We start from the raw sequence: 115343 nt of genomic DNA on the forward strand, positions 1-115343 counted from the left end.
ATGAAGAGCATGCGGGGACAGGGATCGGTCTGTCTCTCTGCCAACGGATCATCGAACGCCATGGCGGTGAGATCTGGGTTGACTCCGAACCAGGCGACGGCACAACATTCTCGTTTACACTCCCTGCGGCGTGAAATGCTTGGAACGTACATCTTCTGTCATTATGGGAGATATCTGCCTCTATTAGGCTTGGTGGTGAAAGAGGTGCGTTGTAATGGCTCAGAAACCGGCAAAAGACGTTGATCTCGCTGATGGTGATCATCGCGAACTCAATGAAGGTCTCCTCGAGGAGAAGATGACCGGCTCTGTTGAAATTCTTAGATAATGATAGGTGATCAACGAGAGGGTTGAACCGCAAGAGGTTGAGTTGTCGGCCACAGCCTTCTCAAAGTGATATCTTCTGCTCCGTTCATAACAGTAGTTGGTGAACCCTCGAAACTCGCTTTCAATACAAGGGTAGAACTCATCAGTATTCCAATGAGTAAATTCCGGAATCTGCTGAGACAATGAGGGACTTGTCCACTACAAAATCGTGTAGCCAATTTTCGGCAGTCCACGTCTGGGTCACTTCGCCGGCTGAATTCATCCTGAGATGCCGGGCATACTCGCGGAACACGCGTTCGTCAAGGTTCTCAAAGGTGGATTCACGGTCGACATCATCAGGAACGATCCCGGTCCAGTTGTCGTCACTGCGGTTGCCGGTGGCCCACTCGGCGAACCGCTCGAGTTCGCGCCCTGCGTTGCGTCGGTAGTTCCCGCCGTCACCGCCGGCCTTTCCCTTGTCCTGGAGGTACCGCTCGAAGCCGTCGTCAAGCGGTGTCGAGAATGTCTGATCAGGCATCAGCGGCCCTCCACGGTCCTTGAGCTCACTCGACTGGTCTTCTTCTCCGATAAGTTCGTAGGCCAGATCAAGCAAGGTGCCGAATCATCTTGAGTCCGCCCACTAGGACAAGAACCGTAGCTAATACAGCCGCAAAATCCCCTATTCCACCGCCGAGAAGCCGGATTGGAATTGCAATTGCGGCTAAAGTCCCCACAATCTTCATCGAAGCCACCGCGATATTTTCGGCCTCTTTTGTCGGAGAACTCATTCGTTTTCAAACACTCCCGTATTGTCCTCGCCCAGCTCGCTCGCTTCGATGTGCGAGTACATTTCAGAGGTCGTTTTCGGATCGGCGTGCCGAAGCGTCCGTTGCGCCCTCTGCGCGCCGTGTTCCTTATACAGTGTCTCGCCAACGCCACGACGCGCACCGTGTAGGGTCAGATACTCGCCGTCCTCGAGATCCAGTCCCGGTACCTCGGCTTCTTTCGAGAGCCGTTTCAATAGCGTGCGAGTACCGGAGGTACTCATCGACGGCGGTTCGATATCGTGCTCGAGGGCATAGTCCCACGGGTCGCCGTCGGGTTTCTCGTATCCAGCGTCGTCGATCGCCTTGTACAACGACGGCGGGTGTCGGGATGGAAAGACCGGCCACGACTCACTCGGCGGGTCGACGAGCGTTCGCAGCCGCCGGAGTGGTTCGATTGTCTGGCCCGTGAGTCCGACCTCTTCGTTCGGGTCTTGGCTCTTTCCGAAGACCTGGATCATGCTGTTCTCGAGGTAGACGTCGTTCCACCGGAGGCCGTTCCGGTCGTCGTGTCTCGAGTCAGCCAGCACTTCGGACCCACGAACGCCCGTATACGCGAGCACGTAGATCAACGCTCGGTTGCGGACCTCCTCGAAGGCCTCGGACCCATCGGCGTCGATCGCCGCTCGAGCACGTTCGTCGACGTACTCGGTGAGCGCCCGGCGCTGTTCAGGCTGCCAGAACTGTTGCTCGCTACTGCTGGTATCGCCTTTCGGGAGTGGTTTCTTCGCGTCGCGTTTTTCAGCCGAATTCTCGGCGAGTTCGCCAACTTCGACGCCCCAGTTTAACAGCGCTGAGACGTAGTTGTAGTACGTCCGCGCAGTCGACGCGCTGATAGCGTCGGCCTTTTGCCGCCGTTTGAGATGGCTGGCGTAGTTGCGCATCGTTCGCTTCGAGACATCGTCGAGCGTCTGGATATGGTCGCCGGTCCAGTCGATCCAGTTCTCGAGGACATACTTGAGGTTCGCTGCGTAGTTACCCTCGCGTTCGGCGATGAACTCGTCTTTCGCGTCTTCGAGAGTGGTTTTCCCGCCAGAACCCCCGGAGTTGTGCTGAGACATCGACTCGGCTTACCCAAGGGCGCGGCCCCTAGTAAATCCACCGTACATTATTGGTCTAATGTGCTGTGTGGTAGTGGTGTTGCCTCGATTGTAGTTGTAGGCTGTGAGCATACAGATATCGGGATAATGGGGATGTGTGGGCGGGCATTAAACTTCATAGTGCTATATTAAACTGTATCCCTGTGGAAGTTGAGACTACAGTGGGTATAGCGGGTCTACATGGTTTCGGCCGAACCGACGAGCGGAAACCGCTGTCGGTCATCGTCGCGAACTCGGTCGGGGCCGAGGGGACGAACTCGCCTGAACTCGAGGGCCGGATCACGACGGGGTAATGCGCCGGCCGTTGCGGTCACTCGTCCGATCGAATCGGGGTCCGTGACCGTCGAACGCCGCGAGTGGCGAGAACCGCAGGACGGCGGACGCCGCTCGACCTACCAGGACGTGATCGTCACGTCGCGGAGCGGCCGGTCGAGCGGCACCGACACGTCGCCGCCGGTGTAGTGTGAGACGTAGAGGCCGACGATTATCTCCAGCGACCGGGCGGCTTCCCGGCCGGGTGAGCGGTTCCTCGCCTCGCCGTCGAGGAGCTCGACGACGTGGTCGGCCGCGTTGCCGAACGCCGATTCGTAGTCGTCTTCCCACGTCCACGCGCCCTCGATCCCGGGCAGCGGCTCCTCGACATGCTCGCCGTCATCGAGCGTCCAGTAGCGCCACTCGCCGTCGTCGTTGTTCATGTACAGCTTCCCCTCGCTCCCGACGAACAAGAGCGTCATCGACGAGTCGTCCCGCGGGATCGTGCAGTCTATCGTGGCGAACGTCCCGTCGTCCATGAGGGCATAGCCGCCGCCGGCGGCGTCGTCGACATCCTGGTCGGCGTCGAGCGAGTCGACAGCCTCGTTCTCCCCGGAGATGTAGCCGGATACCCGCTCCGCGCGGGCGTCGAGCAGGTAGACGAGCGTGTCGAGCAGGTGGGTCGAGTTGCGCAGCAGTTCCATCCGGAACTGGCTTGACACCGAGTGGACCTCGCCCAGCAGGTCCTCCTCCTGCATCAGGTCGTGGAGCCGGCGGAGCTTATCAGTAAAGCGGAACGAATGGTTCACGAGCAGTTCCACGTCGGCGTCGTCACAGACGTCGATCATCTCCTCGGCGTCGGTCACCGAGGAGGCGATCGGCTTCTCGCACCAGACCACGTCCGGGTCGGCCGCAGACTGCGCGGCGTCGACGACGTGGTCACGGTGCAGGAACGACGGTGTACACACAGACACAACGTCCAGATCCTCCGCCTCCAGCATCGCCTCGTGGCCGACGTACCGGCGCTCGGGCGAGATCTCCCAGGCCTCACCGAACGTGTCGAGCTTCTCCTCGTCGACATCGGCGACTGCGACGAGCTCGACGCCCGCCGCCTCGTCGTACCCGCCGGCGTGGCTGGCGCGGATCTTCTCCTTTCCAATGGCTTCCTCGTCGTGCATCCCGAGGATGCCCATTCCGGCGATCCCGCCGGTGCCGATTATGCCCGCGCGATACGTCATCGTCGGACGAACTCGTTTTCGAGGGTGCCGACGCCCTCGACCTCCACCTCGACGACATCGCCGTCGGAGAGCGGGCCAACGCCGGCCGGCGTCCCGGTCGATATCACGTCGCCCGTCTCTAGGGTCATGTACGCCGTGATCTCGGCGATCAGCTCCTCGACGCCGAAGATGAACTGGTCACGTCCGGAGTTCTGCTCGACTTCGCCGTTGACTCGGAGTTCGATGCCGGCGTCGTCGGGCACCTCGTCGGGCGTCGCCACGACCGGGCCGACCGGGGCGGCGTTGTCGAACGCCTTCCCGCGGACCCAGTTCTGCTCGATGCGCTGGTCGTCGCGGTTCGACACGTCGTTGAGGCAGGTGAACCCCTCAACGACATCCATCGCCTCGCTCTCGGGGACGTTTCGGCACTGCTCGCCGACCACGATCCCCAGTTCAGCCTCCCACTCGACGGTCTCCTTGCCCGCCGGGAGCGGGATCGTGTCGCCGTGTCCGGACACCGTGTTCGGCGGCTTTAGGAACAGCAGCGGCCGGTCGGGCAGCTCCATGCTCTCCTCCTCGGCGTGGTCGGCGTAGTTGAGGCCGACGCAGACGATCTTGCTCGGCTCTGTCGGGGGCAACACGTCGACCTCGGCGGGATCGTACGTCCGTCCGCCGAACTCGATCCCGTCGTCGGTCCAAGTGCCGTTGCGAACGCTCCCTGCGGGGTCTTCGAATCGGACTCGTCGCATACGACTAAGTCACTCCCAACCAACAAAAACATTCTGATAGGCCAGTGGTCGACCGCTCCCGTGGGGCCGTCGGCTCGGTCTCCGGGGCATCCAACTTGATTGGACACCATCGCTTCCGGAGATAGCGTGGATTCACGCTACCGTCCGCAGTGTATATCTCTATCTTTTATGCGAAATACGCCGTCGATAGGGAGATTTACAACCATATATCTGTAATATTATTCCACCCTCTCTCAGTGACCCCTCCGCACCCTTCGTCCACCATGGGTGGACAATCGGGTCAACCGTGTAGCCCCGGGCCACGAGCCGCCTGCAATCCGTCAGTCCACCCGGTACTGCTCCGCGCCTTCGAAGGCCATCCCGTGGCCCGGCCGGTCCGGCGGCGTTATCTCACCGCCCTCGACTGGGATGGGGTCGGCGAGTAGTTCGTCCAACACGGTCGAATGATGTTCGATGTACGGCACGTTGCCGAAGGCACACGCGAGGTGGGCGTGGAGCGGTTCGATGTAGTGTGGCGAGATGGGGACGCCGGTCGCCGCCGCTTGCTCGGCCACGTTCACCCACGGCGTAATCCCACCGACGCGGCAGACATCGGGCTGTACGTAGTCGACCGCGTCCCGCCGGAGCACCTGCTGGAACTGCGTCTCGTTGTAGAAGTTCTCCCCGGTGGCGATCGGCATGTCGACGCGGCTGCGCAGGTCGGCGTACGACGCGTAGTCGCCCTTGGGAAGCGGCTCCTCCAGCCAGGTGATCGCCACGTCGTCGAGCCGGCGGGCGAGCGCCCGCGCCTCCGGCACCGAGTAGGAGCAGTTCGCGTCCAGCATCAGATCCAGACCGGCCGGGAGGGCCTCGCGGACGGCCCGGACACGCTCGACATCGCGGTCGAGCGACGAGCCGACCTTCATCTTCATCCCGGCGAACCCGGCGTCGGCGATACCCTCGGCGTTTTCGACCAGCGCGTCGGCGTCGTACTGGAGCCAGCCGCCGTCCGTCTCGTACATCGTCACCGGCTCCCGCGCGCCGCCGAGCAGTTCGCACAGCGGCAGCCCCGCGGCCTTCCCGAGGAGGTCCCAGAGCGCGATGTCTGCGGCCGCGACGGCGAACTCGCTTATCCCCTCGCGTCCGATGAACGTGGTCTCGCCCCGGAGGTTTGTCCGCACGGTCCGCGGGGAGACCGGCTGACCCTCCAGGCGCGGGGCGAGTACGTCATCGAGGAACCGCTTCGTCGCCGCGCCGCCGCGTCCAATGGTGTAGGTGAACCCGAGGCCGGCGTGGCCGGCGTCCGACTCCGCGGTCAACGCAACGATCTCCAGCGTGTCGAACGACTGGGTCGCATCTTCCAGTGCCTGCTCGTTCGGCACACGGTAGAGGCTAGTGTCTACGCTCCGCACGGTGGCCGTTGCTGAGTCACGCATATGCGGTGAGTCGGGCCCCCCGGTACAAACAGTTTGCCCACGCGGTCGGCGGTCGCCCCGTCCCCGAGCGTCATGGCGCAGTTCCGGAACGCCGAGCGGCGGTCAGCGGCCGGCGGGGTCGAGTAGTTCGACCGGGTGACGCGTCCCCGGTGACAGGAGCGCGTCGAGCTGTTCCATGCAGGAGGTGCCGCTGGAGACGACTGTCCGGTCGTCGACCTCCGGCTCGAACTGCTCGGCGAGCGTCTCGCCGACGTCCATGCTCAGGTCATAGTACTCGCTCTTGTAACCGAAGCTGCCGGCCATGCCGCAACACTCCACGTCCGAGGTCAGCACGTCGTAGCCGACCCGATCGAGCACCGTCTCGGTGTACGTCTCCAGACCGAGCGTGCGCTGCTGACAGTGGCTGTGGTACGCGACGCCGTCCCCGTCGCCGGCTGGCAACGCGTCGGCGTCCGCTCCATTCTCCAGCAGCCCGTACACGTACTCGAGTACCTCGTAGCTCCCCTCGTCGAGTTGCGCCTGTGTTTCGGCGGGAAGCAGCTTCTCGTACTCCCGGCGGAACATCGCCAGGTCGCTCGGCTCGACGACGACCACGTCGTACCCCTCCTCGACATAGGGGAGCAGCGCCGACGCGGCGTCCTCCGCCTTCGCCTCGGCCGTCGCGATCATCCCTTGGGACAGCGGCGCGCGCCCGGAGCCGCCGACATCGGGGACGACCACCTCGCAGCCGAGCGCCTCCAGCACGCGGACGGCGGCCTTGCCACGCTCGGTCTGGACGTAGTTCGTGTACACGTCCGGGTACAGCGCGACGCGACGGTCGGGATCCGCGACGCGGCTCTTGCGCTCCCCGGCCCAGTCGCGCAGCGTCGTTCGCTCGAACGCCGGCAGGTCGCGCCGGGCGTCGATGCCCAGCACCGACTCCATCGCCTTCCGGGCGATCCCGGTCGAAGCGACGGCGTTGGAGAGGGGGGCGGTCGCGCTCCCGAGCTTGGCGAAGGTCTCGAAGTTCCCGAAGAACCGCTTGCGCAGCGGCGTGCCGCTCTCCTCCTCGTCGGGCACGAGGCCGTCGACGAGCAGGTCGTCGAACCCCGGGTCCTTCCCGCGGTTGATGCGGTCGCGGACGACCGTGTTGATCCACGGGATGTCAATCTTCACCGGACAGGCGTTCACGCAGCGCGAGCAGCCGGTACAGAGGTCGTTGAACTCCTCGGCGACGTCGTTTCCCTCGATCCCGGCCTCCCAGCCGGTGGCGATGCCGCCCGTGTACGTCTCGCCGCCGAACGCGTGCCCGCCAACCGACTGGAAGTTCGCACACGAGTTCGCACATGCGCCACACCGGATGCAGTACAGCGTCTCCCGGAGGTCGTCGTCCTGCCGCATCGCCCGCCGGCCGTTGTCGATGAGGACGAGGTGGAAGTCTCGCTCCTCGTCACCGGCCCCGAAGCCCGGTTCGTCCGCCCGGTTGAAGTCGATCGTCGGCGTATCGACCGGCGGGGTCAAAAGCGACAGGTACTGCGGGATCTCCTGGCCGGTGGCCGACCGCGAGATGAGCTCCGCGAACGGCTCCAGTTCGGCGACCGACGGGATGATCTTCTCGACCCCCGCGACGGCGACGTGCGTGTCGGGGATCGACGCGCACTTGCGGGCGTTCCCTTCGTTGGTCACCAGAGCGATCGACCCGCTCTCCGCCATGACGAAGTTCGCGCCCGTGATCCCGACCTCCGCGTTGTCGATCCGGTCGCCGAGGAACTCGCGGGCGAACGCGGTCAGCTTCTGGGCGGAGTCAAGCGACTCGTCGGGGTCGAACTCCTGCTCGAACAGTTCCGTTATTTCCTCGCGGGACTTGTGCAGCGAGGGGCCGACGATGTGCGACGGGGCTTCCTCGGCGACCTGGATGACGAACTCCCCGAGGTCGGTCTCCCAAACCTCCAGTCCGCCCTCCTCCAGGGCCTCGTTGAGGTCTATCTCCTCGGTCGTCATCGACTTCGACTTCACGACCGTCTCGGCGGCCTCCGCCTCGGCCACCTCGGCGATGTAGCGGTTCGCGTCGGCCGCGTCGTCGGCCACGTACACCGTCCCACCGTTCTCCTCGACGGCGTTGCGCGTCCGGTGGATGAGCTCCGGGAGGCGTTCTATCGCGTCCTCCTTTATCTCCCGCGCTCTGGTGCGGTTCCGTTCGTGGACGTCCTCCCCGACGGCCTTCACGGCGTCGTACCGGTCGGCGTTGAACAGCCGCGTGTTCGCCTTTATTTCGTCGCCCTCCGATGCTAGCAGCGTGCGGATGCGGTCGGCATCCGTTTGTTGTGAGTCACTCATTGTCCCTGACGATGACGATGTGAACCTCCTCGGGGCCGTGGACGCCCTGCACGAGTGCGCCCATGTCCCCGGTCGAACTCGGCCCCGTTGCGAGGACGAACGACCGGCGACCGGCCGCGAACTCGGCCCGCAGCCAGTCGAAAGCCTCCGAGAGGTCCGTCCTGATGTCGCTCGCCCTGATCACGACCACGTGCCGTGACGGGTACAGGCCGACGAACTCGTCGCCGTCGGCCCGCGACTCGACGGCGACCGTGCCGAGCGACGCGATCCCCATGCGCGACCCCGTCACGCCGGTCGCCGCCGCTCGGAGCTGTGACGGGGACGGGTCAAGCGTCACCGGGGCGTCCGCGAGCGAGAGGTCGTCGAACGGGAGTTCGGCCCCGACGGCGGGCGCTTCGACCACGTCCGCGAGCGTCGCCCCGAGCTCGTCGGGCGGGACGACCGTCGTCGGGGTGTCCAGGTCTGACAGTGATTGCCGGAACTCCGTCACCGACCCCGTGACCGCCCCTCCTTCAGACATCGTTCCCTCGTTCGGCGCTCGCGGTTCGGTCCATTAGGGGACGACGGCTCGTCCTCGCCGGTCGCGGTGACACCGACATGCTGGTGGAGAGAATGGTTACTCGGCCCCCGTAACCGTGACGACCGGCCGCTCTGTGTTCAGGAGGATCGACTGTGTCACGCTGCCGAACAGCGCCTTCCCGGTGGGAGACCGCGACCGCCCGCCGAGGACGAGGTAGCGGGCGTCGACCTCGTCGGCGTACCCGACGACGGATTTGTTGGGGTTCCCTACCCTGCTGACGACCTCGTGGTCCCCGATGACCTCGTCAAGCCCTGCCGTCGCCTCGGCCGCCACGGTCGCCTCGATGGACCTCGAGTCCGTCTCCCGCGTACTGGACTCCCGCTCGACACGTCTCGTGTACTCGGTCTCCTCGATGACGTGGACGAGGTGGAGTTCGTCGCCGAACGCCCTGGCCAACTCGTCCGCCTGCATCGCGACGTCTCTGGACCCGTCGGAGCCGCTGATGGCTGCCACGATAACCATATTCATTGGGGATAGCCGTTCGAACATAAATGTTCTCCCTCCGAGGCTCGATCCGCCGCTCAGTCGACTGAGATCACGCCTTTGACAACGTCCGGCTCCGCGGCCCGCTCGAACGCGTCACCGATCCGACCGAGCGGGGCCTCGAAGTCGATGATCCCCGCTGCGTCGACGACGCCGCAGTCGAGCATGGATATCGCGGTCGGGTACGTGTTCGCGAAGCGGTAGCTCCCGCGGACATCCAGCTGCCTGCGGACCAGCTCGAACGTGTCGACCGGCACCTCGGCCTCGGGGGCGAGGCCGACGAGCACTGCGGTGCCGCCGGCCCGCGGCACGTCGAGTGTCGCTTCGATGGCGGGCGGTGCGCCGGTCGCCTCTATCGCGGCGTCGACGCCTCCCCCGAACGCCTCCCGGACCGCCGCGGTCACGTCCGTCTCGCGGCTGTCGACCGCGAGATCGGCCCCGCGGTCCACGGCCCGGTCGAGCTTCGACTCGACGACGTCGACGACCGCGACGTCTCCCGCGCCGGCCGCCCGCGCGGCGTCGGCCGCGAGGAGCCCTATCGGCCCCGCGCCCATGACCAGCACCGAGTCGCCCACGCCTATCTCCGCCCGGCGGACGGCGTGGACACCGACGCTCAGCGGCTCACAGAGTGCGCCCTCCCGGGTCGGTACCGAGTCGGGGAGGGCGTACACGTACTCGGCCGGCCAGGCGACGTACTCCCGGAACGCGCCGTTCGTCCCGGGCGTCGCCATGAACGCCACGTCCGGACAGAGGTTGTACGCGCCGTGGCGGCAGTGCTCACACTCCCTGCAGGGGACGCCGGGCTCGACGGTGACTGCGTCGCCGACGGCGAGGCCGTCGACGGCCGCTCCCGTCTCGACGACGGTGCCCGCGCTCTCGTGTCCGAGCACCAGCGGCTCGTCGACGACGCGGTCGCCCATACGGCCGTGCTCGTACCAGTGGACATCCGAGCCACAGATTCCCACGTCGCTCACCTCGACGAGCACCTCGGACTCGCCGGGCGACGGTCGCTCCCGTTCGCGCAGTTCGAACAGCTTCGCCCCGACGAGCTCCGCCGCTCTCATCCCGTCCACCTCAGACGCGCCCGTGTCCCGTCGCCGCTTCGCCCCGGCCGACCGTGGCTGGCGGAGAAGCGGTCCCCTGACTGCCGTTGCTGTCCCGAACGCTTCGGTACCTGACTCATCGTCATACACTCGACGGGTCCGGCTATTAGGCTTTTGGACCCGGCGACCTCACAGCGACGGGCCGACCCGGTTTATCGCGAACGCCGTCAGCCCGTGGGCCTCGCTCGCCGTCCGGCCGCCAGCCGCGACCCGCGAAAGCTCCGACAGCAGTTCGTCGGAGTCGGCAGTGCGGGCGTCGACGTCGATGTCGTCGCCAAGCGCTGCCGCCGTCGTCCCGTCGCCGGTCACCTTCAGGACCGGGACGACCGGGTGGCCCGTCGTGATTCCGTCGGCCGTGACGTGGACGACGACGGACGCGCCCGCCGCCGCGAGCGCGGTCGCGGCCTCCTCGAACCGCGAGGGTGAATCCACCAGCGCCAGCCCCCCGTCGATGGTCGCCCGACCGCCGTAGGGGACGAACTCGGCTACCTCGGCGTTTCCCCACGTTCCGACCACCTCGTCGAACTCGGCTACCTCGGCGCGGCGGGCGACCCGCTTTGCGTTGCTGGGCCGCCCTGCGTCGCGGTCACCGGCCGACCGCGTCGCTTCGGCGACCGCCGGACTCGCCGCGCGGTCGGCGGCCGCGTCGCGGTGGGGCACGAGCCGCTCGGTTCCGGCGACGACGACGCGCGCGCCAGCGTCGACCAGCGCGTCGACGGTCTTGCCGACGAGCGGGTCCGCCACTTCGCTGCTTGACGGGGACAGGTCCGAACTCACGACGCCGACTGTCAGGTCCGCGAGCGCCGCGTCCGTCCGGTCCGCCGCGGCCGCGGCGTCGGCCAGGTTTCCGGTCGCCTCGACGCCCGCGTCGAGCGCCGCCTCGGTTCCGCCGGCGTCCTGAATGGCCGTCTCGCGGACCGGTACGCCGTGCTCGCCGATCCGCTCGGCAAACGGCCCGCTCTGGAGGTGTTCACAGCCCAGCCCGACGACGGTCGCGCCGGCAACGTTCGGGTTGCGAGCGAGGTTCAGAAGCGTCCGCTCGGTCTGCTCGTGGTCGGCCCCGATCTGGCCGCAGCCGTGGTCGTGCGGGACGCAGACGGCGCGGTCGCTCGCGTCCGCGACCCGCTCGGCGACGACGTGCGAACAGATCACCGACGGCACGACGAGAACCCGGTTCCGCACGCCGACGCCGCCGTCGTCGCGCCGGTAGGCGTCGAACCGCTCGCCGAGGGCCGCGGGTTCCTCGCGCCCTTCGGGGGACGACATCAGGCCACCTCCCCGTCCTCCGCGGCGCGGTCGCCCCGCCCGCGCGTGCTCTCGCAGTTGTGCGTGTGCACCCACTCACCGGGAGCGATCGGCTCGACCGCCTCGCCAACCGTCTCGCCGTACTTCACGACGGCGTCGCCCCGCTCCAGGGGCACCAGCGCGACCTTGTGGCCGAACGGGACGGCCTCCGCGAGCTCGACCATCTCGCCGTTGTACGGTAGCTCCGCGCCTGCTTCCAGGTCATCGATGGCCGTGACGACGTTGTCCGCGTCCGCCATGTGCAGGCCGACCTCGCCGAGGACGGTCCCCTTCATGCGTCCCCCCGGAGCTCCGCCAGTTCGGTCGGCTGCAGTTCGTTGATCGCGAACTCCTCCAGCCGGCGCTGCTCGGCAGCGGTCCGCTCGCCGCTGGCCACGCGCAACAGCGTCTTATACACCCGGTCGCCAACCGACTCGATCGGCTCGCCGTCGATGACGGTGCTCGCGTCTACGTCCATGTTTGACGCGAGGCGGTCCGCAGTCTTCGGGTTCCCCGTCACCTTGATCACCGGCGCAAGCGGGTTCCCCGTCGTCGACCCGCGACCCGTCGTGAAGGCGATGACCTGCGCCCCGCCGGCGACCTTGCCGACGACGCTCTCGATGTCGTACCCTGGCGTATCCATCAGTACCAGTCCGCCGCCGACCGGGAGGCGCTCGGCGTAGTCGACGATCCCCCGGATTGGCGTCGTCCCACCCTTCGAAATAGCACCCAGGCTCTTCTCCTCGATCGTCGTCAGCCCGCCCTCCTGGTTCCCGGGGCTCGGCTGTGCGCCGCGGAGGTCGACGCCCATCAGCTGTGCCGTCGACTCCCGGCGCTCGACCCGGTCGAGGAGCCGCTCGCGGACATCCGCGTCGGAACAGCGCTCTGCGAGGATGTGTTCCGCGCCGATGAACTCGGGCGTCTCGGAGAACGTTGCCGTGCCGCCGTCGGCGACCAGCCGATCGCAGGCTGCGCCGACGGCCGGGTTGGCAGCGATCCCGCTCGTCGCGTCGGAACCGCCACACTCCACGCCGAACACGAGTTCGCTCGCGTCGCGTTCCTCCCGATGCGCGTCGGCGATCCCTGACCAGCACTTCCGCGTCAGTTCGACGCCTGCATCGAGCGCCGCCTCGGTCCCGCCTGCCTCGCGGATCGAAAGCGTCTCTACGTGGCGGCCGGCCGCCGCGATCCCGTCCGCAACCACTTCGGCGTCGACCGTCTCCGGACCCAGACCGACGACGACCGCCGCGCCGACGTTGGGGTTTCGCCCCACGCCGGTCAGCGTTCGCTCTATCTGCTCGCGCGCGCCGTCCGGAGGGTCGATCCCCATCTGGTGGGGCGTCGCCCGGATGTGCTCACCGGCGCGGTCCGCGATCGCCTCGGCGACCGCCGACGCGGCGACCGACGTGGGTATCACTGCGACGTAATTTCGGACCCCGGCGGGGCCGCTGTCCCGTGGGTATCCCTCAAACGTTGCCATAGACAAGTCTCTACGACGTGGATAAAAAAGCGTTTCCGTCGGTGCAACGCCCCGATCATAGGGATCCAGGAGGCACGACTGGCGGCTCGAGGACGCGGCCACTCAGATACGCAGTCGGACGACCCACCCCGATACGACGAATGGTGCGAAAGCGACCCGACCGGGACCCGACGCCGCCGTCAGGTGCCTAGCAGCTCGGTCGCCGGATACGTGACGATCTCCGGGACGAGGATAGTGAGAAGCAATACCAGGAGAATCGGTATGTAGTAGGGTAACACGCCCTTCATCGCCTCCTCCAGGCTCGCGTCGGTCACCTTCTCCAACACGAAGAGGATGACGCCGAACGGCGGGGTCAGCAGGCCCAGCATTAGCGTCAGGATCATCACGATGCCGAAGTGGAGCGGGTCAATCCCCGCGACGTCGAGGATCGGCATGAAGATCGGCACGAGGATTGTGATCGCGGCGATCGTCTCCATGAACGTCCCAACTACCAGCAGGAGCGCGACCAGCAGGAAGATCACGACTGTCGGGTCGTTCGAGAAGTTCGTGATCGACTCCGCCATCAGGATCGGCAGCTGAAGCTGGAGCGCGACCAGCCCGTACAGCGACGCGATGCCGACGATGAATGTCAGCGAGAACGTCTCGACCATCCCGTATTGGAGTTCCTCGAACAGCCCCCGCAGTGAGAGTTCGTTGTAGACGAACATCCCAAGGAGGACGGTGTAGACGACGGCGATTGCGCCCGCCTCGGTGGCAGTGAACGTCCCGGTGAGGATCCCCCCGATGATGAGGACCGGGGCGAACAGCGGGAACACTGCTTCCTTCAAGCACTGCCACGCCTCAGAGAGATCGAAGGAGTCCTCCGTCTCGTAACCCCGTAGATAGACGAACAGGAAGACGAGCAACATCAGGAACACGCCGATGAGGATCCCCGGGAGGATCCCGCCGAGGAACAGCTGGCCAATCGACTCCTCGGCCAGCACGGCGTAGATGATGATCGGGACGCTCGGGGGAATGATTGGCCCGATGATTGCCGAGGAGCCGGTAACGCCCAGCGAGATGTCCTTTTCGTATCCCTGGTCGCGCATCGCGGTGTACTCGACGCGACCGAGTCCCGCGGCGTCCGCGACGGCGAGGCCGGACATCCCCGAGAAGATCATGCTGGCGACGATGTTGACGTGTGCGATGCCGCCCCGGAACTGACCGACGAAGGCGTTCGCCAGGGCGAAGATCCGCTGTGTCATCCCGATGCGGTTCATCAGCCGCCCTAACAGGAGATAAAACGGGATAGCGAGCAGCGTGAAGCTGTTGAGCCCGTACAGCAACTGCTGGGCTATCAGCCCGTAGTTGAGGCCGCGCCCGTACGGCGAAACCATTATCACGACGCACGTCGCTCCCATGGCGATCCCGACCGGGACGCCGAGCGCGTACAGCACCAGCAGCAACCCGAGGAACAGGGCGCCGATAATAAGCAGTTCACTCATCGGCTATCCCCTCCTCGAACTGGCCGCTGTCGGTTCCCTCGGTCCGCATCGCGAGGAGTTCGCGGGCCAGGCCCACGAAATCGATCACTGCGTAGATCAGCATCACTCCGATCCCGATACCGATACCGAGGTAGAGGTGGCCGGACGTGACGAAGCCGATCCCGCCGATCGACGTCGTCCAATCCTCCACGGTCGTGATGACCGTTCCCTCCAGTGCGATCCAGAGAAAGCCGATAATGATCAGTTTCCCGACCACCTGAACCAGGTAGCCGAGCCATGGCTTCCAGTTCGTGAGCCGGTCGAGCAGGAACCGGATCGCGATGTGTTCGTTGTTCCGGACGGCGACGGCGGCACCCAGATAGGTCGCGACGATGAGCACGAACCGCGCCGCCGGTTCGGTCCAGTGAAGGAAGCCGAACGTGGGGAGATTCAACAGCCGAATGAAGACCTGCAGTGTGGTCAAAATGATTGTGAGCGTAAACAGCGCCGTCGCGCTGTACAGGACAATCTTATCGAAAAGCCGGTCGCGCTTCAGGTCGAGCGATTGGTCGATTTCCATTGTAAATGAAACGGTGGGTGTCTCGGGTGGTTATCTGTACGATTGCCGCCGTCTCACATGTTCTGGACGGTTTCCCAGTCGAAGGCCCACGTGTTCTCGAACAGCTGTTCGACCGCCGGTGCCGCCTCCTCCTGGAACGCCTCTACGTCGACGTCTTCGACAATCTCCATGCCCTCCTCGGCGAGGCCCTGGATCAGTTCCTCCTCGCGGGACTGTGACTGCTCGGCCGCCGAGGACGTCGCCGATTGGCCGACCTCCATGATCATGTCCTGATAGGTCTCGTCGATCCCCTGGTAGAACGTATCGTTGATGTAGATGTTCCCATTGGCGATTAGGTGCTCTGTGAGGCTCAGGTGGCTCTGGACCTCGTAAAGGTTGAAGGAGCTGATCTGCTCCGCCCCGCCCTCGGAGGCGTCTGCGGTTCCCTGTTCAAGCGCGCTGTACAGCTCGTCCAGCGCGACCGGTGTCGGCGACGCACCCACTTCCTCCCAGATGGCGACCCACGGGTCGAGCTCCGGCAGACGGAGATTGGTCCCGTCGACGTCGCTCGGACTGCGGATCGGCGTGTTGGACGTGAAGTTCCGCGCGCCGCGGTAGATCTGCTGCCCGATCGGGCGCTGGTCGCCGTTCTCGACGAGCGCGTCGTGGGCCTCTTGCATCTCGTCGCTTTCCAGCACCGACAGCAGCTGATCGTAGCCCGAGAGAACGAACGGGCACCCGAAGAACCAGTACTCGGGCGCGAACTGGAAGTACGGGAAGCTGCCCGCGGCGTGAGCCTCGACGCCGCCCTGGCTAACGACCTCACCGATCTCGTCCTCGGACCCGTACGACCCGCCGGGGCTGATCTCGACGGAGATGTCGCCGTCCGACTCTGACTCGATCTCCTCTTTGAACGTTTCCGCGGCCTGCACAAGGATATGGCCGGGTTCGAAGGTGCTTGCGATTGTCATCTCAACGCCGTCGCCGCTGCCGCCGCCGAGGTCCCCAACCATTGAGCAACCGGCCGTGGCCGCGACTGCGCCTGTACTGAGTCCCTTGACTAACGAACGTCTACTGAGCCATGGATTACCATCTGTCATGGTTACCTATACTGGTTTATCGTTAATGATAAAAATCTTTTCCCTAGGGCGAATGTCTCCGGATGTGACCCGGATTCCGAAGCCGTTCGCCCGAGTTAGGCACGTTCCTCGTGATACCGCCAGGCGTCGGATGTCCAGCCGCCGTCGGCGCACAGCACTTCGCCGGTGACGTACGTGTCGCCCTGGGCGAGAAAGCCCACACAGTTCGCCATCTCCTGGACCGTGCCGTACCGGGCCATCGGCGTCCGCCGCCGGATGTCGTCATCGGTGTACCCCGCCGACCCCTGGGTCTGATCGGTGATGTCGGTCTTGATGAATCCAGGGGCGAGCGCGTTCACGGTGACGTCCTCCGTCGCCCACTCGACGGCGAGCGTCCGGGTGAGGTTGATGACGCCCGCCTTTGCCGCGCAGTACGGCGCTCGCATGTGAAAGCCCATTTCTCCCATCATCGACGCGACGTTGACGATCGACCCGCCGTCGGGCTGTGACAGCATCTGGTGGCCCGCCGCCTGGCAGCCGATGAACACGCCGGTCAGGTCGACATCTATCACCCGCCGCCAATCGTCGAGATTTATCTCCTCGGCCGGGCCGAGCGTCGTCATGCCCGCATTGTTCACCATCACGTCCAGCGACCCGTAACGGTCGACGGTCGCCTCGACCATCGCCGCCACGTCGTCCTCGTCGCTCACGTCGGCCTGCACGGCGACGGCCTCCCCGCCGGTGTCAGTTATCTCGTCGACGACCGCCTCGGCCCGCTCCTCAGAGGAGCGGTAGTTGACCACTACCGACGCTCCCCGGTCCGCGAGTTCGGTCGCGATGCCGCTGCCGATTCCTCTCGATGCACCCGTGACGATAGCCGCCTCTCCCTCGAACGTGTCGCTCATTCGTGGTCTGTCGAAGCCTCGCACGGCATGGTATTTCTATCTTCCCCTGTCCGCGCCGTTCCACGTGGTTGCCGACCCGAGCCATCAGCTGTCCGGCAGCAATCTACCCAAAAGAAAGCTATTTATTTGTGGTTCCAGTTCGTGGTCCTATGGTCGACCTAGCGGTAGTCCTACCGCCGCAACCTGACGATAGATGGAAGCTTGCCAAGCAGATGGGCGTGGACAACGCCGTGGTACACACCCTGGAGATCGGCGACGACAAAACCGACTGGAGCTACCACGAACTCCAGCATCTGAAAAACTGGTACGAGGACGCCGGGCTGGAGGTCGGCGTCATCGAGGGCAGCGTCCCCCTGACCGACCGCATCAGGCTCGGACTGGAGGGCCGCAACGAGGACATCGCCGAGTTCAAGAAGTTCATCCGGAACTGCGGGCGCCTTGACATCCCCGTGGTCTGCTACGACTGGATGGTTGGAATCCGGTGGGCGCGGACGGAGGCCCACGTCGAGGCCCGCGGCGGCTCGCTCGTGACTGCCTACTCCGATGACAGGATGCACCGGAACGGGGCGGAGCAAGCGGTCGACGCCACGCGCGAGCAGATCTGGGAGGCGCTGGAGTACTTCCTGCGGGAGGTGACCCCCGTCGCGGAGGAAGCCGGGGTGAAACTCGGCCTCCATCCCGATGATCCGCCACGTGCGTCGCTCGGCGGCGTCCCGCGGATTGTCAACAGCCCCAAGGCGTACCAGCGCGTCCTTGACGCCTACGACAGCGAATACAATGGTATCACGTTCTGCCAGGGGAACTTCGCGGCGATGGGCGTCGACATCCCCGCAACGATCCGCCGATTCGGCGACCGAATCAACTTTGTCCACTTCAGGGACGTGGACGGAGACGCCGACGACTTCGTCGAGACGTGGCACGACGACGGACCGACGGACATGCTCGCGGCGATGGAGGCCTACCAGGACGCCGTCGACGATGACGTGGTGATGCGGCCCGACCACGTCCCGACGATGGTCGGCGAGGACAACTCGAACCCCGGCTACCACACCAAGGGCCGCCTCTTCGCGGTCGGATACATGCGCGGCCTTCTCGAACGAACCGCGTAGGGCCGAGCGGCGACCCCGACCGTACGGACCCCGTGGTGCAGCCATGCTTTTTCGTTCCTGGTCCCGAACAGCCTCGCAACCGGCATACTATAATGATTGTTCGAATTGGTCTTGTCCAATAGTGTTGGATGGGTTTCAAAAATAATATTGTGGGGTAGTACGTCATACTTACACATGGGTAGGAACACGGGAAACGATCCGAACCGAATCGGGGCAGTCAAGAATCTCTTCGAGGTGGTCGAGGGGATGGAGGAGTTCGGCGGCTGTGGCGTCCGGGAGTTGGCCGACTACATCGATGTCCCAAAAAGCACGGTCCACATCTACCTCAAGTCGCTGGAGGATGCCGGATACGTCGTGCAGCGGGACGGCCAGTACCAGCTCAGCCTTCGGTTCCTGCAGGTTGGTGGTCAGGTCCGGCACAACAACGGGCTCTACCAAGTCGGCCGCAACGAGATTGACGAACTGGCCCAGGAGACGGGCGAGGTCGCGACTATCGGCTGCGAGGAGTGTGGTTACCGGGTGATGCTGTACCGGACAGAACCGATGGGTGCCATCTTCAACAACGCGCCGACCGGCGAGTACACTCGGATGCACTGGACGGCGCTCGGCAAGGCGATGCTGTCCCAGCAGTCCGACGAACGAATCGGTGAGATCATCGAGGAGCACGGCCTCCCGCAGGCGACGGAACACACTATCGTCGACCGCGATGCGCTCCAGGACGAAATCGAGACCGTCCGGGAGCAGGGGTACGCCATCGAGGACGAAGAGCGCGTCAACGGCGTCAGGTCGGTCGCCGTGCCGGTGAGCAGCGAAGGGGTGACCGCCGACGCCGCCATCTCCGTCGCCGGGCCGAAACACGACTTCGACGAGGATCGCATCGAGAACGAGCTCGTCCCGGAGCTACAGAACACCGCGAACGTGATCGAGCTCAAGACGAAACACTACTGATCAGATCCGGCCGCTCACGCGGTCGACCCGCCGTCGATGTGGACCACCTCGCCGGTCAGGTAGTCCGACCGGTCGGCAGCGAGATACGCTGCAAGGCCGCTGATATCCTCCGGCGTCCCGAGGCGGCCGGACGGGATCCCCGCCGCGCGCTCCTCGACCCACGACGGGTCCCGCTCCCTGACGGCCTCGTTCATCGACGTCTTCGTCGTCCCTGGGGCGATCCCGACTACCGAGACCCCATCCGGCCCGTAATCGACCGCGAGCTGCTGGACCGCGGCGTCGAGGCCGCCCTTGCTTGCACAGTACGTCGGCAGCTCCGGGACGCCGACCGACCCCGCCTCGGACGAGACGTGGATCAACGTTCCCTCGGTCTCCATCAGCGAGGGGAGGACGTGCTTGCTGACGCGCAATGCACCGAGGAGGTTCACGTCCACCACCCTCGTCAAGTCCGCCTCGTCTGCCTCGTGGAGCCGACCCCGGGCGATCGTCCCCGCGCTGTTGACGGCCACGTCTATCGGCCCCAGCGCGTCGACGGCCGTCGTCACGGCGTCCGCGACGCTCGCGTCGTCCCGAACGTCGCACTCGACCGCGACGCAGTCGGTCGGCAGCGACTCGACGAGTGCCTCCAGGTCGCCGACGGAGCGGGCCAGCGCCGCGACGTTCGACCCCCGCTCGGCGTACTCCTCGGCGATTTTCTTCCCAATCCCGTGGCTTGCCCCGACGACGAGCGTCGTCTTGTCGTGCAGGTCTTCCAACATTACCTTCCCGTGTGTCCCCCATCCGAATAACTCCTCGGGTGGCCACGGATCCGGCTGCTGAGACGTGGCGTCCAATCATTTTAGACAGGTTTCCATAGGGTGGTTCGGCGAACGTGACGGCGCTCAGTGGGGAACGTCGACCGCGACCGATTAGTTGGTGTGGCGGACACATTTATCACCCGCCCCTCGATCGATGCGGTATGAACCCGGAGAACGCCGCGAGTCACCTGTCGATACCGGCGGACATGATACTCAAAGCGTGCGGCGACCCGACCCTGCCCGAGATGGGCGTCATCGAACAGGTGTGGGAACCGGACCCGGTCCACTCGAGGAGACGGCCGAGACGGTGTGGCAGGCGGTTCGCGACCTACCGTTCGAAGGCGTCCCCGACGGCGGCGAGATCGTCCTCAGCGACGAGAGCCGCAGAATCTCGAACCTGGCGGCCATCGTCTCGGACGTCGCCGACGCCGCCTCGGCGGCCGGCTACGAGCCCTTCGTATTCCCCGCGATGGGCAACCACAGCGGCGCGACCGGCGAGGGACAACGGAAGATGTTGAACGAGCTCGGTGTGCCCGAGGACGCCACCGACTATGAGATTCGGTTGAGCATCGATGTCGTCGAAGTCGGCCGGACCTCGAACCGCGACGTCCCGGTCGTCGACGAAATCGCCATTGTCGAGAACCAGCACGACGACACGGCGTTTGTCGAGTGCGTCCTACCGAGCAGGTTCCTCGACCGCGAGGCGGAACTTCTTGGAGACGCGTACGACCGTACCCCGACGCTCCCGTCGACGGGCTTGACGTCGTCGTCTTTGACCGGCAGGGCAAGGACATAACGTCACGGGGAGCACGATCCGCAGCGTGCGACTCCCGCCGGTCGTGGAGATGGACCACGCCGTCCTGGTCGCGGCGCTGTCGACGATAGGCGCCGTCCCGGATGCGGACCGAGTGCTTCGCGCGGACGATACGATGCACCTCCACCGGCTCTACGCCTCCGCCGCGCCGTCGCTTCTCGACTAGGCCGTTGTTCGAACGCCTTGTGGCAGCCGCGGCAGACCAGATTCCTGGGCGTAGATTCATCGATAACTGGAGGCTACGTAATCAGTGGGCTCGATGGCCGGCGGTTTCCGGCCTCGAACTGTGGGTGACCGACGAGTTATTACCCGTCATGGAATCCGGTCTCCGAAGTATTCGACCCGCGGAGCGTTGTATTACATCCATATAGTTGTAAGATAGAGGTGTCTCGGTGTACAAGACAATTGGACACCAAACACGAGAAACGGATCGGTCCCGGTGGGGGAAAGGAATTTGTGCACGCTCGTCCAGCATCAGGACGCACTCATGAGTACCATCGACGTACTGGTCCTTCGAGCCGGAACCCACGGAATGCCGGCGGGAGACTACGCGGCCGAACTCCGTGACCGGCTACCGGACCACCGAATCGAGGTAGCGACGACGCCCCAGGAAGAGCGGGCGCTCGCGGTCGAGGCCAGGGTGATCACCTCGACCCACTTCGACGCCAATCTGCTTGACGACACGCCGGAACTGGAACTGTTCGCTGGCGTCGCTGCGGGGTACGACCACCTGCCGCTCGACGCGCTGGCCGGGCACGGGGTTGCCGTGACGAACGCCTCAGGGGTCCACGCCCCCAACATCGCCGAACAGGTGCTCGGCTACATTCTCATGTTCGCCCGGGGGTTAGACGAGGCCAGGCGACGACAGGAGCGACGCGAGTGGCGACATTACCAGACCCGCGAGATCAAGGGTAGCACCGTCACGATCGTCGGCCTCGGAGCGATCGGCAAAGCCGTCGCGAACCGGGTCACGGCGTTCGACGTGGACACCATCGGCATACGCTACACGCCCAAGAAGGGCGGCCCGACCGACCGGGTGATCGGGTTCGACGACGCGGACTTCCACGACGCGCTGGCCGATACCGACTACCTGGTCGTCGCCACGCCGCTGACGGAGACGACGCGCGGACTGGTCGGTACCGAGGAGTTCGAGACGCTGCCGCCGGACGCGTACCTCGTCAACGTTGGCCGCGGTCCGATCGTCGACACCGATGCGCTCATCGTCGCCCTCCGGAAGAACGCCATCGGCGGAGCAGGGCTGGACGTGACGGACCCCGAGCCGCTCCCCCACAATCACCCGCTCTGGCGGTTCGAGAACGTGACCATCACGCCGCACAACGCCGGGCACAGCCCGGCACACTGGGACCGGCTGGCGGACATCGTCGCTGGGAACGTCCGGCAACTCGGCGACGGTGCAGCCCCCGTTGACCTGGAGAACCTGGTTCGGTCCCCGGAGTGAGCCGCACCCGGTCCGCCCTCTCGTCGGGGAACAGCGTCGTAGTTGGCAGCCAACGGGGGCATTCATCACCTGTCCCTGCCGGCGCATGCTCCGAGAGACTCACGGATCGTTCGGTTTAATTGATTGGGTTTGTCAGGTTTGGCGATTAATTGGAGGTACTGTCTAGTTAAGCCAGATTGAGAAGTAATCGGGTCGTAATGTTGAGTTGGTTTATGCTTTCAGACCTGCTCAACGAGAGCTATGAGGGGGATTTAGAAGAATATTGGGAGAACGAGCGGGGTGCTGTTTCGTTAAGTGTGAAAAGTGAGGCGGCACGATTTTGTAATATCCATGCCAAAAATCGACCGCCTTAGCGGGTGTAGCGACTGGATCGATTTGAGTTTTGTGGGGATGAGAGCGGATGCCTCGCCAGCTACTGGAACTCGGTATTCGACTCCATCTTGCAGATTTCTCGCTTTCGAATACAGTTCGAGAATTAGAGAAGTTCGGTGTCGAACGTAGTCGCAAGGCAGTCCACGATTGGGTTCACAAGTGCGATCTCCAGCCGGCGGATGACGAGAACCCGAATCACGTCGCGCTCGACGAGACAGTAATTCAACTCGACGAACATCGGTATTGGCTGTACACTGCTGTTGATCCGGAAACGAACAAAATTCTCTATATACGGCTGTATTCGACGACTACGACCGCGTTGACAGAACGGTTTCTGCAGGAACTCACTGAGAAACATGCCCTCGACGATACCGTGTTTCTCGTCGATGGAGCAAAACATCTCCAGACTGCACTCCGTCGATCTGGGCTCCGATTTCGATACGAGAACCATGAAAATCGGAACGCTGCTGAACGTGTCTTTCGTGAGATAAAACGACGAACTTCTTCGTTCTCAAACTGCTTCAGTCACACAAACCCATCAACAGCAGAGTCGTGGCTCCAAGCCTTCGCCGTCCGGCAGAATGCTACAAACTAAACACGACCCTGCCAAAGTATTCAAACTTAGATTCGAAACGATAACTGCCATCGACGGACGCTATTCCTTTCCCTATCTTAACTGACTAATGGTATACAAATAATCCTGCAACTCAACAACACCTATGACGGAAATAGGGCCATGTCAGTTATCTGTTGACATTACTACAGGACATTCTGAATTTAGTAGTATTGACTGGTTCACACTACCGAAAATAGCTTTTCCCGTTGGGGACCGTTTCCGGCCTGCGACAACAATGTACCGTGCATCTTGTTCATCAGCATAATTAACAATCTCATCTGAGGGATTCCCCATTAATCCAACGGCTTCAAACGGCCTACTAAGAGATTCTGCAGCCTCCTCCGAGATATTCGATGCGACATTTTTTACAGATTCCATGTCTATTGGATCTCCTCCTTTTGCTTTTGTCCTTCCTAAATCGACGAACTCTGATGTGGACAAAACATGGACGACATGAATCGTGTCAGCAAAAGCCTCTGCAAGTACTTCGGCTTGTTTGATGACGGTGTCTGCTCGATCTGACCGGTCTACAGCTGCGACAATCACCATAGTAGATTGTTACTGCCATAGCACTTTATTCTTACTCTGAGTAATGGGTGAGACGATCTGATTGTACGTCAATCCCGTGTAGAATTAGTAATGTAGACCGTCTTCGATTCTTAGTTGGCCAGGTCGCAACAGGATCAATCTGCTCTACTGAATCCACGGAAGGCGTCGGGATCACTCCATGATGTCTTATTCGAGATTGTAGACGGTGGCAGGGAGTACGAGTTCACGAAACTCACTTCACGGTACCCTCGGGTGGCCGGACGGCGGACACGGATCAATGCTTGATAGCTGAAAATGCCGTCTCAGCCATTCAACGTTCCTGTAGGTATACTGCCGTGCGTTATGGGCGTGGTCATAGGCAGCGAACAGCCGATATTTGATTACCGACCGGATGTCCTCTGTTCGGAGGGTGTCCCGCAGTGAGTGGTCGTCATGGCCTTTATCGCCGGCGAAACTTTCGATGTCCGCCGTGTTGCGCAGCACTACTTGACTGCCCACCTGTGTATCGTGGGACCAGTGTGGTGAACAGTGGATGGCCAAGACGGAACACGACTTCGTGTCAATCAGGGCCAGCGTTTTCAGCATCCGTATGTGACGATCCGTTCGGTTAATATAGTGGTTGGATGCCGCTTCGCGGTCGAAAAACGTGGCACTCAGTGACCATGCTCGCCGGAATCGCAGCAAGTCGCTTCCACTCAACCGGCAGATAAGTGTCGTCCGGGCTGACACCGTTGTCCGTCATCGCCGCTCCTCCAGAAACGAAGCGGTGGTTATGGCCGCAAGTGTGGCCGTAGCAGGTGACAGGGTTGGCAGGCAGAGCATCCGCTGTAGAATGCCTCGCCCCGCTGGGGTGTACAAAATCATCTCTATCTATCGTACCACTTGCCGGGACCACCAAATCTTAATGTATATAAGTTCGATTTTTATCGTGGTGAAAAATCCGCCCAATCCCAGTTCCATCTTCGGACTTGTCGGTGCTGTCGTAATCGTTGCTAGTGGAATAGTTGCTAACCCGCCCATGGGAATGACCGATGATGGTCTCATGGCAACCTCGATATTCTTTGCGACGCTTCTTCTTTGGCTGACCCACACTGTTCCCTATTTGGTCTCGAGCGTCACCGCGGTTATGCTCCTCTACGCACTCGGTGTTACGAACTCTGTTCAAGCCGCTGCATCCGGGTTCTCTTCTTCACTCGTTCTCTTCCTGCTCTTGCTCTTTCTGCTGGGGAACACGATTTCCGAAGTTGACCTAGATGCTCGACTCGCAGACCGTCTCCTTGGATCGGAAGACACCCCTACACGTGCACTTCGCTCACTTACAACGGCACTTCTCCCTCTAGCTGTCTTCATGCCTTCTGCTGCGGCTCGGACCGTGGCTCTGATCCCTGTTGTCCGTCGTCTCCAGACTTCTTTTGATCTCTCCTTCAATTCTGACTTCTCACAAACAGCCTTCTTGATTCTTGGTCAGGTGAACCCGCTTGCGTCCGTCGGTCTCATGACCGGCGGTGGAATGGCTGTTGTCACTGCTGGACTTATCCACTCGCTTGTTGGTCCCTTAACCTGGGTTCAATGGGCCCTGTACATGGTGCCTCCCGCAACGGCCCTATACCTGCTCGGTGCTGTTTCCGTTTTCACGCTCTATCCACTTGAGGACGCAGATATTCCGGAACCGAGGACCAAAGATACCGCCGCCGGTTTCAACCGTGAACAACGTATCGTTGCCGCTGTGATGTCCGGAACAGTCCTCGCTTGGATCATCGGGTCTTTTTTTGGTATCCCTACGATCCTTCCTGCTGCAGCGGCAGTTCTCATCCTTTCACTACCCAATATTCGTATCATCCGTGCAGATGCCGTCGCAGACGTAAACTGGAACGTGCTTTTTCTGGTCGGAGCAATGTTCTCTTTGCTTGAGGCACTCACAAACACAGGCGTCGTGAATCTCCTCATCAATCGGACTCTGGAGACGATCCCGCTTAATGCTCTCCCAGTGTTCGCGAGCGTTGGTATTCTTCTTCTGGTCGCAGTCGCCGTTCGTATTGTGTTCTCAACTGGATCCGCGGCACTGCTCGTTGTTATTCCTTTTGCGCTTCGGATTGGGAAGGAATTGGGTGTGAACCAACTCTATCTCTCGTTCTCACTCCTCATCGTTATTGGTGGAACGACGTTCCTACCGTTCAATACAACGTCTGCCCTGCTCGCGTACGAAGAAGGGCCACTAAATCAAAGAGATGTGGCACAGTTTGGTGTTGTGACACTTTTTCTCTCGTTGGGTGTTACCGCTGTCGCATGGCTATTCTACTGGCCGTTAGTCTCAAGCGTGTAGAACGCCCGGCCTTCCATTAAGGGCCGCTGTGTTCGTGAAACCGTTACGCTCTCTACTTTGTCGTTGTTGACGTTGGCCTTGACCACCATTTTCCCCTTCGGATGCCCGAGGATGACCTTTTCACCGTCAGGGACATCGGCCACCTGATTCGGAATCGTTCCCTCAAGTAGTGTAGCGGCTGCAGTACATGATGCACCTGTTACAGCATACACTGGATGGAGGTACTGCATACTCATAATTCGGGCTGTGATGTCAATCTCCGATTCACCGACGTAGCCCGTAGTCGCTTCGTAGTCGGTTGGTGGTGCGACGAACGCTACCTTCGGGAACCCCGGCGATTCGACGGTTGCGTCCTCGGGTGAATCAACGATGTCGAGTTCCGCACACACGGTTGCACGAATCTGCTCGATCCGGTCGAGGAACTCAGGATCGGTGTCGATGTCCTCGGGTAGTTCCGTGCCAGTTACACCAAGGCTGGATGCCTGGACGAAAACGACGGGTGTTGTGACGTCCAAGACGGTCATCTCGACAGGCACTCCATCGACGTCAAGTGTCGTTACCGGTTCATCGAACGGGAATAACCCCTTTTCGGCCGTTCCTGCCGGATTGTAGAACGTTGTTTCGACCCTAGCTCCAGTTCCGGGGACGCCGTGGATTTTGTGATCACCTACGGTGGCTGCGCAACCGTCAACGATATCGAATGACTGGTCAATCCGTGTCTCTGTATTCTTATTATAGAGCGTGACCGTTGCTTCGCCGTTGTCAGAGACATCAACCATGTTTTCGTTGGTAGCGAACGGCCCAACGATAGTCGTCATGTTGCCACAGTTCCCACCATAGTCGATGGTCGAATCATGGACGCTGACCTGACCGAACTCATAGTCAATGTCGATGCCGTCACGGTCACTTTCCTCAATGATCATCAGTTTCGATGTCGTCGATGTCCCGCCACCAAGTCCGTCAATTTGGCGCTCATCGGGGCTCCCAAACAGCGAGAGGAGCGCTGCATCCGTGTTCTCGTCTGGGAGTGCGTCCCGAGTCACGGCGACGCCCTTGCTGGTTCCTCCGCGAACAAGTGTACACTGCAGTGAGTTCTGATCCATTTTAAGCTTCTGTGATTGAATTGAACTGTTTTTTTAACATTGGACCGAGATACGGGCCGACAATGATCACTACCGATGCTACGACCAACAACAGCCGGAGAGGCGTTGTGAAGAAGATGTCAAAACTCCCGTTGCTGAGTGAGAGCGACCGAGAGAGATTCTCCTCTGCGATGGGACCGAGAATGAGCCCCAAGAGGAACGCGACGAGGGAGTAATCGTATGACTCCATGAAGTACCCAATAATCCCCAATGTGAGTACGACAAACACATCAAAGTAGTTCGAATTAAGCGAGAACGCGCCCAGTATAGACAGCACGATGATGATGGGAATGATTACAGAGGTGTTTACCGTCGTCAGGTAGCCTGCCCACCGAACCACGAGGAGACCGAGGGCGAGGATGACGAAACTGCATACGATGAGTGTAACGAATATCGAGTACGTGAGATTGATCTGTGCACCGAAGAGCGCTGGACCAGGGCGGATACCGTGAAGCATTAGCGCACCAATGAGGACGGCGGTCGTGGTGCTCCCCGGAATACCGAACGTGAGTGTCGGAATCAGCGATCCGCTCACAGTCGCATTGTTCGAAGACTCTGTAGCGACAATGCCTTCTTCCGATCCGTCTCCGAATTTTTCAGGGTTTTTGGAGGCGCGTTTTGCTTCTCCGTACGCAATGAACGTCGAGACAGATCCTCCAGAACCAGGGACTGCACCGACAAGTAAGCCGATGACTGAGGACTTGACGAGCGTGATCGGTTTCGCGAGGACTGTCTGGATACCGGACCGGACGCTCCCTCCGATATCAACGGCCCCACCACGCGAAATTGCTCCGCCCTGCTTACTCAGACGAAGCATCTCCGAGACAGCGAAGATACCAATGAGAGCTGCGACGAAACTAATCCCATTGTAGAGGCCGAGCTGACCGAACGTGTACCGCTGTACCGGAAGCATTGGTGCGACTCCGACAGTTGCGAGCATTACGCCGAACCCACCCGCCATCACGTCTTTTAGGAACGATCCTTCAGAGACGATGATGATGAGCGAAAGTCCGAGGACCGCGACTAGGAAGTACTCGGGCGTTCCGAACATGAGAACGACCGACACGAGCACGGGCAGTATCGCGAGAACGGCCACTCCTCCGAGGAAGTCACCGATACTTGAAGAGACAGCGGAGATAGTAAGTGCGTCGACGGCACGTCCTTCTCTCGCCATCGGATAGCCCTCGAGTGTCGTCGCTGCTGCAGACGCGGATCCGGGAACATTGAACAGGATCGCGGAGATGCTGCCCCCGTACATGACGCCATTGTATATCCCGATGAGGAAGATGATCGCGTTCACAGCCCCCATCTGGAGTGTAAATGGTGTCGCAATTGCTAGGGTAAGCGCACCCCCGACGCCGGGGAGGCCGCCACCGATGATACCGATGACGACACCGAGTGCGATGAGCGCAATGCCTGGCCACGACAACACCGTCTCGATCGCGTGGATGAGGACGTTAAGATCTGCCATTTAGATTCCCCCAGTGACGATGTCGACGTTCATGAGCACTACGAAGACGTAAGCGACCCCGGTTAGCGCGGCTGTGATAATCGCGGTCACCCACCACTTCTGGCGCGTGTATACGAGGTAGGCGAACGCGAAGAGCGGAGTCACCCAGAACAGTCCAACAGCGTACCCGGCGAGGATATACCCCGTAATGAGCGTACCGAGGACAAGCATGCGGGTTCGGTCCTCCGTCTCCGACGTTGATGACTCATCGGCATCCGAGCCACTGAGGACGACGGAGTCATTTCTGGTGAACTCGTAGGGGATGAAATGGTTCACAACGCGGAGCGCGGCTGCGACTAGAACAAGCCCAGACGCAGCCTGTGGGAAGAGGCGTGCCGCTGGTGGGAAATCGTAGGCTGTGACAAACATGTACCCGGCCAGTGCGGTCAGCAGCGCGGCAAACACATGCTCGCCGCGGGCCACATCTGTGAGGCGGTTCATTGTTGATGGTTTGGAACGGCTCATACTTGGATGTACTCGTTAGCGGATTCGGCCGCAGTTTTTCCGTACACGGCTGCGTTCATCTGCCCAGTCCCACCGGGGTAGTTGTCGAAGAACAGCCCGCCGGTGCTGTTCCCAGCAGCATAGAGCCCCGGAATCATCTCGCCGCGACTGTCAACGACTTCTGCGTCCGTATTGGTACGAACGCCACCGAAGCTGAACGTGATACCACCGGTGACTGCGTATGCGTAGTAAGGAGGCTTGTCGATAGGAAGTGCCCAGTTTGTCTTCGGAGGTGTAACGCTGGTCGCTTCGTTCCCGTCAAGAACCTCCGGTTCGAACGCATCGGGATCGCAGGCAGCGTTGTATTCTTCAATGGTTGCAACTGCCGTCTCGAGGTCACTACATCCGACTTCCTCCAAAAGGTCTGAGAGATCATCCGCGACAATGGGATCCGACGGCCCAGTTGCACGAAGGAGATCGTGAACTTTCGAGTCGACAACAATGTATGCGACATGATTCGGCTCCTCGAAGATCAGACGGCCGAACTTCGCGTAGGTGTGTGCACGAGCGTCCTGTCCCTCGTCGACAAACCGTTCACCTTCGTCGTTCACGATGACACCGTACTGGTAGCCGTCAACACGGTTTGCACCACCAGCGACATCCGGGCTAGCAGCGTCGATAAGTGCCATGTGGGCACCGCCCCACTGACCAACCAGATCGGCACCAACATCGCTGGCTGCTTCGAGCGCTTCACCGGTATTGTACCGACTACCGCGCACCGTCATCGCGTCATAGTCACGTCCATAGTATCGGACGCGCTTTTCGTCACTTGAACTGTATGCGCCGGCAGCAAGCACGACGGCGTCAGCCTCGAAGCGGACCAGGCCGTCATCGGTAATCGCGTCTACTCCGACTACGCGGCCATCGCTGTCTCGGTGGAAACCGCGAGCTTCAGTCTTGAAGTAGAAGTCCGCACCTTCGTCTTCAGCGGCTTCGGTGACGGTATCGACGTATTCTTCGCCATCGAACCACGTACGCGCCACCGTATAGCCGACAGCGAGCGGTTCCATTTGCCAGTCAACGCCGGCTGAGGCGGTGAGCCATTCGAGGGTATCACCCGCATTTTCGGCGAGGTAGCGAGCGAGGTCCGGATCTGCCCGGTTACTGGTCTGATCGAGAATATCCTCGTAAAACTCGTCGACAGTGTAGTCTTTGATGTCGAATTCGAAGCCGTACTGTTCGAGGTCAGTCCCGGCAGAGGGGACACGGAACGATTCGCTGAATCGGGTGTTCCCGCCTTGTCGTTCACGAGGGGCTTTCTCGAGGACGGCAACAGAGTGATCAAGTTCCGCAGCGCGAAGTGCGGCCGTGAGGCCGGCAGTACCACTACCGACGACTACGATGTTGTACTTGTGCGTATCAGTATAGCCAGATGTGTTCATGTTGGTGTATATGTAGGTTCGGGGAACGGATGAGGTTATTCGCCACGAAGGTTTGACATATCGACTTTCTCCGGAATCGTGTTGATGGAGTCCTTCAGAGCCTTTCTAGCTTGTTCGGGGGAGCCGTATTCAACAATGTTCCCTGTCTGATTGGACCAAGTCTGTATTTCATCGGTTTGAAGTGCGGCCTTGACAGCATCAGCGAGGGAATCGCGGATGTCTGTCGGCGTTTCAGGGGGCAAATACATGCACCGAGTGAGTTGACCGATGTAGTCGATGCTGCTGAAACCGGCATCCGACGGAGATGGTGCCTCAGGGAAGACAGAGCTGCCATCACTTGAGAGGATGGAGACAGTCTCGAGGTCACCTGATTCGACGGCACTCTGCGCGGCAGTGTCGGTGGTCGCGACGACCGGAACTTCACCAGAGATGGCCGCTTTAATTGCAGGCCCAGCACCGTCGTAGGCGACGTATTGATCGTAATTCAGACCGTAATCGTTCTTCATCACAATGGCAGCGAGATTGACTATGCCACCACGCCCAAGCCCCGCAAATTTCTCGAGGTCCCCAGACTGATAACGCTCAACGAGATCTTGGAGACCAGTGATATTGTGTTCGGGGTTCGCGAAGATACCGTAGGGCGTCCGGGCGTACGTACAGACTGGCATAAGCTTAGTGATATCCCAGTCCGGCTGGTGTACGAGGTAGGAAATGGGCGTGGACGGTGGATTGAATCCACCGAACGTGTATCCGTCGGGTTTAGAGCGCAAGATCTGGGCAGCCCCTTTCAGCGAGGCAGCCCCCGGCGCGTTCTCAACTGCGACCCCAACATCCAGCTCGTTGGATACCTGAGACATAATCTTCCGAGCGTAAGTATCGGTACCGCCACCCTGACTGAAGGGGACGATGTAAGTTATATTTTTACTGGGATATTCGCCACCGCCAGTCTGAAGCGAACTGCAGCCCGCGAGTGCTGCGGTACCGGTACCAGCTGCAATGATCAATCCACGACGCGTCGCGGAGGCACTGTTGTCACGTACCATATACCGACCGTCAAATTCTCCAGTATTAAGGCTAACGATTATGAGGGTATATTAGCTGTCAGTGACTGTATTCACGAGAAGTGATGCTACTGATATTCTATTCGAAGCGAGAGTCGTTCGTCACGCCTAAGTGGAAGTTTGGCAGCCCAGAACGGGCTTTTCCCCTTTAATGCAGTATCAGGCCTAAAACAATTATTTGATTTATATAATGATTTTATCTAGGGATGGCGCTCTAACAGTCCTACGCGCGAAAAACGACTCCTCGTCATTTACCAGTATTTACGGCCATGTTTCTTGATTAATTCGCTAAAGAGGTTATCGTATTCTGCATTTAGACAGCAGTAGGAGGGCAGGAAATCAATGGGGTACTCCGCGTAAACCCGATCTCATTGGCGATGAGAGCGTTTACCTAACATACGCTGATGATTTCTCAGGGAGTTATCAGATACACCCCCGTCATATAACTCTCGCGCGGAACATGGGAGATCTTCACATCTCGTAAATCAGATGGCGGCCTAGTTTTGGACTCAAATGGCCAAAGTTGGCATTTTAAGGCTATAACAGCCGAATATAGCACGAAATCAGGTATCGTAAATAATCTCATGGAAAATGGTGCAGATAGACGTAGGTGTGACTAGCTTTGAAGGGCAGATATACTGATCAACGGCAATGAGAATCCTGCTACGGCCATATTTGCCAATTCACGATATGCGACTCATCTGTTATCAACCATAAGTTAGTAATAAAAACGATTTCTCGCATTATTTCCCGAATATGTGCGAGGAGGGATAGAATTTATAGTTAGGCAGGACGAATTTATCTCGCGCGCGATCCGCCATCATCTGATGATAGAGTGTGGCACCAGCCAAGAATTGGAAATTAGTAGCACTTGATTCACAAACTTTCTTCATTGATATCTTGTCTCCATGCTCTACCCTGCAGAACGATGGTTGTAAAAGAGCGTGGCGGGATTCTTGTACCGGAAAGCATTTGAATAGAAGCCAACAGACGAGTGATTTCACGTCTCGGCAACGGTCCCAATCAGACCGCCTTCTACGTGAAACGCCTATAGTCGACCGCATTCCACGCACGATGCAGAAAGACGTTCGTTCGGTACGATCATCATCTTGGTTTACGCTAGCATGTCTATAATGCGCAGACGCGCCTTCTATTTCGAGAGAGTATCATCACGCCTATATGATTTACAAATATATGGTTGTAAATTAAGGGTTGTAGTCCGGCGAGCATATAATCTCGTCCTTTGGGACGATATCGCCAGAGCAGTTCCTTCTTCAGTATTCTGAGCAGTAGATCCGTTGAGGCGGTCAGTTTCGGTCATGAGTATCCGAATCTTCGACCGCCTCATTCCTAACTTAACACCGCTTCGTAAGGTCGTCAATTGCTTATTCGATAGGATGTCCGAGCCATCTCGTTGGCAACGATTTGATACCCTTCATCGACTCCCATTCCGGGTCTGGCCAGTATTTGTGCCGGTTGCGTTGCGAGCGCCACCTGTGCACAGACTCGGGCAGAGACATCCGTTTCCGCGCAACTTCCGCCTAAGTATGCACGCGTATCGGTGTTTTCGCAGTACTGGACAGCATCGATACTTGCAGTGATTTCACCGAGATCGGGCGTCTTGATCTGGACAATATCGACAGCGCCAGAATCGACAAAGGCGGTGACGTCGTCATAGGTATTACAAAACTCGTCGGCGATGATGTCTACGGGTACCGAACACTCAGTCAGGCCGTCTCGGAGTGCTCCGAGCACGTGGATCTGTTCGTCGCGTGATCCTGCTTCTATCGGGCTCTCTATTTGAAGCGAATACGGCGATGCAGCGTCGTCGAGCGCTGCGAAGTAGTCTATCACCTCGTCGCGATCGTACGGAGGAGCAAAAATTTCGCCGACTGTCCCGTAGATGTCCACGTGAAACGTCGGGTCGTATTCCGGAGAACCGAGTTCGGTCACTCGACCGCTGAGCCAATCTAGATACTCGAGGAGCTGTTCTCCCTCTTGGCCGATCTCGTCTACCGAATTAAACAGCCCGTGGGGAAGAACGGGAACCTCTTTGAGAATCATTTTTTCGGCGTTTCGACGGCGGTCGCTGCCGCTTTGACAGAAGATTGGAACCGGTTGGGGTGCACGGTCGATGCCGTATTCGGTACTGATTACCTCGGTCATCGTCTGTGCAGAAGCCGTTGCTGCGGCATCCAGTAACGCTTGGGAGACCCCGTATCGGACTGCCGTGTGTAACTCTTCCGTGTCAGCGATGTCGCTCAGGATCTCGACGTTGGTCGTAAACGCACTGGCATCTCGACCGACGAGGGCCTCCGAAATCGTCGTCTCGATCTCGTCGAGGTGGTCCTCCGCAGTGAAAAACGCATCGCGACCACCGAATCCGGAGTATTGGACCGCTGTACAATCACCGAGAGCGGTTCGGCCATCTTCGAGTTCGATTATTACACTCGCTGCTTCGGCCGGTTGACGGACATCGGTATACCCCGAGGTAACTGCCTGTCCGTTGTACAGAAATCCGTCTTGCTCTGCGTTCGCCACGATAGCTTCCTTATCGTCGAAGTAGTAGCCACCCGTCGTCACTACTGCGGTTACGTTAGCTATCTCTGTCATGTATCGTCCGTGTTAGTATTTACTGGGGTGTTATATATAAATTCCTATTATAGAATAATCGTTGTTTCAGGTTGTACCCAATCCGATGGCTGGTTTCATTCTACTATATGTGGAACTCCTCTACTGCATTTCTTTGCTGGGTCGGCGAGAACAGCGTCCGATTACACACATATGAGTGTAATAATAGCGGTGAATCGTAGGACGGCACGAGGTGGCTGAATTGCCCATGTTCCGCTTCAACGACCCGGATGCGGTGGGTGAAGAGGGGGCAGTCTCTCCAAAGAAGAGGGAGTGAAAATCATGACACGCAATTCCTAGGATATCTGTACCAAACAGGGGATGAGTACCCCACTATCGATGTAATCAGTGGGAAATCGCTACGCGGAACGATATATTCTATAATACATGGATTTATGGGGTTTGATGAGAGAGAGAACGTATGACCGAGAGTCAACTTCTAATGACGACCGAAACGTCGTTAGCGGTGATCGAGACAATTCAGGAACTCGATGGGGCAACGCCGGCCGAACTCGCGGCGGCGCTCGAGCTATCCGAGAGCACTGTCTACAAACACCTCTATACCCTCGCGAAACACGGCTACATCGCCTCCAACGGAGACGAATACCGCCTCGGAGCGCGGTTCTATCACATCGGGATGTACGTCCGGAACCGCAGCAAAGTGTACGAACTGGCGGGCAAGTACGTCATCGAACTCGCTGAGCAGTCGAACGAGGAATCCGACTTCGGAATCGAGGAGAACGGTCGCATCGTGACGCTGTTTGATTCGGTCGGTAGTTCCGCCAAGCCGAGTTCTCGGCTCAATAACTACGAGTACATGCATACGACGGCTATCGGGAAGGCGATCCTTGCTCGATTGCCGGAGTCACGCGTCGACACGATTGCCGACCGGTGGGGTTTCCCGGAACTCACTGAGGAAACGATCACGTCGCGATCGGAACTCGATGTTGAACTCGAGCGCATTCGGGAACGGGGCTATGCGATCAACGATCAGGAGTCGATTCCGGGGAAACGCGTTGCCGGCGTCGTCGCCGAGGGACCCAATGGGGCCGTTATCGGCGGCTTCACAATCTCCGGTCCGTCATACCGGATCGAAGACACCGACCTCCATCAGGAATTTCCCGATATCCTGCAGCGAGTTGTGGCGGATTTCGAGTCGGAATTGGTCTCACAAGGGCTCCTGTAGTCGGCCTCGAGTCGACGAAAGGACCGATAGTCGTCCGATTGTGGCCGCTTTACTTACAAATCGAAATGTTGTACGCATCTATTTTCTGGCTATATCTGTTGAATATCTGGTAGAGAACGACACTGTGTGTCTCCATCTACTCGCTTCCCCGATATTCAAACAAAAGATTAAAATAGTGTAGCTCTCACATTGAGTGTGTATGTCATACGAATCCCTTCCGGTTGCGGCACTGGCATTGGCACCGCCGCTTCTCGCGATTGTACTCGCGATGTATACGCGGCAGGTGCTCGTGTCGTTGTTCGCTGGTGTATGGATTGGTGCGTTGATGATCGCCGACTGGAATCCGATCGCGGCGACGGCGCTGTCGATGGATTGGATCGTAGAAGTCGTCAGATCACCATTTGACACCAAGTTCCTGATCCTGATTATGTTCATGGGTGCTGGTGCTGCGTTCGTTTACAAATCAGGCGGGATCATCGCGCTCCAGAACTGGATCGGCCATCGTGTGAACACGGCCCGGGACTCCCAGATCCTCACATGGCTTATTGGGATTTTCATTTTCTTCGACTCGTATACGAGCACCATCGTGACCGGGAACGCAACTCGCGAACTCTCTCAGGAAAACAATACCTCCCGAGAGATGCATGCCTACGTGCTAGATTCGACAACCTCGCCGGTTACGACCTTTGGACCCGTCTCGAACTGGATCGGATATCAAGTATCGATGATCATCGTTGGGTTCGAAGCTGCCCGGTTCACGGCTGAAGAAGTCGGTATCACCGCGTTCGGGCTCTTCCTGCAGAGTATTCCGTGGAATATCTACTGTTTCCTCGCGTTCTTCATGGTCGGATTCATTTCGATTACACAGCGGTTCTACGGTCCGATGCTGAACGCGGAATGGCGTTCGCGCAAAAAAAAGAAGACTCGCCGGGACGATGCGACGCCACTCTCGGACATCACGACCGATGTCGGTGAGCCAAGCGAGAAGAACCCGACGCTGATCAATTTCTTCGCGCCGATTCTGTCGCTGCTGGTCGTTGGACTCATCTCGATGTGGTGGCTCGGTGGCGGCCACCAGTCCGGCGTCGATATCGCGACTGCGTTCCAAGAAACCGATGTCGCACTCGGTCTCCTATACGGTTCGTTCGCGTTCATGGCCGTCGGCATGCTCGGTGCCGTCGGATTCGGCACCATGGACCTCGAAGAAGCGAGCGATACCGTGATTAACGGATTCAAGACGATGATGATCGCAGCTGCGATCATCGTCCTCGCTTGGAGCATCGGTCACGCAGCTGAACAGGTCGGGACGGCACAGTACATCGTCGACGTGATGGTCAACAGCGGCGTTCCCGGATCGTTCCTACCGCTTATCATCTTCGTCGCCGCGATGTTCATTGCGTTCACGACTGGGACGTCGTGGGGGACCATGGCGATCCTGACACCGCTCGCGATTCCGCTCGGCTACGAACTGTCCGGACTGTCGATCCTGCCGGTTCTCATGGGCGTCCTGTTCGGCGGCGCGATCTGGGGCGACCATGTCTCTCCGATCAGCGATACGACCGTCATGTCCTCAATCTTTGCAGGATCGGATCACATCGATCACGTGACGACGCAGATTCCGTTCGCGATGACCGCGGCCGGCGTGACGATACTGATGTTGCTCCTGTATGCAGTCGGTGTGACGTCGCCACTGGTGTTGCTCCCACTGTCAGTTGTCCTTACCGCAGGCTCCGTCATCGCGCTGAACAAGTTCGATGCTCGCCGCAAGAACCTGCCCGAAGTCATGCCGACTACCGAGGCCATCGACAACGGAGAAATCGACGTCGATGCGATCGAAAACGGAGGCGAAACCGACACAACGCGGATCAATGGCCGATACAATTTCGTTGAATCGATCCCGCTGACCGCAGTCGGGATCGTTATCGCCTATCTTTGCCTGGTATTCGGGTTTATGACCCTTGGCTTCTAGCGGGAAGACAGTTATTCTGTTTCAGCGTTTTTGATGAAGAGAGAAGCGAAAGTGTGGTCAAATGCGTATTATCCAATACCTGAGACAACACGAACGATCCGTCTCGATATTCTCCGCACCGTAAACGGCGAGGTGCCTCTCGCTGACAGGAGAGCGTCGTGGTCAACGTCAATCACAACGGATATACGTTTTGTTCGGACAGTACAACGTATGTCGACTGTGTACGTCATTGCCACCGGCGGCACGATCGCGAGTACCTCGAGCGATACCGGGACGGTCCCAACCGAGTCTGTACAGGAGTTAGTACAGGCCTATCCGGAGAGTTTCGAGCACGTTGATATCGAACTGGAGCAACTCACGCAAACTCCGAGTTCGGAGTTGACGATCGACGATCTCGTGACACTGAGTGATCGCGTGCGAGCCGTCGCCGACGATATCGACGGAGTCGTTGTCCTCCACGGAACCGATACGATCGAAGAGACCGCGTACTATCTCGATCTCGTGCTTGATGTTGACATACCAGTCGTTCTCACTGGGGCACAACGGCCGTACGATAGCCGTAGTCCCGACGGGCCAGCAAACCTTCGCGGGGCCCTCGCGGCAGCGAGTCACGATCACGTTCGGACGGGTGCCTACGTCTTCTTCAACGACCGTCTTCACGCAGCACGACCAGTGACGAAAGACCACAGCAGCAATCTCGACGCGTACGGTTCGGGCAACTACGGGCCGGTCGCCGATCAGACACCGAACGGTCTCTGGTTCTACCGTCGACCCGAGAGTCTATCGATGACGATTCCCACACAAGATATCACGGCGACCGTCGAGGTTGTACCGACATCGACGGACACCGATGGAAGACAGATTGCTCACGCCATCGATTGCGGCGTTGATGGAATCGTCGTTGATGCGCTCGGACTCGGAAATGTTCCCACGAGCGTTGCAGATTCCATCGGTGATGCCGTTGACGACGATGTTGTCGTCGTTATTACGTCGCGGTGTCACAACGGAGTCGTCTCGCCAGTGTACGGTTCAAAAGGAGGCGGCGCAGTTCTCGAAGAAGAGGGTGTGCTATTCGCATCGAACCTTCCCGCCCACAAGGCCCGAATTAAACTCCTAGTAGCCCTGTCACAACAATCTGGGGATACGGTTTTAGAGGCGTTTGATTCCAGTCAAATCGATGGTCATGGGTATGTGTGACATACATTTCTTAAATTAATTGGAATGTGATATGTAGTTAGCGGTTGGAACGGATCCGTGTAGCCAACCGCTCCGCGACGGCAAATTCCTGTGACACGGAGAGTGGGGCTGGATCTGGCTCGATAACTTCGCCCACGAGCTTGCTCGCTTTCGCTGCCGAACCCCAAGAGAGGGTCACACCTGCTCCGCCGTGGCCACAGTTGTGAACAACTGGACGATCATCGAGAGAGTTGCGTTCAATTCGGACACCGTGACCATCCGGATCCCGAACCGGCCGAAAGCCATACCGGCCCGTCAAATCCCCCTCCTTGATGGAAATGCTCGCGTACGTCTTGAGCAATTTGTCGTTGAGTTCGCCGATCCGTGATGGCACTTCTACCCCTCCGACTCGTTGGGAGGCACTAGGTATGTGTCCCATCCACTCTTCACTAGGAGAAACGGGAATTCGACTCCCCCCAAGAACGACCGTATCCATCCGAGGATAGGCGTAGATCTCACCGGTGTATCGGTCGTGTTTAGTTTGTAGCATTCTGCCAGACGGCGAAGGCTTGGAGCCACGACTCTGCTGTTGATGGTTTTGCGTGACTGAAGCAGTTTGAGAACGAAGAAGTACGTCGTTTTATCTCACGAAAGACACGTTCAGCAGCGTTCCGATTTCCATGGTTCTCGTATCGAAATCGGAGCCCAGAGCGACGGAGTGCAGTCTGAAGATGTTTTGCTCCATCGACGAGAAACACGGTATCGTCGAGGGCATGTTTCTCAGTGAGTTCCTGCAGAAACCGTTCTGTCAACGCGGTCGTAGTCGTCGAATACAGCCGTATATGGAGAATTTTGTTCGTTTCCGGATCAACAGCAGTGTACAGCCAATACCGATGTTCGTCGAGTTGAATTACTGTCTCGTCGAGCGCGACGTGATTCGGGTTCTCGTCATCCGCCGGCTGGAGATCGCACTTGTGAACCCAATCGTGGACTGCCTTGCGACTACGTTCGACACCGAACTTCTCTAATTCTCGAACGGTATTCGAAAGCGAGAGACCAGCAAGATGAAGTCGAATACCGAGCTCCAGTAGCTGACGCGGTGTCCGTTCTCGCTCCACACAACTCAAATCGATCCAGTCGCTACGCCCACTGAGGCGGTCGATTTTTGGCATAGAGCACCACAAAATCGTGCCGCCTCACTTTTCACGCTTAACGAAACAGCGCCCCACGTCCGCATTTCTTCTTTTTGGGACGTTGATTAGCTTGCGAGTCTGGGACTTGGAACCCGTAACTTCAGTACAATCGGCTATTGTCAAGGGAATCGCGCTCTTTGTTGCCGTCGTCGTTGTCTTCCGGGCGTTTCAGGGTGAGATTTCATTGGGATACTCGCATTCGGCCCAAGTTTTGCTTTCACAGTCAATTTGTTTATTCCAGTCACGGCGGGTCCGGGCGCTTTCATATTTTCACTTGTCAGCGCAGTAATCATCTCTAGCGTGATTACCGTGGTTGGATACCCGATCGGACGAGCTTTCAGCGTGATTTGGGGTGAACAGGACGCGTGACCGATTTGTCGTCAACTCGTGGCTCTCATCGATCGGCTATTTCGGGTAAGAAAGTATCTGAAGAATAGGATTTCAACAGAGCCGAAATGATCTATATCGAATCTCGACTAATGATACTCCAGGTCGAGTTCTATTTCGTTTACGACTGCAAGAACAATATCTGGAATATCTTGTTCGAACCACTCTCCTTTGAGCCGATGTGCCGGACCCGAGAGACTAATTGCCCCAAGTGGGTGGCCACTACTCTGGGAACAAATTGGTACCCCAATTGCACGAAGACCGCTAATCGATTCTTGATCGCTAATTGAATACCCCCTCTCCTGGATGGTTCTCAGTTCTTCGAGCAATTCTTCCTCACTGGTAATTGTATGTTGAGTGTATGCCGGAGTTCCCCACTGGTTGAGGATCTGCTTTACGCGATCCTCTGGTAAATGAGCAAGAATAGCCTTTCCGGCAGAGCTCGCATGAAGATGGATTACCTTCCCAATATGGGCATCCACCTGAACAGCATTTTGCCCGATTGACGTATGGACATAGTATGCTTTTCCATTTTCTTCAACAATAAATTGGACGCGTTCGCCAGTCTGTTCAGCTAAATCCTCTAATTTCGATATTATAAAATCATATTCTGGCTTTCTCGTCCGAGCATGACCACCCTTATTCAAAAATTCCAATCCGATGTGATATTTCCCATCCTCATAAACTAGATATCCATTATTTTCAAGAGTTTTCACGTATCCATGTATAGTACTTTCTGCTAAGTCAAGCTCTTTTGCAAGAGATTCAATCGACATTCCGCTTTGCTGCTGTATGATATCGACCAGTTCGGCAGCAGTCTCAAGAGTTTTGAGGTGACGGCCGGAAGATGAGTTATTGGCCATAATTAGTATACCAGAAAGGGCTATATACATACTGTGAATTTTCGCATTTCCACTCTCTATCCCGATAATGCGCGTCTGTACCGCTCTAATGATTGAATTACCTAATAGATTCGATTCACAATATGTGATGTCTTCATACTCTGTATTGAATCACTATTACTTATATTAATAAGAGAAATGGTTGTTTTATCCTCTCACTATTAATAGCCACTATTTATATAAAATAATATCTAAATTAAATATTCCTTAAAATAAATATATACCAACATATTTGGGATAGAACTGCCTAGTTGGCACTGTCTAGTTGAGTCAGTTTGAGAAGTGAGCAGGTCGTTGAGTTTCTTGTCCAAGGATGCTCGCAAACCTGCTCAGTGAGAGCTATGCAGCGAATTTAGAAGAATTTTGGGAGAACGAGCGGACGGCAACGCCCGTCAGGGCGTTCGCCGTCCGCCTCCACGAAACAGGTTGTCCTCTTCGGGAGACAACAACGACTTTAGCTGAATTAGGCGTTTAACGCTCGCATAGAGCGGTTTGGAATTGGGTACATCGGCTGGCTGACAGCGGGTGCGACCCGCCGACATCCACGAGAGTTCCGCTCTCGTGCGGCCCATCAGAACGCGAAGCGTTCTGAGGACGGCAAAGCCGTCAAGGGTCGCGGTTGACGAGACCGCTGTCAAAATCAATGGCGAGTGGTCTTGGTTGTATGCTGCAATAGACATCGAGACAAAGTTGATTCTCGACATCGCTCTGTTTGGTCGGCACGGCACCGATCCAGCGGCTGCGTTTCTGCATCAACTCAAAGAGAAACACGATCTTTCGGAGGCTATGTTTCTCGTCGATCAATTCGGCTATCGGACTGCCCTTTCTCGATTAGGTTTGAGCGGTCAGGTCAACTATCTATACTGCTCAGTACAGGTGATACAGATATCGTTGTATTATAAAATCATCTTTCGTCTCCAATTGGGTGCGGGAACCATAACTACGGTGCCGCCGGCGCACATGCGAAAACTGCTAGGAAGAATGGGGATGTATCGATTTCGATCAGAAATTGTTTGTTCGGATATTCCATACTCAAACTTGAATCCCCTTGGTCGTTGGGGTACTTTTTGCAGTATTGACAATTCCTTTTCCTCTGGGTGCAGAGGATATGAACGCATGCAACAGATTAGTGAAGTCCACTTTACGACTCACGGCAAGACTGAAAACCGGCAACTCATCGACCGATACATCTTAGACGCAGTCGAGAGGCTCCCGCAGCAGGAGTTCTGCGATCACGCGGCGTTCATGCCCTTGACGCACGACGCAGCCGGTGGCAGCAACGTCTGGATCACGGTTGCAGGTGACATGGAAACTCTCGTCGACCACGAGTCTGACGACTGGGACGACCTCGTCGAGGAGGGGCTCGTGTCGGAATGGGACGTGACCGAGGTGACGGAGGACTGGTACGAGATTGCAGGGGAGCAGGGTGGAGAGTTACTACTCCAACTCCATCGCGTTGCGAATCAGGCGACTAAGGCCGCTTTCGAGGAATTCGAGATCCCACCAGCGCCAGTTGACTCCTATCCAGAAGAGAATGCAAAACACCCGGTCGGGTGGTGGATGGTGCTTGACACTATATCGGGGCACCAAGAGTACACCTTCGAGGAAAGAGTGGAGGCATTCCTATATGGGATTCGGCACAAGTACGAGGATGTTTCTAAGTTGGAATCGCCCGAGAAGGCGGCCCAGCAAATAGATGAGTGTATTCAATCACTCGAAACGTTCCGAAACGAGATCCAAGACTGACAAATTCATCGCGATAAATTCGCACTTTCTCTATATCGGCTTTCCAGTGAAGACTTGTTAAAATGAAGTGATGGACGAATGCCAATCCCATATGCATTGGACGACGTGGTCTCAACTTCTGGTCGCCTCTATCGCTCACAATTTCGGAGGATGGATTCATAACCCTCGGAATACTTTCTCTACTAAGAATGGCTGTGAGAAACGGAGAGGAAGGAAGTATTGAACTCACCCTTGATATTTGGCATCCGCAGTGTTGGACGCTCCACGTGACAGAAGATACCAACGCGGATCTCCTTGGACACGGCCTCTATTCAACCAACGATACAGTTCACGGTCTCTTTACAGCCTCTGCACAGTCGATTTCTGAGGTTGACCAAACAATTACAGAGATTCAAGAATCGGCACTCACAGACGATGTCTGGACGATAGGTAGTCAAGACGGGGTCGAAGTCCCAGTTACTACTGGGACTGCGACACGAGGATTTCTCGTCGAATGGGGCGTTGATACAGGGGAGAACATCATTGATTCACTCGTTGCTCACGGCTTCGTCCCACGACGGACCTACCAGATGACGAGTGGTCGTGAGCAGTGGAGTGTGATTACCACGATGGATCGCCACGAAGCCCAAGAACAACTCAGCGATGTGAGCTCCGAAACTGATGCTGATATAGACATTCAGCGAGTCACCTCCAACGGCCGCCAGCCAAGTGGCCCGTGTCAATTGGATGTTCTTTCCCCTCGACAGCGGGAAGTGTTCGAATATGCGTGTCAGCAGGGATACTATGACTGGCCTCGAAAGGTCTCCGCGACCGACCTCGCGGGCGATCTCGGCATTACAAAGGCAACTGTAACTGAACACCTCCGGAAAGCGGAATCCCGTTTATTCACTCCTTTTCGGTAATACCTCGCCCGGAGTAGCGAGCCATACATGTAGGGGACGGGTTCTCCCTTCTCTCGCCCAATAGTAGTTGCATATGTCTCTCACTGCATTCACACATGGAATCGTCCTCGCAATCGGTCTCATCGTTGCACTCGGTCCACAGAACGTCTTTATATTTCAGCAGGGTGCAGTTCAGCCCCGTCTCACCCGGGCCCTTCCGACTGTGCTTACCGCGGGGATTTCTGACACACTACTAATCCTTCTCGCGGTTCTCGGTGTTTCGGTCGTGGTTCTCCAATTTGCGTGGTTGCAGACCGTGCTGTTTGGGGCTGGATTCGCGTTCTTGCTCTACATCGGATGGGCACTTTACTCCTCACCTGCGCTCGATGTGGACCCACAGACAGAGGAATTTCTCGGAACGCGTGAGCAGATCTGGTTTACAGCATCTGTCTCATTACTGAACCCACATGCGATTTTGGATACTATTGGTGTGATTGGGACTAATGCATTAGCCTATTCCGGGCTAAACCGCTGGATATTCACTGCAGGTTGCCTGTTCGTGTCGTGGGGATGGTTTAGTGGGCTCGCTGTCGCGGGGTGGGCACTAGGAGAGTCGGCAAATGCTGACCGTGGGATGCGGTATCTCAATACGGTCTCAGCAGTTGTCGTCTGGATTGTCGCGCTCTACCTGGGCTGGCAGCTTATTGGATTATTAGAGATCGTATAGAGAAGTGATAGCAAGTGATGAGTCCGAAATCTGGAGAACTATCCGTTTAACTCGCACATACGCCTTCAATTCGCTTCAAACAAACCGGGCACAGAATGCTAGCTATCCAGATACCTGTATCTTCGAGCTGCAGTCGTTTATGAGCTCGTACGATGGGGACGGCACAGGGTGCTCATCGGTTCGCTCGATTCTCTAACAGAGGGCGAACCCATCACGGAGATACTCATCGTAGGACAGTCAAACAATTCACTCCGGAGAACTTGCTCGAGGGATTCGATAGTGCCACGAGCCGTGTACTCTCAGTTATCGAGTCTGAAGCGTCGTTTCGCCGGCCCGTGACGTTGCGATCGACATTACGACCATCCCCTACTACGGGCGGACAGCTGAGATACCGATAGTGAGCGGGACGAAAAACGGTGAGGGCCGAGCATTCAAGTTCGCGACCCTCTCGGTTGTCGGACGGAATATCCCGCTTGTACTAGCCGTTGAGCCGGTGCATGAAAGTTCGTCGTGGGACGAGAACCCACCGAATCAGATTCATCGTGTCGTCCGCCGGCTCCTTCTGTGCGCAAAAGACCCACGTCCCGATCGAGATGGTCCTGTGTGATCGGGCGTTCGACTCGATGCGCGTCTTCCAGACGCTCTCGAACCTCGATGTCAACTACCTCATTCCGAAACGGATCACGAGCTCAGAACGCGAGGTAATCGAGCGAAAGGACGAAGGCGACCAAGAGGTCGCTGTTGAGACGGTATGAGGCGAACAAGTTCATCGAACAACTTCGAGAGCTGTGGGACGGGTGGCCGCACTAATGCACTCATACTCAACCGATCAACCATATAGGTGGAAGCGCCTTGTTCAACTCGGTGGATTAGCTGCGGTCATCGTTCTTGTTTTCGATCTGTTTATAAGAACATTCCTCGAGGCGCAACTCGGGATCGGGTGGGTTCCGTCGTTTGCCCTTGCATCGTGGGTACTGTATAAGCTATTCACGGGCATTCTGTGGAAACACCCGCAACTACGCAAGTGGGGCATCGTAGAAGTCCTGAACCTCGAAGGAACATGGAAGGGCATCTGTGGACAGCACATGATGTCGAAGACGACAGGATCGCAGCTATCGATGATCCTGATGACGACCTCACTGCGATGGAAACAGAGATCGCTATCAAGCAAACGTGGGACAGGATTATTGTCGAACTCGACGGGCCAGAATCCAACTCAACAAGCGATGGGGCAACGATCCATGTTAATGACGGTATTGATTCGGTTCTGAGCTATACATACGAAAATGATCCCGACTACGATGCCCACGATAATCTCGAGGCCCACTACGGAACAACAACGGTGACCTACGACAAGGACGAGGACGTACTGGAAGGATACTATTACACCGGGAAGAACCGGACAAACTACGGACGGTTACAGTTCAAACGCGTCGACGAGTAAACCTATTCTCTACCATCCTCAAGCCACCCGCCGAGCAGGTCCAGGTCGTCCTGGGCGGCGATCAGGTGATCGTAATCGGGCGACTGGAACCGGCCGACTGCTCGTGTTTGACCGTCACGTGATAGTAGGCACCGTCGAGCGCGACCGACGAGCCGGTGACAGCACATTCTACTGATCACATCAGGCGAGCACGTGCTTCAACAGTACCGTTCCATAGCCCTTTCGCTGTTAGAGCCACGAGATTCGTCACGGCGTTTGCGGTGCTACTGAGGCCGTCGAGGCGATTCCGCCGTTTCTCACCGAATGGTGGCAGGTCGTTTATAGCGGTCGTCGGAAAAGCGGTACTATGGAAATCGTTCGGGAGCGACTTCGAGAGGACATCCTCGAGACCGCAGCGTTCGGCAAACTCGGCGTCGAAACGGGCCACGGGCGAACGGTGCTGACGGGAAGCGAGGCGGATCAGGCGGCTCGCGAGTATTTCGTCGAGCGGCTCGAATCGGCCGGATTAACCGTCCGGATCGATCCGGTCGGCAATATTGCCGGTCGGTGGGTCCCCGACGGCGTCGATCCTGACGTCGAACCCGTCGCAATGGGGAGCCACCTCGATTCCGTTCCACAGGGCGGCATCTTCGACGGCCCGCTCGGCGTGTACGGAGCACTCGAGGCCGTTCGCGCCGTTCAGGACGCCGACATCACGCCGGAGCGGCCGCTCGAGGTCGTTTCGTTCACGGAAGAGGAAGGCGGTCGATTCGGTATTGGAACGCTCGGATCGTCAGTCGCCACCGGGAGTCGACCGCTTGAGGACGTGCTCGAACTTGAGGACGACGAGGGATGGACACTCGCGGACCGCCTCTCGAGTATCGACTTTGACGGCGACGAGACAATCGATCCGACCGGCTGGAACGCATGGCTCGAACTCCACATCGAACAGGCGACGCGCCTGGAGTCGACCGGGTCTGACGTCGGCATCGTCGACTCGATCACCGGGATCACCAACTGTTCCGCCGACGTTCGAGGCGAGGCGGATCACGCCGGGGCGACACCAATGGACGACCGGACCGATGCGCTTGTCGCAGCCGCCGAGTTCGTTCAGGCAGTCGAGGAGATCGCGTCGGATATCGCGACGGAGCACCCCGCGGCCGTCGCAACGGTTGGCCGGCAGACGATCGAGCCGAACGTGCGGAATATCGTCCCTGGGCGCGTCAATGTGGAGTTGGATATCCGTGACGTCGAACACGAGACGATGGACGCGCTCGTCGATCGGTTTCGACAGCGACTTGAGCGGATCGCGGAACGGCGCTCGGTCGAGACCACGTTCGACCGGTTCCGTGACGATCCGCCGAGCCATATGAGCGACCGATGTACCACCGCTGCGGTCGACGCTGCGGATCGGTGCGGCGCCACCGCAAAACGGCTTCACTCCGCCGCGATGCACGACACGGCGAACGTCAGCGACGTCACCGACGCAGGGCTCCTGTTCGCTCCGTCTAAGGACGGCGTGTCCCACAATCCGAAAGAGTGGACGGATTGGGACGACTGTGCGACCGCGACGCGCGTCCTCGCGGAAACCGCTGCTCAACTCGCTACATCGTCCGCGGAGTGAGCGGTATTCACATTCGGCTTCTCAAGGGAGTTCGAGCCCGATACGAGACGGATCGTGCCGACGCAGTCCCGACAACAGTAAAGAACCGGGCTCCATCCGGAGCGGGATTCCTTTTGCTGTTGACGGTGTTTGTGTCCCTATGAAACGGCTCGCGATCAATCCGCCGGAGCTCAAAGATGCACGGGAGATCGGATACAATCACGCAATCATCGCGGACGGCACTTTCTACATGGCCGGCCAGGTTGCGATGGACGCCGATTCGAACGTTGTCGGCGACGACATCAAGACGCAGGCACGCAAAGCCTACGAAAACGTCGGGATTCTGCTCGAGACGATCGGCAAATCATACGACGACATCGTGAAGGTCACCACGCACATCATCGAACCCCACGAGCGGTACTACGACGGATACAAGGAGGTGTACCTTGAGACGTTCAACGAGCCGTATCCGTGCCATACGGTTCTCGGCGCGCATCAACTTGCTCACGAGGACTACCTTCTGGAAATCGAAATTGAAGTACCCCTTACCGACGAGGATATCGCCTCGCTCAATCCGGACGGCGACGTGATCCGAGAAATCTGAGGGCGAGACGGGTCACGTTTCCCGCTTCACAGTGGACAGGGGAGAAGCACACCGTTTTGACGACTCGACTTTCGTTGATCAGTGTCTGTGGAGAGGATTCGCGGTGAGAACGCTCGAACGCGAGCGGCTCCTAGAGCATGCCGAACGCCGCGAGTAGGTGCGTTATCGCGGCGATGACCGGGACGAGGATGATCGTCCGCAGCACGAACAGCAGGACGAGGTCGCGAAACCGGATCGGGACGTCGCTGAACATGTCCATCATCATCGGACCGGTCGCCGAGAAGAAGATGAGTTGCGAGATCGAGAGCACGGCGATGAAGAACCGGGCCATCGCGTCGGCTTCGGCAACCAACAGCGCGGGAATAAACATTTCGGTGATCCCGATGATCGTGGCCGGGGCGACGACCTCTGCGTCCGGGATGCCGAGCAGTTCGATGACCGGCACGAGCGGCTGCGAGATAATGTCGAACACCGGCGTGTACTCGGCAAGGACAACCGCGGCGAGCCCGATTGAGAGGATCGTCCCGAGGATCAAGACCGCAAGTTTGAGCCCGTCAACGAAGCCGCGAACCGATGCGCCAACGATGGATCCGCCCTCCTCGGCCTTTTTCACGGCTTCCGAAAGCCCAAACCGGAAGTAGTCGCCCGGCGATCCTCGGAACGGCGTCTCCGGGTTCGGTTCGGTGATGTACTCGTCGGGGACGTTACTGAGCGGCGGGATGCGGACTAAAATGGCCCCCGTGATCGCGATGCAGACGAGATACGCGAGGAAGATGATCGGGAACAACTCGAGCAAATCGACGGTCGTGGCGACGACGCCGACGAACCCGATCGAAACCGTCGCGAAACACGTACAGATGATGAACACGTCCTGTTTCGAGTACTCGCCGCGATCAAAGACGTTGCGCGTGACGTAGAACCCGACGCTGTAGGAGCCGACCCACGACGCCACGCTGTCGAGCGCAGCGCGGCCGGGAATGTGAAAAAGCGGCCGCATAATCGGACGGGCCATCGTCCCTACGAACTCGAGACCTCCTAGTTCGACGAAGAGGTTGATGAATATCGCGCCAATCGGAATGATGACGGCGACGCTCAGGATGAGCGTACCCCAGACCAATCCACCGGTCGATCCGGCAACCATCCACTCTGGGCCGATTCCGAGGAATAGAAACGGCGCGAGGACGGCGCCGGCGACCCGGAACAGCCAGAACGGCGCCGAGGTTTCCCAGTACGAAAGCGTCAGCCGTCCGGCGAGATCATCGCTCAGCGACAGGACACCGCGTTTGCGAAACTCCGCGAGCGTCGTGAGGAGTCCTCCAGCGACGATGAGCGCCAGCGCGTACACGCCGGCGATAGTCGGGAACGAGTCGGTGATCCAGCTGACGACGATGTCGAACGGGACCGTCACCTGCCCATCCCACGGAACTGGGACGAGGAAGAAGACGAACCCGATGACGAACGCCAAGACGAACTTTGAGATGGGGCCGCTGCGAATTTCCGTGAGATCCACGTCGGCGATCGTTTTTGGCTTTTGTTCTTCTTCAGCATATCTCGTTTCTTGATCCCCATGCGACCAGGCCGCTTTATCAAACATACGACTATGTGTGGCATCATCTACCAACATTAGTGTGGTGCCGTATGGTGGGTGGTTCAAGAGGAATGGCGTCAACGGAGCGAACGCAGCACCCGGCGCGCGAACTGAGCACGAATCGGCTCAGCGGAGGCGAATATCTGTATCTGCGACAGCATCAAGGAGTTCCTCGTCCCGGATGAGGTCGGCTGTTCGCCGAATCCGCTCAGTGAGCGGTTCGTCGCCGCGCGGAACGCCGACGGCGGTCTCGAGCGTCGCGGCGGCAGACTCGAGAGGCGGAGAGAGCGTGGGCTCCGCGTCGAGAAGTGACCGTCGGGCCGCACAGAGCAGTTCGATGGCGACGATTCGCTCAAGTTGTTCGATCGTCGACGTGAGTCGGCGAGCGGCGAGCGTGCCCATGCTATGAACGTCTTCCTGGCCGCCGGAGACGATCGCAGACCGCTCGCTTATACGCTGTTCTCCAGTGATGTCGGCCGCAAGTCCGGCCGCGCTGTAGTGGGCGATCATCATCCCTGATTCGACACCCGGATCGTCGGCGAGGAACGCCGATCCGTCGTCCGCCGTGACGAGCGCGTTCGTCCGGCGTTCGCTCATTCGACCGAGTTTCGCGAGGGTCGATGACAGCAGATCAACCGCACTTGAGATCGGCTGTCCGTTGAAGTTTCCGCACGAAAGGACGGTTCCGTCGGGATAAATCAGCGGGTTGTCGGTCGCGCTTTGCAGTTCGGTGGTAATCGTCTGATGGACGAACGAGAGCGCGTCACGGACCGTGCCGTGGACTTGCGGGATACAGCGCAGCGAGAGCGGATCCTGCGTCGTGTATGACCGGGAGCCGTCTTCCGGAAGGAGCGCGCGAACGTTCCGTGCCGTGGTCCGCTGTCCGTCGTACGGCCGCGCCTCAAAGACCCGTTCGTCGAACGCGCTCGGCGAGTGACCGACGAGCGCGAAGGTCCAGCCGGCGGCGAGGTCGGCCGTCCGTACGAGTCGCTGTGCATCGGAGACGCCGAGCGCGGCCAGTGCGGTCATGATCGGCGTTCCGCTGGCAATCGCGAGCCCTTCCTTCGGTCGGAGCTCGTACCCGTCAAGGCCGGCCTGCTCGAGCGCTTCGGCAGCGTCTCGCTTTTCGCCGTCGACCGTCACTGTTCCGTCACCGATGAGCGCAAGGCCGATGTGGGCCGCTGCGCCGAGGTCATCCGTACTCCCTTCGATCGGGATGACGGGGTGGATCCCCTCGTTGAGGAACGCGAGGAGTCGCTCGACGAGCGCCGGGGAAACCCCCGAGAGCCCGTGAGCGAGCGCGTTCGCCCGGACGAGAAGGGACGCCCGAACGACATCGACCGGCAGTTCCGTCCCGACTGTCGTCGCGTGACTCCGAACGAGGTTTCGCTGCAGCGCCTTGAGTTCGGCGGGCGACACGGGTTCGTCCTGGAGATCGCCAAGGCCGGTGGTAACGCCGTAGACGGAGGCATCCGAGCGGACGATCGATTCGACCTCTCGATGACTCCGTTCGATCGCGTCCCGGGCTGTGGGATCGAGTTCGACTCGTTCGCGGTCACGTGCGACCGCGACGACCTCTGCTATCGTGAGAGTACCGTCTATCGTGATCATCGTCTCGAGTGGGGACGTCGTCAGGTGACGGCCGGGTCCAGCTGGTCGTCGGTCGATGCGCCCGTCGTGCGAAGTCGCTTTTCGAGCCAGCCCAGGGTCTGATCGAGGAGGATAACGAGTGTCGCTCCGGGAATGGCCCCCGCGAGGAGGATACTCGTATCGTACATCTCCTGCCCAAGGATGATCCACTGTCCGAAGCCGCCGGCCCCGATAAACGCGCCGAGATAGGCGACGCCGACACTCAACACAAGCGAGGTTCGGATCCCGGCGAAGATGACCGGGACGGCGAGGGGCAGTTCAATGTACCGGAGCCGCTGGAGCCGCGTCATGCCCATCCCCCGTCCGGCCTCGGTCTGCGCGTCATCAACGCTCTGGATTCCAGCGACGGTGTTCTTCAGGATCGGCAACAGCGCGTAGAGGAACAGCGCGAGGATCGCCGGTCGTTGGCCGATACCGAGAATGGCGAACGACAGGGCGATCACGCCGAGGGGCGGCACGGTCTGGGCGACTGCGCCGGCGTTCATGATCACCTGTCCGACGCGCCGGTGACGCGTCGCCAGTACCCCAGCAGGAACCGCGACGACGATCGCTCCGGCAACGCCGATCGCGACCATCCGCACGTGCTCGAAGAGCATCTGCACGAACCGGTCTGGGTGGTCAAGGATGTACTCGAGCCAGCCGGTGACGGCCAATATCTCAATCGAGTAGATCGTTGACGCGACCGGCTCGTCAGGCATGGTTTCCCTCGAGTGCGTTCGGAAGTTCGCCGAGCACGTGCCGGAGATGCTGCATCGAGAGCCGCCCGACGACGGCTCCGTCCTCGACGACGGGAATCTCGTCGGTTTCCTCGCGCAGCCAGGTCTGTACGGCCGTCCGGAGGTCGTCCGCGGGTGAGAGCGTGGATCCGCCGGAACGGGTATCGCGACCGTCGTCGACAGATCCCATGACCTCGCCGACGGTGACGGTTCCGAGTAGTTTCAACTCGAGATCCTCCCCGAGGAAGGACGCGACGAACTCGTCCGCCGGATTCCGCAAGAGTTCGATGGGTGGATCGTACTGGACGAGTTCGCCGTCGCGCATCACAGCGACCCGATCGCCCATCTTCAACGCCTCGTCGATATCGTGGGTGACGAAAACGATCGTCACGTCGAGGCCCTCCTGAATGCGCAGGAATTCGTCCTGCAGTTCTTTACGGGTGATCGGATCGAGGGCGCCAAACGGTTCGTCCATGAGGATCACGTCGGGTTCAGCCGCGAGCGCCCTCGCGACACCGACGCGTTGTTGCTGGCCGCCGGAGAGCCCAGGCGGATATTTCGTGCGAACGCCGTCGGGGAGCCGTACGAGTTCGAGCAACTCTCCAACTCGATCGTCAATCCGGTCGTCGTCCCAGCCGAGTATATCAGGGACGATACCGACGTTTTCTCCGACCGTCATGTGGTTGAACAGCCCGATATCCTGGATAACGTACCCGATATTCCGTCGCAGTTCGATTGGGTCGAGATCCGACACAGATCTCCCGGTAACGCGAAGATCACCCGCAGTCGGTTCGATCAGCGCGTTGATCATCTTCATCGTGGTCGTCTTCCCGCAGCCGGAGGGGCCGACAATCGTCGCCGTCTCTCCCCGCGGAACCGCAAACGAAACGTCGGAAACGGCTTCCGTTCCGTCGCCGTACACTTTCGATACGCCATCAAACTCGATCGCGTTCGGTCCTGCGTCAGTCGGATTCGAATTCAGATTTGTACTCATGCGTTAGTTCCTCCCTTCCGTGCGAGTAGTTTCGAAACGCCTCCGAGAGCGGTGTCTAAGCCGATCGCGAGCAGCGAAATGACGATGGTCGCTCCGACAACCTGGTCGCCGTTCGCGATCCGTATCCCGGCGAAAATCGACGATCCGAGGCCGCCAGCACCGAAGTACGCCGTGACGGTCGTGATTGCGACCAGCAGAACGGCGGCCTGGCGGATGCCCGCCATGATCACCGGGATCGCCATCGGGAGCTGGATCCGGACCAACAGTTGCCGATCGGTCAGGCCGAGTCCCCGTCCGGCCTCCGTCGTCGCATCGTCGACGCCGACGATTCCGATGAACGTGTTTCGAATGATCGGGAGCGACGAATACAGTATCAGTGCGACGATCGCCGGCTCGTTCCCGATGCCGAATATCGGGATCAACAGCGGTAACAGCGCCAGACTCGGTATCGTAAGGATGATCCCCGACGTCCCGAGGAACAGGCGAGCTGCGGTATCGTTGTTCCGGATCGCGATGCCGATCGGAACCCAGAGCAACACGCCAATCCCGAGCGCGGTAAGCGCGATCGACAGATGCTCGATCCCTTGTCGAATCAAGACGTCGCCGTTGGCGGTCATCCACTCGAGGACGCCTGTTGGGGAAACCATAGGTGCGATCAGATGTAACCATTCGTTTCAAGCCACTCGCGGGCGACGGTCCGTGGATCCGCTTCCTCGATGGAGACGCGGTGGTTTAACCCGCGCATCGTCTCCGTGTCGAGTTCCGGAGTCGGTTCGTTCAGCCGGCTCCTGAGGTCGTCATCAAGTATTTCTGGGCGAACGTTCGGCGCCGGATTGTAGATGATGAAGTGATTCAGCGTATCGTCGATCACTGCGAGACCGTACTCTTCGATCTCAGCGTCCGTCTCGAAGGCGAACCCGAGTTCGACGTCACCTCTCGCGACCGCCTGGACGGCGAGTCCGAGTTGCATGTTCGTCGTGTCGACGTCGTCGGCGTACTCGTCGAAATCGTACGTTTCCGGGAGCCCACCCCAGCCATCGTCGCGATCTTCGATCTCGGGATTCATCGCGATCGTGAAATCGGTGTTCCCCGATTCCACGTGCGATGCGAGGTCCTCAAGATCCTCGACACCAGTTTCGTCGACCCAGTCCTGGTTCGCAACAATGACGTAGGTGTTGTTGAGCGGTGCCGGCTCAAGCCACTCGATATCGAACTCCTCCTGGTAGGCATCACTGACCGACTGATACAGTTCGTCGGGATCGTTGATCTGTTCGTCGCGACCGAGGATGCTCCCCCACCCAGTGCCCGTGTACTCCCAGTAGAGGTCGACCTCACCGTTCTGGAGCGCCTCGAAATTAGCGGTCGTTCCACCGAGGCCGGTGTTGTCCTCCACGTCGCGTCCGTCCTCTTCAAGGAGTATCGCCGTGATCGAAGAGAGAATGAACTGCTCGGTGAAGTCCTTCGACGAGACGGCAACCGAATCGTCGTCCAATACGCCCGTACAACCGGCGAGAGCCGCACCGGAGACGCTCGCGCACGTTCCGGCGATCAGATCTCGCCTCGTGATACCGTTTTCCATGCTACTTTGTCTCGCCGCGTAGAAGTAATCAGTCACTCCCAACATAGAGGATGTTTTAAGTAGGTGTTAGGAAAATCGCGACTCCTCAACGAAAAACGCGGCCATGTGTCCAAGCCCTCGGCGAAGATGCTCACCAGCGGTCGATTTATCGATCCCCATTTCGTCGGCGATGTCGGTCAGCGTAGCCTCGCGCGGGACAGAAAAGTAGCCGAGATCAGTCGCCCGTTCGATAGCCTCGAACTGTCGATCGGTGATCGTCGTGGAGAGTTGCTGCCAGCTGACGGGACTGGGCTGGATCGGCGCGTCAATGTCCGAGATAACGCGTTCGATCGTCACGTTCGCGATCGGCTCCAACAGGTCGACAAGTTCGATAAATCGTTCTCGATCCCGGACGAAGAGATCAAAGAACTCGCAGCCGTCTGCGAGAATCGTCGGATCGAGCGGCATAAATCCGTTCTCGAGCAACAGCAGGTACGGTGTCTGCTCCTCGAGATGCGCTTCGACGAGGATCGAAGCCCGATCGGTTCCGTCGCGTGAGGTGCGCCTGACGACGGTGACGTCCGTGTGATACTCGGCGTCTTCGATCATCCCGATCGCCTCATCGACGCCTTCCCCTCGAATTCTGATGAACCCTCGATACTGCCGTTCGTGCAGCGTTGCGGTGTAGATATCGCCCTTGAGACGGAGTTCGCCGATCCTCTCGGTCCAGTCCCCGGAAAATCGAACGCGCAACCGGACGCTGAGCATACCCCACCAGTCACGGCGCCACCCTAATAAACTCGCGGCTCTTCCGAAAGTTATCACAAGAATCGGCGCGATTTATGGTTATGAGGATAGCTATTCACCGGTCAACCGTACACATATTCACGGACAGGTCGTATTTTGAATGCGATGTCCCGAACAAAGAGGCGACACGAACCGTCAGTAGAGATACGAGACGAGCGACGTGATGAGCTTTCGTTCGGCCCGGCGAAGGTGATCCTCCGCCGTGCGTCGACTCACTCCTAGTTCGTCGGCGAGCGTTTCGGTCGACGTCTCCCTAGGCAGTTCGTAGTATCCGCTTTCGACGGCGAGTAGCAGCGTCTCCCGCTGTCGAGGCGTGAGTTCCGGGAGCACCTGATCGAGGGACAACAAGGGCGACGACTGGGTCGGCGCGTCAATCTCGCGTTTGCTCTGGACGTCGATGGTGAACCCGTCGTCAACTAACTCGGCGTAGAGATTCGACAGACTCTCGGACTCAAGCGCGAGGATCCGGCAGTGCTTTGCCCCGTTTTCGTACTGCAGCGGTGGCAGGAGCAGACAGTTGTGCGACTCAAGGTAGCGTTCGATGTACGTCGTTTCGTGGCGTTTCAGACACGAACTCGTGATGACGACGGCTTCCTCGTCCCCGCGAACCAGTTCGTCGATTCCAATATCCGTCAGCACCTGCGATATGACCGGTTCGATGGTTGATCCAGTGACGTACAGGAGGTCGGCGTGTTCATTACACCAGAGTTCGATCCGACAGTCGGTGCCGTCGGTCGGTTCGGTGTACGCGCTCGAATCGGAAATCACGATGGTAGCTTCGTACACGTGTTATCACCACACAGCCCTTCGGGTTATAAATCAGTTTCCGAACGGAACGCTTCTGATATTGGTCCCGTGGGTTATTGACACACGTATGGAACGTGACCAACAACCAGCCCTCGGGCGAGGCGAACCGAGCGAACAGTGGCGCGAATACCGCGGCGCACCGACAGGTACCGACCTCGAGTGCGAAGGGTGGCGACAGGAGGCCGCGCTTCGAATGCTCAATAACAATCTCGATCCGGAGGTCGCCGAAGATCCGGAGAACCTCGTCGTGTACGGCGGTACGGGTCGCGCCGCGCGATCATGGAACGCGTACGACGCGATTCTGTCGGAGCTGCGAACGCTCAAGGACGACGAGACGCTGCTAGTTCAGTCCGGAAAGCCGGTCGGTCGATTCCCTACACACGAGCGTGCGCCGCGGGTGCTGATCGCGAACTCCAACCTGGTCGGCAAGTGGGACAACTGGGACCACTTCCACGAACTCGAGGCCGAGGGAAAGATCATGTACGGTCAGATGACGGCCGGTTCGTGGGCCTACATCGGCACTCAGGGGATTATCCAGGGAACATTCGAGACCCTCGCGGAACTAGCCCGCCAGCACTTCGACGGCGATCTCTCTGGCAAGGTCGTCGCCACGGCGGGACTCGGGGGAATGGGCGGCGCCCAGCCGCTCGCGGTTACGATGAATGAGGGCGTCTGTATCGCCGCTGAGGTCGACGAAGCGCGAATCGACCGGCGCATCGAGACGGGTTACTGCATGGAGAAAACCGACGACGTCGACGACGCAATCGAACGCGCAACGGAGGCGGCACGAGCGGGCGAGCCCTACAGCGTCGGCGTCCACATAAACGCAGCGGACCTGCTTGAGGCGCTGCTCGACCGCGGGTTTGTTCCCGACGTGATCACCGACCAGACGAGCGCCCACGACGCGCTCGAGGGCTACTACCCGTCCGGTTACTCCGTGGCCGAAGCCGACGACCTCCGTGCCGAAGACCCAGAACAGTACCGGGCGGAGAGCCTCGACACGATGGAGCGACACATCGACGCGATCCTCGAGTTGCAGGAACGCGGTGCGATCACCTTCGAGTATGGGAACAACATCCGCGGACAGGTTGAGGAACACCGGGGGCGATCCGACGCGTTCGACTTCCCGGGATTCGTCCCGGCGTACATCCGCCCGCAGTTCTGTCGCGGCAAGGGACCGTTCCGCTGGGTCGCGCTGTCCGGCGACCCCGACGACATCTACCGGACCGACGAGGCCGTTCTTGAACTGTTCCCCGAGAAGGATCACCTCCAGCGCTGGATCGAACTTGCACAGGAGCAGATCCAGTTCCAGGGGCTTCCGAGCCGGGTGTGCTGGCTCGGCTACAACACGGAGGGCGAAGGCGACAACGAACTCACGGAACGCGCCCGATTCGCGCTCCGGATCAATGAGTTGGTCGCCTCGGGCGAAATCGCCGCGCCGATCGTCGTGACTCGAGACCACCTTGACGCCGGAAGCGTCGCCAGCCCGAACCGCGAAACCGAGGCGATGCGGGACGGAACCGACGCAGTCGCCGACTGGCCAATCCTCAACGCGCTGCTGAACTGCGCGGCGGGCGCGGACATCGTCAGCGTCCACGACGGTGGTGGCGTCGGTATCGGGAACGCGCTCCATGCGAACAACCACGTCATCCTTGACGGGAGCGACCTCGCCGCCGAGAAGGCGAAGCGAGTGTTCACGACGGATCCGGGGATGGGCGTGATCCGCCACGCCGACGCCGGCTACGAGGATGCGCTGGACGAAGCACAGCAATCGGACGTGACCGTTCCGATGGAGGAAGACTGAAACCCCGAAATCGCCTGTAGCGTACGACATGAGTTACACTATCATCCACGATGCGAACGAGGTCGTCGTCGGTCCCCGAGAATCAACCGGCGGAGCGGCGGGCGAATCGACCGAGTCCACCAGCACCGCGGACCCGCCGGACGAACCGCTTCTCGATACGATACCAGACGCCGCGGTCGTTATCGAAAATGGAACTGTCGTCGCGACCGGTGCGGCCGACGAGCTCACGCGCGACTATCCGATCGAAAACGCAGACACGGCCATCGACGCGAGCGGGCGCTGCGTACTGCCTGGATTCGTCGACTGCCACACGCACGCGGTGTTCGCTGGAGATCGCTCCGACGAGTTCGAGGCGAAACTCCGCGGGAAAAGCTATCAAGAGATCCTCAGCGAGGGCGGCGGGATCCTCCGCACGGTTCGAGCCGTCCGGAACGCGTCGGAGGACGAACTGGTCGACCGATTGCTTGGACACCTTGAGACGATGCTCGAGCACGGGACGACGACCGTCGAGGTGAAATCCGGCTACGGTCTCGACGTCGACACCGAACAGAAGCTCCTGTCGGCGATCGACCGCGCCGCTGAGCGCCACCCGATCGACGTCGTCCCGACGTTCATGGGGGCACACGCCGTTCCGGAGAACACTGACGCCGATGACTACACCGACACCGTGATTGAACAGCAGCTCCCGGCGATCGCCGATCAGGGCATCGCCAAGTTCTGCGACGTGTTTTGCGAAGACGGCGTGTTTACGGTTGAGCAATCCCGACGAATCCTCGAGGCGGGGATCGACCATGGGTTAACGCCGAAGATCCACGCTGACGAATTCGAGAACCTCGGCGGAGCGAGCCTGGCGGCGGAGTTGCCGGCGGCCAGTGCGGACCATCTCCTCCAGTCGAGCGAGGATGATATTGATGCCCTCATCAACGCCGACGTGACGCCGGTCTTGCTTCCGGGAACGGCGTTCGGGCTCGGCGGCGACTATCCCGATCTCGGGCCCTACAGGGAGCGCGGGGTCGTCCCCGCGATCGGGAGCGATTTCAACCCGAACTGCTACGCCCAGAGCATGGGCTTCGCGGCGACACTAGCCTGCGTCGGCGTCGGCATGACGCCCGCAGAGGCGATCCTCGGTATCACGACCCGCGGCGCCGCTGCGATCGATCACGACGAACGATCGGGGACCCTCAAGACGGATGCACCGGCCGATCTCGTCATACTCGATGCGCCGTCGTACCGACATCTCCCGTATACCTACGACGTCAATCTCGTCGAGACGGTGCTGAAAGATGGCGCGGTCGTTTCGGGAGGGTGAGGGACGTCATCGCGCTCAGACGCAGCCTCCTGAATGAACCACCTGACACCCGACCCACTCAAGGAGTCTGTCCGCTCGCAGACAGATTTCTTGCGGAATTGAGGAACGCCGTAATTAAGACCGAGTCAATAGACAGCCACTTGGTCACCAATTCAGTCGACATGTACGGCCCGCTGGAAGAGGCACTGCAAGAGAAACTATCGATGGGGCGCCGCTACGTGACGTGATGTTCGGCGAATCCGGCGCTACCGGGGTGAGGTCCACATTGGAATAATATAAACATTCTTAAGATTCTCTCCCGGGGTGCTCAGGTCCGATCAGGGTGGGCGTGACCTCTGGGAGCGTGCTTAACTTAATCGTCGTCCACAACTGTAGGCCCACTTGACGAGCCGCTATCCGTATGATTCTCGGTAAGGAGTGGAGTTCCATCCGCTTTCGGGCCAAGTTTCGGCCCAAGCGGAGACTCATCCGGGTCGATTCGCCGTCGCTTGGTGTAGTCTGTTGATCGTTCGACTGGAACGCGGCCGATTGCCGAAATCATCTCGGCATAGTCGACAAACGAGCGGAACTCACCATGGTCGCCGCCTGCACGCTTGGTGATTTCTTCTGATAGAACAGTCCCCATAAAGTCATCAGCGCCGCAATTCAAGAGTTTGAGGCCATGTTCGTCGCCGTACTTTACCCATGAGGACTGGATGTGATCGATATTATCAAGGAAGAGCCGTGATACCGCGATCATCAACTCATCTTCAGCTTTACTCGCACCGCTCGAAACAACTCCGTGTTCATGGAGAGGCGTCTGTTGGTGGATGAATGAGAGTGGGATGAACTCAGTAATATTGTCTGTTTCATCCTGTAGATCCCGAACGCGTTTGAGATGCATCGCACGGTGCATCTCGTTTTCGACGTGCCCGTACATGATCGTGGCTGTCATCGGAAGTCCTACACCGGCTGCAGCACGCATCGAGTCCATCCACTGCTCAGTATCGATTTTCCCCGGACAGATGATCTCACGCACTTCATCGACGAGAATTTCAGCCGCTGTCCCTGGTACGGTATCAAGACCCACTTGTTCGAGTTCACGGTACACGTGTTTGTAGTCCCACTCAGCACCTCGCTGAGCGTGATGCACCTCTTCGGGCGTCATCGAATGAACGTGTACGCCGTCAACACTCATTGCGCGGATCTGTTCTTTATAGGTAGAGGGATCGGTATCGTAGACTGCTGGAGGTTTGTAGTTGAGTTGTGGATCATCAGGATCCAGAAGCTTTCTGTGTTCCTCGTTCAACGCAAGTGCCGGATGAAGGCCTGAGACGGATGTGACTTCGTATATACCGCGTTCAACTCCATCACGGACTATCTTCCGTGACTCTGCGGGTGTCTTGGTGAATCCGGGATGTTCCTGTTCAGAGTCTTTCTCGAACTGATGTGCGGTATCCTTGAAATTGCAGAATAGACAGCCTGTGTTGCAGGCCGTTGTAACGTTGTTATTGAGGTTGGCGATAAACGTCACCTCATCGCCGACCATCTCGGCACGGCGTCGGTCTGCTACTTCGAGGACAGCTTCTTTTCGGTCTGGATCAAGCCCTTCAGAATCTGACCCAGTAGTAAGTAACTCGACGGCATCTGCCACGGTGAGTCGCTTTCCATCGCGAGCCTTTGTGAGTGCATTCTCAAAGGACTGGTTAGTCTCCGGTTGATACTCAAAGTCAAGTTCTGAATTTGCTAAGGCCGCTGCTTCTTTGTCAATCCAGGACACGCATCTGAATTGATTCGAAAGTGCGAAAAAGATTGGTGCTGAGGAAATTACTTAAATGCCAGTCAGGATACGTTGATAACACATATCCTTACCAATCATCTGGGCCTAATTCACCAATCAATCTACCCTTCATAATATATGAATGTTGTCGAATCCCGGGAACGATTCTTCACCTTTTGCCGTGGTCGAATAATATGCCACAATTGAACTCTCTTCCTTAACCCGTCACCGCACATCTGCTGAACAGTTGTTAGATACGATAGCTTCTCTGAGAACAACTCCATTCAGATATGACAAGACCATCTGCATTGAGAAAACCAGTCTCGACTTCAGTCCACATAGCTCTTCCAATCGTCCGTCGCAATCTCATCATCGCCCCATAGCTGAATCGTTGAGTCTGGTTCCAGAGTGATTCGCCGGGCGAACAGCAGCCGCGATTGGAGTTCATGGAGGATCCGTATCACATCGGTTCGAAGTGGCTCTTCGAGACGCTGGTCGGCAAACACTGCCTAGGAGAGTTCGGCAACCGTGGCACAGAGCCAATTGACTTCACCATAGCGCTGCTCCCGGGGATGTGGGTTTACCCACGAGATGATCGGTCTGGAAAGGCGTTCAAGTGTCAAATGTATGGATACAAGAACCACGCCGACTACAACGCCTCGAAGAACACCGGTTTGCAGTATCTCCGTCGCAGGCAAAACGCAGGTGACGGAGGCGCACCCATAGATGTGCGCTTGAATCGCGGGACGTTGAACATGAGTGGGGAGTACACCCTCCGCCCCTACTGAAGCATAGAACGGGAGTCCACGCGAAAGCCTCGGGGTCGTTCGGAAGATCTTGGATCTTCCGTGATGACGAGATGCCGAAGACGTCTCGAACCACTTGACCCTGAGGCGATTTCCCGTACAAATAATAAGACTGAATACTGCGACCAGAAACCCACCACTGTGCGCTACATTCCGGCAGTGGAACGCGCGGTTGGTGAACTCTGGAGTGGTGGACGCGGGAAGATTCTACTCGCCGTTGCCTTCGGCTGGTTCCTATCGATCAGCGTTCGGATGATCTATCCGGCGGTGTTACCACATATTCGCGGCACGTACGATCTTACACTGACGACATCTGGATTCCTCTTGACGGTCCTCTGGATCGCGTATGCGTCTGGCCAACTTCCTGGTGGAATCCTTGCTGACTGGATAGGAGAGCGCCCACTATTGATCGCCAGTTCGCTCCTCGCCGCGGCGATGCTCGCGCTCGTTATCGTCGCGGACTCGGCGGTCATTCTGTTTTCAGCGACAGCGTTGTTCGGCGCGGGGACAGCACTGTACGGCGTCTCGAGGTTTACGATTTTGGAGAAGATCTATTCCGAGCAACTCGGCACAGCGACGGGTGCAACGATGGCTGCTGGCGATATCGGGAACGCAGTGATGCCACCCGCTGCCGGATTCATTGCGACCGCAATGGCCTGGCAGTACGGATTGGGGCTCGCCGTTCCGCTTTTCCTGCTCGCTGCAGTTGGTCTCTGGGCGACGCTTCCAAAACGGATGTCAGCAGCGACATCACTCCGCGAGTCTATCGCGCTCGGAGATATTCTCTCAACGTTGTCTCAACCGATTGTGCTGCGAGGAACCATCTTACTCGTACTCTGGGCCGTAATCATTCAGGCATTCATGGGCTTCTATCCGACGTATTTGATCGACGAGAAGGGGATCTCAGCACGGATCGCAACCGCTCTGTTCGGCTTCTTTTTCGCGCTCGGTATCTTGATGAAGCCCGTTGCGGGTCGGGCCTACGATAGTATCGGCGTTCGAATTCCGCTGTTAGCACTCATGAGTGTGGCAAGTCTGGCTCTTGCCGCGCTTCCGTTCGTCGAAGCAGTGTGGCTGTTCGTCCCCGTGACTGTGCTAGCGAGTAGTCTTCTGGGATTCGAAACAATCGTGATATCAGATCTCACTCGGCGACTTCCGGAGGGAACACAGGGAACGAATTTAGGTGCGCTTCGGACAGTCTATCTCGCGCTCGGCGCGTTGAGTCCGGTCCTCTTCGGGGCGATCGCCGAGCAAGGATACTTCGACGAGGCATTCCTCGGCATCGCCGGTCTGGCTGCTATCGTCGCCCTCACTGTGTTCGCTTCGATCGATTATTGATTGTTCAGGTCGGAGTACATCGAAGAGACCGCTGACAGCGAGATGTTTCAGGAACTCGCCGCGACGAAGTACGACGACGACCAACTCGAGTTTGAGACCGTCAAGCAGCTGGTCGGCGCTGAGGCCGCGCAACGACTCCGCCTGCTCAAAGCGGACCTCGAGGATGAACCACTCGATATCTCCGCTCCCGACGACGTCGGCATCTACGACGGGGATGCGACGGCGGTCGACACCGCAGACGACGATCGATAAGCGGCTGCCCGCAGCTCCGAACGGTCGTGGCCGATACTAGCGCACTTGTCAGCCTTGCCGTCCCCCGTACCGACGCGGCCTACGCCACCGATTCCGTCCCGTATCCGCTTCAGTACCACCTCACGTCATGGAAAGTGTTCGTGCCGCCAGAGATGGTCCGGGCTGGCCTCGGCGAACGAGCCGTCCTCGAGTCCCGACTGGGAGTGGGGTGTCGGATTCATCCCGCGCCTAAAGGAGCGGGTATTCTCCTTGCTCTTTATAATATTTCATTAGGAATGTGGTTGGGAGGCGGTCACCCCTCCCCCGCCTACAAGCGAAACCTGCGTATTACCCTCGGTGTGCCAATGGAGCAACGAACGGCATCACCCCCGGCTACCGTGAAGGGACGTTTCACAACGAAGGGTGAAAAACCTCTCTTTCAGATCTTTTCCGAAGGTTAGACCGATGGTAACGCGAGCGCGTCCGACTCAGTCACGGACAGCCTCGGAATCTCTGAAGACGCTCACGAGAACGACGGAAGGACTTCTTCTCGGTACATCTCCAGGAGGGCGTCCTGGTCGTCCCCGATCTGCATTACGTAGACGTGATCGTACCCAGTGTCGATCGCCCCCTGAATCGCGTCGATGTGTTGTTGGGCGTCCGGTCCGGTTATGATGCTGCTCTCCGCGATATCCTCTTCCGAAACCATCTGTGCCGCCTGCTCGAAGTGTTTCGGCGTCGGCAAGACGGAGTTCAGTTCCCCCTTCAGACCCGCTATCGGCCACTGTTCGTGTGCGGTGGAGACGGCCTCGTCCTCGCTGTCGGCGACGCAGGCTTGGAGTTGGCAGAAACGGGGACCCTCCCCGCCGTGTTGTTCCCACGTCTCGACGACGTCTTGGGGGCCGACCGACCAGAACCCGTCGCCGAAATCAGCTGCCGCTTTCGCGGCGCGCTCGCCGTACGCCGACACGCAGATCGGCGGCCGTTCCTCGGGGAGCGTGAACAGCTTCGCGTTCTCGACGGTATAATGTTCGCCGCGGTGACTGACCTGTTGGCCCGTCCAGAGCTCGTCGATCACCTCAACCGCCTCCTCGAGCATCTCCAGGCGGACTTCGTGCTCTGGCCAGCGATCGCCGAGGACATGCTCGTTGAGCAGTTCGCCCGTCCCGACGCCGGCGAAGAACTGCCGATCGTCGAACATCGCTGCCGTCGTCGCGGCTGCCTGCGCGTAGATCGCCGGGTGGATGCGTACGATCGGCGCCGAGACGCCCACGCCGACATCGATCTCGTCCGTCGCTGCAGCGACACCGCCGAGCGTCGACCAGACGAACGGCGCGTCGCCTTGCGCGCTGATCCACGGGTGGAAGTGGTCCGAGATCGAGAGGAAATCGAAGCCGATCGCTTCGGCCCGCGTCGCGTACTCGACCAGATCGTTCGGGTGGTGCTCTTCGCTCGAAAGGGTAAATCCGATTTCAGTCATGTCTGTGAAGTTCGGGCGTCACGCGGTTACTCGGAGGCCGCTGCGAACTCCTCGACGATCGCGTCCGTAAACACGTCCAGATCGTCGGGGTTGCGGCTCGTCACGACGCCGTCGTCGACGACGACCTCCTGATCGGTCCATTCGCCTCCCGTGTTCTCGACCTCCGTCCGTAGACTGGCGTAGGAAGTCAGCTCGCGATTATCGACGACGTCGGCACCGGCGTCCGAAACGGTCTCTTTTGGTTCGGTGAACTCGACTTCTTCAGTGCCTTCCTGCGCGACGAGAATTCCGACGCTCACTCCGTCGAGGGGTTGCCGGTCAGTTGTACTCATGCAGGTGTATTTGCCACCAGTCTACGGTTAAAGATTTTTCTCACATCGAAGTAAGTGTCGAATTATTAGTTATAGAAGTTATTAGTAGTTCTTCCGGAATTAGCGCTAATCGGAGGACTGGCCAGCCGGCGCGGCCAGTGAGCGTGCGGCGCCGTCGCCGCGAGCGGAGCTCGTACGGTTCAATCGTGCACCAGCACGTCGAGCACGTCGACGCCGTCGCGGGCGAGTGCGTCCTCGAGCGCTCGTTCGATCTCATCGGGATCCTTCACGAGTTCTGCGCGCCCCCCGTGGCTTTCGGCGTTCTGTACGATGTCGACCCGCGGGTCGAAGTCCATGCCGACGAACTCGTGGTCCTCCTCGTCACCGCCCAGTAGGTCGAGCGTGTTGTCCTTCAGGATCCGGTAGTTGCGGTTGTCGGCAACGACGACGGTGAGATCGAGGTCGTAGCGCGCCGCGCTGTAGATCGCGTTCGGGTAGTAGAGGTAGGACCCGTCGCCGACGAAACCGATCACCTCGCGCGGATTGTCTCGCTGGCGTTCGGCGATCGCCCCGCCGATCGACGCGGGGAGGCCGTAGCCGAGGCCGCCACCTTTGTTGGTGATGTACTGTTCCGGATCGAAGTCCCAGCGCGTTTTGATGGGAAACATCGACGTGACGCTCTCGTCGACGACGTAGGCGCCGTCCGCGACCCGTTTCATCGTGTCGATGAGCTGTGCTTTCGACGGGCGGGGATCGTCCTCGGCGTCCCCCTCGCCGACGCCGGCTAACCTGTCGTCGACCGTCTCTTTGATATCGCGCACCGTTTCGAGTCGCGCCGCGACCGTCTCCTCGGAGATGTTCGGCCGGATGCGTTCGATGAGTTCCTGCAGGACCAGCCCGAGGTCGCCGACGACCGCCGCGTCGGCGGGACGGTTCTTGCCCACTTCCCAGGCATCGTCCCCGACGTGAACGCAGGTCGTGTCGGGGTCGACCAGTGGTTGTTCATGACGCGTCAGTGTCGTGTTCGTCGATGTCCCGGCGAACAGGATCGTGTCGGCGTCCAGCAGCTCCGCCGCACGCTCTTCGTCCGGCGGAACGTACGAGATCCACTGCTCGTGATCGGTCGCGAAGTCGATCTCACTCGCGTGGATTTCGCCATAGACGTGAGCGCCTGTCGACTCCGCGAGTTCGACCGCAGCGGCGACGGCTTCCTCACCGGAGCGAGCGATCTGATCGCCGACGACGATCGCCACGTCGTCGCTGTCGGCGTCGACGAGCAGGTCGGCGGCGCGCTCGAGTTGCACCGGGTCGCCGCTCCCCGCATTGGGAATCTCGCCCAGACGCTCGGGGTCGGCGTCCGTCTCCGCCATCATCACGTCCAGCGGCAGGCCGAGAAAGACCGGGCCGGTCGGCGGCGTTAGCGCGACCCGGAACGCTCGCCGGAGCATCGTCGGCAACGCTTCGACGTCGAGCACTTCGTCGGACCACTTGCAGAACTGGTCGGCCAGATCGGCAAGTTCCCCCGCTAGGGCCGGTTCCTCGTGACGGAAATCGGTGCTCTGGTTGCCGGCAGTGACGACGACGGGTGCGCCCGCCCGCTTGGCGGCGTAGATGTTTCCCAGACCGTGCGCCAGTCCGGGCGCGATGTGCAGGTTTACGACGCCGACGGGGTTGACCGAGTCGTCGTGATGCGCGTGGTATCGCCGCGTTTGCGCGTATCCCGAGGCCATCCCGACCGCGACGTCTTCGTGGGCCCCTAGCACGTACTCGAGATCGGTCTGTCCGATCGCCTCCAGTACTGGGAGCTCTGTCGTACCTGGGTTCCCGAACACGTAGTCGACGTTGTAGGACTCGAGCGCGTCGACGAAGAGGTCGGCGCCCGTGTACTCCCACTCGTCTTCGGCCGTTCCATCCGTCATAGGTCATCGCCAATACCCAGTTAATTAAACCCCGGGCCTGATGGTGATAACCGTTCTCACAGTCACGTAGTTGGAACCTCCACCAGTAGAGAGTTCTCGGCGGTTCTATCAAACTCCGGCACCTCCGCACCCTCGATCTCGAGGGCGTCGAACATCGCTTTCAGTTGGGGGACGTGGAATTCGGGAAACTTGTAGATCGTCCCGTCCGACAGTCACCTCGAGCGTATCCTCGCCGACGGCGTCGACGGTCTCGATATCGTCACTCATCGGTCGCCCTCCCGAATCACGATGTGATTTGTGACGACTATCTACTCATCAATTTCTTCATGAATTGACTCGCCAGTGCCGGATTTTGATTCCCACTCCCACTCATCTTCAACTCTCACACGTCCATCGTCAAGAAGTTCGACATCACCAACAGAGTGGCCAGTTGCGGTTTCGTTATCTGTATTTATTTGGGTGTATCTAATGTCCCACTGCTCCCCATCAAACGTACCAACCAAGTGACCATCTGCAATATCGCCACCAGAGTAGTTTGCATAGATTCGTTCACCGGTCTGCTCAAAGTGGAAAACGGTATCTGCGCCCACTTCTCCATCCTCGTCATTCGCAACGCCAGCAAGTGTTAGACCGTCAAATGAGATTTTGCCTCCCATACATCAGATGCCCCAATTGGGTTAATAGCACTTCTGGTGTTCAGTTCGCATATAGGGTGAGCGGTAGATTCACGAGATTAAGTATCTAAAGAAGAGGATTTCAGCAGGGCCCTATGAGTCCTTCTGCTAATGACTATATCATCCACTGCATTGAACGGATTGCTGCCAATGGCGCGAATCGTTTATTGACGCCCGAAGGGGAGGGGAGGAGATACCGAAAGTCAGTCGTCTGTGACGTCTGCTTCCTCGAGACGTCCCTCTCTGGCCTCTCGAAGTCCGTCGCAGATACCACCTTGACTCGACATATTAGCCTGCGCGAGTTCCGACCCCTGACCTTCGTCGCCGCGCTTCCACGCCAGAAGAACCGTTTCGAGAGCCAGGTGTCATTGAGACAGGAGTCGTGAATTAAACGTACTCCTGTGTACGATCACGTCGGGGAAGAACTGAGAGCGTAGTATCGATCTATCTCCCCAAGCTATCACTTTCAAAAACAGCTAGAGAAGTAGATAGTCTGGCATTGAGAAGAGCACAGCATGGCTCACGATCTGGTTCACACGCGTGATGTCCAGTCCAGAATTGACGTGACTCCGAATCGTGTTGCAGTCGACGAGACGGCGATTCGACTCGAGATTCCGCTCGAGTGCCATCCATGTGATTGATCACGGAACGAACAGCAGTCGCTGTATACGGCCCGATTCGGCAACTGCGACCGTCCCCACGGAGTGGTCCACACTCGAATATGTGAGAGAAAATACTCCAGAGGGTGTGGTGTTTCTCGTCGACAGCAGACGACGACTCCGAACGCTACTCCACCGACGTGAATTCGGAGCTCGACGCCAAAAGCGCGGCAACCGGACTATTTCAGAAGTATTTCTCGAGATATGTATTGAGCCAGCTCTCTGATTCCGAACTATTCATCCGTACGAACCGACCCCGAGAACGGAAAGGGAATAGAACTACGCGTCGGAGGTGGGAACGACGGACCGACAGAGTCGGTCGACGTCCCCCGACCAGCAGTCCCGAAGCGTCACCCACGCGTCGGTCGCGGTCTCGCGCCCGAGCGTCGGATCGACGAGCGAGTGGAACTTCTCTCGGAGTCGGTCCTCCGAAAACCGACGCTCCACGCCGCCGCGTGCGTGGTCGACTGTTTCGGTTCGTTCGCGTCCGTCGGCGAATACGACCGTTACGCGTGCTCCTCGCGAGTCGGGCAGTGCCGACGTGAATTTCGGCGTCGAGTCGACCTCGACGAGCCGTGCCAGTCTCTCGGTCGCTGCGTCGAGCGCCGCGGGCTCGAACGCCGACTTGCCGGCGTGTCCGCGGCGGAGTCGCGTCGCGACGGCGAACGGAACCGAGAACTTCGCAGCGAGGCGATTCTCGGGGCACGGATCGGTGAGCGTCGCCGCGGCGGGATACGTTTCGACCGTGATGCGCTCGAGCGCCTCGGGATCGATCGGCTCCGTCGACTCCAGTGCATCGATCGCATCGAGCGTGGGATGGGTGTACCGGCAGGCCGCGTGGATTTTGAAGTAGCCCTCGGTCACCGTCCACTGCTCGCCCAGCGAGAGGTCCGCGGGGAACTCGATCGGGCCGTCGCTCGCCCGCTCGAGGTGGCGAGCGAGACCGTCCTCGAGACCGGAAAAGCCGCTCCGAGCGTGATCGACCACGGCGATCGCGTCGGGCGCGTTCATCCCGGCGTACGTGTCTCTGACAGTCGCTCCTTCGATCGCCGCTTCGAATCGGGTGTGTTGGGCGTGGTTCGCGGCGATACGGAGTGCGTTGGCGGTTTCGTCCGCGTCCAGTCCCTCGTAATTGGCGACTGCGGCGGCCGCGCCGACAACGCCCCAGACGCCGTGGGGATGGTAGCCCTCTGCGAGCGGCCGACAGGCTTGCGCGACGCGGACGGCCGTCTCGTAGCCGGCGACGAACGCCGTCGAGGCGGCCTCGGCGGTGCCGCCATCGGCCTCGGCGACGGCGAGCACCGCGGGCAGGACGTGGATCGCCGGGTGTCCGGCGGCCAGTTTGTGCCCCTCGTCGAGCTCGAGGACGGTTCCGGCGATCCCGTTGAGCGTCGCGGTCTGGTGGACGGGAAGCGTCGCCGTCGTCCCGAGAACGGTCGCGGGACCGTCTGATCGGTCGGCGTATCGGCGCCGGAGCGACGCGACGGGGTCCGTCGTCGACCCGCCGACGATCGTGCCGACCGTGTCGGCGACGACGAGCCCGACGTGGTCGCGAACCGGCGGGGGAACGTCGTCCGGAGAGAGGGGAGCGACGAACGACGCGATCGATTCGTCGGCGGTCATTCGTCGTCGTCGGCCGTCGCCGAGGCGTTTCGCTTCGACGGCCCGTACGCGCCGAGCAGTTCGACGGCCCGTCGCGGCCACGAGATCGCCCCCTGCGGACTGTAGAGGACGATACCGACCAGCAACAGTCCGTAGATGACCCGGTCGAAGCCGGTGATGTCGACGGACTGCCGGGCGACCTCGCTGAGCGGAATCACGACGAACGCGCCGACGATGGGGCCGATAACGGTCCCGACGCCGCCGACGATCGCCGGCAACAGGATCTCGACGTTGACGAGCAGTTCGTAGACGGTGTCCGGGCGGATTGTATCGAAATACATCGCCCAGAACGCGCCGGCCCACGCCGTGAAGAACGCGCTCACGCCGATGCCGACGAGTTTGTACCGGAACGTCGGGATACCCACGGCTGCGGCGGCACTCTCGTCTTCGCGGATCGCGAACAGATAGAGGCCGAGCCGCGATTGCTTGATCGCGAGCGAGACGGCCGTGACGACGACGAGGAAGCCGAGGATGATGTAGTAGTACGGAAGCGTTTCCCGGAACTGGAACGCGGCGAACCCGAACTCCGCGCCGTACGACCGGGGCAGCGGCTTGAAGTAGCCGCTCGCGCCCCCGAGTTGCGAGAACGTGTTGAACGTGTGCCGTAGGAGTTCGGCGAACGCGAGCGTCGCGAGCGCGAAGTAGTGCCCGCGGAGGTCGTACCGGAAGCAGAGCACGCCGATGAGCAGCCCGTACAGGCTGGCGACGGTCGCGCCGATCAGCATGCCGAGCCACGGGTTCAGTCCGGCCGTGTTCAGGAGCAGGATCGTCCCGTAGGCTCCGAGCCCGAAGAACGCGGCGTGCCCGAACGAGAACTGGCCGGTGTACCCCGACATCACGTTCCATCCCTGCGCCGCGGTCGCCCAGACGAGCGTGATGACCAGCACGTGAACGCTGATCCACGACCCGAGACTGAACCCGAAGAAGTACAGGTCGAGGACCAGCGGCAAAACGAGCAACAGTCCGAAGATACCCGCGAGTATCGCCGGCGTCGCGTACCACTTCGATTGAAACGTCCGGTACTGTCGGCGGGCCCGATCGAGGCGACTCGAGACGTCGGCGTTACTCACTGACACCACCGCCGAGCAGGCCCTCGGGTTTGAGTAATAACACGAGGATGAATATCAGGAAGATCGAGATCTGGTACCCCGATCCGGGGAGGAAGTACTGACCGAACACATGGACGAACCCGACGATCAGCCCGCCCAGCAACGCACCGGGGAACGAGCCGAGTCCGCCGAGAACAACGATGACGAACGCGTTGATCAGGTACGAATCCCCGAGGTACGGATTGATCTGTTGGAACAGCGGGATCACCGCTCCCGCGAGTCCGGCGAGCGCCGCACCGATACCGAAGGTCAGGTAGTCGATCCGGGGCACGTTGATCCCGACGTACTGTGCGGCCGTCCGGTCGTCGGCCGTGCCGCGAATCGCTCGTCCCAGCTGCGTCCGCTGAAGGAAGAGCCAGACGACGACCACGGCCGAGATCGCGATGAGCAGGGCGTACAACTGGCCCAGCGGGAGGAAGACGCCAGCTATTGCGACCGAACCAAGTCCGAGGCCGAGGCTCTGCGGATCGGTCGAGAACGTGATCTCGATGGCACTGATCAGAATCAGCATGATCCCGAAGGTCACGATCAACTGGTTCTCCTGTGGGGCGTCCATGATCGACGAGATCGTCGTCAGGTGGACGAGGACGCCGATCGCGAACAGGCCGAGCACGGCGAGCGGAATCGACAGGATCGGGTGCAGGCCGAAGGCCGTCGCGGTCCACCAGACCGTGTACATGCCGACGACCATCATCGCCCCGTGCGCGAAGTTGATCACGTCCATCACGCCGAAGATCATCGTCAGACCGAGCGCGACGAGCCCGTAGATGCCACCGAGGAGGACGGCGAAGGCTATCAACTGGAGCGCGGTCGACGGTCGGATGAACGCCACCGTCGCCGATTCGGTCGCGAGTCCGCCGACCGAAGGCAACGCGGCCACCGAATCGAAACTGAAACCCATCGTTGCGATCATCGAGAGGTTACAGATCGATCTCGGTCTCGGCGTACTCTTCGGGGAAGACGACGCGGTCGTCGAGGTCCTGAACTTGGAACAGCGGTGCGAGGGCGTTTTCGTTCTCGCCGTTCTCGTCGAACGAGATCGGCGGCATCGCCGCGATGTGGTCGCTGACCTCGATCTCGGAGAGCGCGTCGTTGATATCCTCGGGATCGCTCGAGCCCGCTTCCTCGATGCCCGCGATGATGACCTCCGTCGCCGCGTAGGTCATCGCGACGTTGGCGTCGAACGATTCGTCGAACTCGCTTTCGTACCGCTCTCGAACCTCGCTCGCGCGATCGAGAGTGGGGTTGAGCGCGAAGTTCGTCGGCAGCGCGCCCTCGACGGTCTCGCCCATCTCCTCGAGCGCGCCCACGTCGTTGAGCGCCTCGTTCGCACAGCCGGCGATGAACGGGGGCGCGTAGTCCTGGTTGTCCATCGCCCTGACGAGTTCGACCGTCTCCGCCTCGTAGGTCGTCGCGATCACGACGTCCGGGTCCGCGTCGGCCAGTTGCGTGACCGCCGTGTCGGCCGTCTCGCCGAAGTCGATGCTGACCTCCTCAACGATTTCGATGTCTTGGTTCGGCAGTTCCGCCCGGAGGCTGTCCCGGACCGATTGGCCAAAGTCGATGTTGATGTAGTACAGCCCCGCCGTCTGGACCTCCCGTCCGGCGTCGCGGATGACCTGTGGCATCAACTCGGCGTGGTCGACTGCCATCTGCGACGCGGGCGGCTGCGGTCGGTAGGCATACTGCAGGTCGTTGTCTTGGAGGATCGCGTCGTCGACGGAGACGGAGATGACGAACGGAACGCCGGCGCGCTCGGCCGCACGCGTCGCCGCGTTAGTGACCGGGGAGGAGAAACAGCCGGTAACGACGTCGGCCCCATCGTCGATGAGGCTGTCGGTCACTTCGCCCCCGAGTTCCTGATTCCCCTGATTGTCCTCGCTGATGACCTCGAGTTCCGCGCCGTCGAGCGATTCGATGCCGCCGTTTTCGTTCTTCATCATGGCGGCCAGCTGGACCGCGTTGTCCATCCGCGTCCCCGTTCCGCCGAGGCTCCCGCTCAGCGGGTGGTTCGATCCGATGACAACGCTGCTCCCGTCTCCGTCATCATCCGAGGGGTCCTGTCCGACACACCCCGCGAGACCGAGCGTTCCCGCGGCACCGACGTACTTGATAAACGACCGTCTATCCGATTGGCTGGTAGTCCTCCGCATACAATGGTATCTGGAACCAACCCACATATAAGTTTGCCAAACGAGGACATACGACAGAAGCGGCGCGATTGGAAATAGCAGATGGGCCGGGCGATCACTCGAGACCGAGATAGAGTTCGACGAGTTCGTCTTCATCGAGCAGTTCCGCCGCCGGGCCGTCGAACTGCAGACGGCCCTGTGCGAGAATGTAGACGTAATCGGCGATTCGCAGCGCCTCGCGAACGTTCTGTTCGACGAGGATCACCTGTGCGCCCTGCTCGACGAGCGTCTGGGTCATCTCGAAGACGTCGTCGACGAGCGCCGGGGAGAGTCCCGCCGACGGCTCGTCGAGGAGGAACAGCTCCGAGCCGGTCATCATGGCCCGCCCGAAACTCAGCATCATCTGTTGGCCGCCCGAAAGGGAACTGCCCTTCGCGTCGAGTTTGTCCTCGAGATCGGGAAACACCTCGAGGACGGTGTCGAGCCGTTCGCGACGAACGTCGCGGTCGACGCGGAATCCGCCGAGCAGGAGGTTCTCCCTGACCGTCAGGGAGCCGAAGATGCCGCCGTCCTGCGGGAGCATCACCATGCCGTGCTTGAGGTTCTCGGCGGCGTTCGTCTCGGTGATATCCGTCTCGCCGAGCGAGATCGAACCCGACCAGACGGGGACCGCGCCGACGAGCGCCTTGAGTAGCGTCGACTTCCCGCTGCCGTTGGGGCCGAAGATGCAGGTGACGCCGTCGTGGCTCTCGACGGAAACGTCGTCGATCACGGTGTGATTGCCGTAGCCAGTAACGATGTCGTCCGCGACGAGTCGGCGCTGCTCGCCGATCGGATCGGCGTCGGTCTCGACGACCTGCGTCGTTGCGCTCGCACCCGCCGCAGCCGCGCTCGAGCCGCCCCCCGAAGCCGTCGCCGCGCCGCCGTCGGCCTCGCTCGCGGACGGGTCCGCGGCCGCATTCGAGTCGGGACCTGCTCCGAGTGCGTCACCGAGTCCGGCGTCGGGATCGGTCTCCGCGCCGAGATACGCCTCCCGGACGCGCTCGTCGCTGGTCACCGTCTCGAAGTCGCCGTCCATCACGACCTTCCCCTGATCGAAGACGGTGACGCGGTCCGTGAGTCCGGAGATAACGCTCATGTCGTGTTCGATGATCACGAAGGTCTGCCCCTCCTCGTTGAGTTCGTGCAGATGATCGAGGATCCGGTTCTGCAGCGCCGGGTTCACCCCCGCGGTGGGCTCGTCGAGCATGATACACTGGGGGTCGAGCATCAGGATCCGTCCGAGCTCGAGGAGTTGCTGTTGGCCGCCGCTGATGTCGCTGGCCTCGTGGTCGGCGATGTGTTCGATCTCGAGGCGCTCGATGATCTCTTGGGCGCGCTCGCGTTTCCCCTCGGTGATCCGGAGTCCCGAGCGGAGGCCGGCGGTGTAGACGCTCAGCAGGTTCTCCCTGACGGAGAGGTCCCGGAACGGAGAGGCGATCTGGAACGTCCGGCCGAGGCCGCGTCGCGCGATCGCGTCCGGCGACGCGTCGGTGATGTCGGTCCCGTCGAAGTAGACCGACCCCCCGTCGGCGTCGTAGAACCCGGTTACCGTGTTGAAAAACGTCGACTTGCCGCTCCCGTTCGGGCCGATGATCCCGTGGATCTCGCCCGCCTCGACCTGCAGGGAGATCCCGTCGTTCGCGATCAGGTTGCCGAACTGTTTCCGTAACTCCACAGTCTCGAGTATCGGTTCGCTCACGGGCGTATATCAGAGAGTATCCGCTTAAGGGTTTCCCACAGTTCACCGGAGCGTTCCCGGACGATTGTCTCATAAACCACAGCCGGCCGAACCGCCCCGTTCACGCGACGGTCGCGGACTCACAGCGGCCGCGTCGCGCGCAGGAGCCGCTCGTCCGCAGCGCGGTCGACGCCGATCGGCGCTCGGACGATCGGTAGATCGACGCCCGCGTCCCTGAGCGCGGCCAGTCGCTCCCTGACAGCCGTTTCGTCGCCGACGACCGCGACGTGGTCGAGAAACTCGTCCTCGACGGCCGCGGCCGCCGCCTCCGTCGTGGGTGCCGCCCGGATCGCGTCGATCATCGGCTCGAATCCCGCTTCCGCAGCCACGCGGTCGTAATAGCCCGGGATGTCGCGGAAGTACGTCGCGACGTGTTCGGCGGCGGCCGCGCGCGCCCGTTCCGGATCGTCGGCGACCGACACGAGGACGTACATCGCGACGTCGATGTCGTCGACGGCACGATCCGCGCGGTCGGCTCCCGTCTCGAGCCACTCGAGCGCCGTTTCGAACCGGGCTTCGGGGTAGAGGTTAGGCAGCCAGCCGTCGGCCAGTTCGCCGGTCAGGCGGACGTTACCCGGGCCGAGCGCCGCGTTGTAGATCGGGATCTCGCTCCGGACCGGATCGAAGGCGTCCCAGAAGGCGGTCCGGTCGGGCGCGAAAAAGTCGCCGTCGAACGCGCCGGGGTCGCCCGCGAGGTAGCGCCGGACCAGTTCGACGTACTCGGCCAGCCGCGCGAGCGGCCGGTCGAAGTCGACGCCGTGGAAGCCCTCGACGACGCCCGGATGGGCGACTCCGAGGCCGAGGATCGCGCGACCGCCCGAGTGGGCGTCGAGGGTCGCGATCGCCTGCGCCGTCGCGGCCGGGGTCCGCGAGAACGGGTTGACGATGCCCGTCGCCAGCCGGATCTCGTCCGTGACCGTCGCCCACCGCTCGAGTTTCCCGAACGCGGTCTCGCCCTGCCCCTCGGCGGCCCAGACGCTCTCGAAGCCCAGTTCCTCGGCGGTCCGCACGAGCTCGAGGTCGTCCCGCGTCGAGAAGAGGACCCCCGTGCGCTCGGTCATTCGATGACCCCCTCGGCCGCGAGGTCGTTGTAGATGTCCAGCCGAGCGATCTCACCGTCCTCGATCCGGTAGATGTCGACGTACCGGACGTCCTCGAACCGCTCGCCGTCGGCGTCGACGCCGAAGAGGGTGCCCTGACTGACGACGACCGGGCTCGCTTCGATCCAGTCCGCGTACTCCTTCGCCGCTCGCTCGTAGCGGGGTGCGAGCCACTCGAGCATCTCGTCGGCCGCGCCGGGGCCCTCGAACCGCGCTCCGGGGAGGGTGATCACCGCGTTCTCGGCGAAGCAATCGCCGACGGTGTGCCGACGCTCGTCGTTGGCCATCCGCTCGAAGAACTCCTCGACCAGCGCTCTCGGCGTGTCGGTCATACGCGTCGTGCATTCGGCGGCGTGGACTTAACGTTCCCCTCGGACCGGCCGCGGACCACCCCGCTCGGAAGATAGCTTTAGGTGCGCGTCGCCGAAACGAGTGGTATGGTCTCGAGTACCACTCGCTCGCAGCGCCGCGAGCAGCGCGAGCGCAGTCCGATTCGCATCAGTCGATCAACCCCCGCCGCGCCGAGGAGGGACGACCCGTGACGACGAGCGCACCCGATCCGGCGAGCCCGTGGGAGGCGTCGATCTTCGACTTCCTCGAGCGACCGATCCCGGAACCGGTCCTCGAGCGGGGGGCGATGACCGTCGCCGACGTGCTGGCCGCGACGGTCTCGGGGAGCGCTGTCGAGCCGTACGAAGCGGCGTGGGAGTCCGTCGATCTCCCGGACGGGCCGTCGACGGTTATCGGCTCGAGTCGCACCACGTCGCCGGTACAGGCCGCCACGCTGAACGGGGCGGCGGCCATCGCACAGGAGATCGAAGAGGGCCACAACACCGGCGGTCACGTCGGCTCGGGCATCGTCGTCGGGGCGCTCGCGATGGCCGAACGCGCGGACGCCGACGGAGAGACGCTGGTCGAAAGCTGTGTCAAGGCCTACGAGATCTGCGCCCGGCTCGAGGAGGCGATCTTCGCGATGAAAGAGCGGCTCAACGAGGGCGTCCCGTGGCTCGTCAGGGACCCCCACGCGACGTGGACGACCGTCGGCCCGGCGCTCGCCGGCGTGCTGTGTACCGACCCCGATCCCAGTGTGGCTCGCGAGGCGTTCCGACTGGCCGCCAACCGCGCCCTGGTCTCGATGGACGACCCCTACGAGGCGGGACCGCCGTCGCGGAACCTGACCGCGGGCGCGTCCGCCGGCGTCGGCGTGACGATGGCCCAACTCGCGGCGGCGGGCATTCCCGGCTCGCCGGACGTAATGCGGTCGGTCTACGACCCGTTCGAGGAGCTGTTGCCGGACGGGTTCGCCGAGCGGTTCGCTTCGCTCGGCGACCACTGGGCGATCACGGAGAACTACTTCAAGCCGTATCCGTCGTGTCGGTACACGCACGCGCCCGTCGACGCTCTCCGCGAAATCGACGGCCCGATCGATTCGGACGCGATCGATCGGATCGTCGTCGAGACCTACGCGAACGCGGTCGACATGGCCCACACCGAACCGACGACGCTCACCGGCGCAAAGTTCTCGATCCCGTACGTCCTCGCGCGATACCTGAGAAGCGGTGAGCTCCGTCTCGAGCACTTCCACCCGGACCGGGTCGCGGACGACGCGGTCCGGGCCCTCGCCGATCGCGTGACCGTCCGAGGGGCCGACGAGTTCGACGACGCCTTCCCCGAGAACTGGGGCGCTCGAGTCACCCTCGAGTACGCCGACGGCCGGACCGCGGTCGGCGAACGGGCGTATCCTGCGGGGGACCACCGCGATCCGATCGCGCCGGCGGCGTTCGACGAGCGATTGCGGGCGCTGCTCGACTACGGCCTCCCGGACGGGAGCGCCGAGGACGCGTTCGCCGTCGTTCGCGACCCGCGAGCGGCCGACGCGCGGGAGATCAGTGCCCGGTTGCGACCCTGAGCCGGCCGCCAAACGGAACGAAAACCCATTAGCCCGACCGATTCTCAGGGCACCTATGACCGATTCAGACGCGACGCTCCGAGACCGGTTCGATCGCGACGACCTCCTCCTCGCGCCGGGCGTCGCGGACGCGCTCGAGGCGACGATCGCCGAACGGGCCGACGCCGACGCCCTCTACGTCAGCGGCAACGCCGTCGCGACGGCCGTCCACGGCGGCCCAGACGTCGGCCTGACGACGATGTCGGAGACCGTCGATCGCGTTCGCGAGATCACCGGTGCCGTCGACCGACCGGTGTTCTGCGACGCGGACGCCGGCTACGGGAACGCGCTGAACGTCTACCGGACCGTCCGCGAGTTCGAGCGCGCCGGCGCGGCCGGCGTCCACATCGAGGACCAGCGCGCGCCGAAGCAGTGCGGTCACTTCGACGGGAAGCGACTCGTTACGGCCGACGAGATGGTCGGCAAACTCGAGGCCGCGATCGACGCCCGCGAGGACGACTCGTTCGTCGTCGTCGCTCGCACCGACGCGGTCGCAGTCGGGGGACTCGAGGAGGCGATCGACCGCGCCCGAACGTACGTCGAGGCCGGGGCCGACGGGATCTTCGTCGACGCCCCGGAAACGGAGGCGCAACTGGCCGAGATCGGCGATCGCCTCGCCGACGTGCCGCTGGTCGTCAACCTCCCCTACGGCGGGAAGAGCCCGATGCTCCCCGCCGAGCGGGTCGCGGAGATGGGGTACGACGTCCTGCTCTTCGCGACGACGGCACAGAAAGCGAAGCTACGGCTGCTCGAGGCCGTCTACTCGGAACTCATCGAAACCGGGAACGAGCGCGGGCTCGTCGACCGGCTCGGCACGTGGGAGGACCGCGACGACGTGACCGACCTCGAGACGTGGCGCGAGCGCGAGAAGCGATACGCCGCGGAGGACACGGACGGGTCGGAATGAAAACGGCTGCCAGCGGCCTCAGTCGGCCGACTCGAGTTTTCGTCTCGTGTACGGTTTGAGTCCGCCCTGATCGACGAGGTCCTGCAGGAACGGCGGCAGCGGTTCGGCGTCGTACCGGATCTCCTCGTCGTGATCGTAGACGAACCCCTCGTCGACGTCGATCGAGATTTCGGCCCCGTCGTCGATCTCGCCGACGCCCGGGCAGAGCAACACCGGCAGACCGAGATTGATCGCGTTCCGGAAGAAGATCCGTGCGAACGACTGGGCGACGACGCCGGCGACGCCGGCACCGACGAGCGAGAGCGGGGCGTGTTCCCGCGAGGAGCCGCTCCCGAAGTTCTCGCCCGCGACGACGAAGTCGCCGGGTTCGACGTCGTCGGCGAACTCGGGCCGGAGGTCATTGAACGCGTGCTCGCCGAGTTCGTCCGGATCGCTCGAGACCAGAAACCGCGAGGGGGTGATCTGGTCGGTATCGATGTCGTCGCCGAAGACCCACGCGCGTCCGGTTCCGTCGACGCTCATCGAACCACCCCCACGTCGGAGACGGCGTGATCGTCGTACCGCGTCGTCTCGATCTCCCGCGGATCGGTGATCTCGCCGTACAGCGCCGTCGCGGCCGCGGTCGCCGGACTGCCGAGGTAGACCCGACTCTCCATCGACCCCTCGCGGCCGGGGAAGTTGCGGTTGGCCGTCGCCAGCGCGACATCGCCGTCGCCGAGCGCGCCCTGGTGCGTGCCGAAACACGGCCCGCAACCGGCGCTCTGGAACGTCGCGCCCGCGTCGACGAGCACCTCGAGCACGCCCGTCTCGAGACACCGCTGATACACCGCCCGGGAGGCCGGGACGACGATCAGGCGGGTGTTCGGGGCGACCTGCTCGCCCGCGAGGACATCTGCGACGACTCGGATGTCCTCGTAGCGGCCGTTGGTACAGGTACCGACGAAGACCTGATTGATGTCCGTGCCGGCGGTCTCGCCCACGTCGACCGCGTTTTCCGGGTTCGACGGCTTCGAGACCTGCGGCGCGAGGGCGTCGCCGTCGTAGGTGTAGACGGCCTCGTAACTCGCGTCGTCGTCGGCGGTGAGGTCGGGATCGACCCCGACCTCGAGACCGGCCTGCTCCTCGAGGTAGGTCGCCGTTCGGTCGTCCGGTTCGACGATGCCGGCTTTGCCGCCCATCTCGATCGCCATGTTCGAGAGCACGAGCCGCTGGTGAATCGGCAGGTCGCGGATCGCGCTCCCGCCGTACTCGGCCGTCTTGTACGTCGCACCGGCGAAGCCGACATCGCCGATAAAGCGGAGGATGAGGTCTTTCGCGTAGACGCCGTCTGGCAGGTCGCCCTCGACCTCGAAGCGGATCGTTTCGGGGACGCGGAACCAGAGTTCGCCCGTGGCAAAGGCGGTCCCGAGGTCGGTCGATCCGACGCCCGTTCCGAGCGCGCCCAGTCCGCCGTAGGTCGTCGAGTGGGAGTCAGCCCCGATGACGAGATCGCCCGGTTCGACGAACCCCTCCTCGATCATCACTTGGTGGCAGATGCCGTCGCTGATCTCGTACTGGTTCGCTCCGTACTCGGCGGCGAATTCCCTGACGATGTTGTGGTTGTTCGCGGCCTGTACCCCGTCCGCGGGAGCGTGGTGATCGAGCGTGAAGACGACGTTCTCCGGCGCGGCCAGCGCCGCGTCCTCGCCGGTCACGTCCTCGAAGACGTCGATGGTCAGCGGTCCGGTCACGTCGTGCGTGACCATCGCGTCGACCGTCGCCTCGACGTAGTCGCCGGCGGTCGCGTCTTCGCCCGATTTCTCCGAGAGGATCTTCTCCGTTATCGTTTTTCCTGTCATAGCTGTGGTGGCTGTGTTGAGTGTCGATTAGTCGGTCGTCGATTCGCCGGCGGCGGCCTCGAGTACCTGCTCGCGGGTCCCGCCCAGTAACGCGCGGCTCGGCGTTCCCAGCTCGAGCCGTTCGGCGACGTCTTCGGCGACTGCGAGCAGCCGGTCGAAGTCGACGCCGGTTTCGATCCCCATGTCGCGGAGCATGTTGACGAGGTCCTCCGTCGGCGTGTTGCCGACATCGCCCAGTCCGCCGGGGAGGATCGTCCCGCCGCCGAGGCCACAGACCGAGGTATCGAACCGCGAGACGCCACACTGCATGGCCGCGAGCGTGTTCGCGAGACTCATGCCGTTGGTGTCGTGCAGGTGGACCCCGAGGTCCGCGTCCGGATGCTGCTCGGAGACGGACGTCAGCGTCTCCGTGATCCCGCACGGGTCGGCCATCCCCATCGTCGTCGCGAGAGTCACTTCGTCGACGCCGGCCTCGAGGACGCGGTCGACGACGTAGCGGGTTCGCGCCAGCGGGATCCGGCCCTCGTAGGGACAGAAGAAACTCGTGCCGAGTCCCGCCTCGACTTCGATCCCCGTCCCCTCGGCCATCTCGACGATGGCCCTGACCTGCTCTAAGTTCTCCTCCAAGCTCATCCCCTGGTTTTTCTCGCGGTAGGTGTCGCTGATGACGACCAGGGCGTTGACCTTGTCGACGTCGGCCTGGATGGCCCGCTCCATCCCGATATCGTTCGGCACGAGCGCCCGGTAGGTCACGTCGTCGCGCCGGTCGATACGCTCGGCGACCTCGTCGGCGTCGCGAAGTCCGGGAACCGCCTCGGGATGGGTAAACGAGGTGAACTCGATCTCGTCGACGCCCGTCTCCGAGAGCGCGTCGATGATTTCGACTTTCTCGTCGGTCGGGACGAACTCCGGATAGCGCTGGAAGCCGTCCCGCGGGAGCATCTCGACGATCGTCGCGGCCTCGGGGAGTGTCATCGGATCACGCCCTCCGACTCGAGTTCCGCCAGCACGTCGTCGTCGTAGCCCAGATACCCACCGAACACGTCCTCGTTGTGTTCACCGAGGTCCGAGCCGAGGTGATCGACGCGACCCGGCGTCTCGCTGAACTTCGGAATCGCGTTCTGGACGGCCGCCTCGCCGAGATCGTCGTCGTCGACTCTGACGACCGCCTCTCGGGCCTCGTAGTGATCGTCCTCCATGATGTCCGCGACGTTGTACACCGGCGCGATCGTCGCGTCGTGTTCCTCGAACGTCTCGAGGATCTCCTCGCGGGTGTGGTCGGCCATCCAGTCTCCGATGATCTCGTCGAGTTCCTCGACGTTCTCGAGGCGGCGCTCGTTGTCGGCGAATCGCGGGTCGTCTTTCAGGTCAGGTCGGCCGATCGCGTCGAAGGTCCGCATCGCGAGCGGCTGTGCGCTCGCGGCGAGGGCGACCCAGCGGTCGTCGCCGGTTCGGTAGACGTTCCGCGGGGCCGACGAGGTCGACCGATTGCCCGAGCGGCGGGCGATCTCGCCGGTCTGATCGTAGGTCAACGGGAACGGGCCGATCAGGTTGAAGATCGGCTCGATCAGGCTCACGTCGATGTACTGCCCGGTGCCGCCGTTGACGTCGCGGTGGTACAGCGCGAACATCACCGAGAACGTCGCGTACAGTGCGGCGATGTTGTCCGCCAGTCCCGTCGGCGGCAACAGGGGCGGCCGGTCCTCGAAGCCGTTGACGTAGGCGAAACCGCTCATCGCCTCCGCGAGCGTCCCGAAACCCGGCTTTTCGGAGTACGGCCCCGTCTGTCCGTACCCCGACATCCGCAGCATGACGAGCCCCGGATTCTCCTCGGAGAGGGCGTCCCAGCCGAGGTTCCAGCGCTCGAGCGTGCCGGGTCGGAAGTTCTCGATCAGCACGTCGGCTTCCGAGACGAGGTCGACGAAGACGGTCTGTCCCCGCTCGGAGGAGACGTCGAGCGTCACGGACTGCTTGTTCCGGCTCAGATACTTGTGCCACATACCGATGCCGTCCTTCTGGGTCCCGAAGTTGCGAATGTGATCGCCGTGTTCGGGGTGTTCGACCTTGATCACCGTCGCGCCGAAGTCGGCGAGGAGCCGACCGACGGTCGGTCCGGAGATCATCGATCCCGCTTCTACTACCGTGAGTCCGTCGAGCGGACCCGGAGTGTCGTCTGTCATCGAAGTCGTGTGTGTCGTCGTTCAGTCGCGTGTGTCATCGTCGGGTTGGGTCGCGTATAACGCTGTTCGTGGCGGGGCCGATCGGTCAGACCGGGCGATCGACGTGGGTGCCCGTGCCGGGCTCGGCCAGCACCTCGCCGTCCGCGTAGGCGAGTTCGCCGCCCGCGACGGTGTGGGTCGGCCATCCCGTCACCTCGCGGCCCTCGTAGATCGAGTAATCGGCGACGCTCCGGAGCAACTCGGGCGTCACCGTCTTCGTCTCCTCGAGGTCGACGACGATCAGATCGGCGTCGCTGCCGACGCGGATCGTCCCCTTCTTCGGGTAGAGGTTCCACGCCTTCGCGGTGTTCGTGCTCGTGACCTCGACCGCGCGCTCGAGGTCGATCCGTCCCTCGTTGACCCCCTCCGAGAGGATCAGCGGGAGCATGGTCGCCGTCGAGGGGAAGCCGAGTTTGCTCTCGCGGATGGTGTCGCCGATCTTCTCGTCGGTCGTGTTCGCGCAGTGGTCGGTGCCGATACAGGAGATGGTGCCGTCGGCGACGCGCTCCCAGAGGGTCTCCTTGTCGCTCTCGTGGCGCACGGGCGGATTGACCTTCATGCGGTCGTCGCACTCCTCGGCGGTCAGCGTCAGGTAGTGGGTGCAGGTCTCGCCGGTGACCTCGTAGCCCGCGTCCTGTAGCGTCGCGAGTTCGTCGGCCGTCCGTCCGGCGCTGACGTGGACGGCGTAGAAGCTGTCGTCGTAATCGTGTTGCTTCGCGAGGCTCGCGCCCGCGACCATGCTCTGGGTCTCGGCGTAGTCGGGGAACTCCTCGACGAAGACCTCGTAGCTCTCTTCCTCGGCGTCCCCGTCCGCTTCGGTCTCGACGTAGGGGTTACCCCCCGCCAGCGCGTTCGTGATCTCGACGTTCTCGGAGTGGTAGCCGAGCGTCGTCTCCACGTCCTGGTCGGCGAGCGTCTCGATGAACGCGTCGCCGAAGTCGTCGCGCATCTCGCAGTCGACGCCGAACTTCTCCGCGGCGGCGTACTTGTAGTTCATGTACCACTTGAACGTCGTGATCCCGAACTCGTCGATGATCGTCGGGATCTCCGCGACGTGGTCGAACGAGAGCAGTCCCAGCGAGAAGAAGTAGTCGTGGCGGTAGTTCGCTTCGGCCGCCTCGACGTAGTCGCCCATGATCTCCTCGTAGGCACCCGGCCGACGGAAGAAGTTCCCCGTCGTCGTCACGCCGCCGACGAGATCCGACCGGCTCTCCGTGTTCGCGTCCTCGGCCAGCGAGTTGTAGATCCCGTGGTGAGTGTGGGGGTCGATCGCGCCCGGCAGGACGTGGTCGCCGCCGGCGTCGATCGTCTCGTCGCCGTCGAGCGAGCCGCGTTCGCCGATCGCCGAGATTCGGCCGTCGCTCGCGGCGACGTCGGCCTCGAGCAGCCCGTCTTCGGTGACGAGAGTGCCGTTTTCGATCACGAGGTCGTGACCCGTCACTCCGACTCACCCATGTTCTCGAGGTAGTCCTCGACTTCGTCGGTCTCGAGCACTTCCGCGTACTTCATCCACATGTCGAGCAGGCCGATCTTGTGCGAGGCTTCGATCCGGTCGAAGATGCACTCCTGTGGCAGGACGACGTCGAAGCCGTGTTGCTGGGCGTCGACCGTCGTCGCCCGCACGCAGCCGCTGGTGGAGTTGCCGACGACGACCAGCGTGTCCACGTCGTTGCGGTTCAGCCGGGCGAGCAGATCGGTGCCGTAGAACGCGCTCGCGTAGCTCTTGTCGACGACCGTCTCGCCCGGTTCGGGCGCGACGGGATCGACGATCGCGAGATCCTCGTGGTCCGGGTCGTCGTACGAACTCGGGACCACCCGCGTGTACCCGACGGGGATATCGTTCCCCCGGGCGAACTCGAGGAAGTCCGCGATCCGATCGACCGCGTCCCACGCGATCTCTCCCATCGCGGTGCGGTGTTCCTCGACCGCCTCGAGGATCGGCACGTCGTCGCCGACGATCAGTTCTTGGACGTCGATGACGAGGACCATCGGGTTCTCGCCCGCGCCGCGTGACTCCCACGAGGACGCGCCGTCCTTGTCGTAGCCTGCCTTCTCGATAACACGTTTGTCCTGCTCGGATAGCAGGTCTTCCCAGACACGATCCGTCATATCTTGACACGTGTGATCGAATGACTATAAAGCTGCGTACTCGCCTCCGAAACCCGATAGGTTCCGTCGGCCCGGCGAGAGAGCGCCGCGCCTCCGCGCGGAGAGATGGGCCGTTCGGTCGACGGACCGACCGGCGAGGGGTGTGAGCGCGGCATCGAATCACACCTCGAGGGAGTCGCCGGCGTGTCTACCGGCGAGTCGGCCGAGTCCGAGCGCGGTGGTCAGCCCGTTGCCGCTGAGGTAGCCGTCCGCGCCGTGACCGCTGATCCCCGCCGCGGTGCCGCCGCCCGCGTAGAGGTTGTCGACGACGCTCCCGTCGGACTGCAGGACGCGGCCGTGTTCGTCGACGAGCAAGCCGCCCTGCGTGTGGAACAGCGAGCCGACGATCGTCGCGCCGTAAAACGGTGGCTCGAGGACGGCGCGGCCGTCGACGCGGCCGACCGAGTCCGGTTCGTCCGCTCGAACCGCATCGTTGTACGACTCGAGGGCCGCGGCGGTCGCCGACGGGTCGCACCCCAGTTCTGCGGCCAGCGTCTCGATGTCGGGCGCGCTGACGTACGAGCCGAGATCGACCGCCTCGTCGAAGTCGTCGAACTCGCCGCGGAGTTTCTCGAAGATCCGCTCGTCGAAGAGTTCGTAGCCGACGCCGCCCGGCTGGTCGACGACGTCGATGGCGAGCGCGGAATAGCCCTTGGCTTCGTTGCCGAACCGCTTGCCGTCCTCGTTGACGAGGACGCCGCCGTTCATGATGACCGCGTACGTCGAGAGCGCGCCGGTTCCCTGCACGACGGTCGCGTGCCCCTGGAAGGAATCCATGTACGCGATTTCGGCGTCGAGCGCCGCTCCCCAGCGGATACCGTCGCCGGTGTTGCCGTCCGAGCCGAAGTACAGCGCGTCCGCGATCTCCCCGCAGTTGTTCTCGACCATCCGCCGGTTACCGGCGAAGCCGTCGGTCGCGAGGACGACCTTCCCCGCGCCGATCACCTCCTCGTGCGTTTCGCCGGCGACCGCACCCGCGACCGCGTCGCCGTCCGCGACGAGTTTCGTCACGGGCGTGTTCGTGAGCAGTTCGATATCGTCGGCGGCCTCGATCCGCGCCGCCAGTTCGTCTATCAAGTGCTCCCCGTTCCGGCCGGGCGGCGCGTGCATCCGGTAGGCCGAGTGTTGGGGGTACTTGAAATCGTCCACGAGTCGGAGCGTGATATCCCAGTCGTCGACCAGCCAGTGGACCAAGTGCTTGCTCTCCGCACAGAGGTGTCGTACCATCTCCTCGTCGGCCTCGTAATCGTTCTTCTCGAGGATGTCCCGGGCCATGTCGTCGGCCGTTTCCTCGATGCCCGCGTCGCGCTGAAACCGCGTCCCCGCCGCGGGGATCATCCCCGTCGACAGCGACGTATTGCCACCCAGCCGGTCCGACTTCTCGAGGACGGTGACGGTCCCGTTCGTTCGTTCAGAAGCCGCGAGCGCGGCGACCAGCCCCGTTCCACCGCCGCCGGCGACGAGCACGTCGGTTTCGACGTCGATCGTCACGTCGTCGACGGAGACGACTTCGGGCGTGGCATCTTCGATTGTCCGTCGGCTGTAATCGGGAGTCGACATACCGTGTGTATCGGTGCCACCGATACGTAAAGGTATTCACTCCGCTGATTCCGCGGCGTAACGTCGAAACGGCGGCCGATTCGCCATCCCGGAATCTCGGCGCTACGCGCTCACATCGGAGACAGGGATTCAACGAACCGGCCGTCTCGTTCGGGGGTAGCGAACCGCCGTTCCCCTAGAAAGAACTTTGCGGGTCGGTCGAGTAGGTGTCTGCAATGACAGCCCACGAATCCGAACGCATCCAATCGGTCGAGACGGCCTTCGAGATTCTCGATTACCTCCAGCACAACGAGGGGGCTGGAGTGACCGAGATCGCCGACGCGCTGTCGGTGTCGAAGAGCACCGCACACGGTCATCTGTCGACGATGGAGTCGATAGGACACGTCGTCAAAGTCGACGGAACCTACCGCGTCGGACTGCGCTTCCTCGAGCTCGGCCACCACGCGCGGTCGCGGTACAACCTCTACGAGTCGGCGAAGGCGGAAGCCGACCAGCTCGCGGAGATGACCGGTGAGCGGTGTCAGATAATGGTCCCGGAGGGCCACCACGGCGTCTACATCTACCAGACCGCCGGCGAACAGGCCGTCCGAACGGACTCCCACATCGGCAGCACCGTCGATCTCCACTGTACCGCGGTCGGCAAGTGCTACCTCGCCAACCTGCCCAAAGACGAACTCGAGGCCTACCTCGACGACGTCGGACTCGCAGAACAGACCGAACACACGATCACGGACCGAGAGGCGTTCCGGGACGAACTCGAGACGGTTCGCGAACAGGGGTACGCCCTGAACCGCGAGGAGCGGATCATCGGCATGCGAGCGGTCGGCGCACCGATCGTCACCGACCAGAACGACGTGCTCGGGGCGATCAGCGTCTCGGTGCCGACGACCCGCATCGACGACCGCGCCGCGGAAGACGAGCTGCCGAAACAGGTCCAACGGAGCGCTCGCGTCATCGCGATTCGGACGACCTACAGCTAACTCGTTCGCTCTTACGGAACGATCCGTCGGGATGGAGCGATATGACGCCGCGGAACCGACAAATTCACTCAGACGCTATTTCTATTTACACCCATATACCTGTAATTCATCTGCGTTCGTCGTTCGGTCGTTCACCACTACGGAACGCTCACGGCTTCAGGATACCAACTCCCGAACGTGAGACGGCTGGATTGTAATTCAGGCTGTGCAGTACACGACAGTGCTCGGACGAACCGTTCGCCGGAACACCGGCAGTACGTATCGTTCTGGTACCGCGTACGGCAATCAGTGGCTCACCGTTTCAAAATAGTCTTAGATCCGATAGGAAGCCTCTCGTATAACTTATCACAAATATTTGCTAGGACCCAGCCCATGCGGTATCCGTATCGACGCCAAAGCCCGCGGTCGGAGAGTTCAACGTTGCGGTAGAGTGCTATCTCAGCGAGGGCTGTGCCATCGTCAGTGTGGTATGCTCCTCGTCGTGTAGCAATAATATCGAAGTAGATTTCATCTTCGAGCCGAATAAAACGGTAGTATCTGTTTGGTCGATGCTGGATCAAGAGAAACGGATACCCGTACCGTCGATCGACACGTCGGGCACGCTGGTTCATTGACTGCAGTGCGGTCCGATTCGGCTCCAGTTGTCGGCCAGATACCGCCCTCTCATACCGAACTCTGGACGGCAGCCGTACTCGAGCGATACTGAATTACTATAGATGGTGAGTAGTATAGTAAAGTGATAACTACCCTAGTAACTATTCTGAACGTCTTCGAAATCGGTCGTCGAACCACGGCCGAACTCAAGCACCGAAGGTGTCGGTTGGCAGCAGCAGTACTCGCGAAGAAGGGACATACCAAACTATCGGTCGTGCCGGTGTGTTCGTGTCGCTCAAGTCATCGGCGGCGAGTGCCGACCACACTCACGGCGTAGTGGTCACTGCTCAAATCGATTCGAACAGGATGATCAGATGTCGCCCCGGACAGAAAAACGGCGAACTAAACGTACGGTTGCCGATCAATACCTACGGGCCATCACCCGGCCGATATCGGGTCTCGAACGAATCGAGCGGCAGAGCTGGAAACGATTGGCATCGTCTGAATCAGCCGAAATCCGTATCAATACCGACGGAGAAAGGGTACGTGGTTCAGAACAGCGGAATCGCGCCCGTGAGGATGGCAACCGTCAGCATGACCAGCGACACGACCCACGCCCAGAGGAAGGTGAACTTGATGTGTTCGCCGAGGTCGACGTCGGCGAGTCCGATCAGCAAGTACGTCGCACCGGTCAGCGGCGAGATCGGGAACCCGACCGTCATCTGCCCGATCAGCGACGCGCGAACGACCGCGACTTCGGGGATACCGTACGCCTGAGCCGTCTCGGCTAACACCGGCAGTACGCCGAAGTAGTAGGCGTCGGGGCTAAAGACGAGGCTCGCCGGCATCGCGATGAGTCCGACCAGCGCGGCCATGTACGATCCCATCCAATCGGGGACGATCGAGACCAAGATGTTCGCCATCTCGGTGATCATTCCGGTCTCATTGAGAACGCCGAGCAGGACGCCCGCGGCGAGGAGAATTCCGACGTAGGTCATCACGTCCGAGGAGTACTCCTCGAGGATGTTCCGTTGTTCTTCGTAGTCCGGAACGTTCACGACGAGGGCGATCACGAGTCCGATCATGAAGACGATCGCCGGACTGGTGATGTCGAGCATCAGGAGCGCGATAATCGCGACCGTCACGAGGACGTTGAAATACCAGCGCCGGTTCACTCCGGTCTCGAGTTCCGTGCCGCCGTCGGTCCGGAGATCGGTCTCGTCACCGGCGAGCGCTTCCGTGACGAGTCGCTCCCGTTCGTTCTCGGAGAGTTCGAGGTCGGTGTCGATCCGTCGGCTGAAGTAGTACGCGATCAGGAGGATCGTCGCGAATCCCGCGATCTGTGCCGGTATCAGCGGATTGTAAACGTTTCCGACGGTCGCAGCATCGACGGAGCCGATCGCTCGAACCGTGACACCGCCCCACGGGACGAGATTCATCGTCCCCGCGCTCAACGCCGCCAGCGCGGCTAGAATCTTCGTATCGACATCGAGTGCCGCGTAGATCGGCAGGAGCGCCGGAATCGTGATGAGGAAGGTCGTCGCACCGGCCCCGTCGAGGTGTGACGCGACCGCCAAGACCACCGTTCCGAACGTCAGCAGCGCGGGTCGATCCAGGACGACGTGGATGACTCGCCTCACGAGCGGATCGAACAATCCTCTGTCCCGCATGATCGCGAAGTACCAGACGGCGAACGCGAACATGGCGGTGATCTCGACGATTCCACCCAGCCCGGAGGCCGCGAACTCCCCCAGTTCCGACGGCCCGAATCCGGCGACGAGCGCGCCGAGGACCGGGACGATGATCAGGGTCGGTACCACGTACGTAATCTTCCCGATGATCAACACCAGAATGAGCGCGATCACCAGATAGCCGATGATACCGAGCCCGGTCCCGTCGAGTTGCAACGGCACTACTGGCAGCGATTGTGTGATGCTAACTAACATCCTGTGGGACTATCCCATCTACCCTCATAATTATTTTGGTAGTCATTCACTCACTGAGGATAGCGACGCCCCGAGACGGGGATCTCCCGCCGATATCGTCCCCACCGAAGTACATATGGTCTGACGAATAGATAGTTCGGAGCGTATGAAACCGACCCGCTCAGCGCTGTTCATACCCGGCAATCGTCCCGAGTGGATCGACAGTGCAGCGACTAATGGGGCCGACCTCGTTATCATCGACCTCGAGGATGCCGTCCCGCCGGCCGAAACGGCCGCGGCCAGAGACGACGTCTCGGACGCAGTCCCGACGCTTCGAGACGACGGCCAACGCGTCTTCGTCCGTATCAACGGGCATCCGAACGCGTCGGCCGACAGTGTCACCCGAGATCTCGAGGCGATCGTCCCCCGAGAGCCGAACGGGCTCGTCGTCCCGAAGGTCGCGACCCCCGCGGATATCGAGGAACTCGAGGCCGTCCTCACGCATATCGAGCGGCGCGAGGGGCTGGATATCGGGAGCACGGAACTCCTCGTGACGATCGAAACGGCACGGGCGATGAAACAGTGCTACGAGATCTGTCTCGCGTCCGACCGCGTCACGTCCATCATGTGCGGGGCCACGAAGGGAACGGATACGAACCGTGCACTCCGGTTCGACTGGACGGGGCCGGGTCGACAAGGCCTCGAGACAGTACACATGCGGCAGAAGGCGCTGCTCGACGCGAGAGCCGCGGGTATCGATTACCCGCTCGCCGGACCGTACGTCGACATCGACGATCACGACGGGCTGGTCGAGGACATCGAATTCGCTCGCGAAATGGGATACGAGGGATACGTCGTCGTTCACCCGTCGCACGTCCAGTACGCGAACGATCAGTTCACGCCCGACAGCGAGACCGTCGAGTACTGGATCGACCTCTACGCAGCGTTGCAGGACGCGATCGATCTCGGCGAGAGCGCGATCCGCTACCGCGGCGAGATGATCGATACGGCGAACCTCGAAACGGCCCGGGAGCACCTCCGGCGTGCGGTCGCGTTTCGGGACGAACTGGACGACGATGTCGCGGAGCGACTAAACGACCTCGAGTACGCGTCGGACTGAGCAACGATGCCGGATCGCGAGCAGCACAACCAGTAGAAATCATCACGACCGAAGGACCGGTTCGACCCTATCGGTCGGGGTGAGCCGTCTCCGGTGACCCGACGACGCCGCGCTCGATCAACGCCGCGACTTCCGCCTCGGTGTATCCCATCCGCTCGAGCGTCTCGTACGTGTCTTCACCGACGCGAGGAACGCCTCGAGTGATCCCCGTCGTGTCGTCGTCGTACTTCACGGGATGGTCGATCACCGACAGTTCCTCGTCGCCCATCCGTATCTCGGAGCGCAGTTCTCGGTGTTTCACGTGCTCGTCGTCCCAGACCTCCTTCGTATCGTAGATCGGACCGCTCGGAACGCCGTGATCAGCCATCACGTCGAACCACTCCGTCGTCGACCGTGCAGTTAGTTCGTCTTCCAGAATCGACTCGAGTTCGTCCCGGTTCGCACGCCGCTGTTCGGTCGTCTGGAAGCGGTCGTCCGTCGCGAGTTCGGGGCGATCGATAGCGGCGCACAATTTCTCCCAGTGGTGATCCTGCACGACGACGATCGCGAGATGCGAGTCCGCCGTCTCGAAGACGCCGTAGGGGACGAACTCGTCCAGTTTGTTTCCCATCCGCGGATACGGGTCGTCCGTCGCGAAGGTGTAGCCGGCCCGGACGGTCAGCCAGGAGAGCATACAGTCCAGCATCGAGACATCGATTCGCTGGCCCTCGCCGGTCCGTTCGCGCCGGAAGAGCGACCCGAGAATCGCCTGCACCGCGTACATCGAGGCGGCGATGTCGGCGATCGGGATGCCCGAGCGATACGGTTTCGAATCCGGCGGTCCCGTGATGCTCATGTTCCCCGACATCGCCTGTGCGATGATGTCGAGCGCGGGGTACTCGGCGTAGGGACCGTCCTGCCCGAAGCCGCTGATCGAGCAGTAGACGATTTCCGGATTCCGCTCGGCGACTGTCTCGTAGTCGATTCCGAACCGCTCCATCGCCCCCGGCCGAAAGTTTTCGACGACCACGTCCGCTTCCTCGGCCAACTCGAGAAAGAGCGCTGCGCCCTCGTCGCTCTTGAGGTTCAGGGAGACGGATCGTTTGTTCCGATTGACGGATGCGAAGTAGGAGCTGAAATCGCCGACGTAGGGCGGGTTGTGACGGCCCACGTCTCCTCCCGTCGGTCGTTCGATCTTCACGACGTCGGCACCCATGTCAGCGAGCGTCATCGACGCGAACGATCCCGAGACGACTTGCGTCACGTCTAAGACGGTGATAGTATCGAGCATGCGTTTCGTATCCTCCAGTAGTCAGGCCGCCTGAACGTGGAACAGGGACGGTAATAAACGTTTGTGCGAATCGATGGATTCGAACGATATCGTCCGGCTTCCGCCGAGGGAACGGCGACTCCGTAGCCGATCCCAGCACGCTCGTTCGGTATCGTCGCTCCGACGACTGGTCACGTTTCACGCTGTGAATTATATATCGAATCGGTCAACTGGGAGTAACTACTAAATAGTCGGCAACGGAAGACCGGGACGATATGGGGACGGACGATCCGGGCCGAACCGGCGATCGAGACGGCAGGAACACGATCAAAGCGGTCGACACGTCGCTTTCGATCGTCGAGGCACTCAAACGAGAACGGACGGCGAAAGTCAGCGAACTGGCCCAATTGACCGGGCATTCGAAAGCGAACGTGTACAAGCACCTTAACACGCTCAAAGCGCAGGGGTTCGTCGAGCGGGATGATGACGAGTTCCGTCTTGGACTCGGCTATCTCGATCTCGGCGGGCTGGTTCGGGAGCAACTCGAGGGCCAGCACATCATCAAGCCGAAGATCGCCGAGATCGCCGACAAAACGGAGGAGGTCGCCCAATACATGGTCGAGTCGAACGGGAAATCGGTCATCGTCTTCAAGGAAGTCGGCCATCAGGGCGTGTCGCTCCGAACGAGAGTCGGCGCGCAGCTCCCGATCCATCAGGTCGCGTCGGGGAAGGCCATGCTCGCGTTCATGCCCGACGCTCGCGTCGACGAGATCGTACAGCGCCACGGGCTTCCAGCGGCGACGGAGAACACGATCACCGATCCAGAGACGCTCAACGACGAACTAGCAGAAATCCGAGAGCGAGGATACGCGACGAATCGGTCGGAGAGTACGAAGAAGCTATTCGCCGTTTCCGTCCCGGTGATGTCCGTCTCGGAGAACGTCATCGGAGCATGTACCGTTTCCGGACCGACTCATCGTATGAACGATACCGGAAAAACGTCACAAGTGGTCGAGACACTGCGAAGTGTGACCAACGAAATCGAACTGAACCTCGCTCATTCTTGAATTCCTTGCCATTCTCGGGTACCGACTCTCTGTTACTATTATGAATTGCCCGCGATTCAGCTATCGGCCCTTCCCATTACATACATATGAGGGTAAAATATCATTCGGTCTCCGCCGTTTGCCGCCGGAAACTCGAGCGGCAACCGACGGAGACGGAGAAGACGGAACGCCGACAACGGACTCGAGCAGCCGGGGACCGTCCTCGACGCACTCTCCGCGGCGGCCGTCCTCGATATCTTCAACCACTACAGCGACATCTTGACGATGTCGAACATCGCACAGACGGTCAACGTCCTGCAGTGTCTCATCGAGACCGACGCGGACGAGGCCTGGGCGCGTCCGACCTACCGCGTCTTTGACCTGTACGCGCCGCACAAGGGGAACGAGGCCGTCCAGACGTCCGTCGAGACGCCGGTGCGCGATCTCGAGGACGATCAGGAGCTGCCCCTCGTCGGAGCGTCCGCATCGACCGACGGTGACGAGGCCTACGTCACCGTTACGAACCTCGACTGTCGCGAGACGCATACGGTCGAAGTGTCCCTCGAGGGAATGGCACTCGAGCCCGATGCCGTCGACGCGGAGATACTGTTCGAGGATCAAGCCCCCGAAACGGAAGTCGACGCCGACACCGCGGCGACGGTCGCCGCCGACGACCTCGACGTGACGGTCGACAGCGGGTCGCTGATAGCCGATCTCCCCTCCTCAACGGTAGCCGGCATCTCGATTAAGTAGCTCACAACAGATCGCTAACGATCGCCGAGCCGTCCGTTTTCGGTCGTCGAAATCCGATGAGGGGGTCGGATTCGGTCGTGACATCGACCGCTGGGAGCAGTAAGACCATCGCGGACGCTCATCCGTAGACGAGCTATCGGTTGTCATACAGAACGAGAGACAGATAGAGATATCGAACGGACCGACGGACCGGTTGACGAATGCGGCTAGGCATCACGCTGGATCTCCATATCGATGATCGAAAGACGAGCGATTCTGAAGCGGTAATAAATATGGTATTTATGGTGTACTATTTAGATATGAAGCGTTACAGCGATCGTCGGTATCCGAAGTTTTTATCTCGAAACCAATGCCGGTAGCGATGGCGGAAGCGACTGAACTGCAGTATTGAATCGACGAGAAACGGATGGCATCGGCATCGCATCGGTTATGGAATTTCTGATTGGTTTCTCGAGTGATCACCACAATCGGGATTTTATAGCCGCCATAAACCCACGTATCATTCGTTTCAATATCGACAGTGACGTACGAGCGGTAGCGTCCTCCACTGGAAGGATCCCCGAGTTATCGCTCGCAACACAATCGAACAACGGTCAGTCTCGAGTTGTCGATCGGCTTCGAAGAAGCAGTCATGGCCGATCACGAAGGCCGCTTGATCCACCAACACTCAAATATTATAATAGTATTTCAATCTGGTAGTTGGTCAGGACGGACTGCAGTCGGAACACCGCAACTGGTCGAAATAATGCACCGGTCCGGAGCTGCGACCGGCTGCGAAGGAGCTACGGATCGAGTCGGCCGCGAGGTCCCTCGAGGAGACCGTAGAAAAGACGCGATCAGCGGTCCCGATTCGATGCCGACCACTGCAGATCGGCGTCCGAGAGACCCGACAGTGTCCCACCCCGGGACGAACAACGCCCTCTCTTACTCGGAGTCGGCGAGCAACTCGCCAACGTATCCGTCTTCCCACTCGCGACGAGCCTCGAGTTCCCGTCGCCCGCGGGCCGTGACCGTGTAGTAATTCGTTCGCTGGTCGAGTTCGCCTTTCTCGACGAGCCCTTTATCCACGAGGGTGTCGAGGTTGGGGTAGAGTCGTCCGTGGTGGATCTCCTTTTCGTAGTACTCCTCGAGTTCCTCCTTGGTCGCGAGTCCGTGCGGTTCGTCCTGCCCGGCGATCGTGTATAGCAAGTCTCGCTGGAAGCCAGTGAGATCGTACATATCGGAATTTCTGTCTATCGGCAGATAAGGATTCCGAGAATACGTGAGCGGAAGATATCATGGACTAAACTAGTATACGGCTCGAATACGACTGATTGAATGAGTCCCGAAAGAGTGAGTCACGTAGTCAACGACTATTCTATCGAAACTGCTCGAGAACGACTCTCGAGAGACGTATCGGTCTCGTTCCGAAGAATAGCTACGCTCGGGGCAACGAGTTTCGTCACCTATCGCGGAGAGGTCGGCGGCGCTGGGAAACTGTACCCTCGTTTGCGGATAGAGAGTCGAGTCGAGCAACAGCGGCTCCCAATTCAGTAGTCGCACGGGAACGAAACGGGACACATCACGGTCTATAGGAGAGAAATTCGAGTCGGTAGCATCGTGTTACCTCAGTACAGAGCCAGTAGCATTAATTATCACTACGTCCGACGTACCAACGGCGGGGGGATACGGTTGTCTATCTTCTTCCAGCGAGAAAATTCCGCCGTTCACAGCGGGCGTGAATCGCGTAATCCCGGTGCCACAATCCACTCGGTCTGCCCCGCTGAATACCCAACGGCACAAGAATTATTGGAATTGGGTATTTTATATTTGATGAGGCCAAATGGAGTATCACCTGCAATCTGGGCCGCACACAGTCTACGCGCTCCAATATCACTTCGTGACCGTCACGAAGTATCGAGCCGACATCCTCACAGATGAGCGGTTAGAGCGCGTAGCCGAAGTCGCTCACGAGATTGCAGACGGCTTTGAGGCCGACATCAAGAGCGTGGACGGCGGGGCCGACCACGTTCACATCCTGTTCACGACCAAACCCACCACAGAACTCACGAAGTTCATCAACTCGCTCAAGGGTGTCACCTCGCGCCGGATTCGCAAGGAGTACCCCGAAGTGAAAGACCATCTCGAAGATGCGTTCTGGCAACCGGGGTACTTCCTTGCCACGACCGGACAGGTGATCATTGACGTACTGATGAACTACGTGGCCGACCAGTAGCATGACCGCCACAACCACGAAAACGCTGGAGGCCACGCTCGTCCCGCCGACTGCTCACAAAGAGCGCAAACTGTGTGACCTGCTCAATAGCTACCGGGCAGGACTCCACGAGGCGTTCGAGGCAGGATGCGAGACGATGACCGCCACCAGCGACGTGGTGACGCCCTACGACCTGCCGTATCAGGCGAAAGCAGCCCTGTGCAACTATGTCCCCCAACTCCACGGCACCTACGATGCACAGGAGTTGGACGACGACCATCCCGTGCGACTCACCAACCAAGCCGCCGAGTTCGATCACTCGTCGGAACGCGATTACGAGTTCACGTGGTGGGTGCCACAGCCCGGTCGCGGGACGAACTTCTGGATTCCACTTCGGATTAACCCCGCCCAAGAGGGACTGTGGCACGACCTTCTGGATGGTGAGGCGTCAGCAGGGCAACTCCGCCTGCAACGTCACCGCACGTCGTGGACGCTCCACGTCACCGTCGAGTTCCCTGTCGAACAGCCGGACTACGAACCGGCCGACGACGATGTAACACCAGTCGGCTTCGACATTGGCGAAGCACACCTGCTCGCGGGCTGTGCCTGCGAGCAGGGCACTCCGACTGATCCACTGCTCATCAACGGCGGACGCGCTCGTTCCCTTCGCAAAGAGATGTTTACGACGCTGAAGCGACTCCAAGAGCGTGACGCCGCCCAGTGGCGAATTGACGACCGATTCGACCACTACCAGAACGCACTCACTGACATCATCGAGAAGGCGTCTCGACGTGGCGTCGAGTACGCCCAACGCTTTGAGAAGCCAGTCATCGTACTGGAAGACCTCTCGGACATCCGCGACAACCTCGATTATGGGGAGTGGATGAACCGACGCCTCCACGCATGGGCGTTCGCTCGCTTGCAGGAGCGCATCGAGGATAAAGCGCGAGAGGCTGGCATCCCGATCGAGTACATCGAGCCATCCTACACGAGTCAGACATGTCATGAGTGCGGGCACATCGGGCATCGGGACGGCGACGAGTTCCGGTGCCAAAACGGCGAGTGTTGGGTCACGGAGTATCACGCAGACATTAACGCGGCGGTCACCATCGCTGACCGCCACGATCCGTGGGGTGAGAGCCTGCCGCTGAAACCGACGGGCGATGACATCTCACGGGATAGGAGTGCCTGTGACAGCGCCACGACCCCCACCGAGCAGAGCCAACCACGGCAGATGACGCTCGGAGAGGACGGGTCGGAACCCACTTCCGGTAGGTAACTGGTATTCCCATGCAGGGAAGCCGCGCCGTTCACGGCGCGGAGGATGTCACCCAGCACCGATCCGCTCCGAGACAGGCCCTCGCCTTCTTGAGAGATACCACCGTAAGCTGATCGCCGACATCGTCGCTCACCTCAATCTCAGGCTTGTCAGATACTGATGGGCAAGGGTTCGAGACCGACTTCGTTCGAATAAGACCAAATCCGACGTCGTTGAACGAGCGGCATGCTTTTAGGAGACGGTACAGACGAAGTACTGTGGGACGCTACCAGCCGAGAAAACACGACTCGTTCATCAAATGCGATACGCGTCGCTGCGGGGCAAACAACGCTCCTGAAGGGGCCACGGAGTACGATCCCGACTGTTGGCGATGCGGGGAGTCCTTGGGCGGCAAGCCCGAACCGGGTGACGAGGTGACCGTCGATATCGTCGACGAGAAAGCCGACGGCACGCTCGTCTGCAAGACAGAAAGCGGGTTCGTCCTCTTCCTCGAGGCGGACATCGCGGCGATCGAGGCAACGGTCCGTGTGACGACCGTCGACGAGACGTACGGGGAAGCGGACCTCGTCGAAACGGGGTCGTAGCTGGCACGGTATTCGCGACAGGCGGGCGAGACAGCCGATCGCTCTTGCCAATCGAGAGCCAAGCGGCGAGACGGGACGTGCCTTCGAAGCGATCAGTCGGGAATTCGAGTCGACGGACAAACGGCGACCGCGAGCAGTGACCTATTTTCAGTTGTAGCCAGTGTTCTCGAGACTGCCCTCACCCGCGGAAACCGGGCTTTCGAAGCGGGGTCGCCACTCCGCGAGTTTTTCTCCTCAGAAGCGAGTGTGCAACCATCCGGTGCAATTATTGCCGAGAACGAAGCCACCCGTAGTGTATGCCACAGAGTCACAATATGGCCGATTACGAGGACACTCGCGAGGCGTTCTCGTGGGACGAGATCTACGACGCGGCGGACTGGGACGCTCCCTCGTCGTTGAATATCGCACACGAGGTGTGCGACCGCCACGCCGAGAACAAGGAGAAAGTCGCGCTGTATCAGGTCGGCACGGACGGGGAGCTGACGACGATGACCTTCTGGGAACTCGCCGACCGAACCGACCGGTTCGCGAACGTCCTTGAGGGACTCGACATCGAACGGGGCGACCGCGTGTTCTCGTACATGCCACGAATCCCCGAACACTACGTGGCGCTGGTCGGGACGCTCAAGCGAGGTGCCGTCTTCGGCGGTATCAACGAGCGGTTCGGTCCCGACGGGATCGCCTACCGGCTAGACGACTGCGACGCGAAGGCGATCGTCACCACCGCTGCGAACCGCGAGACGGTCGCGGACGCGCTCGAGGATTCCCCGTCCGTCGAACACGTGATCGTCGTCAGCGACGACGGGACGGGGATCCGTCGCGGCGATGCGAGCTACCGGAGCGAAATGGCGAACGCGAGTCGCGAGTACGAGCCGGCCGACACCGGCGGCGAGGACGACGCGTTGCTGTACTACACCAGCGGGACGACCGGACTGGCGAAGGGTGTCCTGCACAAACATCGGTGGGTCGCCGGCGTCGCCGCTACGCAGAAGTATGCGGTCGATCTACGGGAAGGCGATTGCTACTGGTCGACCGCGGATCTCGGCTGGCTAACCGGACCGATCAACACCCTCGGTGCGTGGTTCTGGGGGACCGCACTGTTCACCTACGAGGGCGAGTTCGAAACCGAGGCGTGGGCCGAACTCCTCGATACCTATCCCATCACGGTCCTGTTCTCGGTCCCGACGGCCTACCGCATGCTCCGCGAGCACGAATCGGTCCTCGAAGAAGTATCGCTCGACCTCCGCCACGCGCTATCGATCGGCGAACCGCTCTCGGCGGGCGTCGTCGAGTGGGGCGAGGAGACCCTCGGCGTCACGATCCACGACACCTACGGCCAGACGGAGACGGGGAACATGATCATCAACAACTACCCGACGATGGCGGTCCGGCCGGGATCGATGGGCAAGCCGCTGCCCGGGATCGAAGCCGCCGTCGTCGATCCCGAAACGGGTGAGGTGCTCGAGCCCGGCGAAACCGGCGAAATCGCCCAGCGCGGGGACTACCCCTGTTTCTTCGCGGAATACTGGGAGAAGTCCGACAAGACCGCGGACTGCTTCGTCGATGGACCGGACGGTAAGTGGTACCTCTCGGGCGACCTCGCACACAGGGACGAGGACGGGTACTTCTGGTTCGAGGGGCGCGCCGACGACGTCATCCTCTCGTCGGGGTACCGGATCGGCCCCTTCGAGGTCGAGAGTTCGCTGGGCGAACACGAGGCCGTCGCCGAGGCGGCCGTCGTACCGAAGCCCCATCGAGAGCGGGGCAACATCGTGAAGGCCTACGTCGTTCCCAGCGAGGGGACGACGGTCTCCGAAGGCCTCGCAGAGGAGATCAAGACCCACGTTCGAGAAGAACTGTCGGCACACGAGTACCCCCGCGAAATCGAGTTCCGGGAGGATCTCCCGAAGACAGTCACCGGGAAGATCCGCCGGACGGAACTCCGAGACGAGACGGCAGACGACGCCGAGACGGCGTGAGACGCACCGATCGCGGCTCGGGACTCCAGTGACCACATCCCGCGTCCGAATTACGGATCGAGCCAGCGGTCCAACCAGTCGTAGGCGCTCGAGCGAACGTCGGCGGGGAACTCGTGGCCGCCGTCGAAAAAGAGCGTCTCGAACCGCTCCGAAGCGCCGGCGTCGTCGGCCTCGGAAACGGTATCGGCGAGGGTGTGGACGGAGTCGGGCGGGAAGATTCGGTTCTCGGTGCCGTGGGTCACCAGCAGCGGCGTCGGGGCGACGTCCGCCAGTACGTCCACCATATCGCGACGGTCAACAGGCCGGGGACGTACAGCGCGAAGTTGTGGTGATTCGCTCGCGCTGGACGGCGGCGAGTTGTGCCGTGCCGCTGGAGACGACCGCAGCGGCGATCCGGTCGTCGAACCACGACAGCCACGCGGCCTCTTGCCCGCCCAACGAGTGACCGAGGACCCCCATAGCGTCCGGGTCGACCAGTTCGTGGCCCGCGAGAACGTCGAGCGTGCGGCGAGGTCCGAGAGATACTTCGCTTGGAGAAGAGCCTCGCAACAGGTGCTCCATCGCGACGAACTTCTCGTAGTCGGCCCCCGAAGGGGTCGTCCCGGCCGTCCGTTCGCGCTCGGACGGGCGTCGGTCCTCGAAACAGAGCAGATCCGGACAGCAGACGACGTGTCCGCGCTCGCAGAGTTCGACGCCGTAATGGTATGCTTTCGTGTCGCTCAGGCCGGCGGGATCCGACTTCCCAACGGCGAACTCGCCCGCGTGAGGGTGAACGGCGAGCACCCCGGGGCACTCACCGTCGATATCGTCGGGAACGAGCAGATAGGCCCGGATTCGGTCCCCCGGTTCGACCTCGTACTCGAGGAGGCGGCGCTCGAACCCGTCGGCGGACGAGACCGAGACGGTCTTGACGGCCGGATCGGGGCGGTCGGGGAACGACCCGAGACAGTCCAGAACCGCGTCGCGAGTGGCGTCCATATCGGGGCGACGGACGAGGGCATCAGAAAGACAGCCGTCGGGTCGTCAGTGCTCGGGTTCGTATCTGAGATACGTTCCTAGTAAATAGTACAATCTCTGTATTCGGAAAACGCCTGAAACGCGATCGGATAGTTCGGTACTACGTCTGCACACCGAACTTTTGCGCTGTCGTTCGGAAGACGCATAGCGTCTTCCGTGATGACGAAAGGCGCGAACACCTTTCGATCCACGGGCGCGACTCCGTCTCGCCCCGGCAAAATCTCGAGAGAGCGACGCTCTCTCTCTGACCTCGCGGGAACTTCGCTCCCGCTTAGCTTCGGTGAAAAGCACGGTCGTTCGAGGCGGCGGAGCCGTCTCGTGATGACGAAAGAGTTCCGTTCGCTCGCGACTGCTGGCGGCAACGCCTCCGCCGATACTGAGCATACGTCTCTCCGCCAAGGGCTTATTAGTTCACACCGTAAGTAGAGGACAATGGAAACCTCGGACTCTTCGTCGGATATCGCTATTGACGATATTCGGTTATTCTTTAATCAACTAGAACAGCCGGAAACCCCGGTATCGGTTGAGGAAATTATCCAAGAACTGGACTGTCCCCCACAGACGGCACGCGGGTATCTGGGGGATCTTACCGAACAGGGAGAGTTGCGAACGAAACAGATCAATGGTTCCACCCGGGTGTGGTGGTCCACTGAGAGAGGCGAGGTGGATCGTCACGATCCGGACAGTGAGCAGCTCAGTGCTTTCGTGAGAGCGGTCAAGGATTACGCCATCTTCATGCTCGATCCCGAGGGCACGGTCGTTAGTTGGAACGAGGGAGCCGAGCGAATCAAGGGGTATTCCGCCGACGACATCATCGGCCAGCACTTCTCGGCGTTTTATACCAAGGACGATATCGCCGCTGGCGTTCCCGAGCAGAACCTCGAACGGGCTGCGGCCGAAGGCCGCGTCGAGGACGAAGGGTGGCGGATTCGGAAAGACGGATCGCGCTTCTGGGCGAACGTCACGATCACTGCCATCAGAGACGACGGAGAGCTTCAAGGATTCACGAAAGTCACTCGAGACATGACTGACCGGCGCGAGTACGAGCAACAACTCGAAAAACAGACTGACCAACTCGAACAAGAACTCGATGATGTCTTCGAGCGAATTGACGACGCCTTCTACGCACTCGACGAAGAGTTCCAGTATGAATATGTGAACGAAAAAGCGCAAGAATATATCGGGAAGTCGGCCAGCAAACTCGTTGGTCAGAAACCGTGGGAAGTGTTTGATGTTGACAAATCTGACCCGATCTTCGAACGGTTTGACGAGGCCTTAGCAACACAGGAACCAATGAGGTTTGAACGGTACTCGGAGCCACTCGGCACCTGGTCGATGGTTCGAATTTATCCTTCCGAGTCTGGACTCTCCGTGTACTTCGAAGATATAACCCAGCGCAAAGAGCGCGAACAGGAACTCGAACGAGTGTACGATCTGCTCGAGCGTGCGGAGCGTGTTGCGGATATCGGCGGGTGGGAAATTGACCCAGACACGCACGATGTCTTCTGGACAGACCATCTTTTCGAGATTTTAGCGATTCAATCCGATGAAGAGCCGCCATTGGATGAAGCATTGGACGTGTACCACGATGAAGATCGACCGAACGTTGAGCGTGCTATCGATGAGGCGATCCAATCCGGCAAGTCCTTCGACATTGAAACCCGGTTCCAGACGCCTACTGGCGAGGTGCGATGGCTCCGAGTCATCGGTGAACCCGATCTCGAGGATGGGGAAATCGTGTCGCTCCGCGGCGCTGTCCAGGACATCACTGAACGGAAAGAACGCGAACGAGAACTCCAGCGTGTCCGGGAGCGGATGGAGTTCGCCCTCGACGCCACAGATGCGATCGTCTGGGACTGGAATATCGACGAGGATCAGACGTCCTTCTATCCCTCGGCGGAGTCGTTATACGGATCCACAGTCGAAACCTGGGACGATTTCATCGGGATCGTCCACCCCGACGACCGAGAGATGATCGAAGAGAAGATCAGAGAATCACTCGACACTGGCGAGCCGAAATACGAAGAGATTCGCATTGATCGGGACGGGGAAGAGCGCTGGATCGAAGCCCCAGGTCGGCCCATTCAAGACGAAGACGGATTGACGCGGATGGTCGGTGTGGCACGGGACATCACCGACCGAAAGACCTTCGAGCAGAAGTTACAGGAGTCAAATGAGCGCCTCGAGCAGTTCGCGTACGCGGCCTCCCACGATCTCCAAGAGCCACTGCGGATGGTATCCAGCTATCTCCAGTTGCTCGAGGAACGCTACAGCGACGAACTCGACGAGGATGGCCGTGAATTCATCGACTTCGCTGTGGATGGCGCGGACCGAATGCGAGAGATTATTGACGGCTTGCTCGAATATTCCCGGGTCGAGACCCAGGGAGACCCCTTTGAACCAATCGACCTAGAGACGGTTCTGGACGGTGTTGTAGATAATCTCCAGCTTCGGATCGAGGAGCACGATGCGGAGATTACGAGTGAGGACTTACCCGAGGTTGAGGGTGACGCCAGCCAACTCCGTCAGGTCTTCCAGAATCTACTAGAGAACGCCATCGAATATAGAGGCGATGCGCCTCCCCAAGTCCATATCTCGGCCGAACGAGCCGGTAAAAAGTGGGTCGTATCGGTCAGCGACAACGGGATCGGCATTGACCCCGATGACCAAGACCGGATCTTCGAGATTTTCCAACGCCTTCACTCGCGTGAGGAGCACGACGGAACGGGTATCGGACTCGCGTTGTGCAAGCGAATCGTCGAGCGTCATGGGGGCGAAATATGGATCGATTCGGAACCGGACGATGGAACGACGTTCTCAGTCTCACTCCCCGCAGTAGATAAGTAAATTACCTCCTCCCCTCCCCCTACTCGCTCACGGCGGGACCGTTCGCTTCGTTGAGGATTCCATCAGACGAGGTCTGATGACGTGCAGACTGTGAGTCTACACTGGCTTTCGCGTGGACTTCCGTTCTGGCCGCCGTCGGCGGCAGGCACGTAATCCCCGTTCCGGTCAACGTCCCGCGATTCAAGCGCACGTTTACGGGTGCGCCTTCACCCGAGACTCACGGTGGCAACGGGCGGTGTCAGTCCTCCGATTCGAAGCCCCACGCCTCGAGTCGGTCGACGACTTCGTCGACGTTGTGCATCGCCGCCTCGTAGGCCGCTTCCCGAACGTCGGTCTTCGAAACGTCGGTCCCGAGTTCGTCGCTGACCGCATCGACGAAATCGTCCTCCGCGTCGACGACGTAATCCCGGAGATAGAACTGGACCATCTCGCGGTCCTGCTTGACCGTATCCCGGACGTAAACCCACGGAACGCCGCCGTCGTCAGCACCGTTTTGGGGCGGCTCTCCGATGACCGCCTCGCTCGAGTCGGCGGTAGTCTCCTCGTTCTGATCGCCATCCGTCTCGGACTCCGCTTGAGAGTCGACGTCTTCAGTGACCGGCTGGGCCGGTTCGGAATCGGACTCGTCGTCGACGGCCTGCTCTTCGTTCGCGTCCGGTTCCGATTCGGCTTCCTCCTGGACCTCCGCGAACGGATCGCTCCCGGAGCCCTTCTTCATCGGTCGTCGACCTCCTCGATCTCCGTCGCCAACTGATCGATCTTCTCGAGCGTTTCCATCTCGTGGTCGCGCTGCCGGTCGCGGTATTCCTCGACGTAGTGTCGCGGGGTACACTGTTGATCCCAGCAGCCTTCGAAGAGCGACGATCGCTCGCGGATCGCGACCGGGGCGGGATAGCCCCGATCACGGATCTCCGTGAGGTACCGCTCCTGATCGGACGTTCGGCCGACGCCGTTCGGGACGGCCGCGAGGACACCGATCTCGGCTTCGAGTCGATCCTCGAGGCCGTCGACGAGTTCTTCTAACCCGAGGACGCTCTGCATTCCTTTGCCGGTGGGCTCGACGGGGATTACCAAGCTCCGCGTGGCCGACACGGCGTTGTAGAGGTGGGGCCCCGCGGTCGCCGGCGGGTCGACGACGATCACGTCGTACTCCTGTGGGATGCTGGACTCGAGGAGCACCTGCCGAAGTCGATCGTAGGGATCGAAGTCGTCGCCCTCGCCGAGATCGTCGGCCATCTGCTGTGCGCGATTGAGCAGGTCCTCGAGGTTCTCGAGCATGTTGTGGCTCGGGAGGAGATCGAAGCCGGACTCGGTTTCGTGAATGAGATCCTCGATCGGTCCTTTCGGTCGGTCGATCAGGTGCCGAACGATGTTATCCGCCTGACTGTCGTCGCGGGGAGCGTCGACGTCGAGGAGGTAGGTGAGCGAGCCGTTTTGCTGGTCCATATCGATCGCGAGTACGTCGAGTCCGTGATTGGCGTGGGCCTCGAGCAGCGCCGCACCGATCGTCGACTTCCCGACGCCGCCGGCCTCCGAGTAGGTCGTATATGTGAGCATACGAGTTAGTTAGCCTTCCCGAATATAATACTTCACCATACGTACCCAGTAGGCCATCGGGTTAGGCCAACCAGTTAGGCTAACTAAACAGTGGGTTTGGCAAGTAGTTGCCCCGCCAGCCAGAAGATAGGACAGAGACAGGCGGGTAAAGCCGAGTAGCCTACACGGAGAGGAGTAGCAGTTGGCAGGCTCGACGAAGCTAACCGAGGGGGCGAGGAAGGGTTTCTAAATAGGCTATTCGGCCTACCTATTCGGTTAGGCCGACTGGGGAGACTAACGGAGTAGCCCACAGAGAGGGTTCGTACCCGGCCCTCGGCTCGAGAAGTCCGTTCGGTTGGCCTATTCAGTAGGCCTAATCGAAATACAGACGAGCCAGCCAGAATAACTAGGTGGCCTAACCAGTAAGACTAACTTTGAAGCCTAACGGCCGGGCCTGCCTACCTACCCCAACAGGCATTTCGATCAGGGAAATCGAATCGGGTAGGCTGTATCGGTGTGCCAGCGGTAGCAGATTGCTAACCAACCCTACTCAGAAGCATAACTAGTTGGCCTAACGAGGTAGCCTAATCGACGTGCTCGCGATCGAGTGCGCGTTTGATCGGTGCTCACGTCGAAAGCATCGATCGATGCGAACGAGGGACCCAACTCGCCGAGAGAACAGGAGGTCTCGATGGGTGGGCGAGTCCGCGCATCTGAATCGGCTGATTCGGTCGGTCGTGAACCGGGACACGATCCCCGCTCTTCGGTAACGCTCGCTGCTCGAGTTCTGCAGAACGCGCACCCAGAGTCGCCGATCGATAGATTCGGAAGCAGCTGGTTCGGAGAGAGGGGCCACCTTACAAGGAGGACTAATGAATTAGGCTGATCAGTTAGCCTGTCTGGATAGGCTACAGGAATAGCCGAAACAGAACGCTATGAACTCCGTCGGGGGATCGAATCCTCACTCTCGCTCGATCCGAACGCGAGCCCGCTCGAGGAGTCCCCTCTCAGTAGAAGACGCTAAACAGACCGAACTGGATCGGAAGCAAGACCACGATCGTCGCGACCGAACACGCGACCGTCGTGACGATCAGTTCCCGCGTCTCGAGATCACCCTCGGTCAGAATGACGATGAGGACCGCCGACTGGTAGGGAAAGAAGTACGAACTCAGCGCCAGTACCTCGGCCAACAAAATGGGCGTGAACGGAAGTCCCGCCGCGTCGATGTAGGGGATCAGGATCGGAGTGAGAACGCTCGCGACGGCCAACCCCTCCATCAGGAAGGTGAGTGCGAACGTGATGAAAAAGACGGAGGCGAGTATCACCGCGAGCGAGCCGTCCGTCGGGATCAACTCGAGCAGGTACGTCGCCGAGCGATCGGTGAATCCGGTCTCGGTCAGTCCGTCGCCGATGGCGAACACCGCGGCGATAAAGAACAGGATCGAGAAATCAACGTCGCGACCGGCGGTGTCGAAGTCGGCGACGCCGACGGTCGGCAGGAACGCGAGGATGACGACGACGACCGCACCGATCACCGGATGGAACCCGTGGACGAAATCCGTCGCCCAGATCGACGCGCCGACGAGCAGGAACGCCAGCATCCGTCGTTGGGCGGCACCGTCCGTCGGCCCACTCTCGGGGAGCGTGAAACTCGAGTCGGCCGACGGCCGAAAGAAGACGTAGACGATCCCGATGACCAGTAACACGCGAGCGAGACCCATGACGGGGTACATGTGGAGCCACCACTCGGACCACGAGATGGTGTGTCCGGCGATCGACTGACTGAAGCCCGAGATGATGATATTCGGCAGGTCTGCAGTCAGGATGCCCGCGGAGCCGTAAAACGTCGCGAACAACGGACCGAGATAGAGACCGACTCGAGCCGCTCGGGAGTCGAAAAGCGAGCCGAGTTCGCGGAGGATCGGTGCGAGTGCGAGGATGCGGACGAGCGCCGAGGGGACGAGAAAGGCCAGCGCGTGGGCACCGATCGAGAGCGCGAGCAGCAGTCGGCGGTAGGTTCGGACCGAATCGGTCTCGGTCGGGTCGCCGATGGTTCTGGTCGCGAGCCACCGTCCGACCCCGCTCGCGAGGCCGCTCTGACGTGTCGCTTCGCCCATCAGTAATCCGAACCCGATGAGCCACGTCGCCGGTTTCCGGAAGCCGACGAGCGCCAACTCCGTCGAGAAGGTCACGGCGATCAGCCCGAGGCCGATCAGTCCCGTGTACGAGGGCGGAACCGGCGTCAGAACCCAGAGGACGATACAGAAGAGCGTGATGGCGAGCATCGTCGCCGTCGACCCCGAGGCGAGCAACCACGTTGCGACGGCGACGGCAATAGCGAGGGGGAACGCGAATATCGGTGACCGAACCGCCTCGATCGCTTCCGATCGATTCATTGACCGATGCTCGGCAACACAACGAGAAAGTTGTCGTGATTCGTGAACGTGCCGATAGAACCAATTAGAACGGTTTATCTGGGGAGTGCGTGCGCGAGCAACTCGATCGGCGTCGGGGGCGACTCGGCGTCGAGCGAGGTGCCGGCGAGCGAGCTGTCGGCGGGGACCGGTTCGATCCGACTGTCGCCGAGCTGGGTCCGGCAAGACGTTCCCGGCGCGGCGACGACCTCGGCACCGCTGTCTTCGATCTGGTCGAAGAGGATATCGCCGATAGACTGACTCAGCGAGTAGTGTTCCGCCTCGTACCCGAACGTGCCGGCCATGCCACAACAGCCCGAATCGAGCGGGTCGACGGCGTAGCCGGCCCGCCGGAGCACGCCGACGGCGTGGTGGTCTTTCTTCTCCGCCTTCTGGTGGCAGTGACCGTGGTAGACGACCGAATCGGCGGGTGCCGCCCACTCGACGGCCTCATCGAGCCGGAACGTATCCAGATACTCACAGAGGCCGTAGGCGTTCGCGGCGAACGATTCCACGGCCTTGCCCGACCGCAGGTCGAGGGCATCGGATTGGAACATCACGGCGTCGGACGGTTCCGCCACGACGATGTCCCAGCCCTCGCGAACCCGCGGCTCGAGCGCCGCCACGTTCTTCGCGACGGCGTCGCGAGCGGCGTCGACGAAGCCCTTCGACAGTGCCGGCCGGCCGCTGTCGGTCCGGTCGGCCACGTCGACGTGAACGCCCGCGGCCTCCAAGACGCGCACCGCCGCCTTGCCGACCTCCGGATGGCTGTAATTCGTGTAGGTGTCCGCGAAGAGGACGGCCTTCCGTTCGGCGTCCGCCTCGGACACACGCGAGCCGCCTCGATTCTCGAACCAGTCCTGGAGCGTCTCGCGGCTGAATTCGGGGAGCGACCGCTCGCTCGCGATTCCGACCGTCTTCTCGGCGAGCACGTCCGAACCGGGAAGCGACTGGGCGAGGTTCGAGACCGGTGCCAGCGCGCTGCCGACGGCGGCGAGCGTATCGAAGTTGGCGAAGAGCCTATCCCGAAGACTCGCACCGTGTTCCTGATGGCGCTCGTGCATGACTTCGGTCTTGAGCTTCGCCATGTCGACGCCGCTCGGACAGTCCCGCTTGCAGCCCTTACAGCCGATACAGAGGTCAAGCACCTCTTCGGCGAACTCGTCGTCGGTCGGGTCGTCCGGAAGGTCGCCGCTCATCGACTGCCGGAGGAGGTTCGCCCGGCCTCGAGTCGCCGTGATCTCCTCGTCGGCCGCCCGGTAGGTCGGACACATCACGCTGCCCGTGGTCTCCTGCTCGCCGCGACAGCCGCCACAGCCGTGACAGAGTTCGACCATCCCCTGCATGCCGTTCTCGTTGTCCCAGTTCAGCGACGGCTCGAGCCCGGCGTCGTACTCGTAGTCGGCGTCGTACCGGAGGTGTTCGGTCATGTCGTGGTCGCCGCAGACATTCCCCGGATTGAGCAGCCAGTCGGGGTCGAACGCGGTCTTCAGATCGCGAAAGGCCTGCCAGAGGTCGTCGCCGTAGAGCTTGTGATTCCACTGGGTGCGGGCCCGACCGTCGCCGTGCTCGCCGGAGACGCTGCCGCCGAACTCGACGACCATGTCGGTGACCTCGTCGGCGATAGCGACCATGTCCTCGCGGTCCCGGTCGGCCTTCGTATCGACCAGCGGGCGGACGTGGAGCACCCCCGGCCCGGCGTGGGCGTAAAAGGCCGCGTCGTCGTCACGTCCCTTCTCGGCCAGCAGCGACTGGAATCGTTCGACGAACTCGGGGAGGTGTTCGGGCGGGATCGCACAGTCCTCGATGAAGCTGATGTGCTTCTCGTCGGAGGTCCGCGAGAGCAAGATTGGCAGCCCGGCCTTGCGCAGCGTCCAGAAGGTCTCGCGCTCGGCTTCCTCGTGAGCCTCGAAGCCGGCAAACGCGATCGTCTCGTCGATCGCCGGTCGATCCTCGGCCGGCGTCGCCTCGGTCTCGGTGCCCGGAACCCTATCCGCGAGGAGGGAGGCTGTCTGTTCGCGGCCGTGATGGTCGTCCTCGGCGTAGAACTCGACGAGTAACCCCGCCTCGGCCTCGTCGGGAACGAGCGACGCCGCCGCCTCGAACTCGGTCGTCTCCCGGGCCAACCCGAGGAGCACGTTATCGATGAGTTCGACCGCGGCGGGCTCGTGCTCGAGGACGTGCTGGACGTCGGTTACGGCCTCGAGGACGCTCTCGTAAAACAGCAGGGACACCGCCTTGGTCTCCGGGACGGGCTCGAGGGACACCTCGGCTTCGGTGACGACGGCGAGGGTCCCCTCGCTGCCGGCCAGCAGCCGGGCGAGATTGACGGTCCCGGTCTCGGCCTCTTCGATGAGCACGTCAAAGTTATACCCCGAGACGTTACGCTTCAGATCCGGGAATCGCTCCCGCACCTCGTCACCTTCCTCGTCGATGATCCGGACGACTTCCGCGTAGATCCGCTCGAGGAGGTCCCCCTCGGAATCGGCGGACTCGCGGAGTTGCGCGACGGATATCTCACCGAGCGTGGCGACCGTTCCGTCGGCCAGTACGACCTCGCACTCCTCGAGATAGGCGTCGGTCTTCCCGTAGACGAGCGAGTGAGCGCCGGTCGAGTTGTTCCCGATCGCACCGCCGATCGCGCTTCGGTCCCCCGCAGCCGGGTCGGGCGCGAACTTCAGGTCGTGGGGAGCGAGTGCCTCGTTGAGGTCGCCGAGCACCGTCCCGGCCTCGACGCGGGCCCGTTGGTGATCGGGATCGACGGTTACGATGCCGTCCATGTGACGGGTGAAATCGAGTACGACGGCCTCGTTGACCGCCTGTCCCGCGAGGCTCGTCCCACCGCCGCGCGGGAGGACCGGGATCTCGCGGTCCGCACAGTACGAGACGGTCGCGGCGACATCGGCGGTCGACTTCGGGTAGACGACGCCGATCGGCGTCAGTTCGTACGCGCTCGCGTCGGTCGCGTACAGTTGCCGCGTGTAGGTGTCGAACCGGACGTCGCCGTCGACACGGTCCCGGAGCTCGTCGACCAGTGCGGGTCGATCCACGTCGTCCGAGACGAAATCGTACGTGGCCCGCTGCTCGTCGAGTTCGGCCTCGGTATCGCCCCCTGCGTCGAATGCGGTGTTAGATCTCGCAGTCATCCTCAACTGAACCTTCGAATGAGTCGTCATACGATTCACAACGATAAAGCGTTCGACAATGCGCCGCGCCGTGATGGCGACATCGTTCAACGTAGTAGTTTCTGGTAGTATAGATGTCACCGGTAGTAGATTTTACCAACTGTCAGATCCGCGTTCCGAAATGCTTTTCGAGATTATAGATACTATTTTCTATCACGGTTACTAACATTCAATACTGGTCCGGTTACCATATTTTCGTATCAGGATTAGAGTCCATACTCGAAGAATGCAGATCTGAATGTTAGTGTCGAATTACAGAAAAATACGAACTCTTCCACGATATCTTCCCCATGAATTCGAATGAGAGAATCGAGAAATTGCCATTTCGAGCCATATAGGCCAAGTAAAGGAGTTTCCACATTTCGGGAAGACTGTGTCTCACAATCAGTCGCGTTACTCCATTGTTTACACATCTAGATTACAACGTGCTCCGACTGTCCTATCGATCAATTGTAGTTCGGCCTTTTGTTCGAGAGCGGTCGGCCGTTCGCGTTCGTATCTCTCTAACATAGAAATAGTGTCCTAGAATGATAGTTAGGATAGACGGTGCCACATATTCAACCGTATCCACTCGCATGGTCTCGCCTCGAGATCCACAACCGAGACTCGAGGGCCGCTACGAGAGTCGAGGGCCGCTACGAGAGTCGACGAGGTGGTTAAATATCGGCAGCGACACCAAAATAGGGCCGACTCATTTTCGGATGATATCCGAACTGTTTCTCTGGTGGCTGTCGCAACGTTTGCGGTCATTTCTAATCTATTATTTCACATAGATGGGAACAATTGATCGCAACCGCACACTTTTATCGGTCGGCCGGAGACACTCGAGACGATAATGGACGAAGACGCGCTCGAGTATCACCGGACCGCCCCGCCGGGGAAAATAGAGATATCGACGACGAAACCGACGAACACGCAGCGGGACCTCTCGCTCGCATATTCGCCGGGTGTCGCCGCGCCGTGTCGGGAGATCGACGCGGACGCGGGCGAGGCGTACCAGTACACGACGAAGGGGAATCTCGTGGGCGTCGTCTCGAACGGGTCGGCCGTGCTCGGGCTCGGCGATATCGGCGCACAGGCCTCGAAACCCGTCATGGAAGGGAAAGGCGTCCTGTTCAAGCGCTTCGCCGACATCGATGTCTTCGATATCGAACTCGATCTCGACGATCCGGACGCGTTTGTCAACTCGGTCGCCGCGATGGAACCGACCTTCGGCGGCATCAATCTGGAAGACATCGCGGCACCGGACTGTTTCACCATCGAGGAGCAGCTCCGCGAGCGGCTGTCGATCCCGGTGTTCCACGACGACCAGCACGGTACGGCGATCATCTCGGGCGCGGCACTGCTCAACGCCGTCGAAATCTCCGGGAAGGATCTCGCAGACCTCGAGGTGACCTTCGCCGGTGCAGGCGCTGCAGCGCTCGCGACGGCCCGATTCTACGTCTCTCTGGGCGTCAAACGCGAGAACATCACGATGTGCGATATCGACGGTGTGCTGACGACCCAGCGGGCGGAATCCGGCGACCTCAACGAGTACAACCGGGAGTTCGCTCGAGACCTGCCCGAGGGAGACCTCGCGGACGCGATGGAAGGTGCGGACGTGTTCGTCGGGCTCTCCGCCGGCGATATCGTCAGTCAGGAGATGGTCCGCTCGATGGCCGCGGATCCGATCATCTTCGCGATGGCGAATCCGGATCCCGAGATCGGCTACGAGGCGGCCAAGGATGCCCGCGACGATACGGTTATCATGGCGACAGGGCGCTCGGACTATCCGAATCAGGTCAATAACGTCCTCGGCTTCCCCTTCATCTTCCGCGGTGCGCTCGATGTACGTGCCACCGAGATCAACGAGGAGATGAAGGTCGCGGCGGCGTCGGCGCTGGCCGATCTGGCCAAACAGGACGTTCCCGACTCGGTGGTCAAAGCCTACGGCGATCAACCGCTGCAGTTCGGCCCCGACTACATCATTCCGAAGCCCCTCGACGCCCGCGTCCTCTTCGAAGTCGCCCCCGCGGTCGCACGGGCTGCGATCGACTCGGGCGCGGCCCGCGTCGACATCGATATCGACGAGTACGTCGAGCAACTCGAGGCCCGCCTCGGGAAATCCCGCGAGATGATGCGCGTCGTCCTCAACAAGGCCAAGTCCGACCCCAAGCGGATCGCGCTGGCCGAAGGGACCGACGAGACGATCGTTCGAGCGGCGTCCCAGATCGTCGAACGCGGGATCGCCGAACCGGTCCTGATCGGCGACGAGGACGACATTCGCGGCACGATCGCGAACCTCGGCCTCGAGTTCGAACCAGACGTAGTCGACCCCGAGAGCGACGACTACGAGGGGTACGCCGACCACCTCTACGAACGCCGGAAGCGCAACGGCGTCACCCGTCGTGAGGCAGCGTCGATGATCCGCGACGACACTAACTACTTCGGCAGTGTCATGGTCGACCGCGGCGATGCCGACGCGTTGCTCACCGGCCTGACGAACCACTATCCGTCCGCACTCCGGCCGCCGCTGCAGGTGGTCGGCACGGCGGATGACGCCGACTACGCCGCGGGCGTCTACATGCTCACGTTCAAAAACAGTGTGATATTCGTCGCCGACGCGACCGTGAATCAGGCCCCCGACGAGGACGTCCTCGAGGAGGTCACTCGTCACACCGCCGAACTGGCTCGTCGGTTCGACGTCGAACCCCGCGCCGCGTTGCTGTCCTATTCGGACTTCGGCAGCGTCGACAACGAGGGCACGCGAAAACCCCGCGAGGCGGCCCGTCGCCTCCGCGAGGACCCTGCAGTCGACTTCCCCGTCGACGGCGAGATGCAGGCCGACACGGCCGTCGTCGAGGAGATGCTAACCGGCACCTACGACTTCACCGACCTCGAGAAGCCGGCGAACGTGCTGGTCTTCCCGAACCTCGAGGCGGGTAACATCGGCTACAAGCTGCTCCAGCGACTGGGCGGTGCGGACGCGATCGGGCCGATGCTCGTCGGGATGGACGAGCCGGTCCACGTCCTCCAGCGGGGCGACGAGGTCAAAGACATCGTGAACCTCGCGGCCGTCGCGACCGTCGACGCGCAGGACGAGGCGTACTGACCGGTCGGTCCGAAAAGCCAGTGGCTTCGACGGGTTCGTCTTCCCGTGAACGAATATCTCGCCGCCGGCCGCCTCAACGGCCGCCGATCGTCTCGACGATGACCGTTTTCGTGACGAGCCGAGCAGTTGATCGAGAACGACCGACGGTATTTATTGCGCTGTGTCGCTCCAATCAGACTCGAGAGCGATGCCTGGAACAGATGACGGTCCGCCGCGCAGCCCGGCAGTGAGCAACTGTACGATGCCCTCGTCGACGCCGGGGTCGACCTCCTCGTCGGGCTCCCCGGAACGCAGACGCTCCCGTTAGATCGTACCGTCGAGCGGCGAGACGACATTAGATACGTGATGGCGCGCCACGAGACGGCGATCCCGCACATCGCATGGGGATACTACGAGTCTGGAGGTGAGGTCGCCGCGACGCTTACCGTCCCCGGCCCCGGCGACACGAACGCGATGCACGGGTTGAAGAACGCACTCGACGACCGCGTTCCACTGATCCACGTCGCCGCCGACGCCGATCCGGCGGACCGGGGGAAGGGGCCGATCCACGAAATCGAACCCGAGACGTACGACACCGTCGTCAAGGAGAACGTCTCGGTCGAGCGGCCGGT

General features: G+C 60.7%; 93 protein-coding genes and 8 pseudogenes (2 of these 101 running past the window's edge). 36 read left to right on the forward strand and 65 right to left on the reverse strand.

What is annotated here, in order from left to right:
- Positions 1–134, forward strand: partial view of a PAS domain-containing sensor histidine kinase gene (locus tag ACT4ML_RS16365; RefSeq protein ID WP_444721821.1) — the 3' end only. The gene continues 3079 nt to the left of window position 1, outside the view; 134 of the gene's 3213 nt are visible here — the last part of the coding sequence; its start codon lies off the left edge, out of view; the stop codon is at positions 132–134.
- A 455-nt stretch (positions 135–589) separates the two neighbouring features.
- Here ACT4ML_RS16365 and ACT4ML_RS16370 read toward each other — a convergent pair.
- From ACT4ML_RS16370 to ACT4ML_RS16450, 17 genes and pseudogenes are all read right to left on the reverse strand, one after another.
- Positions 590–841, reverse strand: a pseudogene (locus ACT4ML_RS16370) (site-specific integrase); the annotation flags it as partial.
- Positions 842–908: 67 nt separating this feature from the next.
- Positions 909–1091, reverse strand: a complete 183-nt coding sequence (locus ACT4ML_RS16375) for a hypothetical protein (protein WP_444721822.1) — start codon at positions 1089–1091, stop codon at positions 909–911.
- Positions 1088–2188: a tyrosine-type recombinase/integrase gene (locus ACT4ML_RS16380; protein ID WP_444721823.1), complete on the reverse strand. Its 1101-nt coding sequence runs from the start codon at positions 2186–2188 to the stop codon at positions 1088–1090. The genes ACT4ML_RS16375 and ACT4ML_RS16380 overlap by 4 nt, the downstream gene beginning before the upstream one ends.
- A 431-nt stretch (positions 2189–2619) precedes the next feature.
- The gene (locus ACT4ML_RS16385) at positions 2620–3717 is read right to left on the reverse strand and encodes a Gfo/Idh/MocA family protein (RefSeq protein WP_444721824.1); all 1098 of its coding nucleotides are present in this window, start codon (positions 3715–3717) and stop codon (positions 2620–2622) included.
- Positions 3714–4445 carry a fumarylacetoacetate hydrolase family protein gene (locus ACT4ML_RS16390; protein WP_444721825.1) on the reverse strand — a complete coding sequence of 244 codons (732 nt, stop codon included), beginning with the start codon at positions 4443–4445 and terminating at the stop codon, positions 3714–3716. The genes ACT4ML_RS16385 and ACT4ML_RS16390 overlap by 4 nt, the downstream gene beginning before the upstream one ends.
- A gap of 320 nt (positions 4446–4765) precedes the next feature.
- On the reverse strand, positions 4766–5860 hold the full coding sequence (locus ACT4ML_RS16395; protein ID WP_444721826.1) for a mandelate racemase/muconate lactonizing enzyme family protein: 1095 nt from the start codon (positions 5858–5860) through the stop codon (positions 4766–4768).
- 102 nt (positions 5861–5962) lie between these two features.
- Entirely contained in the window at positions 5963–8176 is a 2214-nt protein-coding gene (locus ACT4ML_RS16400; protein ID WP_444721827.1) for an LUD domain-containing protein, read from the reverse strand.
- A complete protein-coding gene (locus tag ACT4ML_RS16405; RefSeq protein WP_444721828.1) occupies positions 8169–8696 on the reverse strand; it encodes an LUD domain-containing protein in 528 nt (175 codons plus the stop codon). The genes ACT4ML_RS16400 and ACT4ML_RS16405 overlap by 8 nt, the downstream gene beginning before the upstream one ends.
- A gap of 96 nt (positions 8697–8792) precedes the next feature.
- On the reverse strand, positions 8793–9218 hold the full coding sequence (locus ACT4ML_RS16410; RefSeq protein ID WP_444721829.1) for a universal stress protein: 426 nt from the start codon (positions 9216–9218) through the stop codon (positions 8793–8795).
- A 59-nt stretch (positions 9219–9277) separates the two neighbouring features.
- Positions 9278–10303, reverse strand: coding sequence for an NAD(P)-dependent alcohol dehydrogenase (locus ACT4ML_RS16415; protein ID WP_444721830.1), 1026 nt, complete (start codon positions 10301–10303; stop codon positions 9278–9280).
- Positions 10304–10471: 168 nt separating this feature from the next.
- Positions 10472–11608, reverse strand: coding sequence for a UxaA family hydrolase (locus ACT4ML_RS16420; RefSeq protein WP_444721831.1), 1137 nt, complete (start codon positions 11606–11608; stop codon positions 10472–10474).
- Positions 11608–11922 carry a UxaA family hydrolase gene (locus tag ACT4ML_RS16425; RefSeq protein WP_444721832.1) on the reverse strand — a complete coding sequence of 105 codons (315 nt, stop codon included), beginning with the start codon at positions 11920–11922 and terminating at the stop codon, positions 11608–11610. The genes ACT4ML_RS16420 and ACT4ML_RS16425 overlap by 1 nt, the downstream gene beginning before the upstream one ends.
- Positions 11919–13106, reverse strand: a complete 1188-nt coding sequence (locus ACT4ML_RS16430) for a UxaA family hydrolase (RefSeq protein WP_444721833.1) — start codon at positions 13104–13106, stop codon at positions 11919–11921. Before ACT4ML_RS16430 ends, ACT4ML_RS16425 begins: the two co-directional genes overlap by 4 nt.
- Positions 13107–13285: 179 nt before the next feature.
- Complete coding sequence (locus tag ACT4ML_RS16435; RefSeq protein WP_444721834.1) at positions 13286–14590, reverse strand: TRAP transporter large permease; 1305 nt, start codon at positions 14588–14590, stop codon at positions 13286–13288.
- Entirely contained in the window at positions 14583–15149 is a 567-nt protein-coding gene (locus ACT4ML_RS16440) for a TRAP transporter small permease (RefSeq protein WP_444721835.1), read from the reverse strand. Before ACT4ML_RS16440 ends, ACT4ML_RS16435 begins: the two co-directional genes overlap by 8 nt.
- 53 nt (positions 15150–15202) lie before the next feature.
- Positions 15203–16099 (reverse strand): TRAP transporter substrate-binding protein, encoded by an 897-nt coding sequence (locus ACT4ML_RS16445; RefSeq protein ID WP_138247483.1) that lies wholly within the window; start codon positions 16097–16099, stop codon positions 15203–15205.
- 224 nt (positions 16100–16323) lie between these two features.
- Positions 16324–17112, reverse strand: coding sequence for an SDR family NAD(P)-dependent oxidoreductase (locus ACT4ML_RS16450; RefSeq protein ID WP_138247326.1), 789 nt, complete (start codon positions 17110–17112; stop codon positions 16324–16326).
- Between the two features lie 149 nt (positions 17113–17261).
- Between ACT4ML_RS16450 and ACT4ML_RS16455 the strand changes: the two genes are divergently transcribed.
- On the forward strand, positions 17262–18221 hold the full coding sequence (locus tag ACT4ML_RS16455; protein WP_138247327.1) for a mannonate dehydratase: 960 nt from the start codon (positions 17262–17264) through the stop codon (positions 18219–18221).
- Positions 18222–18395: 174 nt separating this feature from the next.
- Entirely contained in the window at positions 18396–19169 is a 774-nt protein-coding gene (locus ACT4ML_RS16460; RefSeq protein WP_444721836.1) for an IclR family transcriptional regulator, read from the forward strand.
- A 14-nt stretch (positions 19170–19183) separates the two neighbouring features.
- Here the strand turns inward: ACT4ML_RS16460 and ACT4ML_RS16465 are convergent, their stop codons facing one another.
- On the reverse strand, positions 19184–19927 hold the full coding sequence (locus tag ACT4ML_RS16465) for an SDR family NAD(P)-dependent oxidoreductase (RefSeq protein WP_444721837.1): 744 nt from the start codon (positions 19925–19927) through the stop codon (positions 19184–19186).
- A 200-nt stretch (positions 19928–20127) separates the two neighbouring features.
- Between ACT4ML_RS16465 and ACT4ML_RS16470 the strand changes: the two are divergent.
- The 3 genes and pseudogenes from ACT4ML_RS16470 to ACT4ML_RS16480 all read left to right on the forward strand — a co-directional run.
- Positions 20128–20928, forward strand: a pseudogene (locus tag ACT4ML_RS16470) (hypothetical protein); the annotation flags it as partial.
- A 339-nt stretch (positions 20929–21267) separates the two neighbouring features.
- A complete protein-coding gene (locus ACT4ML_RS16475; protein WP_444721838.1) occupies positions 21268–22239 on the forward strand; it encodes a D-2-hydroxyacid dehydrogenase in 972 nt (323 codons plus the stop codon).
- A gap of 330 nt (positions 22240–22569) precedes the next feature.
- A pseudogene (locus ACT4ML_RS16480) lies at positions 22570–23206 on the forward strand (IS6 family transposase).
- Positions 23207–23350: 144 nt separating this feature from the next.
- Here ACT4ML_RS16480 and ACT4ML_RS16485 read toward each other — a convergent pair.
- The gene (locus ACT4ML_RS16485; protein WP_444721839.1) at positions 23351–23776 is read right to left on the reverse strand and encodes a universal stress protein; all 426 of its coding nucleotides are present in this window, start codon (positions 23774–23776) and stop codon (positions 23351–23353) included.
- Between the two features lie 237 nt (positions 23777–24013).
- Complete coding sequence (locus ACT4ML_RS16490) at positions 24014–24505, reverse strand: transposase (RefSeq protein WP_444721840.1); 492 nt, start codon at positions 24503–24505, stop codon at positions 24014–24016.
- 202 nt (positions 24506–24707) lie between these two features.
- On the opposite strand from ACT4ML_RS16490, the gene ACT4ML_RS16495 reads away from it, so the two are divergent.
- Positions 24708–26099, forward strand: coding sequence for an SLC13 family permease (locus ACT4ML_RS16495; protein WP_444721841.1), 1392 nt, complete (start codon positions 24708–24710; stop codon positions 26097–26099).
- On the opposite strand, the gene ACT4ML_RS16500 is transcribed toward ACT4ML_RS16495, so the two are convergent.
- From ACT4ML_RS16500 to ACT4ML_RS16525, 6 genes are all read right to left on the reverse strand, one after another.
- The gene (locus ACT4ML_RS16500) at positions 26072–27202 is read right to left on the reverse strand and encodes a PrpF domain-containing protein (protein WP_444721842.1); all 1131 of its coding nucleotides are present in this window, start codon (positions 27200–27202) and stop codon (positions 26072–26074) included. The genes ACT4ML_RS16495 and ACT4ML_RS16500 overlap by 28 nt on opposite strands.
- A gap of 1 nt (position 27203) precedes the next feature.
- Positions 27204–28712, reverse strand: a complete 1509-nt coding sequence (locus ACT4ML_RS16505; protein ID WP_444721843.1) for a tripartite tricarboxylate transporter permease — start codon at positions 28710–28712, stop codon at positions 27204–27206.
- The gene (locus tag ACT4ML_RS16510) at positions 28713–29192 is read right to left on the reverse strand and encodes a tripartite tricarboxylate transporter TctB family protein (RefSeq protein ID WP_444721844.1); all 480 of its coding nucleotides are present in this window, start codon (positions 29190–29192) and stop codon (positions 28713–28715) included. It lies immediately after the preceding gene.
- Between the two features lie 20 nt (positions 29193–29212).
- Positions 29213–30637, reverse strand: coding sequence for an FAD-dependent tricarballylate dehydrogenase TcuA (gene tcuA / locus ACT4ML_RS16515; protein WP_444721845.1), 1425 nt, complete (start codon positions 30635–30637; stop codon positions 29213–29215).
- A gap of 35 nt (positions 30638–30672) precedes the next feature.
- Positions 30673–31680 carry a Bug family tripartite tricarboxylate transporter substrate binding protein gene (locus ACT4ML_RS16520; RefSeq protein ID WP_444721846.1) on the reverse strand — a complete coding sequence of 336 codons (1008 nt, stop codon included), beginning with the start codon at positions 31678–31680 and terminating at the stop codon, positions 30673–30675.
- 1395 nt (positions 31681–33075) lie between these two features.
- Complete coding sequence (locus ACT4ML_RS16525; RefSeq protein WP_444721847.1) at positions 33076–34311, reverse strand: methylaspartate ammonia-lyase; 1236 nt, start codon at positions 34309–34311, stop codon at positions 33076–33078.
- A gap of 439 nt (positions 34312–34750) precedes the next feature.
- On the opposite strand from ACT4ML_RS16525, the gene ACT4ML_RS16530 reads away from it, so the two are divergent.
- From ACT4ML_RS16530 to ACT4ML_RS16540, 3 genes are all read left to right on the forward strand, one after another.
- Positions 34751–35515: an IclR family transcriptional regulator gene (locus ACT4ML_RS16530; RefSeq protein WP_444721848.1), complete on the forward strand. Its 765-nt coding sequence runs from the start codon at positions 34751–34753 to the stop codon at positions 35513–35515.
- Positions 35516–35714: 199 nt separating this feature from the next.
- Entirely contained in the window at positions 35715–37484 is a 1770-nt protein-coding gene (locus ACT4ML_RS16535) for a Na+/H+ antiporter NhaC family protein (protein WP_444721849.1), read from the forward strand.
- Positions 37485–37694: 210 nt separating this feature from the next.
- Complete coding sequence (locus ACT4ML_RS16540; protein WP_444721850.1) at positions 37695–38681, forward strand: asparaginase; 987 nt, start codon at positions 37695–37697, stop codon at positions 38679–38681.
- 37 nt (positions 38682–38718) lie between these two features.
- On the opposite strand, the gene ACT4ML_RS16545 is transcribed toward ACT4ML_RS16540, so the two are convergent.
- From ACT4ML_RS16545 to ACT4ML_RS16555, 3 genes are all read right to left on the reverse strand, one after another.
- On the reverse strand, positions 38719–39210 hold the full coding sequence (locus ACT4ML_RS16545) for an FAD-dependent oxidoreductase (RefSeq protein ID WP_444721851.1): 492 nt from the start codon (positions 39208–39210) through the stop codon (positions 38719–38721).
- On the reverse strand, positions 39197–39832 hold the full coding sequence (locus ACT4ML_RS16550) for an IS6 family transposase (RefSeq protein WP_444721852.1): 636 nt from the start codon (positions 39830–39832) through the stop codon (positions 39197–39199). Before ACT4ML_RS16550 ends, ACT4ML_RS16545 begins: the two co-directional genes overlap by 14 nt.
- A gap of 497 nt (positions 39833–40329) precedes the next feature.
- Positions 40330–41103, reverse strand: a complete 774-nt coding sequence (locus ACT4ML_RS16555; RefSeq protein ID WP_444721853.1) for an IclR family transcriptional regulator — start codon at positions 41101–41103, stop codon at positions 40330–40332.
- Positions 41104–41455: 352 nt separating this feature from the next.
- Between ACT4ML_RS16555 and ACT4ML_RS16560 the strand changes: the two are divergent.
- The 8 genes and pseudogenes from ACT4ML_RS16560 to ACT4ML_RS16595 form a co-directional block, all read left to right on the forward strand.
- Positions 41456–42003 (forward strand): annotated as a pseudogene (locus ACT4ML_RS16560) (IS6 family transposase); the annotation flags it as partial.
- A gap of 255 nt (positions 42004–42258) precedes the next feature.
- Positions 42259–42888, forward strand: a complete 630-nt coding sequence (locus ACT4ML_RS16565) for a hypothetical protein (RefSeq protein ID WP_444721945.1) — start codon at positions 42259–42261, stop codon at positions 42886–42888.
- A gap of 266 nt (positions 42889–43154) precedes the next feature.
- Entirely contained in the window at positions 43155–43790 is a 636-nt protein-coding gene (locus ACT4ML_RS16570) for a helix-turn-helix domain-containing protein (protein WP_444721854.1), read from the forward strand.
- Positions 43791–43863: 73 nt separating this feature from the next.
- Entirely contained in the window at positions 43864–44496 is a 633-nt protein-coding gene (locus tag ACT4ML_RS16575) for a LysE/ArgO family amino acid transporter (RefSeq protein WP_444721855.1), read from the forward strand.
- Between the two features lie 19 nt (positions 44497–44515).
- Positions 44516–45245, forward strand: a pseudogene (locus tag ACT4ML_RS16580) (transposase); the annotation flags it as partial.
- Between the two features lie 311 nt (positions 45246–45556).
- Positions 45557–45940, forward strand: coding sequence for a Cap15 family cyclic dinucleotide receptor domain-containing protein (locus ACT4ML_RS16585; protein WP_444721856.1), 384 nt, complete (start codon positions 45557–45559; stop codon positions 45938–45940).
- 346 nt (positions 45941–46286) lie between these two features.
- Positions 46287–47543 (forward strand): Zn-dependent hydrolase, encoded by a 1257-nt coding sequence (locus ACT4ML_RS16590; protein ID WP_444721857.1) that lies wholly within the window; start codon positions 46287–46289, stop codon positions 47541–47543.
- A 139-nt stretch (positions 47544–47682) separates the two neighbouring features.
- A complete protein-coding gene (locus ACT4ML_RS16595) occupies positions 47683–48126 on the forward strand; it encodes a RidA family protein (RefSeq protein WP_444721858.1) in 444 nt (147 codons plus the stop codon).
- A 130-nt stretch (positions 48127–48256) separates the two neighbouring features.
- On the opposite strand, the gene ACT4ML_RS16600 is transcribed toward ACT4ML_RS16595, so the two are convergent.
- From ACT4ML_RS16600 to ACT4ML_RS16635, 8 genes are all read right to left on the reverse strand, one after another.
- Complete coding sequence (locus ACT4ML_RS16600; RefSeq protein WP_444721859.1) at positions 48257–49720, reverse strand: YjiH family protein; 1464 nt, start codon at positions 49718–49720, stop codon at positions 48257–48259.
- 120 nt (positions 49721–49840) lie between these two features.
- Entirely contained in the window at positions 49841–51325 is a 1485-nt protein-coding gene (locus ACT4ML_RS16605; protein ID WP_444721860.1) for an HAL/PAL/TAL family ammonia-lyase, read from the reverse strand.
- Positions 51326–51345: 20 nt separating this feature from the next.
- Positions 51346–52062: an ABC transporter permease gene (locus ACT4ML_RS16610; RefSeq protein ID WP_444721861.1), complete on the reverse strand. Its 717-nt coding sequence runs from the start codon at positions 52060–52062 to the stop codon at positions 51346–51348.
- A complete protein-coding gene (locus tag ACT4ML_RS16615) occupies positions 52055–53074 on the reverse strand; it encodes an ABC transporter ATP-binding protein (protein WP_444721862.1) in 1020 nt (339 codons plus the stop codon). The genes ACT4ML_RS16610 and ACT4ML_RS16615 overlap by 8 nt, the downstream gene beginning before the upstream one ends.
- A complete protein-coding gene (locus ACT4ML_RS16620) occupies positions 53071–53721 on the reverse strand; it encodes an ABC transporter permease (RefSeq protein ID WP_444721863.1) in 651 nt (216 codons plus the stop codon). The genes ACT4ML_RS16615 and ACT4ML_RS16620 overlap by 4 nt, the downstream gene beginning before the upstream one ends.
- 8 nt (positions 53722–53729) lie before the next feature.
- A complete protein-coding gene (locus ACT4ML_RS16625; protein ID WP_444721864.1) occupies positions 53730–54653 on the reverse strand; it encodes an ABC transporter substrate-binding protein in 924 nt (307 codons plus the stop codon).
- Between the two features lie 66 nt (positions 54654–54719).
- Complete coding sequence (locus ACT4ML_RS16630; RefSeq protein WP_444721865.1) at positions 54720–55400, reverse strand: helix-turn-helix domain-containing protein; 681 nt, start codon at positions 55398–55400, stop codon at positions 54720–54722.
- Between the two features lie 174 nt (positions 55401–55574).
- Positions 55575–56225 (reverse strand): helix-turn-helix domain-containing protein, encoded by a 651-nt coding sequence (locus ACT4ML_RS16635; RefSeq protein WP_444721866.1) that lies wholly within the window; start codon positions 56223–56225, stop codon positions 55575–55577.
- A gap of 88 nt (positions 56226–56313) precedes the next feature.
- Here ACT4ML_RS16635 and hutU point away from each other — a divergent pair, with 88 nt between their 5' ends.
- Both hutU and hutI read left to right on the forward strand, forming a co-directional pair.
- Entirely contained in the window at positions 56314–58050 is a 1737-nt protein-coding gene (hutU, locus tag ACT4ML_RS16640; RefSeq protein ID WP_444721867.1) for a urocanate hydratase, read from the forward strand.
- Positions 58051–58078: 28 nt separating this feature from the next.
- On the forward strand, positions 58079–59359 hold the full coding sequence (hutI, locus tag ACT4ML_RS16645) for an imidazolonepropionase (RefSeq protein WP_444721868.1): 1281 nt from the start codon (positions 58079–58081) through the stop codon (positions 59357–59359).
- 352 nt (positions 59360–59711) lie between these two features.
- Here hutI and cofH read toward each other — a convergent pair whose 3' ends face one another.
- On the reverse strand, positions 59712–61118 hold the full coding sequence (gene cofH, locus ACT4ML_RS16650; RefSeq protein ID WP_444721869.1) for a 7,8-didemethyl-8-hydroxy-5-deazariboflavin synthase subunit CofH: 1407 nt from the start codon (positions 61116–61118) through the stop codon (positions 59712–59714).
- A 558-nt stretch (positions 61119–61676) separates the two neighbouring features.
- Between cofH and ACT4ML_RS16655 the strand changes: the two are divergent.
- The 3 genes and pseudogenes from ACT4ML_RS16655 to ACT4ML_RS16665 all read left to right on the forward strand — a co-directional run.
- A pseudogene (locus ACT4ML_RS16655) lies at positions 61677–61906 on the forward strand (zinc ribbon domain-containing protein); the annotation flags it as partial.
- Between the two features lie 159 nt (positions 61907–62065).
- On the forward strand, positions 62066–63262 hold the full coding sequence (locus ACT4ML_RS16660; protein ID WP_444721870.1) for an MFS transporter: 1197 nt from the start codon (positions 62066–62068) through the stop codon (positions 63260–63262).
- Positions 63263–63274: 12 nt separating this feature from the next.
- Positions 63275–63514 (forward strand): annotated as a pseudogene (locus ACT4ML_RS16665) (hypothetical protein); the annotation flags it as partial.
- Positions 63515–64016: 502 nt separating this feature from the next.
- On the opposite strand, the gene ACT4ML_RS16670 reads toward ACT4ML_RS16665, so the two are convergent.
- The 11 genes from ACT4ML_RS16670 to ACT4ML_RS16720 form a co-directional block, all read right to left on the reverse strand.
- Positions 64017–64973, reverse strand: coding sequence for a TIGR03557 family F420-dependent LLM class oxidoreductase (locus ACT4ML_RS16670; protein ID WP_444721871.1), 957 nt, complete (start codon positions 64971–64973; stop codon positions 64017–64019).
- 26 nt (positions 64974–64999) lie between these two features.
- The gene (locus ACT4ML_RS16675; protein ID WP_444721872.1) at positions 65000–65305 is read right to left on the reverse strand and encodes a DJ-1/PfpI family protein; all 306 of its coding nucleotides are present in this window, start codon (positions 65303–65305) and stop codon (positions 65000–65002) included.
- Positions 65306–65484: 179 nt separating this feature from the next.
- Entirely contained in the window at positions 65485–67203 is a 1719-nt protein-coding gene (locus ACT4ML_RS16680) for a thiamine pyrophosphate-binding protein (protein WP_444721873.1), read from the reverse strand.
- A gap of 308 nt (positions 67204–67511) precedes the next feature.
- Complete coding sequence (locus ACT4ML_RS16685; RefSeq protein ID WP_444721874.1) at positions 67512–67859, reverse strand: hypothetical protein; 348 nt, start codon at positions 67857–67859, stop codon at positions 67512–67514.
- Positions 67860–68815: 956 nt separating this feature from the next.
- Positions 68816–70159: an MmgE/PrpD family protein gene (locus ACT4ML_RS16690; protein ID WP_444721875.1), complete on the reverse strand. Its 1344-nt coding sequence runs from the start codon at positions 70157–70159 to the stop codon at positions 68816–68818.
- Complete coding sequence (locus tag ACT4ML_RS16695) at positions 70156–71268, reverse strand: branched-chain amino acid ABC transporter permease (RefSeq protein ID WP_444721876.1); 1113 nt, start codon at positions 71266–71268, stop codon at positions 70156–70158. Before ACT4ML_RS16695 ends, ACT4ML_RS16690 begins: the two co-directional genes overlap by 4 nt.
- Complete coding sequence (locus ACT4ML_RS16700) at positions 71261–72208, reverse strand: branched-chain amino acid ABC transporter permease (protein WP_444721877.1); 948 nt, start codon at positions 72206–72208, stop codon at positions 71261–71263. The genes ACT4ML_RS16695 and ACT4ML_RS16700 overlap by 8 nt, the downstream gene beginning before the upstream one ends.
- 19 nt (positions 72209–72227) lie before the next feature.
- Positions 72228–73460: an ABC transporter substrate-binding protein gene (locus ACT4ML_RS16705; RefSeq protein ID WP_444721878.1), complete on the reverse strand. Its 1233-nt coding sequence runs from the start codon at positions 73458–73460 to the stop codon at positions 72228–72230.
- Between the two features lie 94 nt (positions 73461–73554).
- Positions 73555–75180 (reverse strand): ATP-binding cassette domain-containing protein, encoded by a 1626-nt coding sequence (locus tag ACT4ML_RS16710; RefSeq protein ID WP_444721879.1) that lies wholly within the window; start codon positions 75178–75180, stop codon positions 73555–73557.
- A 119-nt stretch (positions 75181–75299) separates the two neighbouring features.
- Positions 75300–76280 carry an LLM class flavin-dependent oxidoreductase gene (locus ACT4ML_RS16715; RefSeq protein ID WP_444721880.1) on the reverse strand — a complete coding sequence of 327 codons (981 nt, stop codon included), beginning with the start codon at positions 76278–76280 and terminating at the stop codon, positions 75300–75302.
- Positions 76277–76651: a nuclear transport factor 2 family protein gene (locus ACT4ML_RS16720; protein WP_444721881.1), complete on the reverse strand. Its 375-nt coding sequence runs from the start codon at positions 76649–76651 to the stop codon at positions 76277–76279. The genes ACT4ML_RS16715 and ACT4ML_RS16720 overlap by 4 nt, the downstream gene beginning before the upstream one ends.
- Positions 76652–76857: 206 nt before the next feature.
- Here ACT4ML_RS16720 and ACT4ML_RS16725 point away from each other — a divergent pair, with 206 nt between their 5' ends.
- Both ACT4ML_RS16725 and ACT4ML_RS16730 read left to right on the forward strand, forming a co-directional pair.
- Complete coding sequence (locus tag ACT4ML_RS16725) at positions 76858–78228, forward strand: MmgE/PrpD family protein (protein ID WP_444721882.1); 1371 nt, start codon at positions 76858–76860, stop codon at positions 78226–78228.
- A gap of 55 nt (positions 78229–78283) precedes the next feature.
- On the forward strand, positions 78284–79174 hold the full coding sequence (locus ACT4ML_RS16730; RefSeq protein WP_444721883.1) for an isocitrate lyase/PEP mutase family protein: 891 nt from the start codon (positions 78284–78286) through the stop codon (positions 79172–79174).
- A gap of 18 nt (positions 79175–79192) precedes the next feature.
- Here ACT4ML_RS16730 and ACT4ML_RS16735 read toward each other — a convergent pair whose 3' ends face one another.
- From ACT4ML_RS16735 to ACT4ML_RS16765, 7 genes are all read right to left on the reverse strand, one after another.
- On the reverse strand, positions 79193–79696 hold the full coding sequence (locus ACT4ML_RS16735; protein ID WP_444721884.1) for a LeuD/DmdB family oxidoreductase small subunit: 504 nt from the start codon (positions 79694–79696) through the stop codon (positions 79193–79195).
- Positions 79693–81012: a 3-isopropylmalate dehydratase large subunit gene (locus ACT4ML_RS16740; RefSeq protein WP_444721885.1), complete on the reverse strand. Its 1320-nt coding sequence runs from the start codon at positions 81010–81012 to the stop codon at positions 79693–79695. Before ACT4ML_RS16740 ends, ACT4ML_RS16735 begins: the two co-directional genes overlap by 4 nt.
- Positions 81013–81039: 27 nt before the next feature.
- A complete protein-coding gene (locus ACT4ML_RS16745) occupies positions 81040–81987 on the reverse strand; it encodes a hydroxymethylglutaryl-CoA lyase (protein ID WP_444721886.1) in 948 nt (315 codons plus the stop codon).
- Complete coding sequence (locus tag ACT4ML_RS16750; protein WP_444721887.1) at positions 81984–83192, reverse strand: CaiB/BaiF CoA transferase family protein; 1209 nt, start codon at positions 83190–83192, stop codon at positions 81984–81986. The genes ACT4ML_RS16745 and ACT4ML_RS16750 overlap by 4 nt, the downstream gene beginning before the upstream one ends.
- Before the next feature lie 85 nt (positions 83193–83277).
- Positions 83278–84672, reverse strand: coding sequence for a dihydroorotase (locus ACT4ML_RS16755; RefSeq protein ID WP_444721888.1), 1395 nt, complete (start codon positions 84670–84672; stop codon positions 83278–83280).
- Positions 84669–85340 carry an isochorismatase family protein gene (locus tag ACT4ML_RS16760; RefSeq protein WP_444721889.1) on the reverse strand — a complete coding sequence of 224 codons (672 nt, stop codon included), beginning with the start codon at positions 85338–85340 and terminating at the stop codon, positions 84669–84671. Before ACT4ML_RS16760 ends, ACT4ML_RS16755 begins: the two co-directional genes overlap by 4 nt.
- A gap of 159 nt (positions 85341–85499) precedes the next feature.
- On the reverse strand, positions 85500–86939 hold the full coding sequence (locus tag ACT4ML_RS16765; protein WP_444721890.1) for an FAD-dependent oxidoreductase: 1440 nt from the start codon (positions 86937–86939) through the stop codon (positions 85500–85502).
- 215 nt (positions 86940–87154) lie between these two features.
- Here ACT4ML_RS16765 and ACT4ML_RS16770 point away from each other — a divergent pair, with 215 nt between their 5' ends.
- Positions 87155–87919 (forward strand): IclR family transcriptional regulator, encoded by a 765-nt coding sequence (locus ACT4ML_RS16770; RefSeq protein WP_444721891.1) that lies wholly within the window; start codon positions 87155–87157, stop codon positions 87917–87919.
- A gap of 1145 nt (positions 87920–89064) precedes the next feature.
- Here the strand turns inward: ACT4ML_RS16770 and ACT4ML_RS16775 are convergent.
- A complete protein-coding gene (locus tag ACT4ML_RS16775) occupies positions 89065–90459 on the reverse strand; it encodes a CitMHS family transporter (protein ID WP_444721892.1) in 1395 nt (464 codons plus the stop codon).
- Between the two features lie 145 nt (positions 90460–90604).
- Between ACT4ML_RS16775 and ACT4ML_RS16780 the strand changes: the two genes are divergently transcribed.
- A complete protein-coding gene (locus ACT4ML_RS16780) occupies positions 90605–91558 on the forward strand; it encodes an HpcH/HpaI aldolase/citrate lyase family protein (protein ID WP_444721893.1) in 954 nt (317 codons plus the stop codon).
- A 67-nt stretch (positions 91559–91625) separates the two neighbouring features.
- On the opposite strand, the gene ACT4ML_RS16785 is transcribed toward ACT4ML_RS16780, so the two are convergent.
- Positions 91626–92828 carry a CaiB/BaiF CoA transferase family protein gene (locus ACT4ML_RS16785; protein ID WP_444721894.1) on the reverse strand — a complete coding sequence of 401 codons (1203 nt, stop codon included), beginning with the start codon at positions 92826–92828 and terminating at the stop codon, positions 91626–91628.
- Between the two features lie 254 nt (positions 92829–93082).
- Here ACT4ML_RS16785 and ACT4ML_RS16790 point away from each other — a divergent pair, with 254 nt between their 5' ends.
- A complete protein-coding gene (locus ACT4ML_RS16790; RefSeq protein WP_444721895.1) occupies positions 93083–93874 on the forward strand; it encodes an IclR family transcriptional regulator in 792 nt (263 codons plus the stop codon).
- 168 nt (positions 93875–94042) lie between these two features.
- Positions 94043–94606, forward strand: a pseudogene (locus ACT4ML_RS16795) (alpha-L-arabinofuranosidase C-terminal domain-containing protein); the annotation flags it as partial.
- A gap of 924 nt (positions 94607–95530) precedes the next feature.
- On the opposite strand, the gene ACT4ML_RS16800 reads toward ACT4ML_RS16795, so the two are convergent.
- Complete coding sequence (locus ACT4ML_RS16800; protein ID WP_444721896.1) at positions 95531–95824, reverse strand: PadR family transcriptional regulator; 294 nt, start codon at positions 95822–95824, stop codon at positions 95531–95533.
- A 604-nt stretch (positions 95825–96428) separates the two neighbouring features.
- On the opposite strand from ACT4ML_RS16800, the gene tnpA reads away from it, so the two are divergent.
- The 4 genes from tnpA to ACT4ML_RS16820 all read left to right on the forward strand — a co-directional run bounded on the left by tnpA (position 96429) and on the right by ACT4ML_RS16820 (position 100642).
- The gene (gene tnpA, locus ACT4ML_RS16805; protein ID WP_444721897.1) at positions 96429–96821 is read left to right on the forward strand and encodes an IS200/IS605 family transposase; all 393 of its coding nucleotides are present in this window, start codon (positions 96429–96431) and stop codon (positions 96819–96821) included.
- Between the two features lies 1 nt (position 96822).
- Positions 96823–98079 (forward strand): RNA-guided endonuclease TnpB family protein, encoded by a 1257-nt coding sequence (locus ACT4ML_RS16810; RefSeq protein WP_444721898.1) that lies wholly within the window; start codon positions 96823–96825, stop codon positions 98077–98079.
- 257 nt (positions 98080–98336) lie between these two features.
- Positions 98337–98663: a TRAM domain-containing protein gene (locus tag ACT4ML_RS16815; RefSeq protein WP_138247432.1), complete on the forward strand. Its 327-nt coding sequence runs from the start codon at positions 98337–98339 to the stop codon at positions 98661–98663.
- A gap of 296 nt (positions 98664–98959) precedes the next feature.
- Positions 98960–100642 carry an acyl-CoA synthetase gene (locus tag ACT4ML_RS16820; RefSeq protein ID WP_444721899.1) on the forward strand — a complete coding sequence of 561 codons (1683 nt, stop codon included), beginning with the start codon at positions 98960–98962 and terminating at the stop codon, positions 100640–100642.
- 50 nt (positions 100643–100692) lie between these two features.
- Here the strand turns inward: ACT4ML_RS16820 and ACT4ML_RS16825 are convergent, their stop codons facing one another.
- Positions 100693–100926 carry a hypothetical protein gene (locus tag ACT4ML_RS16825; RefSeq protein WP_444721900.1) on the reverse strand — a complete coding sequence of 78 codons (234 nt, stop codon included), beginning with the start codon at positions 100924–100926 and terminating at the stop codon, positions 100693–100695.
- A 10-nt stretch (positions 100927–100936) separates the two neighbouring features.
- Positions 100937–101620, reverse strand: coding sequence for a hypothetical protein (locus ACT4ML_RS16830; RefSeq protein WP_444721901.1), 684 nt, complete (start codon positions 101618–101620; stop codon positions 100937–100939).
- A 471-nt stretch (positions 101621–102091) separates the two neighbouring features.
- Here ACT4ML_RS16830 and ACT4ML_RS16835 point away from each other — a divergent pair, with 471 nt between their 5' ends.
- A complete protein-coding gene (locus ACT4ML_RS16835; protein WP_444721902.1) occupies positions 102092–104506 on the forward strand; it encodes a PAS domain-containing sensor histidine kinase in 2415 nt (804 codons plus the stop codon).
- Between the two features lie 238 nt (positions 104507–104744).
- Here ACT4ML_RS16835 and ACT4ML_RS16840 read toward each other — a convergent pair whose 3' ends face one another.
- From ACT4ML_RS16840 to ACT4ML_RS16855, 4 genes are all read right to left on the reverse strand, one after another.
- Positions 104745–105224, reverse strand: a complete 480-nt coding sequence (locus ACT4ML_RS16840) for a hypothetical protein (RefSeq protein ID WP_444721903.1) — start codon at positions 105222–105224, stop codon at positions 104745–104747.
- Entirely contained in the window at positions 105221–106063 is an 843-nt protein-coding gene (locus ACT4ML_RS16845; protein WP_444721904.1) for a ParA family protein, read from the reverse strand. The genes ACT4ML_RS16840 and ACT4ML_RS16845 overlap by 4 nt, the downstream gene beginning before the upstream one ends.
- Before the next feature lie 986 nt (positions 106064–107049).
- On the reverse strand, positions 107050–108438 hold the full coding sequence (locus tag ACT4ML_RS16850; RefSeq protein ID WP_444721905.1) for an SLC13 family permease: 1389 nt from the start codon (positions 108436–108438) through the stop codon (positions 107050–107052).
- Between the two features lie 74 nt (positions 108439–108512).
- Positions 108513–111602 carry an FAD-binding and (Fe-S)-binding domain-containing protein gene (locus tag ACT4ML_RS16855; protein WP_444721906.1) on the reverse strand — a complete coding sequence of 1030 codons (3090 nt, stop codon included), beginning with the start codon at positions 111600–111602 and terminating at the stop codon, positions 108513–108515.
- An 874-nt stretch (positions 111603–112476) separates the two neighbouring features.
- Here ACT4ML_RS16855 and ACT4ML_RS16860 point away from each other — a divergent pair.
- Both ACT4ML_RS16860 and ACT4ML_RS16865 read left to right on the forward strand, forming a co-directional pair.
- Complete coding sequence (locus ACT4ML_RS16860; RefSeq protein ID WP_444721907.1) at positions 112477–114732, forward strand: NADP-dependent malic enzyme; 2256 nt, start codon at positions 112477–112479, stop codon at positions 114730–114732.
- A 234-nt stretch (positions 114733–114966) separates the two neighbouring features.
- On the forward strand, positions 114967–115343 hold the 5' portion of the coding sequence (locus ACT4ML_RS16865) for a thiamine pyrophosphate-binding protein (protein ID WP_444721946.1). The gene runs 166 nt beyond the window's last position; 377 of the gene's 543 nt are visible here — the first part of the coding sequence; it begins with the start codon at positions 114967–114969; its stop codon lies off the right edge, out of view.

Origin of the sequence: Natrinema sp. LN54 (assembly GCF_052439245.1) — an archaeon.
GTDB classification, from domain to species: domain Archaea; phylum Halobacteriota; class Halobacteria; order Halobacteriales; family Natrialbaceae; genus Natrinema; species Natrinema versiforme_A.

Bases quoted from the DNA above. Each gene is read 5' to 3' on its own strand.
- ACT4ML_RS16375 (WP_444721822.1), bottom strand. From the start codon at position 1,091: ATGAGTTCTCCGACAAAAGAGGCCGAAAATATCGCGGTGGCTTCGATG.
- ACT4ML_RS16380 (WP_444721823.1), bottom strand. From the start codon at position 2,188: ATGTCTCAGCACAACTCCGGGGGTTCTGGCGGGAAAACCACTCTCGAA.
- ACT4ML_RS16385 (WP_444721824.1), bottom strand. From the start codon at position 3,717: ATGACGTATCGCGCGGGCATAATCGGCACCGGCGGGATCGCCGGAATG.
- ACT4ML_RS16390 (WP_444721825.1), bottom strand. From the start codon at position 4,445: ATGCGACGAGTCCGATTCGAAGACCCCGCAGGGAGCGTTCGCAACGGC.
- ACT4ML_RS16395 (WP_444721826.1), bottom strand. From the start codon at position 5,860: ATGCGTGACTCAGCAACGGCCACCGTGCGGAGCGTAGACACTAGCCTC.
- ACT4ML_RS16400 (WP_444721827.1), bottom strand. From the start codon at position 8,176: ATGAGTGACTCACAACAAACGGATGCCGACCGCATCCGCACGCTGCTA.
- ACT4ML_RS16405 (WP_444721828.1), bottom strand. From the start codon at position 8,696: ATGTCTGAAGGAGGGGCGGTCACGGGGTCGGTGACGGAGTTCCGGCAA.
- ACT4ML_RS16410 (WP_444721829.1), bottom strand. From the start codon at position 9,218: ATGGTTATCGTGGCAGCCATCAGCGGCTCCGACGGGTCCAGAGACGTC.
- ACT4ML_RS16415 (WP_444721830.1), bottom strand. From the start codon at position 10,303: ATGAGAGCGGCGGAGCTCGTCGGGGCGAAGCTGTTCGAACTGCGCGAA.
- ACT4ML_RS16420 (WP_444721831.1), bottom strand. From the start codon at position 11,608: ATGTCGTCCCCCGAAGGGCGCGAGGAACCCGCGGCCCTCGGCGAGCGG.
- ACT4ML_RS16425 (WP_444721832.1), bottom strand. From the start codon at position 11,922: ATGAAGGGGACCGTCCTCGGCGAGGTCGGCCTGCACATGGCGGACGCG.
- ACT4ML_RS16430 (WP_444721833.1), bottom strand. From the start codon at position 13,106: ATGGCAACGTTTGAGGGATACCCACGGGACAGCGGCCCCGCCGGGGTC.
- ACT4ML_RS16435 (WP_444721834.1), bottom strand. From the start codon at position 14,590: ATGAGTGAACTGCTTATTATCGGCGCCCTGTTCCTCGGGTTGCTGCTG.
- ACT4ML_RS16440 (WP_444721835.1), bottom strand. From the start codon at position 15,149: ATGGAAATCGACCAATCGCTCGACCTGAAGCGCGACCGGCTTTTCGAT.
- ACT4ML_RS16445 (WP_138247483.1), bottom strand. From the start codon at position 16,099: ATGACAATCGCAAGCACCTTCGAACCCGGCCATATCCTTGTGCAGGCC.
- ACT4ML_RS16450 (WP_138247326.1), bottom strand. From the start codon at position 17,112: ATGAGCGACACGTTCGAGGGAGAGGCGGCTATCGTCACGGGTGCATCG.
- ACT4ML_RS16455 (WP_138247327.1), top strand. From the start codon at position 17,262: ATGGTCGACCTAGCGGTAGTCCTACCGCCGCAACCTGACGATAGATGG.
- ACT4ML_RS16460 (WP_444721836.1), top strand. From the start codon at position 18,396: ATGGGTAGGAACACGGGAAACGATCCGAACCGAATCGGGGCAGTCAAG.
- ACT4ML_RS16465 (WP_444721837.1), bottom strand. From the start codon at position 19,927: ATGTTGGAAGACCTGCACGACAAGACGACGCTCGTCGTCGGGGCAAGC.
- ACT4ML_RS16475 (WP_444721838.1), top strand. From the start codon at position 21,268: ATGAGTACCATCGACGTACTGGTCCTTCGAGCCGGAACCCACGGAATG.
- ACT4ML_RS16485 (WP_444721839.1), bottom strand. From the start codon at position 23,776: ATGGTGATTGTCGCAGCTGTAGACCGGTCAGATCGAGCAGACACCGTC.
- ACT4ML_RS16500 (WP_444721842.1), bottom strand. From the start codon at position 27,202: ATGGATCAGAACTCACTGCAGTGTACACTTGTTCGCGGAGGAACCAGC.
- ACT4ML_RS16505 (WP_444721843.1), bottom strand. From the start codon at position 28,712: ATGGCAGATCTTAACGTCCTCATCCACGCGATCGAGACGGTGTTGTCG.
- ACT4ML_RS16510 (WP_444721844.1), bottom strand. From the start codon at position 29,192: ATGAACCGCCTCACAGATGTGGCCCGCGGCGAGCATGTGTTTGCCGCG.
- tcuA (WP_444721845.1), bottom strand. From the start codon at position 30,637: ATGAACACATCTGGCTATACTGATACGCACAAGTACAACATCGTAGTC.
- ACT4ML_RS16520 (WP_444721846.1), bottom strand. From the start codon at position 31,680: ATGGTACGTGACAACAGTGCCTCCGCGACGCGTCGTGGATTGATCATT.
- ACT4ML_RS16525 (WP_444721847.1), bottom strand. From the start codon at position 34,311: ATGACAGAGATAGCTAACGTAACCGCAGTAGTGACGACGGGTGGCTAC.
- ACT4ML_RS16530 (WP_444721848.1), top strand. From the start codon at position 34,751: ATGACCGAGAGTCAACTTCTAATGACGACCGAAACGTCGTTAGCGGTG.
- ACT4ML_RS16535 (WP_444721849.1), top strand. From the start codon at position 35,715: ATGTCATACGAATCCCTTCCGGTTGCGGCACTGGCATTGGCACCGCCG.
- ACT4ML_RS16540 (WP_444721850.1), top strand. From the start codon at position 37,695: ATGTCGACTGTGTACGTCATTGCCACCGGCGGCACGATCGCGAGTACC.
- ACT4ML_RS16545 (WP_444721851.1), bottom strand. From the start codon at position 39,210: ATGCTACAAACTAAACACGACCGATACACCGGTGAGATCTACGCCTAT.
- ACT4ML_RS16550 (WP_444721852.1), bottom strand. From the start codon at position 39,832: ATGCCAAAAATCGACCGCCTCAGTGGGCGTAGCGACTGGATCGATTTG.
- ACT4ML_RS16555 (WP_444721853.1), bottom strand. From the start codon at position 41,103: ATGGCCAATAACTCATCTTCCGGCCGTCACCTCAAAACTCTTGAGACT.
- ACT4ML_RS16565 (WP_444721945.1), top strand. From the start codon at position 42,259: ATGCAACAGATTAGTGAAGTCCACTTTACGACTCACGGCAAGACTGAA.
- ACT4ML_RS16575 (WP_444721855.1), top strand. From the start codon at position 43,864: ATGTCTCTCACTGCATTCACACATGGAATCGTCCTCGCAATCGGTCTC.
- ACT4ML_RS16585 (WP_444721856.1), top strand. From the start codon at position 45,557: ATGGAAGGGCATCTGTGGACAGCACATGATGTCGAAGACGACAGGATC.
- ACT4ML_RS16590 (WP_444721857.1), top strand. From the start codon at position 46,287: ATGGAAATCGTTCGGGAGCGACTTCGAGAGGACATCCTCGAGACCGCA.
- ACT4ML_RS16595 (WP_444721858.1), top strand. From the start codon at position 47,683: ATGAAACGGCTCGCGATCAATCCGCCGGAGCTCAAAGATGCACGGGAG.
- ACT4ML_RS16600 (WP_444721859.1), bottom strand. From the start codon at position 49,720: ATGTTTGATAAAGCGGCCTGGTCGCATGGGGATCAAGAAACGAGATAT.
- ACT4ML_RS16605 (WP_444721860.1), bottom strand. From the start codon at position 51,325: ATGATCACGATAGACGGTACTCTCACGATAGCAGAGGTCGTCGCGGTC.
- ACT4ML_RS16610 (WP_444721861.1), bottom strand. From the start codon at position 52,062: ATGCCTGACGAGCCGGTCGCGTCAACGATCTACTCGATTGAGATATTG.
- ACT4ML_RS16615 (WP_444721862.1), bottom strand. From the start codon at position 53,074: ATGAGTACAAATCTGAATTCGAATCCGACTGACGCAGGACCGAACGCG.
- ACT4ML_RS16620 (WP_444721863.1), bottom strand. From the start codon at position 53,721: ATGGTTTCCCCAACAGGCGTCCTCGAGTGGATGACCGCCAACGGCGAC.
- ACT4ML_RS16625 (WP_444721864.1), bottom strand. From the start codon at position 54,653: ATGGAAAACGGTATCACGAGGCGAGATCTGATCGCCGGAACGTGCGCG.
- ACT4ML_RS16630 (WP_444721865.1), bottom strand. From the start codon at position 55,400: ATGCTCAGCGTCCGGTTGCGCGTTCGATTTTCCGGGGACTGGACCGAG.
- hutU (WP_444721867.1), top strand. From the start codon at position 56,314: ATGGAACGTGACCAACAACCAGCCCTCGGGCGAGGCGAACCGAGCGAA.
- hutI (WP_444721868.1), top strand. From the start codon at position 58,079: ATGAGTTACACTATCATCCACGATGCGAACGAGGTCGTCGTCGGTCCC.
- ACT4ML_RS16670 (WP_444721871.1), bottom strand. From the start codon at position 64,973: ATGACTGAAATCGGATTTACCCTTTCGAGCGAAGAGCACCACCCGAAC.
- ACT4ML_RS16675 (WP_444721872.1), bottom strand. From the start codon at position 65,305: ATGAGTACAACTGACCGGCAACCCCTCGACGGAGTGAGCGTCGGAATT.
- ACT4ML_RS16680 (WP_444721873.1), bottom strand. From the start codon at position 67,203: ATGACGGATGGAACGGCCGAAGACGAGTGGGAGTACACGGGCGCCGAC.
- ACT4ML_RS16685 (WP_444721874.1), bottom strand. From the start codon at position 67,859: ATGGGAGGCAAAATCTCATTTGACGGTCTAACACTTGCTGGCGTTGCG.
- ACT4ML_RS16690 (WP_444721875.1), bottom strand. From the start codon at position 70,159: ATGACCGCCGACGAATCGATCGCGTCGTTCGTCGCTCCCCTCTCTCCG.
- ACT4ML_RS16700 (WP_444721877.1), bottom strand. From the start codon at position 72,208: ATGGGTTTCAGTTTCGATTCGGTGGCCGCGTTGCCTTCGGTCGGCGGA.
- ACT4ML_RS16705 (WP_444721878.1), bottom strand. From the start codon at position 73,460: ATGCGGAGGACTACCAGCCAATCGGATAGACGGTCGTTTATCAAGTAC.
- ACT4ML_RS16715 (WP_444721880.1), bottom strand. From the start codon at position 76,280: ATGACCGAGCGCACGGGGGTCCTCTTCTCGACGCGGGACGACCTCGAG.
- ACT4ML_RS16720 (WP_444721881.1), bottom strand. From the start codon at position 76,651: ATGACCGACACGCCGAGAGCGCTGGTCGAGGAGTTCTTCGAGCGGATG.
- ACT4ML_RS16730 (WP_444721883.1), top strand. From the start codon at position 78,284: ATGACCGATTCAGACGCGACGCTCCGAGACCGGTTCGATCGCGACGAC.
- ACT4ML_RS16735 (WP_444721884.1), bottom strand. From the start codon at position 79,696: ATGAGCGTCGACGGAACCGGACGCGCGTGGGTCTTCGGCGACGACATC.
- ACT4ML_RS16740 (WP_444721885.1), bottom strand. From the start codon at position 81,012: ATGACAGGAAAAACGATAACGGAGAAGATCCTCTCGGAGAAATCGGGC.
- ACT4ML_RS16745 (WP_444721886.1), bottom strand. From the start codon at position 81,987: ATGACACTCCCCGAGGCCGCGACGATCGTCGAGATGCTCCCGCGGGAC.
- ACT4ML_RS16750 (WP_444721887.1), bottom strand. From the start codon at position 83,192: ATGACAGACGACACTCCGGGTCCGCTCGACGGACTCACGGTAGTAGAA.
- ACT4ML_RS16760 (WP_444721889.1), bottom strand. From the start codon at position 85,340: ATGACGGATCGTGTCTGGGAAGACCTGCTATCCGAGCAGGACAAACGT.
- ACT4ML_RS16765 (WP_444721890.1), bottom strand. From the start codon at position 86,939: ATGTCGACTCCCGATTACAGCCGACGGACAATCGAAGATGCCACGCCC.
- ACT4ML_RS16770 (WP_444721891.1), top strand. From the start codon at position 87,155: ATGACAGCCCACGAATCCGAACGCATCCAATCGGTCGAGACGGCCTTC.
- ACT4ML_RS16775 (WP_444721892.1), bottom strand. From the start codon at position 90,459: ATGTTAGTTAGCATCACACAATCGCTGCCAGTAGTGCCGTTGCAACTC.
- ACT4ML_RS16780 (WP_444721893.1), top strand. From the start codon at position 90,605: ATGAAACCGACCCGCTCAGCGCTGTTCATACCCGGCAATCGTCCCGAG.
- ACT4ML_RS16785 (WP_444721894.1), bottom strand. From the start codon at position 92,828: ATGCTCGATACTATCACCGTCTTAGACGTGACGCAAGTCGTCTCGGGA.
- ACT4ML_RS16790 (WP_444721895.1), top strand. From the start codon at position 93,083: ATGGGGACGGACGATCCGGGCCGAACCGGCGATCGAGACGGCAGGAAC.
- ACT4ML_RS16800 (WP_444721896.1), bottom strand. From the start codon at position 95,824: ATGTACGATCTCACTGGCTTCCAGCGAGACTTGCTATACACGATCGCC.
- tnpA (WP_444721897.1), top strand. From the start codon at position 96,429: ATGGAGTATCACCTGCAATCTGGGCCGCACACAGTCTACGCGCTCCAA.
- ACT4ML_RS16810 (WP_444721898.1), top strand. From the start codon at position 96,823: ATGACCGCCACAACCACGAAAACGCTGGAGGCCACGCTCGTCCCGCCG.
- ACT4ML_RS16820 (WP_444721899.1), top strand. From the start codon at position 98,960: ATGCCACAGAGTCACAATATGGCCGATTACGAGGACACTCGCGAGGCG.
- ACT4ML_RS16825 (WP_444721900.1), bottom strand. From the start codon at position 100,926: ATGGTGGACGTACTGGCGGACGTCGCCCCGACGCCGCTGCTGGTGACC.
- ACT4ML_RS16830 (WP_444721901.1), bottom strand. From the start codon at position 101,620: ATGGACGCCACTCGCGACGCGGTTCTGGACTGTCTCGGGTCGTTCCCC.
- ACT4ML_RS16835 (WP_444721902.1), top strand. From the start codon at position 102,092: ATGGAAACCTCGGACTCTTCGTCGGATATCGCTATTGACGATATTCGG.
- ACT4ML_RS16840 (WP_444721903.1), bottom strand. From the start codon at position 105,224: ATGAAGAAGGGCTCCGGGAGCGATCCGTTCGCGGAGGTCCAGGAGGAA.
- ACT4ML_RS16845 (WP_444721904.1), bottom strand. From the start codon at position 106,063: ATGCTCACATATACGACCTACTCGGAGGCCGGCGGCGTCGGGAAGTCG.
- ACT4ML_RS16850 (WP_444721905.1), bottom strand. From the start codon at position 108,438: ATGAATCGATCGGAAGCGATCGAGGCGGTTCGGTCACCGATATTCGCG.
- ACT4ML_RS16855 (WP_444721906.1), bottom strand. From the start codon at position 111,602: ATGACTGCGAGATCTAACACCGCATTCGACGCAGGGGGCGATACCGAG.
- ACT4ML_RS16860 (WP_444721907.1), top strand. From the start codon at position 112,477: ATGGACGAAGACGCGCTCGAGTATCACCGGACCGCCCCGCCGGGGAAA.